The 115,343-nt window shown below is 56.4% G+C and carries 109 protein-coding genes and 1 tRNA gene (1 of these 110 cut by a window edge); 50 read left to right on the top strand and 60 right to left on the bottom strand.

The annotated features are described in order from the left end of the window. The 9 genes from JNK62_03330 to JNK62_03290 all read left to right on the top strand — a co-directional run. A protein-coding gene (locus tag JNK62_03330; GenBank protein ID MBL8158539.1) for a peptidoglycan-binding protein crosses the window boundary here: on the top strand, positions 1–2,226 show its 3' portion. Its footprint begins 339 nt before the window's first position; 2,226 of the gene's 2,565 nt are visible here — the last part of the coding sequence; the start codon falls outside the window, past its left edge; it ends in the stop codon at positions 2,224–2,226. Positions 2,227–2,316: 90 nt separating this feature from the next. Further along, positions 2,317–2,388: transfer RNA gene (locus tag JNK62_03325), tRNA-Asn, on the top strand. Between the two features lies 1 nt (position 2,389). Continuing rightward, positions 2,390–2,899: a hypothetical protein gene (locus JNK62_03320; GenBank protein MBL8158538.1), complete on the top strand. Its 510-nt coding sequence runs from the start codon at positions 2,390–2,392 to the stop codon at positions 2,897–2,899. Positions 2,900–2,957: 58 nt separating this feature from the next. Then, positions 2,958–3,254: a YdeI/OmpD-associated family protein gene (locus JNK62_03315; protein MBL8158537.1), complete on the top strand. Its 297-nt coding sequence runs from the start codon at positions 2,958–2,960 to the stop codon at positions 3,252–3,254. A gap of 40 nt (positions 3,255–3,294) precedes the next feature. Further along, positions 3,295–3,435, top strand: coding sequence for a hypothetical protein (locus JNK62_03310; protein ID MBL8158536.1), 141 nt, complete (start codon positions 3,295–3,297; stop codon positions 3,433–3,435). Between the two features lie 60 nt (positions 3,436–3,495). Then, a complete protein-coding gene (locus JNK62_03305) occupies positions 3,496–4,098 on the top strand; it encodes a hypothetical protein (protein MBL8158535.1) in 603 nt (200 codons plus the stop codon). Positions 4,099–4,167: 69 nt separating this feature from the next. Beyond that, positions 4,168–4,569 (top strand): hypothetical protein, encoded by a 402-nt coding sequence (locus JNK62_03300; protein ID MBL8158534.1) that lies wholly within the window; start codon positions 4,168–4,170, stop codon positions 4,567–4,569. Between the two features lie 73 nt (positions 4,570–4,642). Beyond that, positions 4,643–5,596: a VOC family protein gene (locus JNK62_03295; protein MBL8158533.1), complete on the top strand. Its 954-nt coding sequence runs from the start codon at positions 4,643–4,645 to the stop codon at positions 5,594–5,596. A 6-nt stretch (positions 5,597–5,602) separates the two neighbouring features. After that, positions 5,603–7,030 carry a DHA2 family efflux MFS transporter permease subunit gene (locus JNK62_03290; protein ID MBL8158532.1) on the top strand — a complete coding sequence of 476 codons (1,428 nt, stop codon included), beginning with the start codon at positions 5,603–5,605 and terminating at the stop codon, positions 7,028–7,030. Between the two features lie 49 nt (positions 7,031–7,079). On the opposite strand, the gene JNK62_03285 is transcribed toward JNK62_03290, so the two are convergent. Continuing rightward, on the bottom strand, positions 7,080–7,676 hold the full coding sequence (locus JNK62_03285) for a hypothetical protein (GenBank protein ID MBL8158531.1): 597 nt from the start codon (positions 7,674–7,676) through the stop codon (positions 7,080–7,082). Between the two features lie 276 nt (positions 7,677–7,952). Here JNK62_03285 and JNK62_03280 point away from each other — a divergent pair, with 276 nt between their 5' ends. Continuing rightward, positions 7,953–8,354 carry an SET domain-containing protein-lysine N-methyltransferase gene (locus JNK62_03280; protein MBL8158530.1) on the top strand — a complete coding sequence of 134 codons (402 nt, stop codon included), beginning with the start codon at positions 7,953–7,955 and terminating at the stop codon, positions 8,352–8,354. Positions 8,355–8,388: 34 nt separating this feature from the next. Then, a complete protein-coding gene (locus JNK62_03275; protein MBL8158529.1) occupies positions 8,389–9,816 on the top strand; it encodes an FAD-binding oxidoreductase in 1,428 nt (475 codons plus the stop codon). Positions 9,817–9,856: 40 nt separating this feature from the next. Here JNK62_03275 and JNK62_03270 read toward each other — a convergent pair whose 3' ends face one another. After that, positions 9,857–10,393 (bottom strand): hypothetical protein, encoded by a 537-nt coding sequence (locus tag JNK62_03270; protein ID MBL8158528.1) that lies wholly within the window; start codon positions 10,391–10,393, stop codon positions 9,857–9,859. Positions 10,394–10,532: 139 nt separating this feature from the next. On the opposite strand from JNK62_03270, the gene JNK62_03265 reads away from it, so the two are divergent. Further along, positions 10,533–12,596: a response regulator gene (locus tag JNK62_03265; GenBank protein ID MBL8158527.1), complete on the top strand. Its 2,064-nt coding sequence runs from the start codon at positions 10,533–10,535 to the stop codon at positions 12,594–12,596. Between the two features lie 25 nt (positions 12,597–12,621). On the opposite strand, the gene JNK62_03260 is transcribed toward JNK62_03265, so the two are convergent. From JNK62_03260 to JNK62_03235, 6 genes are all read right to left on the bottom strand, one after another. Beyond that, positions 12,622–13,275 (bottom strand): matrixin family metalloprotease, encoded by a 654-nt coding sequence (locus JNK62_03260; GenBank protein ID MBL8158526.1) that lies wholly within the window; start codon positions 13,273–13,275, stop codon positions 12,622–12,624. A gap of 42 nt (positions 13,276–13,317) precedes the next feature. Beyond that, a complete protein-coding gene (locus tag JNK62_03255) occupies positions 13,318–14,127 on the bottom strand; it encodes a peptidoglycan-binding protein (protein MBL8158525.1) in 810 nt (269 codons plus the stop codon). Between the two features lie 127 nt (positions 14,128–14,254). Then, positions 14,255–14,437: an SPW repeat protein gene (locus tag JNK62_03250; GenBank protein ID MBL8158524.1), complete on the bottom strand. Its 183-nt coding sequence runs from the start codon at positions 14,435–14,437 to the stop codon at positions 14,255–14,257. Between the two features lie 111 nt (positions 14,438–14,548). Next, on the bottom strand, positions 14,549–15,205 hold the full coding sequence (locus JNK62_03245) for a L,D-transpeptidase (protein ID MBL8158523.1): 657 nt from the start codon (positions 15,203–15,205) through the stop codon (positions 14,549–14,551). Positions 15,206–15,328: 123 nt separating this feature from the next. Beyond that, a complete protein-coding gene (locus JNK62_03240) occupies positions 15,329–15,820 on the bottom strand; it encodes a hypothetical protein (protein ID MBL8158522.1) in 492 nt (163 codons plus the stop codon). Between the two features lie 121 nt (positions 15,821–15,941). Next, on the bottom strand, positions 15,942–16,709 hold the full coding sequence (locus JNK62_03235) for a hypothetical protein (protein MBL8158521.1): 768 nt from the start codon (positions 16,707–16,709) through the stop codon (positions 15,942–15,944). 148 nt (positions 16,710–16,857) lie between these two features. On the opposite strand from JNK62_03235, the gene JNK62_03230 reads away from it, so the two are divergent. From JNK62_03230 to JNK62_03210, 5 genes are all read left to right on the top strand, one after another. Then, the gene (locus JNK62_03230; GenBank protein ID MBL8158520.1) at positions 16,858–19,482 is read left to right on the top strand and encodes a cation-transporting P-type ATPase; all 2,625 of its coding nucleotides are present in this window, start codon (positions 16,858–16,860) and stop codon (positions 19,480–19,482) included. A 1-nt stretch (position 19,483) separates the two neighbouring features. Continuing rightward, entirely contained in the window at positions 19,484–20,035 is a 552-nt protein-coding gene (locus JNK62_03225) for a DUF924 domain-containing protein (protein ID MBL8158519.1), read from the top strand. Between the two features lie 69 nt (positions 20,036–20,104). Further along, the gene (locus JNK62_03220; protein MBL8158518.1) at positions 20,105–21,301 is read left to right on the top strand and encodes an FIST C-terminal domain-containing protein; all 1,197 of its coding nucleotides are present in this window, start codon (positions 20,105–20,107) and stop codon (positions 21,299–21,301) included. A gap of 4 nt (positions 21,302–21,305) precedes the next feature. Further along, the gene (locus tag JNK62_03215; GenBank protein MBL8158517.1) at positions 21,306–22,298 is read left to right on the top strand and encodes a HAMP domain-containing histidine kinase; all 993 of its coding nucleotides are present in this window, start codon (positions 21,306–21,308) and stop codon (positions 22,296–22,298) included. After that, positions 22,295–23,056, top strand: coding sequence for a response regulator (locus tag JNK62_03210; GenBank protein MBL8158516.1), 762 nt, complete (start codon positions 22,295–22,297; stop codon positions 23,054–23,056). Before JNK62_03215 ends, JNK62_03210 begins: the two co-directional genes overlap by 4 nt. Positions 23,057–23,077: 21 nt before the next feature. Here the strand turns inward: JNK62_03210 and JNK62_03205 are convergent, their stop codons facing one another. Genes JNK62_03205 through JNK62_03180 form a run of 6 tightly spaced genes read right to left on the bottom strand, consistent with a single transcriptional unit; the run spans position 23,078 to position 27,736 of the window. Next, positions 23,078–23,860: an ROK family protein gene (locus JNK62_03205; GenBank protein ID MBL8158515.1), complete on the bottom strand. Its 783-nt coding sequence runs from the start codon at positions 23,858–23,860 to the stop codon at positions 23,078–23,080. A 4-nt stretch (positions 23,861–23,864) separates the two neighbouring features. Beyond that, on the bottom strand, positions 23,865–24,869 hold the full coding sequence (locus JNK62_03200; GenBank protein ID MBL8158514.1) for a beta-galactosidase: 1,005 nt from the start codon (positions 24,867–24,869) through the stop codon (positions 23,865–23,867). Further along, a complete protein-coding gene (locus JNK62_03195; GenBank protein MBL8158513.1) occupies positions 24,866–25,771 on the bottom strand; it encodes a hypothetical protein in 906 nt (301 codons plus the stop codon). Before JNK62_03195 ends, JNK62_03200 begins: the two co-directional genes overlap by 4 nt. A 4-nt stretch (positions 25,772–25,775) precedes the next feature. Further along, positions 25,776–27,011 carry a glycoside hydrolase family 1 protein gene (locus JNK62_03190; protein MBL8158512.1) on the bottom strand — a complete coding sequence of 412 codons (1,236 nt, stop codon included), beginning with the start codon at positions 27,009–27,011 and terminating at the stop codon, positions 25,776–25,778. Beyond that, the gene (locus JNK62_03185) at positions 27,004–27,144 is read right to left on the bottom strand and encodes a hypothetical protein (GenBank protein ID MBL8158511.1); all 141 of its coding nucleotides are present in this window, start codon (positions 27,142–27,144) and stop codon (positions 27,004–27,006) included. Before JNK62_03185 ends, JNK62_03190 begins: the two co-directional genes overlap by 8 nt. Positions 27,145–27,148: 4 nt before the next feature. Further along, positions 27,149–27,736, bottom strand: a complete 588-nt coding sequence (locus JNK62_03180) for a hypothetical protein (GenBank protein MBL8158510.1) — start codon at positions 27,734–27,736, stop codon at positions 27,149–27,151. Positions 27,737–27,944: 208 nt separating this feature from the next. On the opposite strand from JNK62_03180, the gene JNK62_03175 reads away from it, so the two are divergent. Further along, a complete protein-coding gene (locus tag JNK62_03175) occupies positions 27,945–30,005 on the top strand; it encodes a response regulator (protein ID MBL8158509.1) in 2,061 nt (686 codons plus the stop codon). Positions 30,006–30,051: 46 nt separating this feature from the next. Here JNK62_03175 and JNK62_03170 read toward each other — a convergent pair whose 3' ends face one another. After that, entirely contained in the window at positions 30,052–31,152 is a 1,101-nt protein-coding gene (locus JNK62_03170; protein MBL8158508.1) for a hypothetical protein, read from the bottom strand. 372 nt (positions 31,153–31,524) lie between these two features. Between JNK62_03170 and JNK62_03165 the strand changes: the two genes are divergently transcribed. The 5 genes from JNK62_03165 to JNK62_03145 all read left to right on the top strand — a co-directional run bounded on the left by JNK62_03165 (position 31,525) and on the right by JNK62_03145 (position 38,202). After that, positions 31,525–32,199, top strand: a complete 675-nt coding sequence (locus JNK62_03165) for a response regulator transcription factor (GenBank protein MBL8158507.1) — start codon at positions 31,525–31,527, stop codon at positions 32,197–32,199. Beyond that, on the top strand, positions 32,108–33,262 hold the full coding sequence (locus tag JNK62_03160) for a HAMP domain-containing histidine kinase (GenBank protein ID MBL8158506.1): 1,155 nt from the start codon (positions 32,108–32,110) through the stop codon (positions 33,260–33,262). Before JNK62_03165 ends, JNK62_03160 begins: the two co-directional genes overlap by 92 nt. A 540-nt stretch (positions 33,263–33,802) precedes the next feature. After that, the gene (locus JNK62_03155; GenBank protein ID MBL8158505.1) at positions 33,803–35,155 is read left to right on the top strand and encodes a nucleotide sugar dehydrogenase; all 1,353 of its coding nucleotides are present in this window, start codon (positions 33,803–33,805) and stop codon (positions 35,153–35,155) included. After that, entirely contained in the window at positions 35,152–36,570 is a 1,419-nt protein-coding gene (locus JNK62_03150; protein MBL8158504.1) for a glycosyltransferase family 2 protein, read from the top strand. The genes JNK62_03155 and JNK62_03150 overlap by 4 nt, the downstream gene beginning before the upstream one ends. 3 nt (positions 36,571–36,573) lie before the next feature. Then, entirely contained in the window at positions 36,574–38,202 is a 1,629-nt protein-coding gene (locus JNK62_03145) for a polysaccharide deacetylase family protein (GenBank protein MBL8158503.1), read from the top strand. Here the strand turns inward: JNK62_03145 and JNK62_03140 are convergent. Continuing rightward, a complete protein-coding gene (locus JNK62_03140; GenBank protein ID MBL8158502.1) occupies positions 38,199–39,062 on the bottom strand; it encodes a hypothetical protein in 864 nt (287 codons plus the stop codon). The two genes, JNK62_03145 and JNK62_03140, sit on opposite strands and share 4 nt — an antisense overlap. 185 nt (positions 39,063–39,247) lie before the next feature. Between JNK62_03140 and JNK62_03135 the strand changes: the two genes are divergently transcribed. The 9 genes from JNK62_03135 to JNK62_03095 all read left to right on the top strand — a co-directional run bounded on the left by JNK62_03135 (position 39,248) and on the right by JNK62_03095 (position 47,070). After that, on the top strand, positions 39,248–40,084 hold the full coding sequence (locus JNK62_03135) for a hypothetical protein (protein MBL8158501.1): 837 nt from the start codon (positions 39,248–39,250) through the stop codon (positions 40,082–40,084). A 14-nt stretch (positions 40,085–40,098) separates the two neighbouring features. Further along, a complete protein-coding gene (locus JNK62_03130; GenBank protein ID MBL8158500.1) occupies positions 40,099–40,989 on the top strand; it encodes a D-alanyl-D-alanine carboxypeptidase family protein in 891 nt (296 codons plus the stop codon). A gap of 178 nt (positions 40,990–41,167) precedes the next feature. Then, positions 41,168–41,839 carry a hypothetical protein gene (locus JNK62_03125; GenBank protein ID MBL8158499.1) on the top strand — a complete coding sequence of 224 codons (672 nt, stop codon included), beginning with the start codon at positions 41,168–41,170 and terminating at the stop codon, positions 41,837–41,839. Between the two features lie 133 nt (positions 41,840–41,972). Next, positions 41,973–42,716, top strand: coding sequence for a hypothetical protein (locus JNK62_03120; protein ID MBL8158498.1), 744 nt, complete (start codon positions 41,973–41,975; stop codon positions 42,714–42,716). Positions 42,717–42,844: 128 nt separating this feature from the next. Then, the gene (locus tag JNK62_03115; protein ID MBL8158497.1) at positions 42,845–43,393 is read left to right on the top strand and encodes an RNA polymerase sigma factor; all 549 of its coding nucleotides are present in this window, start codon (positions 42,845–42,847) and stop codon (positions 43,391–43,393) included. Continuing rightward, positions 43,390–44,775, top strand: a complete 1,386-nt coding sequence (locus JNK62_03110; GenBank protein ID MBL8158496.1) for a hypothetical protein — start codon at positions 43,390–43,392, stop codon at positions 44,773–44,775. The genes JNK62_03115 and JNK62_03110 overlap by 4 nt, the downstream gene beginning before the upstream one ends. A gap of 15 nt (positions 44,776–44,790) precedes the next feature. Beyond that, positions 44,791–45,516, top strand: coding sequence for an HAD-IIB family hydrolase (locus JNK62_03105; protein MBL8158495.1), 726 nt, complete (start codon positions 44,791–44,793; stop codon positions 45,514–45,516). An 8-nt stretch (positions 45,517–45,524) separates the two neighbouring features. Continuing rightward, entirely contained in the window at positions 45,525–46,286 is a 762-nt protein-coding gene (locus JNK62_03100) for an ABC transporter ATP-binding protein (GenBank protein ID MBL8158494.1), read from the top strand. 1 nt (position 46,287) lies between these two features. Beyond that, positions 46,288–47,070 carry an ABC transporter permease gene (locus tag JNK62_03095; protein MBL8158493.1) on the top strand — a complete coding sequence of 261 codons (783 nt, stop codon included), beginning with the start codon at positions 46,288–46,290 and terminating at the stop codon, positions 47,068–47,070. 32 nt (positions 47,071–47,102) lie between these two features. On the opposite strand, the gene JNK62_03090 is transcribed toward JNK62_03095, so the two are convergent. From JNK62_03090 to JNK62_03075, 4 genes are all read right to left on the bottom strand, one after another. Then, positions 47,103–47,951, bottom strand: coding sequence for a hypothetical protein (locus JNK62_03090; GenBank protein ID MBL8158492.1), 849 nt, complete (start codon positions 47,949–47,951; stop codon positions 47,103–47,105). A 63-nt stretch (positions 47,952–48,014) separates the two neighbouring features. Further along, on the bottom strand, positions 48,015–48,512 hold the full coding sequence (locus JNK62_03085; protein ID MBL8158491.1) for a dihydrofolate reductase: 498 nt from the start codon (positions 48,510–48,512) through the stop codon (positions 48,015–48,017). A gap of 1 nt (position 48,513) precedes the next feature. Continuing rightward, positions 48,514–49,146 carry a dCTP deaminase gene (dcd, locus tag JNK62_03080; protein MBL8158490.1) on the bottom strand — a complete coding sequence of 211 codons (633 nt, stop codon included), beginning with the start codon at positions 49,144–49,146 and terminating at the stop codon, positions 48,514–48,516. An 11-nt stretch (positions 49,147–49,157) separates the two neighbouring features. Continuing rightward, on the bottom strand, positions 49,158–49,994 hold the full coding sequence (locus JNK62_03075) for a thymidylate synthase (GenBank protein MBL8158489.1): 837 nt from the start codon (positions 49,992–49,994) through the stop codon (positions 49,158–49,160). A gap of 50 nt (positions 49,995–50,044) precedes the next feature. Here JNK62_03075 and JNK62_03070 point away from each other — a divergent pair, with 50 nt between their 5' ends. The 5 genes from JNK62_03070 (at position 50,045) to JNK62_03050 (ending at position 54,430) form a co-directional block, all read left to right on the top strand. Continuing rightward, entirely contained in the window at positions 50,045–50,554 is a 510-nt protein-coding gene (locus tag JNK62_03070; GenBank protein ID MBL8158488.1) for a hypothetical protein, read from the top strand. Between the two features lie 22 nt (positions 50,555–50,576). Continuing rightward, positions 50,577–51,239, top strand: coding sequence for a deoxynucleoside kinase (locus JNK62_03065; GenBank protein MBL8158487.1), 663 nt, complete (start codon positions 50,577–50,579; stop codon positions 51,237–51,239). Positions 51,240–51,246: 7 nt separating this feature from the next. Then, positions 51,247–51,582 (top strand): nucleoside triphosphate pyrophosphohydrolase family protein, encoded by a 336-nt coding sequence (locus JNK62_03060; GenBank protein ID MBL8158486.1) that lies wholly within the window; start codon positions 51,247–51,249, stop codon positions 51,580–51,582. A 124-nt stretch (positions 51,583–51,706) separates the two neighbouring features. After that, positions 51,707–53,023 carry a serine hydroxymethyltransferase gene (locus JNK62_03055; protein ID MBL8158485.1) on the top strand — a complete coding sequence of 439 codons (1,317 nt, stop codon included), beginning with the start codon at positions 51,707–51,709 and terminating at the stop codon, positions 53,021–53,023. A gap of 48 nt (positions 53,024–53,071) precedes the next feature. After that, a complete protein-coding gene (locus JNK62_03050) occupies positions 53,072–54,430 on the top strand; it encodes an HAD-IIB family hydrolase (GenBank protein ID MBL8158484.1) in 1,359 nt (452 codons plus the stop codon). Here JNK62_03050 and JNK62_03045 read toward each other — a convergent pair. From JNK62_03045 to JNK62_03020, 6 genes are all read right to left on the bottom strand, one after another. Then, positions 54,422–55,375 carry a thermonuclease family protein gene (locus JNK62_03045; GenBank protein MBL8158483.1) on the bottom strand — a complete coding sequence of 318 codons (954 nt, stop codon included), beginning with the start codon at positions 55,373–55,375 and terminating at the stop codon, positions 54,422–54,424. The genes JNK62_03050 and JNK62_03045 overlap by 9 nt on opposite strands. A gap of 50 nt (positions 55,376–55,425) precedes the next feature. After that, on the bottom strand, positions 55,426–56,397 hold the full coding sequence (locus JNK62_03040) for a hypothetical protein (GenBank protein MBL8158482.1): 972 nt from the start codon (positions 56,395–56,397) through the stop codon (positions 55,426–55,428). 24 nt (positions 56,398–56,421) lie between these two features. Continuing rightward, positions 56,422–56,964 (bottom strand): hypothetical protein, encoded by a 543-nt coding sequence (locus tag JNK62_03035; protein ID MBL8158481.1) that lies wholly within the window; start codon positions 56,962–56,964, stop codon positions 56,422–56,424. A 30-nt stretch (positions 56,965–56,994) separates the two neighbouring features. Then, a complete protein-coding gene (locus tag JNK62_03030) occupies positions 56,995–59,922 on the bottom strand; it encodes a peptidoglycan-binding protein (protein ID MBL8158480.1) in 2,928 nt (975 codons plus the stop codon). 109 nt (positions 59,923–60,031) lie between these two features. After that, positions 60,032–60,892: a hypothetical protein gene (locus JNK62_03025; GenBank protein MBL8158479.1), complete on the bottom strand. Its 861-nt coding sequence runs from the start codon at positions 60,890–60,892 to the stop codon at positions 60,032–60,034. 860 nt (positions 60,893–61,752) lie between these two features. Further along, positions 61,753–62,742 carry a peptidoglycan-binding protein gene (locus tag JNK62_03020; GenBank protein ID MBL8158478.1) on the bottom strand — a complete coding sequence of 330 codons (990 nt, stop codon included), beginning with the start codon at positions 62,740–62,742 and terminating at the stop codon, positions 61,753–61,755. 362 nt (positions 62,743–63,104) lie between these two features. Here JNK62_03020 and JNK62_03015 point away from each other — a divergent pair, with 362 nt between their 5' ends. Further along, positions 63,105–64,757: an FAD-binding oxidoreductase gene (locus JNK62_03015; GenBank protein ID MBL8158477.1), complete on the top strand. Its 1,653-nt coding sequence runs from the start codon at positions 63,105–63,107 to the stop codon at positions 64,755–64,757. 146 nt (positions 64,758–64,903) lie between these two features. Here the strand turns inward: JNK62_03015 and JNK62_03010 are convergent, their stop codons facing one another. Next, the gene (locus JNK62_03010) at positions 64,904–65,440 is read right to left on the bottom strand and encodes a disulfide bond formation protein B (GenBank protein MBL8158476.1); all 537 of its coding nucleotides are present in this window, start codon (positions 65,438–65,440) and stop codon (positions 64,904–64,906) included. A 5-nt stretch (positions 65,441–65,445) separates the two neighbouring features. Further along, positions 65,446–65,826, bottom strand: coding sequence for a hypothetical protein (locus JNK62_03005; GenBank protein ID MBL8158475.1), 381 nt, complete (start codon positions 65,824–65,826; stop codon positions 65,446–65,448). A 53-nt stretch (positions 65,827–65,879) separates the two neighbouring features. Here JNK62_03005 and JNK62_03000 point away from each other — a divergent pair, with 53 nt between their 5' ends. Beyond that, positions 65,880–66,389, top strand: coding sequence for a VIT1/CCC1 transporter family protein (locus JNK62_03000; protein MBL8158474.1), 510 nt, complete (start codon positions 65,880–65,882; stop codon positions 66,387–66,389). On the opposite strand, the gene JNK62_02995 is transcribed toward JNK62_03000, so the two are convergent. Further along, positions 66,386–66,841, bottom strand: coding sequence for an SET domain-containing protein-lysine N-methyltransferase (locus tag JNK62_02995; protein MBL8158473.1), 456 nt, complete (start codon positions 66,839–66,841; stop codon positions 66,386–66,388). The genes JNK62_03000 and JNK62_02995 overlap by 4 nt on opposite strands. A gap of 186 nt (positions 66,842–67,027) precedes the next feature. Here JNK62_02995 and JNK62_02990 point away from each other — a divergent pair, with 186 nt between their 5' ends. The 5 genes from JNK62_02990 to JNK62_02970 all read left to right on the top strand — a co-directional run bounded on the left by JNK62_02990 (position 67,028) and on the right by JNK62_02970 (position 71,533). Further along, positions 67,028–67,243, top strand: coding sequence for a hypothetical protein (locus tag JNK62_02990; protein MBL8158472.1), 216 nt, complete (start codon positions 67,028–67,030; stop codon positions 67,241–67,243). A 4-nt stretch (positions 67,244–67,247) separates the two neighbouring features. Beyond that, positions 67,248–68,477 carry a HAMP domain-containing histidine kinase gene (locus JNK62_02985; GenBank protein MBL8158471.1) on the top strand — a complete coding sequence of 410 codons (1,230 nt, stop codon included), beginning with the start codon at positions 67,248–67,250 and terminating at the stop codon, positions 68,475–68,477. A 10-nt stretch (positions 68,478–68,487) separates the two neighbouring features. After that, positions 68,488–69,744 (top strand): histidine--tRNA ligase, encoded by a 1,257-nt coding sequence (locus tag JNK62_02980; GenBank protein MBL8158470.1) that lies wholly within the window; start codon positions 68,488–68,490, stop codon positions 69,742–69,744. A 26-nt stretch (positions 69,745–69,770) separates the two neighbouring features. Next, positions 69,771–70,343 (top strand): ribonuclease H-like domain-containing protein, encoded by a 573-nt coding sequence (locus JNK62_02975; protein ID MBL8158469.1) that lies wholly within the window; start codon positions 69,771–69,773, stop codon positions 70,341–70,343. 422 nt (positions 70,344–70,765) lie between these two features. Continuing rightward, on the top strand, positions 70,766–71,533 hold the full coding sequence (locus JNK62_02970; GenBank protein ID MBL8158468.1) for a thioredoxin domain-containing protein: 768 nt from the start codon (positions 70,766–70,768) through the stop codon (positions 71,531–71,533). Positions 71,534–71,576: 43 nt separating this feature from the next. Here the strand turns inward: JNK62_02970 and JNK62_02965 are convergent, their stop codons facing one another. Next, positions 71,577–72,419 carry a PD-(D/E)XK nuclease family protein gene (locus JNK62_02965; protein MBL8158467.1) on the bottom strand — a complete coding sequence of 281 codons (843 nt, stop codon included), beginning with the start codon at positions 72,417–72,419 and terminating at the stop codon, positions 71,577–71,579. Positions 72,420–72,853: 434 nt separating this feature from the next. On the opposite strand from JNK62_02965, the gene JNK62_02960 reads away from it, so the two are divergent. Together JNK62_02960 and JNK62_02955 are read left to right on the top strand one after the other, a co-directional pair. Beyond that, on the top strand, positions 72,854–73,144 hold the full coding sequence (locus JNK62_02960; GenBank protein ID MBL8158466.1) for a DUF1905 domain-containing protein: 291 nt from the start codon (positions 72,854–72,856) through the stop codon (positions 73,142–73,144). Positions 73,145–73,155: 11 nt separating this feature from the next. Next, on the top strand, positions 73,156–73,968 hold the full coding sequence (locus tag JNK62_02955; GenBank protein MBL8158465.1) for a hypothetical protein: 813 nt from the start codon (positions 73,156–73,158) through the stop codon (positions 73,966–73,968). A 159-nt stretch (positions 73,969–74,127) separates the two neighbouring features. Here the strand turns inward: JNK62_02955 and JNK62_02950 are convergent, their stop codons facing one another. From JNK62_02950 to trmD, 6 genes are all read right to left on the bottom strand, one after another. Beyond that, positions 74,128–75,384, bottom strand: coding sequence for a sigma-70 family RNA polymerase sigma factor (locus tag JNK62_02950; protein ID MBL8158464.1), 1,257 nt, complete (start codon positions 75,382–75,384; stop codon positions 74,128–74,130). A 102-nt stretch (positions 75,385–75,486) separates the two neighbouring features. Continuing rightward, positions 75,487–77,181, bottom strand: a complete 1,695-nt coding sequence (gene dnaG, locus JNK62_02945; protein ID MBL8158463.1) for a DNA primase — start codon at positions 77,179–77,181, stop codon at positions 75,487–75,489. Positions 77,182–77,341: 160 nt separating this feature from the next. Beyond that, positions 77,342–81,028: a DNA-directed RNA polymerase subunit beta' gene (gene rpoC, locus JNK62_02940; GenBank protein MBL8158462.1), complete on the bottom strand. Its 3,687-nt coding sequence runs from the start codon at positions 81,026–81,028 to the stop codon at positions 77,342–77,344. Between the two features lie 23 nt (positions 81,029–81,051). Next, the gene (locus JNK62_02935; GenBank protein MBL8158461.1) at positions 81,052–84,231 is read right to left on the bottom strand and encodes a DNA-directed RNA polymerase subunit beta; all 3,180 of its coding nucleotides are present in this window, start codon (positions 84,229–84,231) and stop codon (positions 81,052–81,054) included. Between the two features lie 258 nt (positions 84,232–84,489). Beyond that, positions 84,490–84,678 carry a hypothetical protein gene (locus JNK62_02930; GenBank protein MBL8158460.1) on the bottom strand — a complete coding sequence of 63 codons (189 nt, stop codon included), beginning with the start codon at positions 84,676–84,678 and terminating at the stop codon, positions 84,490–84,492. A 76-nt stretch (positions 84,679–84,754) separates the two neighbouring features. Continuing rightward, entirely contained in the window at positions 84,755–85,399 is a 645-nt protein-coding gene (gene trmD, locus JNK62_02925; protein MBL8158459.1) for a tRNA (guanosine(37)-N1)-methyltransferase TrmD, read from the bottom strand. Positions 85,400–85,483: 84 nt separating this feature from the next. On the opposite strand from trmD, the gene JNK62_02920 reads away from it, so the two are divergent. Continuing rightward, positions 85,484–85,642: a hypothetical protein gene (locus JNK62_02920; GenBank protein ID MBL8158458.1), complete on the top strand. Its 159-nt coding sequence runs from the start codon at positions 85,484–85,486 to the stop codon at positions 85,640–85,642. Between the two features lie 60 nt (positions 85,643–85,702). Here the strand turns inward: JNK62_02920 and JNK62_02915 are convergent, their stop codons facing one another. The 10 genes from JNK62_02915 to JNK62_02870 form a co-directional block, all read right to left on the bottom strand. Continuing rightward, positions 85,703–86,026: a KH domain-containing protein gene (locus tag JNK62_02915; GenBank protein MBL8158457.1), complete on the bottom strand. Its 324-nt coding sequence runs from the start codon at positions 86,024–86,026 to the stop codon at positions 85,703–85,705. 145 nt (positions 86,027–86,171) lie between these two features. Then, the gene (gene rpsP, locus JNK62_02910; protein MBL8158456.1) at positions 86,172–86,558 is read right to left on the bottom strand and encodes a 30S ribosomal protein S16; all 387 of its coding nucleotides are present in this window, start codon (positions 86,556–86,558) and stop codon (positions 86,172–86,174) included. A gap of 44 nt (positions 86,559–86,602) precedes the next feature. Beyond that, a complete protein-coding gene (locus tag JNK62_02905; GenBank protein ID MBL8158455.1) occupies positions 86,603–88,807 on the bottom strand; it encodes an AAA family ATPase in 2,205 nt (734 codons plus the stop codon). A 145-nt stretch (positions 88,808–88,952) separates the two neighbouring features. After that, on the bottom strand, positions 88,953–89,294 hold the full coding sequence (locus JNK62_02900; GenBank protein ID MBL8158454.1) for a hypothetical protein: 342 nt from the start codon (positions 89,292–89,294) through the stop codon (positions 88,953–88,955). Further along, complete coding sequence (locus tag JNK62_02895; GenBank protein ID MBL8158453.1) at positions 89,291–90,799, bottom strand: hypothetical protein; 1,509 nt, start codon at positions 90,797–90,799, stop codon at positions 89,291–89,293. Before JNK62_02895 ends, JNK62_02900 begins: the two co-directional genes overlap by 4 nt. Before the next feature lie 134 nt (positions 90,800–90,933). Beyond that, positions 90,934–91,170 (bottom strand): cold-shock protein, encoded by a 237-nt coding sequence (locus JNK62_02890; GenBank protein MBL8158452.1) that lies wholly within the window; start codon positions 91,168–91,170, stop codon positions 90,934–90,936. Positions 91,171–91,260: 90 nt separating this feature from the next. Beyond that, entirely contained in the window at positions 91,261–91,947 is a 687-nt protein-coding gene (rnc, locus tag JNK62_02885; GenBank protein ID MBL8158451.1) for a ribonuclease III, read from the bottom strand. Positions 91,948–91,985: 38 nt separating this feature from the next. Then, entirely contained in the window at positions 91,986–92,912 is a 927-nt protein-coding gene (gene nusB, locus JNK62_02880) for a transcription antitermination factor NusB (GenBank protein ID MBL8158450.1), read from the bottom strand. 150 nt (positions 92,913–93,062) lie between these two features. Then, entirely contained in the window at positions 93,063–93,329 is a 267-nt protein-coding gene (rpmF, locus tag JNK62_02875) for a 50S ribosomal protein L32 (protein ID MBL8158449.1), read from the bottom strand. A 430-nt stretch (positions 93,330–93,759) separates the two neighbouring features. Then, positions 93,760–94,362: a ribonuclease HII gene (locus JNK62_02870; protein MBL8158448.1), complete on the bottom strand. Its 603-nt coding sequence runs from the start codon at positions 94,360–94,362 to the stop codon at positions 93,760–93,762. A 179-nt stretch (positions 94,363–94,541) separates the two neighbouring features. Between JNK62_02870 and dnaE the strand changes: the two genes are divergently transcribed. Next, on the top strand, positions 94,542–97,703 hold the full coding sequence (gene dnaE / locus JNK62_02865; GenBank protein ID MBL8158447.1) for a DNA polymerase III subunit alpha: 3,162 nt from the start codon (positions 94,542–94,544) through the stop codon (positions 97,701–97,703). A gap of 49 nt (positions 97,704–97,752) precedes the next feature. Here the strand turns inward: dnaE and JNK62_02860 are convergent, their stop codons facing one another. Next, a complete protein-coding gene (locus tag JNK62_02860; GenBank protein MBL8158446.1) occupies positions 97,753–98,184 on the bottom strand; it encodes a hypothetical protein in 432 nt (143 codons plus the stop codon). Between the two features lie 129 nt (positions 98,185–98,313). Between JNK62_02860 and JNK62_02855 the strand changes: the two genes are divergently transcribed. Next, positions 98,314–100,083 carry a threonine--tRNA ligase gene (locus JNK62_02855; protein MBL8158445.1) on the top strand — a complete coding sequence of 590 codons (1,770 nt, stop codon included), beginning with the start codon at positions 98,314–98,316 and terminating at the stop codon, positions 100,081–100,083. A 47-nt stretch (positions 100,084–100,130) separates the two neighbouring features. Here JNK62_02855 and JNK62_02850 read toward each other — a convergent pair whose 3' ends face one another. The 7 genes from JNK62_02850 to JNK62_02820 form a co-directional block, all read right to left on the bottom strand. Next, a complete protein-coding gene (locus JNK62_02850; GenBank protein MBL8158444.1) occupies positions 100,131–101,006 on the bottom strand; it encodes a hypothetical protein in 876 nt (291 codons plus the stop codon). A 226-nt stretch (positions 101,007–101,232) separates the two neighbouring features. Beyond that, positions 101,233–102,540, bottom strand: coding sequence for a hypothetical protein (locus JNK62_02845; GenBank protein ID MBL8158443.1), 1,308 nt, complete (start codon positions 102,538–102,540; stop codon positions 101,233–101,235). Positions 102,541–102,692: 152 nt separating this feature from the next. Then, positions 102,693–102,959, bottom strand: coding sequence for a hypothetical protein (locus tag JNK62_02840; protein MBL8158442.1), 267 nt, complete (start codon positions 102,957–102,959; stop codon positions 102,693–102,695). A 651-nt stretch (positions 102,960–103,610) separates the two neighbouring features. Beyond that, a complete protein-coding gene (locus tag JNK62_02835) occupies positions 103,611–104,135 on the bottom strand; it encodes a hypothetical protein (GenBank protein ID MBL8158441.1) in 525 nt (174 codons plus the stop codon). Between the two features lie 172 nt (positions 104,136–104,307). Further along, on the bottom strand, positions 104,308–104,742 hold the full coding sequence (locus tag JNK62_02830) for a hypothetical protein (GenBank protein ID MBL8158440.1): 435 nt from the start codon (positions 104,740–104,742) through the stop codon (positions 104,308–104,310). 76 nt (positions 104,743–104,818) lie between these two features. After that, a complete protein-coding gene (locus JNK62_02825; protein ID MBL8158439.1) occupies positions 104,819–105,463 on the bottom strand; it encodes a sortase in 645 nt (214 codons plus the stop codon). Next, positions 105,460–105,744 (bottom strand): GIY-YIG nuclease family protein, encoded by a 285-nt coding sequence (locus tag JNK62_02820; GenBank protein MBL8158438.1) that lies wholly within the window; start codon positions 105,742–105,744, stop codon positions 105,460–105,462. Before JNK62_02820 ends, JNK62_02825 begins: the two co-directional genes overlap by 4 nt. Positions 105,745–105,810: 66 nt before the next feature. On the opposite strand from JNK62_02820, the gene JNK62_02815 reads away from it, so the two are divergent. Continuing rightward, the gene (locus JNK62_02815) at positions 105,811–106,794 is read left to right on the top strand and encodes a hypothetical protein (GenBank protein MBL8158437.1); all 984 of its coding nucleotides are present in this window, start codon (positions 105,811–105,813) and stop codon (positions 106,792–106,794) included. Here the strand turns inward: JNK62_02815 and JNK62_02810 are convergent. From JNK62_02810 to JNK62_02785, 6 genes are all read right to left on the bottom strand, one after another. Further along, positions 106,791–107,978, bottom strand: coding sequence for a hypothetical protein (locus JNK62_02810; GenBank protein ID MBL8158436.1), 1,188 nt, complete (start codon positions 107,976–107,978; stop codon positions 106,791–106,793). The two genes, JNK62_02815 and JNK62_02810, sit on opposite strands and share 4 nt — an antisense overlap. A gap of 20 nt (positions 107,979–107,998) precedes the next feature. Further along, positions 107,999–110,020 carry a DNA gyrase subunit B gene (locus tag JNK62_02805; GenBank protein MBL8158435.1) on the bottom strand — a complete coding sequence of 674 codons (2,022 nt, stop codon included), beginning with the start codon at positions 110,018–110,020 and terminating at the stop codon, positions 107,999–108,001. A 78-nt stretch (positions 110,021–110,098) separates the two neighbouring features. Beyond that, the gene (locus JNK62_02800) at positions 110,099–111,886 is read right to left on the bottom strand and encodes a phenylalanine--tRNA ligase subunit beta (GenBank protein ID MBL8158434.1); all 1,788 of its coding nucleotides are present in this window, start codon (positions 111,884–111,886) and stop codon (positions 110,099–110,101) included. Between the two features lies 1 nt (position 111,887). Next, on the bottom strand, positions 111,888–112,619 hold the full coding sequence (pheS, locus tag JNK62_02795) for a phenylalanine--tRNA ligase subunit alpha (protein MBL8158433.1): 732 nt from the start codon (positions 112,617–112,619) through the stop codon (positions 111,888–111,890). 153 nt (positions 112,620–112,772) lie between these two features. Next, positions 112,773–113,606, bottom strand: coding sequence for a hypothetical protein (locus JNK62_02790; protein ID MBL8158432.1), 834 nt, complete (start codon positions 113,604–113,606; stop codon positions 112,773–112,775). A 9-nt stretch (positions 113,607–113,615) separates the two neighbouring features. Beyond that, the gene (locus tag JNK62_02785; GenBank protein ID MBL8158431.1) at positions 113,616–115,232 is read right to left on the bottom strand and encodes a glycosyltransferase family 2 protein; all 1,617 of its coding nucleotides are present in this window, start codon (positions 115,230–115,232) and stop codon (positions 113,616–113,618) included. Positions 115,233–115,343: the final 111 nt, after the last annotated feature.

Genomic DNA, 115,343 nt, shown 5'->3' with positions numbered 1-115,343 from the left:
CGCCAGAACCACTTTGAAGCCGAGTTCAAGATCAAAGCGGCAACCACCACCTATCAGCCGGGACTCTTTCTCTCGGTCTCTCCCGACCGCGGCGACGGCGCGCGCATGAGTTATCTCAGCTTCGCTGACACGGCAGAAGGTATCGATGTCAATTTCTACGACGTCCAGAGCGTCATCGACCCAGCGGTCTTTACGCCGACCCTCGTAGCAAACGATCTCTCGCGCGAGTCCGCACACACGGCGAAATTCGTCATCGATTTCGTCGATGGTCCGTCGAACGACATCGTGAAGATCTACATCGACGGCAACCTTGTCCATACGGGAACGACCTGGGAGAACTACTTCCGCTTCGATAACGAATCGAATCCGTCGCTCGCTGATGAGAGTCGCACCGTCGATTCCCTGCTCTTCCGTGCGGGCGGTACCGCTGCTCCTGCGACCCTCGGCGTCGGCTTCCTCATTGATGACATTACTCTGACCTCATCGACCGCTACGCCGGTCAATTCGTCCGACACGGTGAAAATCTCCGGCAACACTTCCGCGGCAGAGAACGCCCTCGGCTGGATGTTCAACCGCGACACTTCGACCGCATCGCCGTTCGCCTTCAACACCGGTGCGGCATCCATCGGCACCGGCAGCCTCTTCGTCTCCCCCATCTCGAGCACGACGGCAAGCAATAAGTTCATCGGCGAACTGTTTCTTCTGAAGAAGATCTCGGAGATCGGCAGCATCTCGTACGACTTCAAGATCGCCGCTCCGAGCGCGGATGTCGAAGAGCAGTTCTACATGAATGTGTATGCCAACTTCGGCGTCTCGTCTTCGACGAAATTCTACGACTGCCGCTACAACGTCGTCCCGACCACAGGCTCGACCGGTGCGTTCACGACGGTCACCTTCGATCCGACGCAGAGCTATCCGGTAACGACGCGCACCGGCGGCCAAGCATCGCCATTCACCTGCCCGTCTTCCCCGGCTGGCATGAATGCACTGAGCGCAGGCTCCAGCATCCGCGTCGTGGCCATCAACGTAGGTGACACGAGTCTTGGCGATGCAGGCGTCAGCGGCTATCTCGACAACGTGAAGGTCGTCACGAAGAGCGGCATCAACACCGACACCACCATTTACGATCTCGAACCGAAGAACGTCACCCCGACGGCGAACGACATGACCGTTCTCGTACCCGTCAACGGATGGGCAGACTTCACGCTCGATTACTCAGACGAGGACGACTTCTCCGGCGAAGCGTTCGTCTTCACGGTCAACAATCCGCAGGATGGTGAACTCTCCGGCACCGCACCTCTTCTCACCTACACGCCGGACGAAGACTTCTTCGGAAGCGATTCCTTCACCTTCTGGGTTAATGACGGCTCCTCCACGAGCAACATCGCGACGGTAAATCTCATCACCTACGAATCCCCCGACTGCCCTGAAGGCATGAACTTCGTCGGCGGCGGCGTCGATAAGTGTATGAACATCAGCATTTTCGTCGGCATCGCAGGATTCCCGTCGAATATCGCAGATCTCATTGATGAACTCCTCGAACAGTATTCATCGCTCGAAGGCCTCCTCGCATTCCTCGGCACGTTTGATGAGTTCGTGAGCGTCGACGTCGAATTCATCACTCCGACCTGCTCATCAGGCATCTTCGTCGGTGCACACGATGTCTGCGAGAATGACGGCAACAACGAAGAAGAGACCCCGACCGACGTCTGCCCGAATATCGATGGCGATCAGTCTGAAGTCCTGTCAGGCAAAGTGATCCAGGATGGCCAGTGTGTCGATCAGACGACCGGCGGAGGTAGCAGCACTCCTGCTCCGACATCCGGTGGTGGTGGCAGCCGTGGCGGCGGAGGTGGCGGTGGCGGACCAGCTATTCCGCAGGTCCTCGGCGCAGCAACCGGCACCTGCTACCAATTCACCCGCAATCTCTCGTTCGGCATGCGCGGTGATGATGTCTTGGAACTCCAGAAGGCACTCGCCGCAAAGGGACATATGACCGCAGCAGCGAACGGCAACTTCGGCCCAGCGACCCAGGCAGCTGTCATCAGCTTCCAGAAGGCTAACGGCCTCGAACAGGTCGGCATGGCGGGCCCCAAGACCCGCGCGCTCCTCAACGTCTGCCCAGGCGGTGTGAATCCGAACCAGGCGCTCATCGACGAGCTCACCAAGAAGCTCAATGTGATCCTCGCTCAGATCCAGCAGCTCCTCGCCGCTCGCACCCAGTAAGTTGGCGACAATATTGAGCCACAAAACCCCGCATTACTGCGGGGTTTTGTCATTGCAAAGAGCCATTTCTGCGCTAGAATACGGCCACATTCCGCGGTAGCTCAATGGTAGAGCAGCTCGCTGTTAACGAGTTGGCTGTAGGTTCGAGTCCTACCCGCGGAGCATGAATATCCTGGAGGTCTCGATTTCAATATTAATCGGGATCGCAAGCGGCATCATAACTGCTGTAATTCTAGGTCTTGCGACCGTGTTCTTTGGTCGAGTGGTACTCCCTTGGTTTCGACACCTTGTATATCGAGGGGTTAAAGTTGATGGCAATTGGAGCCATAAACAGACAACCCAAGTTTCCCCGACCAAGAGCATGACATTCGAGGTTTCCCTAGATCTTGAACAGAAGGCTCATGAGGTAACTGGCACTTTTTTTGCAAAAACTACTGCAGGTGAAGAGGAAATTTATTCAAACTACTTCACTTTACGAGGTGAAATTCGTGACAATTATCTTTTGTTTACATATTCGGCGCAAAGAAAAGACCGCACTGGTACGGGAGCCTTTCTTCTACGTGTCGCAAATGGAGGGAAACAATTGTCAGGGAGTGCAATTTTTACACCAGATCGAAGCGTTGACGATTTTCGCGTAGAAACGCGACAACAGTTAGTATTTAAGCGTTCGTAGGTTAGTGATTTTTTGCAGCTAAAATTCTTTTATTACCGGCTGATTGGTAAAATGAATCATGACTCTCTCCGGCGGCACCGCCCATCCCCTTCCTGCAGATCTCCGGAAGGCAATTCAGACGACTCCCAAAGTGCTTGCGCTCTGGCAGGACATTTCACCGCTCGCGCGCAATGAATGGATCTGCTGGGTGATATCCGGCAAGAAGGCCGAGACGCGCGGCATCCGCATCGAGAAAGCGATCTCAAAAATGAAAGGTAGTATGCGTCGTCCGTGCTGCTGGGTCGGCTGCATCCATCGCACCGATAAGCCGATGAGCCGTTCGATGAAGTACGTTCTCAACAAGAAATCCAAGTGATTGCGCTTCCGATTTATCGCGTTACGTGTATACTCCCGCTATGAGCGTAGGACGAATCTCTCCGATCGAGAGGAAGAAGTCGCACTCGCGCAAGACGAAAAAGAGGTTGCAGATAAAAGCTGCGATGCTCACGGCTCGCCGTGCGAAGAAAGGTACGAAGAAGCGCGCAAAGCGCCAATAGGAAACGGTCCGCCTCTGGCGGGCCGCTTTCGTTATGGGCCCCATCAGGTACAATCGCCCGATGAGATACGTAGCACTCTTTTTCCTCGGACTTCTTTTCATCGGCCTTGTCATCTTCGGTTATTTCAGCCCACTCCCCTTTCCTGCCAATTCCCAGAAAGCGGAAACGAGCAGTTATCACAATGACGTCTACGAATACACGGTCACCGTCCCTGAAGGACTCGATATAAAGGAATACCTTCCTGAGAACGTCGTCTTCGGGCATATCGATGGTGATATGGTGAGCGGCGTTGTCGAGCTACGCGCAATGACGGTGCGCGGCCAGGCGGGGGAAACATTCCTCGATGCGGTTGCCCGCGACCTTTCAAACCTCTGCGCTGCAGATGGGCCGAATGCGAGCATCTCCTGCACCGGCATCGAAAGCTCTGAAGAGTTCCGCACCGGCGGACTCGTCGGTACCGAGCTCTATCTCAAAGCAGAGCTGAAGGAGTTCCCGAGCGGTAACATGACTGGATTCACCAAGGGCCCGTACTTCGTCTTCCAGCGCCAATCGAGCGCATCCGGAAGCAGCATCCTCGTCATCCACGCACCCCTCAATCAGAATGCCGACGAAGCGGATATCGATACGATCCGCACTGTTGCTGAGAGCGTCGTCATCCAATAACTCAGTGGCGACGCTTCATGAAGCGTGGTATATTCCGCGGCGGTAGATAACGCACAAAGGAGATACTCAATGCGTATATTTGCTGCCGCACTGGCTCTTATTGCATTAGCTGGCATCGCCATCGCACAGGAAACCGGCGGTCGTTTCGACCACAACGGCTCCATCGTGGAGGTGAACTGGAACGGCGAACACGACTTCTCGATCAACTACATCCGTCCGAAACCAGGAATCGGCGTCGAGTACAACACCATCCTCGTGGATGGATGGATCGGTGTAGACGATCAGATCAACGCGACGGCTCGCGTGTTCAAATCCGGCTGCAATCCCGCAACCTACGAAGTCACCGGCACGTTCGATGACAACTACTTCGAGCTTTCCGGCCTCGCGCCTGCACGCTGGAATGGATGTACTCCTGTCGGGCGCGAATGGAACGAGCATTCGACCCTGACATTCCGACGCGTCAGAAACTGATGCGATTACCGCCCGACCCCGACTGGTCGGGCGGTTTTTTTGTACCGATTTGCTACACTCATCCGTAATAGTCATCACTCATACTCTTCCTATGCAAAAGATCACCCCGTGCCTGTGGTTCGACAACAACTGCGAAGAAGCGGTCAATTTTTATACATCTGTCTTCCCGAATTCGAAGATCGATTCGATCAAGCGCTATCCGGAAGGGATGGGCGGGCCGATGGAAGGTATGGGTGGGAAAATCCTCACCGCGGTATTCACACTCGATGGTCTCACCTTTCAAGCGCTTGACGGCGGCCCCACCTTCACGATGAATCCGTCACTCTCCTTCTTCGTCAATTTCGATCCGCTGCATAATCCGAACGCCGCAAGCGATATCGATGCGATGTGGGCAAAGCTCACCGAAGGCGGGAAGATCCTCATGCCGCTGCAGGAATATCCGTTCTCGAAGCGCTATGGCTGGGTCCAAGATCGTTTCGGTACGTCGTGGCAGCTCATCTTTACCGATCCTGCAGGTGAAGAGCGTCCACGCATGATCCCATCGCTTCTCTTTACCCAGAGAGCAGCGGGTCACGCTGAAGAAGCACTCAATCTGTATGTCTCCGTATTCGGCGGTGATTCGAAAGTGGGACAACTCGCGAAATATCCTGCTGGAATGCCACACGACAAGGAAGGCACTCTCATGTTCGGCGAAGCAAAGCTCGCCGGACAGTGGCTCACCGCGATGGACAGCGCACATACGGGACACCACTTCACCTTCAACGAAGGAGGCTCCCTTGTCATCGAGACTGCCGATCAGGCCGAGACCGATGCCATCTGGCAGAAGCTCACTGCGGGTGGCGGGCAGGATAGCCAATGCGGCTGGGTGAAGGATAAATTCGGCGTCTCGTGGCAGATCGTCCCGAAGCGCATGATGGAACTTCTCAGTGATCCCGATCAGGAGAAATCCAACCGCGCACTCCAAGCGATGATGCAGATGCAGAAGATCGATATCGCCAAGCTCGAGAGCGCATTCAACGGCCACTAATCATCCATGCTCGCTTCACTAGATAAGCGCTGGCTCGCGCTCATAGTCCTCTGCCTGGGAGATCTCATGATCGTGCTCGACACGACCATCGTGAATGTCGCACTCCCTTCCATTAAGGCTGATCTCGGCTTCAGTGAGACCTCGCTGGTGTGGGTCGTGAACGCCTACATGCTCACTTTTGCCGGCTTCCTGCTCTTAGGCGGGCGCTTGGGGGATCTCTTCGGCCAACGCCGCCTCTTTCTCGTCGGCCTCACCATCTTCACGCTCGCGTCGCTTGCGTGCGGCGTCGCCGATACCCAGACGACGCTTATCGTGGCGCGCGCACTTCAAGGCATCGGCGGTGCGATCGTCGGAGCCATCGCGCTCTCGCTCATCATGAATCTCTTCCAAGAACCGAAGGAACGCGCCCGTGCAATGGGTATCATCGGGTTCATCTCCGCAGGAGGAGGCTCCGTCGGCGTTCTGCTTGGCGGAATACTGACCGGCAATTTCGACTGGCACTGGAACTTCCTCGTGAATATCCCGATCGGTATCGGCGTCTTCATCGCCTGCCTCTATCTTCTGCCGCACTCACGTCGAGAGGATCATCCGGGCAAACTCGATCTCTGGGGAGCGGTTGCCGTGACCGCCTCACTTATGCTCGCGGTCTATGGCATCGTCGGCGGCAATCAGGCAGGCTGGCTCTCCACCGAGACTCTCGGCTTCTTGGGTGCCGCAGCGGTACTCATGGCGGCGTTCTTGTGGATCGAATCGCGCGTCACGCATCCCCTCATGCCGCTTTCGATCTTCAAGCTGAGAAGCGTCGCCGTCGCGAACATCGTTGGCATCCTGTGGTCGGCGGCGATGTTCAGCTGGTTCTTCGTCTCGGCGCTCTATCTCCAGATCGTCCTTGGCTACGATCCCCTGAAAGTCGGACTCGCCTTCTTACCGGGCAATCTCATCATGGCGGCTTTCAGCCTCGGCCTTTCCGCATGGGCGGTAAACCGTTTCGGATTCCGCTGGCCGCTTACGATCGGTATGGCAAGCATCTCGCTTGGCCTGCTGCTTTTCGCGATGGCGCCGGTGAACGGTAATTTCCTCATCCACGTGTTGCCGGCAATGTCGCTCCTCGGCCTCGGTGCCGGACTCGCATTCAATCCGGTCCTTCTTGCGGCAATGAGCGATGTCAAAGAAGAAGATTCCGGTCTCGCATCCGGCGTCGTGAATACCGCGTTCATGATGGGCGGCTCATTAGGCCTTGCCGTCCTCGCGTCGATCGCTGCATCCCGCACACAGCATCTCATCGCCGACGGCATGGAGTACGTTCCCGCGCTCAACAGCGGGTATCACGCGGCATTCTTCTTCGGTGCGATCTTCGCTGCCATCGCCGCGATAGTCGCCGGCGTCTTCTTGCGCAACATGCGGGCTTCCTCGCACGCGGTGAATCTCCATTAGATATACAAAAAGCCGCGCACTCTCGTGCGCGGCTTTTTGTAGTGAGTGATTACTTCGAGGCAAGCGTACGATTGACCATCGCCGCAAGCTTCGCTTGGGAATTCGGGATGTCCTTGATGTCGATCTTACCAACCACACGGGCAGTGACACCGCGGCACTCGCCGAGCGCACGAGCCGGATTCGTCTCACGTGGAGGCTGGCCGTTGACCGCGATGGAGACCGTATCTTCCTGATCGAGCAGGATGTCGATCTTCTTCTCCCAGCGCGGATGCATCTGGTCGGCGACGACACGGTAGCCGATGAGGTGTTCCACCTTACGGAAGCCACAGCTGTTCGAGACACCATCATATTCAAGCGCGATGACGGTTCCGAACGGAAGCGCGCCGTAGCGAAGATCACGGGAGACCGCAACAATAATCTCAGGATTGGAATACGCACCGGAGGCCGTCGTAAACGGATCGTGGTCGGTCTGCTCAGGTACGGCGTTATAGCCCGTCAGCATGACGGACACTTCCTTCGCAGGGGCAGCCGCAAGCGGTGCCGGTTCGGCGAGCGGGGCTGGGGCCGTCTGGGTGGTTAGGACCGACGACGTCGCCACACTCGACCAAACAAAAAGACCCGTTAGGGTCGTAATCGCGAGATTCATATGCGGGTAAGGGAAAAACCCTTACGTAGAGCCATAATAGCACGATTCGGCCCTAAAGTCAATGGCCGTCAAGTGCCGCTTGGCAGCCCGATTCCTACCGTGCGAGCTTGCCGCCAGTAGCCCGATTGGAGCTCCCTGCACCGCCTTTATGCTCCTGACGACCGTTGGAACCCCTCCTTTCGGAGGCTTCTCGGGCTCTTTTTTGCCTGATACTGCTCATTTCCTCAATCTAACGGTACTTGATTGGGTCTGGATGAAGGATGGTATCCTTCCCCGATGAAGCGCCACTTCAAGCCCCTTCCTCTCACGCTCAACGTGCGGCGCTCGCATAGCGGTCGCGGTCTCTTCACCGAAGAGCGTATACCGAAAGGAGCCTGTGTCATCGAATACACGGGACGCCCTGCCACCGCGAAGCAGATCAAGGAGAACCGCGGGAAGTATCTCTTCTGGACGTCGGATACCTCGATGATCGACGGCAACATAGCCGCGAACAAGGCCCGCTTCATCAACCATTCGTGCGCACCGAACTGCGAGATCGATATCCGCGCCCGTCGCGTATACCTCTTCGCCCTCCGCACCATCAAGCCCGGAGAAGAGCTCTCCTATGATTACGGCGAGGAATACTTCGAGATGCACTTGGCGGGCAATTGCCGCTGCGTGAAGTGTTCAAAAAAGTGAATATCCGTTTACCTCGTCGGGTATACTGTTCGCGATGAGGAAGAATGTCTCTCCCTGGCTGCATCAGCTCGATACTACGCGTGCACACGAGGAATTGCATCGTGATATCGAGACCGATGTCGCTATCGTCGGCGCGGGTATCGCCGGAATCTCTACCGCATTCGAGATCCTGGAGAAGACCACAAAGAAAGTCGCGGTACTCGAGCGCTGGAAGATCGCGCATGGCGCGACCGGACACAACGCCGGACAAGTGGTGGCACATTTCGAACGCGGTCTCAGGAGCCTGTCCGACGAATTCGGTCTCGAACTCGCGGCCAAAGGCCAGAAGGATGTCGAGGACGCATGGGACATACTCGATCATATCTATGCGAAAGCGAAGCTTGAGATCCCCTATTTCAAATTCATGGGTCGCACGGGATTCACGAGCGCGGAACAGGTCATGCTCCGGCTCGAGAACAACCGCCTCCGCAAAGAGGCAGGCTTACACATCGAACGTATCTTCATACGCGAAGATGCCGGATTCGTCTCACGCATCCCCCATCGCTACGTCGGTCTCTATTCGCTCGTAAAGCGCGAGAAGATCCTGGACCTCCTCGAGACGACGCGATCGGATTTCATTGCAGTCCTTTCGTATCAGAAAGGAGTCATCAACAGTGCGCTCTTCTGTGAGAAGGTGGTCGCATTCCTGGCGAAGGAATACGAGGATCGTTTCGCGATCTATGAGCACTCGCCGATCGGCAAGATCGCGCTTCACAGCGATCACGCGGTCTTGGATGCCGGAAAGCACGCGGTACGTGCTGCACGCGTCGTCTTGTGCACGAATGGTTTCGAGAATCTCCGTATCTTCAATGAAAGCGGCTTGGATATCGATACGAAGTATCACTACCTGGTGACGGGAAAGACCGGCTACATGTCGGGCTATCTGGAGAAGAATAACAAGCCACCGGTCGCTATCAGTTACTTCACCGATCCGGGGATCCAAGAGGATAATTCGTACTTCTATCTCACCCGCCGCCCCTATGAATACGAAAAAGGCGTTCAGCACAACCTCATCTCCATCGGCGGGCCGGATGTCTCTATTGAAGACACGACACCGTACTCACGTGAAGACGATTATCCGGAAGAACATGCCAAAGACATCGATGACTTCATCACCAGCACGTACGACACCGAACCGAACAAGAAAATCGATTACGTCTTCACGTGGCACGGACTCATGGGCTACACCAAGAACGGCGTACGCCTCGTGGGACCGGAGCCGAAGAACCCGGTACTCCTCTACAACCTCGGGTGTAACGGCATCGGCATCCTTCCCTCACTGCATGGTGCCTCGAAGATCGCGCGGCACATCAAGGGAGAAAAAGTAGGCCGTTCGATTTTCGATGTTCCCGCATCGGCGAAACCAACAACCCCGCAGGCGCCAAGCACCATCGCGACATTCCTTGCGCGACTCGGCTTCTAGCAAAAAACCGCCCTTTCGGGCGGTTTTCTGAGGAATGAGTTTAGTACCAGGATCCGGTCCAGTGATCGTAAACCTTCTGGCTCGGATTCGAGCCGCAGAGTGCGCGACCTTCGTAATCCGGGAAGGTGCACATCTGACCGCCGAGCCATGGCATCGTCTCGCCGGTCGGATAGCCGTAGTTATACGGGACCGGCTGACCGTACATGCTCACGTTCTGACCATACGGTGCGTAGGTAGCATACGGAGCGTTGTACTGCTGCGGATATGCGTAGTTGTACTGCGGATACGTCGCTGAGTAGTTACCGTACTGCGGGAGGTACTGGTTGTTCGCGTACGAGTAGTACGAAGGATTGGTGTCGTAGTTCGGGTACGAACCGTAGCCATATCCCGAGCCCTGCTGGTACTTGTTGAGTACCGGCGTAGCCGCGTAGGCATACATCGGCTGGTAGTAGAGCTGCGAGTACGGGGCCGGGCTCGCTCGGAACGCGCCGTACTCGACGAATGCCGAAGCAAACGATGGCATGACAACGAGGGCCGCGATGAGAACCGAAATGCTCGAAATACGTGCGATAGACATAGCGTGTAAAGATTATTTCCCCCCGTGATAAATGCCCTGTGAAGGCTCGTCTTAATACCACGTTTTCCACGAAAGCGCAACACCTTCTCCATGAAGGGGATTTCATTGCTTCTCCACCCAGAATTCATAGAATGCCACCATGCCAGCGCGCCTGTCCGTCTCGCTTCCGCGCTTTGATCTGCGGGACGTCATCAGTGCATTCATCGTCTTCACCGGAGTCTTCCTCGGCACCGAGCTCTCATTCACGTTCTATTCCTCCCCCGCGATCTTCCCCTTCCATAGCGGTATCGCCCTCGCCTCACTGGTCATTGCGGGCATCCGCTTCTGGCCGGCGATCTTCTTCGCCACACTGTTGAGTTATTCCATCCACGGCACACCAATGGTGCTTCTTCTCGCATATGTCCTTGGCAACTCGATACAGGCAGTGACGGGAGCGTCGCTTCTTAAGTACGTCGGCTTCAAGGCGAGCCTGCGCCGGATGCGCGACATCTTCTGGCTGACCGCCGTCGCGCTCGCCATGAGCACCATCGTCCCGTCCATCGGCACCATCGCGTATGAAGTGAACCAGTTCCTCGGTGGCAATCCGATGCCGATATCCGTCGGTTCGTGGTGGATCGGTCATGTGATGAGCCTTCTCATACTCGCACCCTTCCTCATACGCTGGATAGCACATCCTATCTTCGAACGTACTTGGCGTGAGGTCGTTGAGATCGTCACGGCAATGACACTTCTTTTCGGTGTCTATGCATTCCTTTTTTTCACGCCCATAGAACAGATCAACGGAATCCCCTTGGTCTATGCGATCTTCCCGCCCCTCTTCTGGATCGCACTTCGTCTCGGATCGCGGTTCATGACGCTCGCGCTCTTCGGGACGAGCGTGCTTGCGCTCATCGGTACCGGCTTAGGATATGCGACGGGCCCGACGAACGTCCCGACCGGAGAGCTTCTCTTCCTCACGCAGATATTCCTTATCGTCATCGCCGTCATCTTCCTCACGGTCACTGCCGTCGAAGAGGAGCGCCGCACAGCGACCGCACGGCTCCAAGGACACATCGATCAGCTGCAGGAAGCACTCACCAAGATCCGATCAGAAGACGATGCGAAGACGCAATTCGTCGCGACGCTCGCACACGAGCTACGCAATCCGCTTGCGCCGCTTCTCTCCACGATCGAGCTGCTTACGCTCCGCGGCCCTGATGCGAAGGATTTCCCCAGCATGCTCAACACCATGCGCGATCGCGTGCGTACGATGGCGCGTCTCCTCGACGATCTCCTCGATATCTCCCGCATCACGCACCAGAAGCTCAAGCTCCAGAAGACCACGCTGGATATCGTGCAGGTGGTGCGCAGCTCCGTGGAGAGCATGAGCGGCTACATGCAGAAGCGTAATCTCGCATTCAACGTGACACTCCCGCACAGCGAGACACTGCTGCTCGAAGCCGATCCCATCCGTCTGGAGCAGATCATCGTCAATCTGCTTCACAACGCCGCGAAATACACCGAAGTGGGTGGCGAGATCAATCTCAGCGTCGCTCGCGAAAAGGATAAGGCCCTTATCTGCGTCAGAGACAGCGGGATCGGTATACCGCGGCACATGCTGCAGAAGGTTTTCGAACCATTCCTCCAAGTGAACGCAAAGAACGGCGGAAGCGGCGGGCTCGGTATCGGTCTTTCCCTCACGAAACGCCTCGTCGAACTCCACGACGGCACGATCGAAGCCCGAAGCGAAGGCGAAGGAAAAGGCAGTGAATTCCTGGTGCGTCTTCCCCTTCTTACCGTCAGCCCGATCCAGCCAGCGATGCCGAAAGAGGCCAATCCAATGCGTATCGAGCGTTCTGCAAGTGGCACGCGCGTGCTTCTTGTTGATGATAATCACGCGGCAAGCGAGACACTCGGGAAGCTCCTGGAATTCAAGGGGTACAGCGTCCGCTTCACCCATGATGGCGAGAGCACTTTGCGTGCGGCAGACGAATTCGATCCGCACATCATCATGTTGGATATCGGTCTACCGGACATGAGCGGATACGACGTTGCACGGACGTTGCGTGGTCGCGGCAATACCGCCGCGATGATCGCGGTCACCGGTTACGGTCAGGCAGAAGACAAATCACGCTCAAAGGAAGCAGGATTCGATCACCACCTCACGAAACCGGTGGGTATCAACGATCTTGAGAAGATCCTCGCTCCTCTTGCCCGTTCATAGGAATAGCCCCGATCAGTGATCGGGGCTATTGTGCTCTGCCATAGAGATACTGCGCTCCTGCAGCATCATCGGCGGTAAGGTGCTGATCTTCCGAACAGCGGAATGCCATCAGGCTTCCTTGCGGCGCCGGGTGATCGAGCCCAAGAACATGGCCGAACTCGTGACTGAAGAGATAGGCGATGTTGAAGCGGGTCTTACAATCGCCACGCTTCTCGACAAGAGCGCGTTGCGGGTTGATACACACGATCGCCTTATGGGCCACACGCATCGGTTCCGCAGATACCGCTTTCACATTCGCGAATGCCGTGCCTTGGGGATGTACCTGGGCACCGATGATCACATCGGCGCCCGCAGCGTCTTCCGTATACACGAAGCGTACGTTTGCGACACGGGACCATTGATTGATCCCACGTTGGATCTCTCGCACGAATGAATCCTCAGCAACCCCGCTCTTCTCGAGCATTGATCGCAGGGAATCGATGGTGTCGCACGCCGCGCGACTGAATCCGCCGGCGAGCGTGAACCGTGATCGTGCGAGCGTATACCTGATCGTCACACCGGTACCCACCTCAGCACTGCCCCACTTGAACGGGGCCTCGTCATTCTCATGCACCAACTTATATGCCGCAGCCGGCATACTGCAGAGCATGCACAGAAGCACATACAACATTCGTTGCATGGATATCCTCCTTTCTTTGCACTTCCCCGAGTATACCGCGCATTACAACGCGCGCGTCGCGAGCAGCCCGTCCAGCACATTGGTCAATTCAGCTATCTGGGCTTGCAACCGCGTAATCTCATCATCATTCGATGCCTGAGGAGCAGAAGCATTTGAGTGCACCGGATCAGGTTTCGACTGCGGCGCAGCCGCTATCGCCCCGCCAAGGAGCGCTGCCCTCGTACGCGCACCCACGAATCCGTAACCCGTCGAATGCTCATCGCCGTCGCACACGATCTTCTGCGTGCATTGGAAACGACGCACCGCATCACGCGTCAGAGCCCCATACCGGTTCGTCTCGTTACCGGGAGAACCGGGACCGTCGTGGGTGAGGACGAATCCGTTCGTGTTGAGGATCTTCTGGAGCGTAAGGACCTGCGGATGTTCCATGCCCATACTCAGGTTTACGCTTAATGACACACCGGCTGTTGCTGCGGGTGCGCTCGTTTCCTCGACGCGCTCGGCGGATTCTACGTCTTCGCCCCAGCAGGGAAACGATGAGAGCCATGGCTTGGTTCCTTGCGTCTGGTATAAGAACCGTGCGTACGCGATATTCCCCTCGGTCGTATAGATATCCATGCCCAGACCTTTCGCATAGTCGGCATGGACGTCGCTGTAAATCTGGAAAATACCGACCATCCTGCCGCCATAGCCGCCATGAAGCGCCGTGCCTCCCTTGCCGAACTGCGTATACTTCGATTCGCAACGGGCGATGGAGATCATCGCCGGAACATCGGCGAATGCAGCACGCACGTCCGCTTCCTGCTCGCTTTCTGCGAAGGCGGCCGGCGCCCACAATGAAAGAACGGCCATAAGGCCGATGAGAAACGGAACCCTGCAAGCGCCCATGTCGTCACTCTAGCGCCGCTGACCGTGACGGTCAAAAAGTTTTCCACGCTCCATGAAGAAGGCGCAGCATGCTCCCGCTGCGCCTTCCCGATTACATACCCATGCTATATCGCTCGGATTCCTGCTGCTCCATCGCACCCCATGCCGCAAGAAGCGCAATCACGATGCCGCTCACCGCGAGCGTCCAGGTGAAAGCACTCGAGGACTGTATGCCGATGAACGGCAGTGCCACGATCCAGAGACCGAGTAGCGCATTAATCCATTGCTGCCACATACATATTCCTTGCTAGAGAAAAAATAATCGACCTTTGCCGATAAGCATGCGCACATGCGGTGAAGCATGTATGAAAAAATCCCGCGATCGATTGCTCGATCGCGGGATACATTACTCGGATTCGAATTCGAAATTCGGAAACTGTGCTCCGAAATTGACTCCGTTCCAGGGAAACACCTGCAGATTCCGAGGCCGCTCCGTAGCGACGATTGGATCACTGGAAGATCCGCGCTCCCATTGCTCTTGCAATGCGTCGCGGTTACTTACAATGATGATCTGCAGCGAACGATGATCAAAGCCGTCGAAAAGAGCCTGGGCTGCTGCCATCGGGATCCGTACGCATCCGTGCGAAGCACGTTCACGTCGGACATATCCCGCATGGATCGCCCGTCCATTCGCGTCAAAGAAGAGCGCGAACGGCATCGGCGCATCAACCCAGCGGCCACCTACCTTGATCCGGATCTCTTTCGAACGATGGTCGCGCGAGCTCCGGACGACACGCTGCGGTCCCTGACTCGGATCACTCAGCGGTGTCGCGTTTGCGTCACTGCCGGTTGATGCCCAGCCATAGAGCGGCCGACGAACGTACCAACCGCTCTCGCTCACATCGCGATGCGCGATGCGACCGTTTTCGTAGACGCCGAAGCATTGATCATCACGGAAGATCACGACCACGGATCCCGAGAGGGATACGCGGTGCGGAACTTCCGCGCCGAGATTGCATTTCTCCGCATGCGCAGGTGCGCACCAGAGAAAGAATATGGCCATGGATGCGGCCGATAGGAAGTTTTTCAAGTCACCCTCCGTTTGCAATCGACTGGAATAATTATATCACGATTATATATAAAAGTAAATGTGCCCGCAGTCAAAGACTGCGGGCACTGAAGAAGGCTACTTGTAGACGCAGCCGCTCTGCTCCGGATCTTCCGGATTGTTGAACCAGACCTTGCCGCTCGGGCACGAGGGGTTCGGCGGACGCGTCGTAACGACGCTCGGATCGCCCTTCATCGGACCCACCGGATATGCAGCCGGTGCGCCGCCGAAGACGACTTGGACGTACGTATTGCCGCCCGTGACACGGATGCTGGGCCCCGGCGCCGGATTGAGCGCCCCGATGATACTGGCCGCGCCGTTGAGGGCGCTGCCGACATCGAAGTTGTTGCCCATCTTGATGTTCACGCTGGCCGTCGACCTGCTGGAATTCTTGTTGAAATTGAAATTCTTGTTCGAATTCCGATTCCAGTTGTTGTTATACGTCTTGGACGTATGACCACCTCCCTTCCAGCCGCCGTGACCGCCGCCCTTCTGGCCGGCATCTGCCGGCATCGCCATCATTGCCACGCTGAGCGCGGCTACGATCGCAAGCGAAAAACGCTTCATCATGTGTCCTTTCTTCGAAGATCAAATGCCTCGTGAAGGCATTCCCGGGGACATGCATATCCCAAGGATAACGTTCACGAGAAAGGTTTCCTGCAGCCGATCAAAGATCGGCTGCAGGCAGCTCTTACCGCCTATTCAGCGGGCTGAGCAAGGTCGTAACGACATCAGCGGAATTCAGGCGCGGAGCACCGAACTGCGACACCCGCGACGGAGCAGCCTCAGCATCCTGCTGAGGACCATCAGGAATGCGCACCTTCGGGGCTTCCTTGGGTGCTTCCTGTTTGGTTTTCGCTACCGGAGCCTTCTGTATCGGCGGAACTTCGGCCGATTTTCCATCTCCAGGTGCTTTCGCCGTCGGAATCCCTTCCGGCACTGGCACGCTCTTTTCCGCTGGTGGACCTTGCGGTGCCGGACGGAAGTATTCGTGCGGACCAGGCGTCTCCTGCTGCGGCATCGGGATCACGATGACCTGATGCCGATCCGGCAGTCTGACGACGGTCGGAGGAGGCGGAGGCATACCAAGTCCGAGGAGCTGCTGCGCAAGGCAGAGCCCGCCGACTACGGTTCCCGGTACGTTGCCGACCGCAGCACTTGCCAACGATGCGACCGTAAGTCCGAGGCCGCCGACTTGGCATGCCATACCGATCACTTGATAGAGATCGCCGAGACCGTTAACGCTGAGATTGCCAGCTTTTCCGGTTCCCGGCCCAGGCAGGAACGCCGCTTTCTTTCGACTGCCCGCATAGGGACTACTCACCATGCTCTGGAGGTTCCAGTCATCGTGTGTGTACGAGATCTCTGTTTTCCGCACCTTACCAGCCGCTTCTGCAGCAGTCGATACGACCGCAGCAAGCATGAATGCCGTTGCGAACCATTTCAATGTTCTATGCATGCTCTCTTTCCTTTCTGAGCCTGCCGTCCTCCGGGGCCATTTCGGCACCCGAAGGGGTTCCTTAAACCGTCCGCTTACTACCATATTTTTGACAAGGATGCAAATCCCCTTCCCCATGCGGGACAGGGGTTAGAGCAGGCATGCCATAATGTCTGAAATGCACGAGCAGAAGCAGACATTCGCATGGGCGCTCAGCGTGGAGCAGGTCCTCGAAAGATTCCATTCAGCACGATCCGGACTCGCGGAGAAAGAGGCAGATCTGCGCTTACGGCACTTCGGGACGAATTCTCTTCCGCGACCGAAACGCTTCACGGTCCTCGGGATTCTTCTCCAACAGTTCTCGTCACCGCTTATTTTCATCCTCGTCGGCGCCGCGATGCTGACCATCTTCCTCAAGGAGTGGATCGACACCGTCGTCATCCTGCTTGCCATACTCGTGAACGCCGGCTTAGGTTTCTATCAGGAATATCGTGCCGAAGCGACGCTCGAGAAGCTCACTACCTATATAAAGGAACGCGCACGCGTCATCCGTGACAGCACCGAACAGGAAGTCGACTCGACCCTTCTGGTTCCGGGAGACGTCATCCATCTCTCGTACGGCTCACGCATCCCTTCTGATGCACGCCTCATCGAAGCGAACGAGCTTTCGGTCGATGAATCCGTACTTACCGGCGAGTCGCTGCCGATACATAAGATCACTGAAGAGCTCTCTGAAGGCACCGTGCTTCCGGAGCGCACGAACATGGTTTTCGCGGGGACACTGGTGGTTGAAGGATCCGCTCTCGCGCTGGTGACGACCACCGGCCGCTATACGGAGATCGGCAGGATCGCCGAGCTCGTCGACACCACGAAACGAGAGCACACCCCGCTCCAGAAAGCGCTCGGGCGTCTCGGCTGGATGATCTTCGCGGGCATCACGTTCCTCGTCGCGGCGATATTCTTCCTCGGCATCATGCGCGGCGAACCCATCTTCGAGATGATGCTCATGGCTGTTGCGATCTCAGTGGGCGCTATCCCCGAAGCGCTCCCTATCGCACTCACCGTCATCCTCGCCGTCGGCGTCGAACGCCTTGCGACCCGTAAGGGCATCATGCGCAACCTCGCCGCTGCGGAAACGCTGGGCAGCGCGAGCGTCATCATGACCGACAAGACCGGCACGCTGACCGAAGCCAACATGCGCCTCGTCGATATCCGCACACGCAAGGAACTGCTTGATGACCCCGCACAGCAAGGCTCTATCGAAAGCCTGAAACCGGATGAGAAAGACATCCTCGCTGCTGCCCTCTGGGGAGTCGACATCGTGCTCGAGAACGCGGACGCTCCGGAGAGCGAATGGCGCTTCTCCGGCAAGCCGATCGAGACCGCCATCGCCCGCGCCGCACACACGCACGGTTTCGATGTCTTCGAAGCAGCAAAGGTCCGCATACCGCTTCTGCCGTTCAATTCGACGAATAAATTCTCCATCAACGGCCATCGCCACAAGGACGAATACATCGCACTCGGCGCACCGGATATCCTCTTGCAGCGCAGCCGTCTCACCAAGGATGACTACCTCGCGATGGACGCACACATCCAGAAAGTCAGCGCCGAAGGAAAACGCCTCCTCGGTGTCGCACGCTTCCCGCGTGAGAAGCACGGCACCCTGAAGAGAGGTCCGGCACATCCGCATCACGCGTCCGATCTCGATTTCCTCGGTGTCCTCGTCTTCCAGGATCCGATACGTCCCGAAGCGAAGGACGCGATCAAAAGAATGGAATCGCTCGGCGCGCGCGTGGTCATGCTCACGGGCGATCTCAAAGGAACCGCCATCGCGATCTCCCGCGAACTTGGCTGGAACGTCCCCGAAGGCGATGCCCTATCCGGCGAGGAATTGCGCCGTCTGAGCGATGAGGAGCTTCTGCCGGATATCTCACGCATCCGCATCTTCGCGCGCGTCACGCCGGAGGATAAGCTGCGCATCGGTAAGCTCTACCAGAAAGCGGGAGAAATCGTCGCCATGACCGGCGATGGCGTGAACGACGCGCCATCGCTGAAGGCAGTCGATATCGGCATCGCCCTCGGCAGTGGGACGGACGTCGCAAAGAGCGTCGCCGGATTGGTGCTTCTCGACGACAACTTCACGACCATCGTGCGCGCGATCGAAGAAGGCCGGCGCATACTCGAGAACATCCGCAAGGTCTTCGTGTATCTCACCTCGACCTGCCTCGATGCGGTCATCCTCATCGGCGGCTCCCTCGTCGCCGGATTGCCGCTTCCCCTCTCTGCGCTCCAGATCATCTGGGTGAACTTCTTCGCCGATAGCCTCCCCGCCCTCTCGTATGCGTTCGATAAGGAATACGATTCCCGTCGCGAACGCGGTGCGGAGATCCTGACGCGTGAGGTGAAGGTGCTCACGCTCGGAATCGGCATCCTCACCTCAGCGCTTCTTTTCAGCATGTACTGGTTCCTCCTGCGTATCGGCTTGCCGCAGGAACAGGTACATTCGCTCATCTTCGTGTGTTTCGCGCTCTACGGCCTCATCGTCGCGTACTGTTTCCGCAGCCTCCGCGCCTCGCTCTTCTCACGCCCCATCTTCGATAACCGGTACCTGAACATGAGCGTCGGCCTCGGGACGATACTCATCATCGCGAGCGTAAGCGTGCCCTTCTTACGCGACATCTTCCAGCTCGCCGCGATCCCCCTCTCCCTCGCCTGGATCATCATCGTCTGGCTTATCGTCAATATCGCCCTCGTCGAGACGACGAAATGGGCATTCCGTAAGCTGAACCGTTGATATGGATGAGAAGAAAGTCCTCGAATTCTGGTTCGGACGCGGCGGGACTCCTCGTTTCAAGAGATTCTGGTTCGAGAAAAGCTTTGCGACTGATCGGAAGATCAAAGAGAGATTCGGTAAGGCACTGGAGCAGGCAAAGAAAGGCCGCCTGAAAGCATGGGCGGCAACGCCGCGCGGACGGCTGGCTCTTATCATCCTTCTCGATCAGTTCTCCCGGAACATCTTCCGCGGAGATGCGCGCTCGTTTGCGGCCGATGCATACGCACTGCGCCTTACGAAGGAGGCATTGAAGAATCGTGAGGATAGGAAGCTGCATCCGCTGGAACGCATCTTCCTCTATATGCCGCTCATGCATTCGGAGAAGAGATCAGACCAAGCGAAATCCGTCGCGCTTTTCACCAAACTCAAGATGAAAGAGAACCTCTGGTACGCCAAGGAACATAAGCGCGTCATCGATACCTACGGACGCTTCCCCCATCGCAATGCGATCCTGAAGCGTCGCTCGACGAAGAAAGAGCTCGAATACCTCGCCAAACCCGGCGCCGGTTTCTGAGTGGATAGCGACGATTCCTCCATCGGTGCGTGATAAAATCGATGCACATTACTCGTTTTCTCTTTCGGTATGTCTACAAAAGTCGGCGTCGGTCTCGCAGAGGGTGAAGATAGTTACATCGTCGGGGTAAATGCCGCACAGCAAGCGGTCAATACCGTCGGCGTCGAACCCGGTCTCGTTATCATCTGCGCATCATCCCACTACAATCAAGAGCAGGTGAACGCAGGGGTCCGCTCGGTGAGCGGCAACGCCATTCTTGTCGGCTCCACCACGGCCGGAGAGATCACGACCGCTGGCCCTGCGAAGCGTCATTCGGTCGCCGTCATGGCGATCGCCTCGGATAGCATCCATTTCTTCGGCGGCGTCGGCGAGGATATCGCCGCCGACGCGTTCGCGGCGGGCAAGAAAGCCGCCGAGGACGTGAAGGCGAAAGCCCAGGAAGCGCTTAAGGCATTCATGATGTTTCCTGACGTACTTGCCGGCAACGGAGCTGATATCGTGCGTGGCGCCCTCGCGGCTTTAGGTGAACACTTCCCGGTCGTCGGCGGCGCTTCCGGCGACGATTTCAAATTCGAAAAGACGTACCAGCATCTTAACGACAAAGTCTATTCCGGAGCGGTCGTCGGATTAGGCCTCACCGGCGAATTCAAGATAGGTATCGGCGTGAAGCACGGCTGGATTCCGGTCGGCGCACCGAAGAAGGTCACGAAATCCGAAGGAGCGACGGTACACGAACTCGACGGCAAGCCGGCGATCCATATCTACGAGGAATATTTCGGCGAAGAGGAAGCGAAGGTTCTGAAGCAGGAAACGCTCGCGAAGCTTGCCATCACCTACCCTCTCGGGATGCGTGTCGAAGGCAGCGATGAAATGCTCATCCGTGATCCGCTCACCGTCAACGACAAGGGCTCGATCACCTGCGCGGCGGAAATGCCTATGGGATCGGAAATCCAGCTCATGGTCGGCAGTCGCGAGAATGCCGTCGCGGTGGCTAAAGAAGCAGCGAAGAACGCCATGGACCAGCTCGAAGGAGCGACGGCGAAGTTCGTCGTTATCTTCAACTGCATCGCGCGTAACAAGCTCTTCGGCGAGCACGCCGGCGACGAGATCAGTGCCATCCAGGAGATGATCGGTTCGCAAGTCCCGCTCATCGGTTTCTACACCTACGGCGAGCAGGCACCACTGGGCGGCGAGATCCGCAATATCGAGCGCTGCAACCCGGCATTCCACAACGAGACCGTCGTCATCTGCGTGATCGGCGAATAATGCTATGCAGGCGACGCGTAAGGAAATCCTGGTTCTCGGCTCGATCGCGCTCGCCGCTATCCTTATCATCCTTTTCACCCGCGACTGGCGCATCGCCGGACTCATCGCCGTCGCCGCGGTGTATGTTGTGGCTTTTTTCCGCACCCAGATATTTGCCCCGAAACAGCCGCCGATCATGCCGGCCTTCGCCTCCACGCCGGAACAGATCGACGACCTGAAGCGCCTCAATTCACAGCTCGATCACGGCGCGAAGCTCCTCATCCGGCGCGACCTCGAGCTCAGCCGCGCAAACGAGAAGCTGCAACAGCTCGATAGGATGAAGTCGGAATTCGTGGCCCTCGTCACCCACCAGCTGCGCACGCCGCTCTCCGGCATCAAGTGGTCCCTCTCGATGCTGCTTAACGGCGAAATGGGGCAGCTCACGCCAGAGCAGCGCACCTATCTCTTGAAAACCTACGAGAGCAACGAGCGCATGATCACGCTCATCAACGATCTCCTCCAAGCCGATCGCCTGGAGAGCGGTACGATGCGGTTCTCCTTCCAGCCGACAAATCTCATCGACCTCATCGATAACATCCTCATCGAGGTGAATCCTCTCGCCGAACATCGCAAACTCCACCTCGGATACGGCGCACGTGAGGAAGTCCCGCCGCTTTCCATCGATCCCCAGAACATGCGCGTCGTCGTGCAGAACATCCTTGAGAATGCGATCAAATACACGCCGTCTGGCGGCTCCGTGACCATCGACGTGAAGAAGAAAGAGAAGTCTGTTGAGGTGAGCGTGAAAGACACCGGTATCGGCATCCCACCGGAACATCAGAAAGAGATCTTCCAGCGCTTCTTCCGCGCGCCGAATGCCGTCCTCACTGAAACCGTCGGCTCAGGCCTCGGTCTCTATATCGCCAAGAACATCATCGACCACCATCAGGGGACTATCGGCTTTACGAGCGAGGTCGGTAAAGGTACCATACTAACCATAACCCTACCGATCGCATGAAATCACGCGTCCTTATCATCGAAGATGACCCCGTACTCGGAAGTGTCATCACCGAGAAATTGAATACCTCCGGATACGATGCAAGTCTTGTCACTGACGGCGCTGTCGGCATCGAGACCGTCCGGAAGACGCATCCTGATATCATCCTCTTGGACATCCTTCTGCCGACGAAGAACGGCTACGAGATCATGGAAGAGATTTCCCGCGACGAGAGCATCCGCAACATTCCGGTCGTCATCATCTCTAATTCCGGTCAGCCGGTGGAGATCGAGCGCATGATCAAATTGGGCGCTAAAGACTATCTCATCAAGGCACAATTCACTCCGGAGGAGGTTCTCGAGAAAGTACGCACGCAACTTCCCCACACGAGCGATATATCTGCGCTCGCAGGTAAGAAGATCCTTGTCGTCGAAGATGACCAGTTCCTCTCGGCGGTCCTTCTTAAGAAGCTGCAGAACGAGAAGTGCGAAGTCTCCCACGCCATGACGGCTGAAGAGGCGATCACGAAGTCTCTCGAAAAGCCGGATATCGTACTTCTTGATCTCATCCTTCCCGGCGCGAACGGGCTCGATATCCTGAAGAAGATAAAGGAGAATCCGGACACCAAGGCCACTCCGGTCGTCATCCTTTCGAACCTGAGCCAGCAGGAGGATATGGACCGCGCGAAAGAGCTCGGTGCGGAGAAATTCCTCGTCAAAGCGATGAGTACCCCGGAAGATATCCTCGCGCTCGTTGCCGAAATCCTGAGCAAGAAATAACCGCCCGAAGGGCGTTTTTTCTCATGAGCGCGCGGCAAGTATCATGCCGCCGATAAGTCCGCCCTCGTCTTTGAGCTCAGCCATCCGCAGCTGAGGAGCATCAGACATCAGCGCGCCGAGGGTCGCCGCCGCTCGTTCGAGAGGAATAGGATTCTGACCTACGATCATGGAGCCGCCGAGTACGATCATCTGGGGAGACCACTTCGCACATAACTGCACGAGCCCTTTTGCCAGCGTATCCGCCAACGCGTTCCTCTCTTCGAGTGAATCCAGATCCTTCGGTTCAATGCCGTACTTCGCACGCACGGCAGTACCTGAGATGAGCTTTTCCAGCTCCATACCATCGATCGGAGCGTGGCCGAAGAAGAACGAGTCGAACGGCATCATCGTACCGTTCTTGATGTGCGCCGCTCCGACACCGGTCGAAACCGTAACGTACGCCATATCGTCTGATCCCCTACCGCCACCGCGCACGTTCTCCCCTAACCCGATGACCGCACAGTCGTTGCCGATTACGCTGCGAGCGCCTATCGCGCTCGAAAGGTCGTTATCGAGATGCTTCCCGTTCCAATGGAGTCGGTTCGCCGCATCGTAGATGCCATGTTCTTCATCGATCTGGGCGGCGATGCAGCCTGCGGCTTTCGCAATGCCTTGCGGTGCGATTTCACGCGCAATGGCAGCAAAAACCCGGATGGTCTCATCATAATCCTGCGGCGTCGGGACTTTCCGGATCTCACCAAGGGACTCAGCATCGGCGGTCGCGATGCGCATGTTCGTCCCGCCGATATCGAACACGAGATTCATATCACTATTGTGCCGCATTCGGGCGGAAGATGCCTCTTGCCTTCTCCCAGAATTCAGGGTGCCCTTTCTGGCGCATGTAGTACCACCATTCGACCCCCCAGAGATACTGCTGCTCGAAGCTGGTCTCTTTGGCATAGGCAAGGATCTCATCGAATTTCGATGCGTCCATCCGCGCGAACTGTTCTTCTATCGAAGCCTGTGCGGTCGGCTCCGTAAGCCATGGTTCCAATGAAAGCTCGATAAGGAACGTCTCCTTCGGTCCGAAGGCGATCTCCATCAGACGCTCCTTCATGCGATACACGATGGGCGGTAGTTTCGTCTTGAATTCGCCAAGCTCAGGATTTGAGAAGTAGATGTACATGCTCGTACCGAACGAATCGCCATGCTTATAGGGCTTCCACCAGAGCCCGAGATTACCGCTATCAGTCACGAGGATCGGCCGATGGGGGTCCAGCCCTTTCACCAGCGCGATTTCTTCCATGAGGAAATCCTCGTCGAGGTCTCCGCAGATCTCATTCGCGAATGCATTGAGGTACGGCTCGTTCTCCACCTGCCAATGCGTGATCGTCGGGTCATTCCGATATCGATCGACGACAAGCGTCAGGTATTGGCGGATCTCTTCTTTCTGCTCTTCCCACGGCATGTATCCCACCCATCGCGGCGTGTGGCACTCCGGCCATCGCGGAAGCCTTCGACCGATCGCAAGGATGACTTTCGCGTCGCGCTTCTTTGCCTCACTCAGCTGGTAATCGAGTGTACTGAAATCATAGTGATCGCGCTCGGGTTCTGTTTCCGGCCAATACGCGGGGATGCGGAATCTCCTGATACCGAGATCATCCAGTGCGGCGCGGTAGACTTCCTTCCAATCCAACCCGAGTTCCTCGGCATGCATCGTACTGAACGACATGCCGTACGAAACGCTCTGCGCGATCGGCTTGACCGTAAAGAACACGAATCCCGCGAAGAGTGCGAGCGCTATCAATGAGATATGGAAGAGAAATCGGATCATATCGGTGCATGGACCGCATAGAGGAGCCCGAGACCGAGTACGATGAGAGAGACGCCGAGCGCACTCTGCCATCCGCCATGTGAGCCGGTCTTTTTGGCCTCGCCGACCGGCATGTACTCGGCAAAGAGGAACGCGAATATGAAAAGGAACACGAACTGCAGCCCCGCAAGCGCATTCACGACTGATACGCTGCCGAGCGAGATCGCGAGCGCCGTCATGACGCCAGCAACTCCGGCAAGCAGCTTGTTGCCGATAACGAGCGCCTTCGTCCCTCCGGATGATTTCCTGCCTCCATGGAGAATTGCGGAACGCCACGCCGGAATAACAAGAAGCACCAGCGCCGCAACGATACACATCGTCCGCGTCCAGAAGAACCCATCAAGGAATGCGGTCTGCAGATACACCAGTTTCGACAGGAACACGGTGAGGCCGAAGAGCGCGCCTGCCGCAAGCGCGAAAAGGAGCGAATGCTTGCGGAAATGGAAATGCGAGATGAGTGCGGTTCCGGCCGCGAGAAGGAGGACCGGGGGGACGAGCGTGCCCGAGATATCCCCTTCGATCCAGATTCCCGCAAGGACGAGGCTCACGATCGCCGATACCGCACCGACAACCGGAGCGACATCCGAGGCACGCGCTGCTTTCAATGCCGCATAGAGACAGTAGATCGCCGCGAGGAACCCGAACGCCTGAGCAAGCGAGAACCCTACGACACCGATGGTCGGCGCGGCAATGAGTCCGAATGGCGCAAGGACGATTACGAAACCTGAAAGCAGGCTTACATAAAACGCATACACGATGGGTTTGCCGATATGCTCCGAGCGCACGAGGATATGCCGGTCGATCAAGACGGTGATCGCCGTTATGAATTGCGCGCCGATCGCGAGTGCGAGCCACGTTGCCACTTCGCTATTCTAGCAAGGCATTGGCATCGATTATTTCCTTATACACGTATGCGGACGGGCGGATCTTCCGCTCAAGGGTTTCGAAATCGATCTCTACGAGGCCGAAACGCTTCTCGAAGCCCTGTGCCCATTCGTAGTTATCCAGGAGCGACCAATACATGTAGCCGCGTACATCAGCCCCTTTCTCGAGGGCTACATGCATACACCGGATGAGGCGCGTAATGTAATCGGCACGGATGCGATCTGTCGCATCGGCAACACCCGCTTCGGAAACCCACAGCGGGAGCTGGTAACGCTTGAGCATCAGGAGCGCATTGCAAAGGCCTTCAGGATACACGTCCCATCCCATATCGGTCTTTTCGTACACTTTCGTATCGCCGAATTTCTTGTGGAGGTAATAATTGACGCCGATCGAATCGCTGTGTCGATATACACGGCGGATGAAACTATGTGTCCAGTGCCAATTCATGAGCGCCGCAAGTATCCGGTTCCGTAACTTGCCATCATGATGGAAGAGTATGACCTGATGCACGAGACCGACCTCACAGCCGAAGGCTGCTTTCTTCATGGCTTTATAGGCAAGGTTATGTGCCCGCACCAGCTGACGTACGATATGGAAATACCTGAAGACATTGCCGATGCTGACGTTTTCATCCGAAAGCCGGTGTCCCGGGATGTATTTGAACCTGTCCATAAGAGGCCATTTCTTGAATGGAGGCCAGCTCCCGCGACGCCAGCCATTCGACGCGAAAACCAGCGGCTCATTCATCGTTGAGAAATGCCGACAATCGTTCCCGAGCTTCTTCGTGACATATTCGCAATACCGCGCAAAGAGTTTCGGTGCGTCAGGATGCTCGAACCCTCCCTTATCCGCGAGCCACTGCGGCAGCGTGAAGTGCCAGAGCGTTATGAACGGCTTGAGGCGACGTGCACGCAGCGCAGAAAGGACCACGCGGTAATGCTCGATCTCCGCATCATCGAATCTTCCCTCTTCAGGCTCGATTCGGGCCCATTCCACGGAGATGCGGTGGCAGTTATGCCCCAACTCCACTGCGATATCGAAATCCTCCTCGTAACGATTGTAGTGATCGCACGCCCGACCGCATTTCGGAACCTTCCCTTCCCGTGCCGCCTGCGCCCAATCGGTCGTTTCTATACCTCCCTCGACCTGATAGGCAGCGGTTGCTGCGCCCCAGTAAAAACCCTCGGGAAATTGTCGTGTTTTTCCTTGGTCACGCATATTTTTCTGCTGAAAAATTGCGCGACCACACATAAATCGCTGCTGCGATTTTGTGCGGTCCCGGCTCGGACCAGTCCTGCGCCCTTGCGAAAGCGCACTGCGCTTTCTCACCCGCCTCGCGCCATTTTTTCATATCCCTATTCTACGACAGGAAGTCCCCCGAAATCGGTCTTTTGCACTTCTGTGTAGAGCGGATTCTTTTTCAGTGCGGGTTTGCCGTCTTTCTCGATGACGTAATACGCGAATCCATGCATCTGTTTGACCATCTCGTAGTCAGCATGTCCCGGCATAGATACCGGATCCTTGTCGCCGAAGTTGACCGGTGAATCATCGGCGGTGACGAAATACGTCTTCCCGATATTCACAGCAAGATGACCGTGTCCTGGTGGCATATATACGGAATCCCCCGGCTTTACCACGATGGCTCGGAACAATTCAACTCGATCAGCCTGATGCGCCCCGTTGTCCTCGACGAGCTTCTGCTGGAGGATGACTCCTTCGCCGAAAAGTACCCAATAGGTCTCGTCCAATTGGCCGATGTGATAGTGACCATACGTCTTGATGTATTCCCCGCTGATGGTCCCTGGTTCCCATACGGTTATATTCTTCCGATCAGTGCCTCCGCGGATCATGTAGTAATGCACCGAAGGACCCACCCCCGCCGGATCCATCAGGACTTCGACCATCTTGTCGTGCGGCCGCACCGCCAGATGTTCTTGTGACATCTAGTGAGTATACCTTACCTCCCCCCAAGAGACCGTATGTAATTCCGGCCTGAGAACCTCGCGCAGCGAATATGCCGCTCCCACGACCCATCGCAGTAGATGTCGACCGCACGTTCTCAGTAACATTGAGTTCGAGGGGCGGAATTACACACGGTCTCGACCTCCTCTTCATGAAGCGTTCACTCTAAAAATCTACAATCCTATATTTATGGCTGCTATCCGCGCGAAGTATCTGCCTTCGGGAAAACGCGAATGGCTGATAGCTCTGGTCATTTTCGGAGCATTCCTCGCATCATCCCAACTCAGTCGCTATCTTTTCTTCTCCCCCGCGGTCATTTCACCTGCAGCGGGCGTCGGGCTCGCCGGGCTCGTCCTCGGCGGCCTTACGATGTGGCCGGCGATCTATCTTGCCTCGCTCACGAACCTCATCATCAACGGTTCCTCAGCAATCTCGATGATCGGATTCCCGATCGTGAACACGATACAGGCGCTCGCCGGTGCCTATCTTCTTAAAAAAGCAGGATTCGATCCTCTCTTCGGTCGACGACGTGATGTCTTTACGTTCATGTCGATCTCGCTCATTATCTCGATGATACTCCCGAGCGCCGGCTTCGGAATCCGTGCCATCGACATGTGGCTGGGCGACGCCTTGCCGCTCACGGTGACCTGGGGCACGTGGTGGGCGGGAACGCTGCTCAGCATGTTGGTCGTAGGATCCTTCCTCATCCGCTGGATAGGTAAACCGCGCCTGCATCCCCGCACGAGGGCACAAACTGCTGAGATAGTGATCGCCCTTGTTCTGCTCACAGGAATTACGATACCGCTTTTCTGGACCGATAACGTCCGATTCGCGGGTGTTTCTTTGGTCTACTTCCTCCTTATCCCGCTCTTTTGGATCGCGCTCCGCCTGGGACCTCGACTGATGACCGCGGCGCTCCTCTTCGTAACCGTGAATGCCATCGCGGGAGTACTCTACGGGCCGCACGCGATTGCACCGGAGCAGATGGGTGTTCGTATATTCAATGTCGAGATATTCCTCAACATCATCACGGTGATTTTCTTCGTTCTCGTCGGTATCGAAGAAGAACGCAAGACCATCAATACCATGCTCCGCACCCATGTCGGCCGTCTCGAGGATGCGCTTGCGCAGCTCAGTCACCAGAATCAGGCAAAAAGCGAATTCCTCGCCGTCTTGGCGCACGAGCTTCGCAATCCGCTCGCACCGCTTCTCTCCACGGTCGAACTCCTCAAGCTCAAACGCGGCGATGAGGGTGATCCCGAGGAAACACGGATGCTCAGTGCCGCCGAAGAGCGTGTACGGACCATGGGACATCTGCTCGACGATCTCCTCGATATGTCCCGTATCACGCAGGCTACCTTCGAACTCAAGCGCGAAGATGTCGAACTGAGACCTGCGGTGGAAAAAGCGATCGAGATCGCGAAGCCGCTCATGGATCTCCGGCAGCATCGGATAGAAACGGATATGCCCGACGGGAAGATCTGGATGCATGTCGATCCGGTGCGATTTGAACAGATGCTCGTGAACCTCCTCACGAACGCCGCGAAATACACTGAGCGCGGCGGGACGATCGAAGTCATTGCGCATCGCGAAGACAGCGGCCTCGCCGTTGCGGTGCGTGACAACGGGATCGGCATCCAGCCTGAGATGCTCGATCGTGTATTCGAACCGTTCCAGCAAGTCCCCTCGAAACGCACCAGCGGCCTCGGCATCGGACTCTCCGTCGTACGGAAGTTAGCGGAAATGCACGACGGCTCGATTACGGCGGAAAGCCGGGGTCTCGGCAACGGAAGTACGTTCACCTTGCACCTACCGGCAAGCGCCGTGCATCTTTCAATCTCACCTCTGACAGCTCGCGCACCCGAACGACCACTGGTGTCGAGCTCGTTCAAGATCTTGGTCGTCGACGACAATACCGAAGCAGCGCAGGGTCTCGGGAAGCTGCTTACGTTACGAGGACATGAGGTGAAGCTCGCCTTTGCCGGCGCTGACGCCATCACCGTTGCGCGACGCGAAGCGCCGCATATCATCCTCTTGGATATCGGTCTTCCGGACATGGATGGGTACGAGGTTGCTCGCAATCTCCGCGAAGAAGAGACTGATTCCGCACTCATCGCCCTTACCGGCTACGGACAGGACGAGGATAAACAACGCGCGAAGAGTGCCGGATTCGATTACCACCTCACCAAGCCCGTCGGACTCGCTGAGATAGAAGGAGTATTCGCACACATCGAGAAGGCTCGTGCATAGCAAAAGCCCCGCGAATGCGGGGCTTTTGAAGTATCAGCGCGTTGGATTACGCGATACGACGACGCAAGAGGATGGCACCGAGTACGATCGCGATCGCGGAAGCCGCGAGGACCATAAGGTTGCCGGTCTCTCCCAAGCCGGTGTTCGGTGCGCCGGGGATCATCGGACCACCGGTTACCGGTGCGCTATCGGAGATAAGCACGCTACCGGATGTCGGACCGGCATTGCCGCTTGAAGTCGTAGCCGTTGTCGGCGTTACCGTCGTGGAAGAACCGGAAACGGTTGCCGGAATGGCACTTGGCGTGACGCTCACGAGCACGGTGCCACCGGACGGAGCTGAGCTCGAGATATCACACGTCAAGACGACCGAAGTCGAATTCCCTGCAGAGACCACCAACGGACTATCCAACGTGATCACGTTCGAACCGGAGATCACCGTCGGAATGTTATTCCCGCTATTAAGCGCGGTACCGAGGTTACCCAACGGTCGTACGCGACAGTCGCTCACCGAGCCTGCGGTTGCGCCTCCCGCGAACGAGAGACTGATCGGGAGTGAAGAGAGCTGTACCGATGAGTTTGAGTTCGATGCACTGAACGATATCACCGCCATCGGAGCGTCCTGCGCACCCGGACGGACGACCGGAGTCGTGCCGAGAGCCACGCTGAGTGCGGCTCCGGTTGGATTCGAAGTCGAACCCGAGAGCGTCGGCGTGCCTGCCGCGAACTGATAGGTAGCACCAGAGGCGATATTGCCCGCAGTGTTACAGCGGACCGTGAAGCTTGCGGATTGGTTACCACCGAGCTGGAACGGCGGGTTGAACGTTACGGTCTGGGTGCCGTTCGAGAGATTGGTAAGGCCGCTCGCGGCAAGGGCCGAACCGTTCGATGAATAGACCTGACACGATGAGAGATCGGACGGATTTCCCCCGGACTGGGTCGTAAGAGTAAGCGGGATTGATGCGATGTTAGCCTGAGCGCTCTGATTCGAGACGAGCGTGAACGAGCCGAGTGTCACCGCTGATGCGTTCGCCGATGGCGAGACAGTCGAGCCCTGATTCGATACCGTGACCGGTACCGACTGCGCTGCCGCAACGCCGGCGGTCATCATGAGTGCTGCGATCGTTGTAGATGCTATGCGTGATTTCATAGATGAGTGATTGATAACCGATAATAGGTACATGCCACGGTTGCGCGTGGTACCTAGGATTATGAAGAGGCGGGATTAAGCGGGAGTGAAGCGTGAGACGGGGGTGGGGCCCCGTCGCAAGGCCGGAAGCGCTTGGCGCCGAGGCGGGGTCGCGCAACATCGCAGCAGCGATGCATGCGTGATTGGGCATGATGCCATAAAATCCTTATTTTAAGCCATTGTAAGACCTATCCCCCTCCCCCGTCGTTAGATGAAGAGGTTCTTCATGAAAGCTTAATCAGTGCCGGTATATGGTTAGACCAGTGAGTTCGGCGCTCTTATGAAGGTCATGACGCCGTGCAGTGCGCGTTAGCAACCCTAAATCACTACCATATGAAGATACTCATAGTCGAAGACGAGAAGAAACTGGCTGATGCGCTCGCCCGCGGCCTCACCCTTAAGGGCTACAGCGTCGACACTATCGATGATGGCAAGAAGGCGCTCACGCGCATCTCCCTCCATCGTAATGACTACGATCTCATAATCCTCGACCTCATGCTCCCTTCCATGGATGGCCATGAGATCTGCAAAGGCGCCCGTGAGATGGGCGTCACCGTGCCGATCCTCATCCTCACCGCACGCAATGAGACCGATAAGAAGGTAGATCTGCTTCTTTCAGGCGCCGACGACTACCTCGTAAAGCCGTTCTCATTCGAAGAACTCTCTGCGCGTGTCCATGCCTTGCTCCGTCGTCCGAACGAAGCAGTGCCCGATGTCCTGAAGGTCGATAACGTGGAATTGAATCCCGTCGAGCGCACCGTCCTTCGCGATGGCAACGAGATCCCGCTCACTCTTAAGGAGTTCGGGCTCCTCGAGTACTTCATGCGCCACCCGAATCAGGTGATCAATCGCGAGGACCTTCTTTCTCACTTATGGGATTTCAATTATGAGTCGTTCAGTAACGTCGTCGATGTTCATGTCAAGAATCTTCGAAGGAAGCTTGCTCAAGGAGGAGATCCAAGCATATTGGAAACGGTTCGCGGCATCGGTTACCGGCTTCGCGGATAAGTACCAGTTCGATCCGTTCCTGCGTACGCAGATCAACGTGATCGGGATGCTTGTCGCGTTTTCGGTCTTCCTGCTCGCCCTCATCGGGATCTTGGTGGATTATCTCTACCACGATATCTCGCTGGCGATCGTCACCGGTGTCCGCGACAGCATCCTCATGGGTGGCGGAAGTTCCGGCAGCGTGCCCGCCTTGGAGGACATCCGATCGGACAATCTTTCAGCCATCGCCGTCATAACGGCCACCGCCACCGTCGCCTTCGGCTACCTTCTCACCCGCGTCGCGCTCTCCCCTACGCGAAATGCGCTCTCGTCGCAGAAGCAATTCATCGGTAATATCGCCCACGAGCTGCGCACACCGCTCTCCATCATCAAGACGAACACGGAAGTCACTCTCCTTGGCGAGACCGTCTCATCGGAAACCCGCAAGACGCTCGAGAGCACCGTTGAAGAGCTGGATCGTCTTTCAGACATCATCAATAATCTTCTCTCGCTCTCGGCCTCCGTGCGACCGGAACGCATCGAATTCAAACCGATAGACGTCGGCAGCGTGATCGGGGATGTCGTCCGCAAACTAGACGGACTCGCGAAGCTCCGGAACCTCGAGGTAAGTACGAAGGTGGCACAGTCATGCTACGTGCTGGGCAACTACTCTGCTCTCGAGCAGATCCTGACCAATCTGGTTAAGAACGCCATCAATTACACCGCGCGCGGCGGTACGATCTCCGTTGTCGCCGAGCAGATCGGCGCATCGCATGTAGAAATCGTCGTCAACGATTCCGGGGCAGGCATTGCACGGCAAGATCTCTTCCACATCTTCGAGCCGTTCTATCGGGCGGAGCCGTCACGTAACCGCGCAAAAGGCGGCTCAGGACTCGGTCTCGCCATCGTCTCCGAATTAGTGCGCCTCCATCACGGCAAGATCACCGTCCGCAGCGCGGTCGGTCGCGGAACGACCGTGGTTGTCTCGCTTCCGCTCGCGGCGATTCCGGAACCAGCACCGTCACTGCGTGATAAGAACTTCTTCGACGAAGTCGCGGTCGACTATTCCCATCGCAAGATCTGAAATATGAAGGAAATCCGAAATCTTTCATGTTCAATTCATCGCTCCTCGATAGCATGATCGTAGTTTGGTTCTTTACCCGCGCGCCCGCGCCTATCTGGGCTTGGGCGTGCGGGTAGACGGCCCGCCTGAGCGCGGTCCATAACAAGCTGCAAAGTTAGAAATGCACGAAGCAAAACTTCGGTAATGAATAGGGATATGGAGTCTGAGGGAGAGACATCCCTGAATGTGAGGGAATGAGCCGGGAGGGCTGTACGCACGAGTGCGACGGCCCTCCCGGCGCGTCGGGGTTGTTGCACACCCCTCCTTGAGAACCCTCGGTTCTCAACGGTCGACTACGCTTCGCTCGCCGACCTGCTCTCCGACACGGGAAAACTACAGTTTTCCCGACCCCTTTCGCCGCCAGCTGCGCCGGCATCCAGCTCGTAACCCGAAATCTCACACAGCACTCATGAAGTAATTGATGTGCGTCGTGATCGTCATCACGAGTAACGGGCAGCTTGTATTACAAGCTCATTTCTCCGCATATGTGCGCGCACTACCATGATACAAAAGACCCTCGAACCGATTCCGCATACTGAAGATCGGACATCCGTAGCATCCCCTTCCTCGCATGAGACCACTACCATCGCCGTCATCGGCCTCGGGTATGTCGGCTTGCCACTCGCCATCCGTGCCGCAACACGTGAATTCCCGGTCATCGGGTTTGATATCGATACCCGGAAGATAGAATCCATCCGCAGCGGCGATGTCGCGTATATCACCCCCGAGGAACAAGCAGAGCTCGCACGCACGAAGATACTCACCGCGACCATGAGTGAATCGAAGCTCAAGGAAGCAGATGTATTCATCATCTGCGTACCGACACCGGTGAACGGATATGAACCGGATCTTGCTCCGCTGGAAGGTGCATCACATATCGTCTCGAAAGCCCTCCGCCGCGGGAATCTCGTCATCGTCGAATCGACCGTGAACCCCGGCGCATGCGAAGAAGTCGTCCTTCCGATATTGGAAAAGAGCGGTCTCAAGGTCGAGCGTGACTTCTACCTCGCGCACTGCCCGGAACGCATCAATCCCGGAGATTCGAAGTGGGCGGTCGGCAGCATTCCGCGCGTCATCGGCGGCGCAGGTCCCGCATCGCTTGAGAAAGCGCAAGCGCTCTATGAGCAGCTCGTCGATGCTCAGATACTGCCGCTGAACACCCTCAAGGAGGCCGAGGCCGTGAAGATGGTTGAGAATGCATTCCGCGACATCAATATCGCGTTCGTGAACGAGCTCGCGATGGCGTTCGACCGCGCGGGCATCGATCTCGTCAATGTCATCCGCGGTGCTTCCACGAAACCCTTCGCGTTCATGCCCCACTTCCCGGGTGCCGGCGTCGGCGGCCACTGCATTCCGGTAGACCCGTACTATCTCATCCGTTACGGAGAGAAGAACGGCTTCATGCATCGATTCCTCATCACGGCACGCTCGATCAACAACCGCATGCCGCATTACACGGTCAGCATGCTCTCGAAGGCCCTGCGTCGGAAGCGTAAGCAGCTTTCCCGCTCGACCGTCGCCCTCCTCGGTGTGGCGTACAAACGCGATGTGCCGGACATGCGTGAGAGCCCTGCTGAAGCCATCCGCGACATCCTCGAGAAACGCGGGGCGGTCGTCCGTATCTACGACCCGCATGTCCCCGAGCATTCCACCGTTGATTCGCTGGAAGAAGCCTTACAGGATGCCGATGCGGCGCTCATCGCGACCGATCACAGCGAATTCCGCACGCTCACCCCGTTCCACTTCATGCGCAGCGGCGTCGGCATCGTCATCGATGGACGCAACTGCCTGCGAAAAGAAGATTTCCTCGAAAGCGGCGTGCACTACTCCGGCATCGGACGCGCAACGCTATGAATCTGGGGACGCCGACATTACACGCGCAAGGCCTGCGACGTATTGCTTCCACGCCGCCATCGGTAGCCATTTCTCCCGTGCATCAGGTAACGATTCCTGAGATGCGCAAAGGAACCCCCGCACCCCTGCCCGCAGCGATAGCACCACGCACGCGCTGGCAAAAGCTCACCGGCGATCTTGGTCCGTGGTTCCTCTTCTTCGCATCCATCTACGTCATCCTTCTCCTGAAAGTGATCACCTTCCACTCGTTCTACGACCACCTATTCTTCGGCTTCTACAGCATCCTCATCACGAGTTACATCCTTTCCCGATTCATCTTCGCGTACTTCAAGAAACCCGTAGCGGCGGACCTCACCTATCAACCATCGGTCACCTTCGTCGTACCGGCAAAAAACGAGGAAGAAAATATCGCCGAAACCATCCGCCGGTTCGGCATGATCAACTACCCCCGCGAGAAGCTTGAAGTCATCCTCATCAACGACGGCTCGACCGACGCGACGCTTCCGGAGATGTGGCAGGCTGCCGATGAGATCTGTGATCGTGTCGGACGGGTTGAGATCGTCGAATGGGATCACAACCAAGGCAAGCGTGCCGGCATGGCCGCGGGTGCCCAGAAAGCCTCGCATGACATCGTCGTATTCATCGATTCGGACAGCTTCGTCGAACCGGACGCCATCACGCATCTCGTGAAATATTTCGCCGATCCCGAAGTCGGTGCGGTTTCGGGACACACCGATGTCTACAACCAGGACACGAATCTCCTTACGCAGATGCAGGCGATCCGCTACTACATCTCATTCAAGGTCTATAAAGCGGCGGAAAGCGTCTTCGGCACCGTCACCTGCTGTCCGGGCTGTTGCAGCGCCTATCGACGCTCGTACCTCATGGAATTCATCGATGAGTGGCGTCATCAGAAATTCCTCGGAGCCGAATGCACCTTCGGCGACGATCGCTCGCTGACGAATTTCATGATCCGCAAATACCGTGCCGTCTACTCCGATGAGGCGAAGGCCTACACGGTCGTGCCCGAGACCTTCGGTAAATACGTAAAACAGCAGCAGCGCTGGAAGAAATCATGGATACGCGAGACCTTCATCGCCTCGACCTTCATGTGGAAGAAGAATCCGATCGCGGCGATCTCGTTCTATTCCTACGTGTTCCTCGCGTTCGCTTCCCCGGTCGTCTTCTTCAGGGCTCTCGCGTGGTATCCCATCGCGGAGCGCCAGTGGCCGGTGGTCTATCTCATCGGGCTCTTCCTCATGCTCATACTCCACGGCGTCTTCTATCGCCTCCAAGTCGGTAAGCGCAAGTGGTTCCTCGCCATCTGCAGCTTCTGGTTCAATTCCGTAGTCCTCATGTGGCAGCTGCCGTGGGCAGCACTTACGCTCCGCGACTCACGCTGGGGCACCCGATAACCTATGTACCTGGATCTCTCGGCACGAAAAGTAGCCACCGTCATAAGCATCGTCGCGGTCTTGTTCCTGTTCGTGTATTCGACCTACGCGGCAAAGATGGATCTCTTCGGTACGACACCCTTCTTCTACACCATCAACGTCGGCTCGAAGTACGCGCTTGAATCCCTTATGGCCGGTGTCGCGAAAAACCGCCTCTTTGCAGGCGCGGCGGGAGCCTTCGGTTTCGACACCCACGAAGAGCAGGCCTCGGGACGCAGCGCCTCTTCGATTCCCGTACTCACCTACCACCGCGTAGTCGACGACGCGAATGATGTGAACAACATCACGGTTTCGCGTTTCCGCGACCAGATGACGACACTCAAGGATGCCGGTTGGCAGGCGGTGAGCCTGCAGGATTTCGAAGCGTTCATGCGCGGCGAGAAGGAGTTGCCTGAAAAGTCGTTCCTCCTCACCTTCGACGATGGCGCAAAGCAGAGCTTCTATCCCGTAGATCCCATCCTCAAATCCCTCGGATACAACGCCGCGATCTATATCATCGTGCAGTCATCGTACACACCCGAGAGTACGTACTACCTCTCTCCGGAAGAAATCCGCTGGATGCTGAAGACCGGACGATGGGCGATCGGATCACACTCATATGACGGACACCGCTCGTATCCGACCGATGCGCGCGGCGGTGATGGGATATTCTTTGCCGACCGGATCTGGGACAAGGATGCCGCCCGCATCGAGACGCCCGAGGAATTCACCGCACGTGTGCGGGACGATCTCACCAACGCACGCACAACACTGGAGAACACCTATAACGTGCCGATCGACACCTTCGCGTTCCCGCTCGGAAATGAAACCGGCATCCGCGGAGCGAACAATTTCCCTGAAGGAGCATCCGTTACCGAAGATACCGCGCGCTCCCTCTACGAATGGGGGTTCGTGCAGACGAATAACCAGACATATACGTTCAACTTCCCTCGTACGACGACCGCGACGTTCTCATCCGCATTCCCCTTCACCAACGAACGCCTGAGCGCTGATTTCCTCATACATCGCATCCACGTCGATTACGACTGGGACGGCGCACGGCTTCTTTCCATCATGGAGAACGGCCGCGCCAAGGAATTACCGTATGAGGACGATTTCTCAGAGAGCCGCGGCTGGTTACCGGCATGGGGATCGCTCGAGATGGGACGCAACAACCTTCAGCTCGCGGCTGCTCAAAGCATCACGAGCGCATCGACCTTCCTCGATGGATCAGCGCTCTGGGACAATTACTCCTTCAAAGCCGCGATGAACTGGAACGGCAGCCATGTCTCTGTTCTTGCCGACGTCGTCGACTCGAAGACCTACCATTCATGCGCCTTCTCAGAAGGAGTCGTGCGGCTGCAGCAGACGGTTAACGGCGAAACGACCACGCTCAAGGAAAAACACGATACCCGCATCAGCTACGGCGAGAACGTGCGTCCCGGGATTCGGGTGCATGGCGCCGTCATCGAATGTACGTGGGATTTCGCATCGATCCTGGAGGATTATTCGCGCACCTTCTCGGGAGGCGTAGGTCTGCAGATCTGGGATCCGCAACCAGGAACGGCGCGCGTACAAGTCTCGTCGGTACTCGTGCGCCCGGTCACCGATTAGAGATTCCGGAGATCGAAATCCTCGAACTGGACATCCATGTAATCCGTCCTGATACCTGCATAGCCCTTGTTGGTGAACGGCGCACCGCCGGTACCGCTATCGATCACCGAGAGGATCTGCGTGAAGTTCCCGGTATTGTTCTTGTCGAGATAGAGCTGGATACGCACCGAGCCGTCCGCAAGATTCTCGTATTTCGCGCGGATCCCCATCCATGTATTCGCCGGCATAAGATTCGGATTACTCCATCGATCGTAGTCGGCCTGGCTGCCGAATACCTGCTTCTCACCGAGCGTATGATACGTACCGCCGATCTTCTTCTTGATGACCGCCTCGCCATCTTGTCGGATGCCTGCGTAATAGAGATTGTACTGATCCTTGTAGCGCCCGAAGAGGAAGATCCCGCTGTACCCGTCGCGGTTCGGCGTGTCGGTGAGATTGGTCTTGGTGATCCTGAATTTCACGCTTTCCTGCGCACTCCCCCACTGACTGCGCGTGACGAGCCTGAACGTGTTCTGTGGCATCGTGCCGTTCGCGGTATCGAGCGAATTCATTTTCGCGTACAGTTGCCGAGTAGCATCCACGACCGGAAGCCCTCCTTGCACGGTCATGCCGAGTCCGTTATTGATTTCCATCTTCCCTCCGGAGTTGACCCAGAAATACGGGCTTGAACTATCCCCCATGCTTCCTGCCTCCATCAAGGTGCCAGACTGATTGAAGGTATACCGGAACGGCGATGTGACATTCGCGGCAGAAACCGCATGTGATGAAGTCGGCATGAAGACCGTGATGACGGCCAATGCTATGAATAATGCTGCTGTGCGATGCATGTCGAGCGACATGACCGCTTCCCGTTGCTCCATGTAGTGAATCTTAGTTGGTAGTTGCGAGTACCTATGCGGCTGACTCTTCGGGAATTCTAATTACCCGACTACTACAGACAATTGATTCTCGTTGCATGATGCGTTTTTCATGAAAGCGCGAGCATAGAGATGGCTTAAATACGTATGTTCATGATGCGTTTATCATATTGATATATCGTGACGTGATGCACGGCGCGGCGCTCTATTCACGCAGGACGCTTCCTCGTTCACTCTTTTTCATGCTGATCGGCGTCATCGCATTCGCACTCATGGCGCGGGTCGCGTTCGTGCAGGACAACCATCCGATCCGTGATGAGCCCTTTACCTATTCGTTCCATATCGATGGCACGCTCGAGGAATCGTCGGATTTCTCCACGAGCGGGAGCGACTATTGGTGGCTGGATTCCGGAGGCCGGTTACTCATCGAAGAGGGGGTCGGAAAAACCATCCAAAGAACTTTGCCGCGAGAGGATGCATGGCGGGAGCGCTATGCCGCATCAAGCGCCGAAGATACCGATAGCGGCCGTCATCCGCAGAATCTCTTCCGGCTTCTTACGCAACGCGAATGGGAAGACGTTTCCGTTTCGGCGCGGTTCCGTATCATTACTGACAACGAATCATCGAGTCGCAACCGCAACGAATCAAACGGGTTGCTTCTCATGTCCCGCTACCACGATGGGGACAATCTCTACTATGCGGGCGTGCGTGTCGACGGCCACGCGATCATCAAGAAGAAACGGAATGGGATCTATACGACACTTGCCGAACTGCCCATGTATGCTGGTCCTTACGTAGAGAAGAACCTCATCCCGCACAACGAGTGGATCTCCCTCAAGAGCGAGGTCATCACCCGAGACGGGGGCGTTGAAATCACCCTATCCATGAAGGACGATGCGGATATCTGGCAACCGATCCTGAGCGCCTCGGACACGCAATCCCCCATCCTCGGCACAGGGCACGTCGGCATCCGCACCGACTTCATGGATGTCGAGTTCGATGATTTCCGAGCAGAAAGGATCTGACGTACAATACGCGCGTGCATAAACTCCTCACGCAATACCCTATCTGGACATATGGCGCTGCAGGTCTCGTTCTTGGCGCCCTCATCGGAGCACCGGTGTATGCAGGCATTTCATATGTCCGCGGTTCAACAACAAGGGAAGAACTCGCCGTCTCCCGGAAAGCAGTATCAGAACTGCGGGAGAAATTGGGTAGCGTGGAGGAAGAGCGCGACCAGCTGCAGGAACTCTTACGGAAAGCATCTGATGAAAACGCCGCGTTCGGCAAACGAGTAGAGGAACTGGCTTCAAACGTCAATTTCCTCGACAAGATGTCGAAAACCGATCGTGAACTACTCCAGAAGTATTCGTCCGTGTATTTTTTGAGCGAGAATTTCATACCGGACCCCTTGGTCCCGATTAACGAGGAGATGCTCGCCCGGTCGGGGAGCAATATGATGATCCACGGCAGTGTATTCCCGTTCCTCGAAAAGATGATGGCAGCCGCAGAGCGCGATGGTTTTTCACTTCGCATCCTCTCCTCCTATCGCTCCTTCGGCACACAGAGCTCTCTTAAATCAGGTTACAAGATCACCTACGGCGCGGGCACCGCAAATAAATTCTCCGCTGATCAGGGGTATTCCGAACACCAGCTCGGCACGACCGTGGACTTCACGACGGCGGAGAATCCGACGACGTTAAGCACGTCATTCCGTGATACACCGCACTACAGCTGGCTCATCCGTCATGCGCACGAATACGGCTTCGTGCTTTCCTATCCTGAGGGCAATTCCTTCTTCCAGTTCGAGCCATGGCACTGGCGGTTCGTCGGAGTTGACCTCGCAACACGCCTGTACTACGACAATATGTATTTCTATGATCTCGATCAGCGCGAGATAAACGCCTACCTCGCCCGCATTTTCGATTAGACGCTCCTGAAATAAAGAAACAATAATCTAATGTCGTCAAGTAAGCGGCACAATTCATGAACGTCTTCATATACGTGAGCCATTGCCCCATTAGACGCGTATGCTCGCGATCTAACGGGGTAAAGATCACATTCAACTGCTCTTTCATGATTAGTTGTTAAAAACATTCATTGAAACTATGCACAAGATTGCAACGCTTATTGTTCTTCTTGGTTTAACCGCACAGCCGGCATTCGCTCTTAAGATCGATACCGGTGTCGATGTCTCAGCAGAGGCAGGTACGGAAGAAGGTGCCTACACCACCCTCGAATCCAACGCCACCGTCACTGCTGAAACGGATACCGAGGCGCAGGCAAAGCCTGAGACCGGTGTCGCTGTCGGACCGATCACGATCACCGCATCTGATGTCGATGCAACTCAGGTAACGATCAGCTCGACAGCAGAAGTCGATTCCGAAGCCGACCTCAACTCGTACGCTCGCGGTGTCGTAAAGGCGCATGCCGATATCCGCGATATCGTTCTTTCTGAAACCGAAGTCGCGGTCAGCCATAAGCAGAAGGCACGCCTCTTCGGCATCCTTCCGATCACGGTCTATGCACGCACCCAGGTGACGAGCGACGGCACTATCGAGACGAAATTCCCGTGGTATGCATTCGCAAGCGCGAAGAAGGCGGCGATCGAATCCCGCGTCGCTACCGCCGTCCACACCTCTCTTCCGAACATGACGGCAGAAGCGAACGCCTCGGCGAAATTCTCAGCACAGACGCAGGCTGAAATCCTCGAGAAGACTGTCGCAGCAATGCAGGCAGAAGCTGCAGCAGATGCTGCCGCGAAAGTTTCTACCCAGTAATCGATTCCCCTCCGAAAACAGCCCCGCGTGGGGCTGTTTTCTTTTGAAACATTCCGAAGGAAACGTCAATACACCTCATCTCGTCTTCATAGGTACGAGGGTGCATTTAGCATAGCTACACCCTCTTCAACCTATGACGCATATCTATTCTGTAGGGCGAAGTTCTTATTCATTGCTTGGCGTATTCGCAGTCATTGCTGCGCTCGCGCTCTTCCCGCTTACATCCCATGCGGATAACGGCTCGAAGAAATCGGATAAAGCAGCCACCGGTGTCGAGGTCGTCCTCGGCACGAACGGCAGCGCACTCGTGCGCGGCGCGAAAGTGACGTCGGTTTCCGGCTCCACCATCAACGCGACGACCAATTACGGTTCATCGAAGCTTGATTGGACGGTGAAAACTGATGGCAGTACTGAATTCACCGCACACAAAGGCAGTGCGACCGGTCTTTCTCAGATCGCGGTCGGCGACATCGTCTCCTTCCGCGGATCTATCGATCAGGCGCAGTCCGGCCTCACGGTGAATGCGAAGGTCGTGAAGGATTGGACGCAGCTCGAATCGAATAGATCGATCTCCGGCATCATCACCTCGATCAACGCGACACTCAATTCGTTCACCGTCTCACACGGTAATTCCACCACGACGGTACAGACGAATTCCTCGACAAACTTCGATCTTAACGGCAAAGACGGATCGTTCGCATCGCTCTTCCTCAACGCGAAGGTGAAAGTGAAAGGACTCTTCAGCGCCTCGTCGTCGGTCCTCACTGCATCTGAAGTCGATGTATCCAGCAGCACTCCGAAGCGGGGCTGGGACAATGACGATAAGAAAGAATGGAAGGACTGGATCAAGTCCAAGGTCTGGATGAACTGGCGCTAACCTAGCGCTTTGAACGGCCACACGACATACAGTCGTGTGGCTTGTTCATTAAGGAATGAAGCCCTAGAATTGAGCAGTAACCGGCGCCTCCTGCCTTCAGTAAGTCAGGATAGTCCGGTTCGTCTTATATGACAGACCCCCGAAAGCGGCCCACACAAGAGAAGGCCTATCTTGAGGCATTCGAGACCTATTCCGATCCCCTGTTCAGACATGCATTCTTCCGTCTGAGCAATCGCGATCGCGCGCTCGAACTCACCCAGGAGACCTTCCTCAAAGCATGGGATTACGTACAAGGCGGCGGCGAGGTACAGCAATTCAAGAGTTTCCTCTATCGGATACTCAACAACCTCATCGTCGACGAATACCGCAAGAGCAAACAGTCATCGTTGGATGAAATGCTCGAGAACGATACGGGGGAACTTGAGAGACGCTTGTCGGAGGGAGACGTGCGCGAAACCGAAGAAAGCCTCGACCAGGAATCACTCCTCGAAGAGATTCGTACGCGCATTCCCGAACTCCCCGACGTCTATCGGGAAGCCATCACCATGCGCTACATCGACGGATTCACGCCGAAGGAGATCGCGGGTATGATCGGCGTCACGGAGAACGTCGTCTCGGTGCGATTGCATCGCGGCGTCATCAAGCTCAAAGCACTCTGCGCCAAACAGGATATATGATCGACTACACCAAATACATCACAAAAGCGGCCGACCACGTGCACCTCACCGAGACGGAGCGCCGCGACATGTCGCGCATCGTGCGTGAATACATGGCACACAAACCCCTCCCCCAGGAGGAGTATGTTTCTATTTCATCAACCTCGATCCGGTGGTTCTCTTTTGCATGGATCAAGCAGCCGATCGCTGCGGCGCTCGCACTCGTATTCATCTTCGGCTCCGGCGTTTCCTACGCTGCAGAAGGCGCGCTCCCGGGAGATGCGCTCTACAGCGTGAAAACGAAGATCAACGAATCCGTGAAGGTCGCCCTCGCGACTGACACCGAAGCGAAGGCATCGGTGCAGATGGAACTCGCTGAACGCCGCATCGAAGAAGCCGCCGCGCTTGCCGCAGAGAATCGTCTTGATGCGGATACGCAGCAGTCCCTCGCCGTCGCTTTCGAAGCGCATGCACAGAGTGCGACCGCAGAAGTCGCGACGATCGATGAGAGTGACGCATCCGCTGCAGCGGAGATCACCTCGCGCTTCGAGACACGTCTTGCCGCGCACGAGGAAGTGCTCGCCTTGGTGAGCGAAGCCGATGCGACGAATACGCTTACTACCGCCATCCGCGGTGCGGGACTCGCCGTCGCTGATATCCGCGCACGCGCCGAGGAGCGCATCGCCGTCAGCCTCCCTGCTGCCTCTATCGCACTCGCGATGGACGCCGCTCCCGCAGCAGACACCATGGCGAAAGCAGCCCCTGAAGCTGCGACCATGGCGATGATGGCCGCTCCCGCCGACGAACCGGCTCCAGAAGCCCGCACGGCGAAAGTCGCCAATACCGATACCGCTACCACCGGCGAATTAGAAGAAAAGTACGATTCCCGCGCCGCGAACCGCATGAAGGCTTCCGCCGAAGCGCAGCTCAAAGCGGCTCAGAAGAAACTCAAGTCTTCCAAAGCAAGCAAGGAGATCAAGGCTGAAGCAGAGGCGCAGCTCGCGCTTTCCGAAGATCGCATCGAAGAAGGTCGCACGTTCCTGAAAGACAAGGCGCACGCGCAGGCATACCATGCGTTCCAGCAGTCCCTCGTCATCTCCGAGAAGCTCAACGTCCTTCTCAAATCAGAAACCGCCTTCAAGAAAGCAGGCACACGTGCTGCAGAAGCCCGCACCAACGCCCGCGCAAAAGTGAACGAGGCGAAGGAGGAACCACGCAGTTCGACCACCAACGCGAAAGTGCAGGTGAACATCGAGGCAGCCACCGAACCGGTCCAACTTGAAGTCGAGACCGAAGCGGGCGCAACGGTACATGACGTGATCCCGGTCATCCCGCCGACCCTCAAGATCTTCAAGTTCGACTCTGACGAAGAGGACCGCGGCCTCATTAATATCGGCCTCTAGTGCTAGAATGCCGCAATGCAGAAGCACTTCTTCTTCGACCTCGATAACACCCTTACCCGCAGCCGCAGCCATATCGACCCGGCGCATGCGCCGATTCTCGCTCAATTAACGGATCGCGCCGATGTCATCGTGGTCACCGGCAGTCAGGCTTCACAGACACAAAAACAACTCGATCCCGAGCTTTCGGGACGTTATTTCATTCTTGCCCAGAACGGCAACCAGGCCATCCATCGCGACGGGACGGTGCTCTGGGAGCGACGTCCAACCCCCGAGCAGAAGGCTGCGATCACGTCCCTTGTCGACAAGATGGTCGCACACCTCTCCCTTACCGTTGCTGACGCGAATGACCTTATCGAGGATCGCGGCTGCTCAATCGCCTACAGCACGATCGGTCATCATGAGGACGTATCAAGAAAGGAAGCCTACGATCCCGACCACTCGAAACGCCGAGCACTTCTCGAGCATTTCAAGACGGACGTTGATACGCTCCGCACGCAGCACAACATCGAAGTCCGCACCGGCGGGACTACCTGTCTCGACTTCTTCGAGGCTGGAAAACACAAAGGCTTTAATGTCGGCGAATTCATAAAAGCGATGCAATGGCAGAAAGATGAGTGCCTATATGTCGGCGATGCACTGTTCCCCGGCGGTAATGACGAGACGGTCGTCGGCGTCATCCCGACACACCTCGTGAAGGACTACCATGCCACCTATGAGTATCTTTCGGGCGTTTTGGTATAATCCTGCCCATGTCTACCCCTGCCCTCGTCGTCACCAACGTCAAGAAGAAGTACGCAAATGGTACCGAAGCCCTGAAGGGGGTCTCGCTTACGGTCCCCGCCGGAGACTTTTTCGCCCTCCTCGGCCCGAATGGCGCCGGAAAGACGACTATTATCGGCATTATCTCCGGCCTCGTGAACAAGTCCGTGGGCTCGGTGTCGGTGTTCGGTCACGATATCGATAAGGAACCAGAACTCGCAAAGACCCGGATCGGCCTTGTCGGTCAGGAGATCAATTTCAACCCCTTCGAGAAGCCGATCGATATCATCGTCAATCAAGGCGGCTACTATGGCATCGCTCGCGCGGAGGCCATTCCCCGCGCTGAGCAACTTCTCAACGACCTCGGGTTGGGCGAGAAAATGAACGTCCGCGCCATGGAGCTCTCCGGCGGCATGAAGCGCCGGCTCATGATCGCCCGCGCGCTCATCCACAAGCCGCGCTTCCTCATCCTCGACGAGCCCACCGCCGGCGTTGATGTCGAGCTGCGTCGCGGCATGTGGGATTACCTCCGCAAACTCACCTCTGAAGGCCTCACCATCCTTCTCACCACCCACTATCTCGAAGAAGCGGAGCAGCTCGCGAAGCACGTCGCCATCATCAGTAAGGGTAATTTCGTCGCACAGGGAACGATGGATGAGATCCTTGCCATGCACGATGATGCCGGGGCGAATGACGGATATCGCGGCGGTCGTCTTGAGGAAGTCTTTATCAAGCTGACCTCCGAAAAATAGTATGCCTGCAAACAAACTCTGGATCAGCTTCTATACGATGATACGCAAGGACGTGGTCCGCATGTTCCGCATCTGGATCCAGACCTTCCTCCCGAGCGTCATCACCTCCACGCTCTACTTCCTCGTCTTCGGCACCGTGCTCGGCTCACAGATCGGTCAGATGCAGGGAGTGGATTACATGACATTCGTCGTCCCCGGTCTCGTGATGCTCGCGATCGTCACGACTTCCTATGCGAACACCTCATTCACCTTCTTCTCGTCGAAATTCTTCGCCCGCAATATCGAGGAGATCCTCGTCTCCCCGACACCGCCATGGCTCATGATTGCCGGCTTCGTGGGTGGCGGCGTCGTTCGCGGCGTCATCACCGGTACGCTCGTCCTTCTCGTCTCCATCTTTTTCACCGGATTAGAGCTCTCCGTGCACAACTTCCTCATCATCTTCGGTTTCGCGGTCCTTACCTGCCTCGTCTTCGCGCTCGCAGGCCTTGTAAACGGAATCTACGCGAAGACCATCGATGGCATCAATATCGTCCCGACCTTCGTCCTCACGCCACTAGTCTACCTCGGGGGCATCTTCTACTCGGTGCATAACCTTCCGGAATGGTGGCAGGCGATCACGTATGCGAATCCCCTCTTCTACCTCATCAACGGATTCCGCTACGGCTTCCTCGGCATCACCGATGTATCGATCGCCGTATCCGTCGCCATGCTGTTCGCCATGGTTTTCGCCCTCGTCGCCTTGAACTGGTACCTCATCCGCAAAGGACTCGGATTGAAGCAATAAAGAAAACCGCGGACTTTCGTCCGCGGTCAGTGTTACCACCTGATCGACTTGAGTCCCTCTGAGCGCGCTGCCACTTCGGCATAGAGCGCCGCGACCACTTCCAGCGGCGTGTCTTTATCCCGATACCGCTGCTTATCGAGGTGTTGGCCGTTTTCATCGACCAGCCGCCATGAGTCATTGTCGATGACGTCTGCTACGACGAGTTCTCCATCGGGAAGGAATGCGAGTTCGATCTTGAAGTCATACAGCGTGCAGCCCAGCTGAGCCCACGCAGCCGACAAGATATTACCGACCTGCCCGACCAACGCCCGCATCTCGTCAAACGGATGCACGATGCCGTCAGGAAAGACGTATTCCGGCCGCACACGTATCGGGACATTGTCGGTCCCGACGGGCAGATCAGGCCGACATACCATCAGGCCGTCTTCCGTACTCGAAGTGATGAACGGATCATCCTTCTCGAACGTATACGGACCGAAGGTCTTTCCGGTCGTTTTCAGAAAGAGGGCGTACTTGCCGAACATGAATTCCTGACCGACCTGTAACGACGGGTCACGCTTTCTTGCGGACGATGCAGCGGCAACTTTGAAGATACCGACTGCTTCGTAGGGCAGCATACGGACCTTCTTCGCACGGAATGTCGAAGGGCCGGTACGACGTACATACGCCGTCGGCACGCCGCATGAGTTGAGCAACGTGAAGACACTGTCGTTCGTCTGAGTCGAATATTCGCCCTTGCGAAGGAACGAGTCCTTGCGAGCCCCGTCGCCGGCAGTGATGAAGTCCATGTTATGGACCTCCACTTCGTCCGCGGCATCCGGTGCCTGCACGAGCACCTTCGTCTTCCCTCTCGCGATCTCGCGAGGCTGGGTCTCGATCATTGTGTCCTCCTAAGAACAGCGAAAACCAGGGGATTCCCTGGCACTAGGAGCAGCCTACCGCACTCAACGTTCCAAATCCACCCAGCGGTATTTCAGCCCTTCATGCTCTCGAGTCTCATCCGAAACCACCTTCGTAAATTCATTCTCATATTCCGGAAAGAACGAATCCCCTTCCTTATCGTCCTCGATGAGTGTGAGATACAGCCGGTCGGTAAATGGAAGCGCCTGGCGATAGATCTCGCCGCCGCCGCCGATAAAAACCTCATCCGCTCCCGGCGCTTTTGCGGCTTTCATGATAGCATCTTCAATCGACGCCGCAGTAAGCACGCCTTCATGCTGCCACGAAGCATCCCGAGTAACGACGATATTCGTGCGCCCCGGCAGAGGCTTCCCGAGCGACGCGAGAATCGACTCGAATGTCTTGCGACCCATGATGATGGGATGGCCGGAGGTGATCTCCTTAAAACGCTTCAGGTCGTCAGGAATATGCCAAAGCAGCTGATTATCCTTGCCCAAAACGCGATTGCGTCCGATTGCGGCGATAGCACTGACACGGGCCATACTACAGAGCCTTGAAATCGGATTTCAGCTTCTTGATGTCTCCCGAGAAAACCAGTTTCATTTCTTTCGACTTCTCCTTCTTCCCCTTCTCGACGACGTCCTTCTGATGCCAGCGGCTCTTGCGCGCGTTCACCGGATGCTTCAGTTCTTCAAAGACAACCTGGCAGATGCGCTCACCCGGATGGAGCTGAATGACTTGGGATCGCGTGTTGTTGCGGATCGGGAGCGTGAGCGGTCCTTCGTAGCCACTATCGATGATGCCGGTGAGGTCGACGGAAAGGCCTTTACGATTGACCGACGAGCGTGGATACAACACCGCCATAAGATCGTCGGGAATGCGCACGGTCTCAAATGTAGACACCAAGACATATTCCTGCGGCAACAGATCGAACGACTGCCCCTGCTCCAATTCGATCACATCAAAATACTCGGGGCCGTGGTCACGCAGAGGATCGATCATCATCGCCTCTCTTCCTTCTTTCGTCATGCGCCACGATTTCGGCAGAAGGAACGTGAATCCCAATCGGAGATCGACGGCGTGCGCTTGGATCTGGAATTGATCAAGATTCGGCGAAAAGCCCAGATTCCCCTCTTTTACACGAGCGAGTATTTCGTCTTTGGTGAGTATGGCCATAGGTGGTAAGTCTACATTACGATCTGAAGCCCTTTGATGGCATCCATCGGACTGTACTGAGCTTGGAAGACTTCGACGATCTGCGCGACAAGCTTCGGATCCTTCTTCTCCGCCCGATCATAGGCAGCCTTCGGCAGGGCGACCTTGATCGGCTTATGGGCATTCTTTCTCTTTACCATCTCCTTCACGGCGTCGTACTGGTTGTCATAGATGTGTGCGTTCGATATCGAGTGACTATAGGTTCCTGCTTTTACACCAAGCTTCTGTGCGAGCATGTGTTGTAAAAGGGCGAATCCAGCGACGTCTGATGGGAATCCGAGCACCATGTCGTTCGATCGCACCATATTATGCAGATTAAGGCGGCCACCGATGATATTCACCGTAAAGGTGTATGGGCACGGCACGTTCTTCCTATTCGTGACACCGAGACCATCTCCTCCCGGATCCCATGTGATGACCACGCCGTGGCGCGATGTCGGATCTTCCTTGAGATGCTTCACCAAGAGCCCGAGCTGATCGCGCCCGAAATGCTTGCGCCAACGGTAGCCATACGCAACGGTCACCACATCCGCCGGATTCGTGAACACGTCCCAGATTTTCGTGTAATCGCGCAGGAAATCCGCCGGCTTACGTGCACCGGAGACGAACCATATCTGCTCCGCCACGAACATCTTCACGGGGATCTTGCGGAGCGTGAGGAGCGGGAATCCCTCTTTTTCGAGGTCGATGGAGAAATGGAGGCCCGGTATCGCCGCTACTTCATGGCCCGTTCGCTTGTTCTTTTCGCGTACGCCTTCCTTGACGATACGCTTGAGCATGTCCTGATAGAGCGCATCGAATTTCGTCATGGCGGAAGTATATCCCAGCACTGTGAGGTGGTATACACTATCTAGGTCATATGGAGGATTCGACAATGACTGTAACGACTATCAAGTATCCCTATCTTCCCGAAGGAAGGACGATCCTGTACGTCCCGGCTGACAATCGGTTCATGCAGGAAGCGCGGAAATCCGCACTTGAAAACTCCCTCGATGACGCGGTAAAAACCGGTTCCGTTATCGTGAAAGATGGCATCGTTATCGGCCGCGGCGCGAACGGTAGTGACTATCATAAAAGTCATGTCTGTGAGCGCGTCCGTCGCAAGATGCCGACCGGCGAGGGCTATGAGCTCTGTGAAGGCTGTCACCCGAAGAACCACAGCGAACCACGTGCAGTAGCCGACGCACAGGCGCAGGGCCACGATACCAAAGGTGCAGATCTGTACCTGTACGGCCACTGGTGGGCCTGTGTGCCATGTTGGGATGCAATCATGGAAGCAGGTATCGCAAACGTCTACCTGCAGGAAGGTAGCGAGAGGCTCTTTAATCGTGAACACCCTGACAACATCCTTGGCCGGTGGCTCTCGTGAGCCCCGGTCTTTTTCTATTTCTATGGCAAAAGGTAGACTCATCGTGATAGACGGCTCAGACGGTGTCGGCAAAGCGACTCAGACCAAGCTCTTGGTTGAGCGCCTCAAGAAATCCGGAAAGAAGGTGGAAACGATGGATTTCCCGCAATACGAGAAGAACTTCTTCGGCTCGTTCCTGAAAGATTGCCTCACAGGAAAACACGGTGATTTCATCGGGCAGAATCCGTATCTTGTTTCTATCGCCTACGCAGCTGATCGCTGGGAATCGAAAGCGAAGCTCGAAAAGTGGTTGAAAGACGGTCGCATTGTTGTTCTCAATCGTTACGTAAGCTCCAATCAAATGCATCAGGGTGGAAAGATCTCCGATACAAAGGCCCGAACCGCCTTTTTGAAGTGGCTCGACGCGATGGAACACAGAACGTTCGGACTTCCGCGCCCTGATCTCATCCTGTACCTCCACGTACCTGTTGCATTCTCCATCCAGCTTATGAAGGGCCGCGGGAATGAGGACTTGGCAGAAAGCGACCCCAAGCATCTCGAGCGTACGCAAGAGGCAGCGCTCAAGATCATTAAGGCGCAGGGTAATTGGCAGAAGATCGACTGCATCGAAAAAGGCGAGCTCCTCCCTCGCCCCGCTATCCACGAGAAAATCTTCACTGCCGTGAAGAAAATCGTAAAGGTATAATTGCGCTATGGATTTCGATGAATACGAGAGACTGGCCAGCCGCACCGCGATCTTCAATGATTCGCAGCGTCTCTATCGCCTCTATGACCTCGGACTCGGGGTCGCGGGAGAATCCGGGGAGCTCGTCGAGAAGCTCAAGAAGATCATCAGGGACGACGATGGCAAAGTCACCGAAGAGCGCCGGGAGGCAGTAAAGAAGGAAATCGGCGATGTGCTGTGGTACCTCTCACAGCTTTCAAGCGCTTTGGGATTCCCCTTTTCAGAGGCAGCAAAGGCCAATATCAAAAAATTGGAAGACCGCTACGCACGCGATATGATTAAAGGAAGCGGCGACAACCGATGACACTATGATCTAGCTACCTTCCATACGTCTTTATTCCCTTAACGATTCATCGTATGGAACTCCGTTAGAGGCCGCGGTCGCTCCTTTCAAAGTAACCGCTCGCCCCTACGGAACAAAGTAAGCTATGACATCACGAACCACAAAGAACGGACCGCGACCTGCCTCTAACGGGGTGGAACTCTACCCATTCATCAAGAAGCAAGACAAGCAGGTCTATAACGCCCTTCAGGGCGAAGAAAAGCGCCAATCAATCGGACTCGAACTCATCCCGTCTGAAAATTACGTCTCGAAGGCGGTCCGTGAGGCAAACAGCTCCATCCTTACCAACAAATACTCCGAGGGCTATCCGGGACGCCGTTATTACGGTGGTCAGGAATTCACCGATGCGGTGGAGAAGCTTGCCATCGAGCGTGCAAAGAAGCTCTTCAAAGCAAAGTACGCCAACGTGCAGACGCTCGGCGGCGCGAATGCGAATATCGCGATGTATTTCGCCCTCTTGGAGCCGGGTGACACGATCATGGGCATGGATCTCTCCCACGGCGGACATCTCACGCATGGACACCCGGTGACCTACCTCACGAAGATATTCCGTTTCGTCCGCTACAAGATGGCAGATCCCGCGAGCGGCGCTATCGATTTCGTCGAGATGCGTAACGTCGCGCAGAAGGAAAAGCCGAAGATCATCCTTGCCGGCTTCTCAGCGTATCCACGCGAGCTTGACTACGCGAAGTTCGTCGAGATCGCCCGCGAAGTCGGTGCGCTTGCCGTCATGGATATCGCGCACATCGCTGGCCTTATCGCCGGGAAGGCGGCGAAGAATCCGTTCGATTACGGCTTCGACATCATGACCTCCACGACCCACAAGACCCTCCGCGGTCCGCGTGGTGGCCTCATCCTCGTGCGCGATAATGAAGAACTCGCCAAGAAGATCGATAAATCCGTCTTCCCGGGTCTCCAAGGCGGTCCGCACATGCATGCCGTCGCCGCGAAAGCCGTTGCTTTCGGAGAAGCGCTCTCGCCGAAGTTCAAATCCTACGCAAAGCAGGTATTGAAGAACGCGAAAGCGATGGAGGCCGTCTTCAAGAAGCGCGGTGTACGCCTTATCACCGGAGGCACCTCGAATCACCTTCTGCTCGCGGACGTCTCTGGCAGCCTCGGCGTTACCGGAAAGGAGGCGGAACACGTTCTCGACCTCGTCGGTATCACGCTTAATAAGAATTCCATCGCCGATGATACGCGCGGACCACTCGACCCGAGCGGCATCCGTTTCGGCACCCCTGCCATCACCACCCGCGGCCTCAAGGAAAAGGAATGCACCCAGGTCGCTGAGTGGATGATCGATGCCCTGGAGAACCGTTCTGACAAGAAGAAGCTCGCGGCCATCAAGAAGGAAGTCGAGAAGCTCTGCAAGAAGTTCCCGATCCCGAATAAGTTCGTATAGGCTGAAAAAGCTTGGAAATCAGCCAAAAATCAGTCATACTGAAGCGTCATGTTTTTCGGAATCGATCTCGTCGAAGCCATCCAGGTCATCAGCTATCCGGGCATTTTCGCCATCATTCTGGCTGAATCAGGCCTCTTCTTCGCGATCTATCTCCCGGGAGGCTCGATGCTCTTCACCGCGGGACTCCTCGCGTCGCAAGGGATACTGAGCATCTGGATACTACTTGCGACGGTCATCGTTGCCGCGACACTGGGAGACACCATCGGCTACTGGTTCGGCGCATGGGTCGGTCCGGCACTCTATCGCCGCAAGAATTCGCGCTTCTTGAAGCAGGAACACCTCCTCCAGACCAAAGCATTCTTCGAGGAGCACGGAGCGAAGACCATCCTTCTGGCGCGATTCGTTCCTATCGTCCGTACGTTCGCCCCGATCCTTGCGGGAGTAGGAAGCATGAACTATTCCACCTTCCTCTTCTACAACGTGCTCGGTGCACTGCTCTGGGGAGGCGGCTTTACGCTTGCGGGATACTTCCTCGGAGAAGCGATTCCCGATATCGAGCACTCGCTGGAATACATCGTTCTCGCGATCATCGCAATCACCATGCTTCCGCTCGCCCACCATGTCTGGAAGATGCGCAAAGTCGGCGCTCAGAAATCGCCTACACTTCCTGCGATGCAACCGAAAGCGATCATCTTCGATCTCGACGATACGCTCGCCGAGAGCTTCCAGAAGCCGGAAGTGCGCGTCATGGAAAAGCTCTACCGTTTGGCCGATACGATGCCGGTTGCCATCATGTCGGGAGCTACGTTCGGCAGGCTCGAGCGCGATGTGATGAATCACATGCCTGAGCACCTCCGTATCCCTTTCTACGTCTTTTCGGACAACGGCTCACGCGCCGACGAATGGATACATGGTCGCTGGGAGCAGAAATATGGGATACCCCTTGAAGAAAACGAGCGTGAATTCCTGAGGAACACGATCACCGAAGCCGCCAACGAGCTCGACCTTTTCGATGGTGAAGCTGATTTCCGCGTCATCGATCGTGGAACCTCCGTCTCCTTTGCAGCCTTCCGACATGATGCAACCAAGGAAGAAAAGACCGCGTGGGATCCCGATTTCACGAAGCGACCGCGACTCGCCCAGCTCCTTCGCGAAAAAGCACCCGCGTATGACGTACTCATCGCGGGACGCACGACCATCGATATGGTGCGCAAAGGCATCAGCAAGGCATACGGCGTCGAATGGCTCTCCAATGAGCTTAAGATACCGGCATCGGAGATGCTCTTCATCGGCGACGCATTCTACGAAGGCGGCAATGACGCCACCGTCATCCCGACCGGAATCCAGACCTACGCGACCAGCGGTCCGGAGGAAACCGAGAAGCTTATCGACAAGCTTTTACGGTAGGCTCTCGCACGCTTCCCCATCTTTATTGTTGTCGAGCTTGTGGACGTCGTTGTCCGCACCACCGCACTGATCGAAAACCTCCTGCGCCTCTGCCTGCGTCTTGAAATGCGTGCAGTTATATTTATTGCTCGAGCAGGTGTACGAGCCTGAGGGTTGTTCCTCCTCATCTTCAGGTTCTGGTTCAGGCTCCTTTTGCTTTGGCTCTTCTTTTGGTTTCTCAGGCTCCGGTTCTGGCTTCTTTTCCTCGACCTTGTTCTCTGGCTCGGGCTTCACCTCAGGAACCACCACCGCAGCTGCAGCGGTCTGTACGGACGCTTTGGTCGCTGGAGCAGCTTTCTTGGGCTCAGGACACGCATTGGGCGCCCAGAGACCTCGCTGTTTCGCCTTGGCATCTACTTGAGCCGCCTTGAATTCCTTCTGGTATTTATACGGGTCGTCGTAGGTGTATTCGTAGGCATAGCCTTGCTCGATGAGGTATTTATTCACAAGAAGTCCTTCTTCTGAATACACATACGCCAGGAGACGATCATACTTATCACGCTCGCCTTCCCCTGCGTCTTTCTCGATCGCAACACGTTTGCCGATGACGGATTTCAATTTCGCCGTCGCCTCTTTGCCGAAGCACTGCACACCGGTGCGCGGATCATTCGTCTCCGGCGTATCCAATCCGATGAGGCGTATCGTTTCGTTCTTCTCTCCAAGCTTGATCGTGATCGTGTCGCCGTCGATAACCTTCACGACGTCGTAGAGTTCGCGTTGTGCGGCAGTTTCGCTGCTGTCTTCTTCCGTACTTGAAGCAACCGCCCCCTCTTCTTCCTGTGTGGATGCTGCACTCGCGGTATGCGACTCCTCATGGGACCACTTCGAGCCCACACTGAAGGCGCCGCCTGCGATAAGGAGTATGAAAAGGAGTCCCCCGACAGCGTGAGCGATACCCACCTGCATGAGCGGATTGTACTCCTACTTCATGAAGGCAAAGAAACGCCAGTGGATATCTACAAGAAACTGCCTAAGACCGCCAAAACCGGCTCCGCGAAGAAGACCCAATCAGCCACAACGAACAGCATGGACATCGTCCCCAAGACGGCGCCGGCTTTCATAGCGTGCTTCATGTGGTGGTGCTTGATCTCCCATTCCACATCGAAGAAGAGCGCAAAGAGGATGAGAAGTCCGATGATGTAGTACGCGTACTGCAGCGTCCGCTTCGGCTGCGCAACGAGATACGCCCAGAACGGGATCTCATCTTGGGCGACGATCACCGATGCGTCGCCGTCCTGCTCAGCGAGCGCACCGACAGGCTCATCTTCGTACGGCGCAACGACGGTGGTTTCGCCAAGGACGTCAGGAACTTCTACAGGTACAGCAGCAATCTCCGCAGGCGTCACTGATGGAGTCGCCGCCGCGGCACCCTTCGGCATACCGAACATCTGCACGACGAATACCGTTTCCCTGCCCTGATACATACCGACAGCCGTCGCGATACCGATTTCCGTGTAGCGCGGACTGATGATGTTGTCACGGTGCGTGGGAGAAGCCATCCATGCCGCCTCCACATCAGCTGAATCCGAGAAGTTCACGGCGAGATTCTCCCCCGCGAAACGATAGTCATACCCCACTTGTTTGAACCAGTGCCACGAATCGTAGCCTTCGGGCGTGGAATGCGAGAAATAGCCCTTTGCGGCCATGTCATCCGCCTTTGCCTGTGCAGCGGCAGTGAGAAGCGGGTTCGTCGTGAGTTCCGGCAGTGCGAGCTCGGAGCGATCGTCATTTGCCAGATCAACCAGTACCGCGGAAATGACTGCCGCGACATACGGAGACCCGAGCTCTTTGACGATACGGTCCACCGCTCCTGCCGCGACGAAGAGACAGACGACGAGCGCGGTCGTCGCGATATAGGTGCTGTTCTTAAGGAAACGCGGCGAGAACGAGCTTGCATCGCGCTTCGTAGATGCCTTACGGCGTCGCATGCACGTATTATGCCAGAAAATCCGTTACCAGAACTTCACGAAGCTGAATACCTTCTTGAAGAACGTCGGCACGGAAGCGAGCGCGGCCTCGAAGCGTGCAATGGCAGTCACTGATGCTTCTTCGTCTTCCGAAGAGACTGAATGCTCATCCATCACTTCCCCTTGGATTTCAGTCTCCACTTCAGAGCCTTCGGCATCGGCCTTTGCTGAGACATTCACCTTGACCGGCTGATTCGGTTCCACCTTCTTCGTGTACTCTTCGCTCTTCTCGACTTCGCCATTACGCTTCGTCTCGGTCTTCACGTAGACCGTCCCGCCGTTTTCTCCGGCATTGATGCGGGTCTCGGTATGCGATGACGCGCTCACATCACCCGTCGTTACCGTCTGCCCTGCACCCGCGACCTGACCGCCGGTTGAGACCGAAGAATGATTCTCGATAATGACCGTACCATTCCCTTCTTTCGCGCTATCGATCATGCGGTTCACGTAGGATTCGATACTTTCAGCAGCAATAACGCCGGGAAGAAAGAGACTTGCTAGTGATACTGAACTTAAGAACTTTTTCATACCTTTTCCAGCGGCTTTCTGCCGCGCTACTTAACGTTCTGCTGCTTCGACGAGCGGGACTGCGGAGAGGAGCCAGTTCTTGAAGAGCGAGGTCGGGAGACTCATCATCGAGACCGGCTTTGCATTCTCATTCGAGACCGGTGCGAAGATGCTCGGGATAGCAGCCGGCGGCAGGAGGAAGAAGCCCTTTGCCGTCGGAGCGCCCTTGCTCTGGCCCACATCGTACATCTTGAGGAGGTCGCCGATGTTCGTCTTCGGAGCCGAGAAGAGCTTCGTCTTGAAGGACTTGATCTCATTCTGCTGTGCGGCAGTGAGCTGGAACTTGCTGTCATCCTTACAGTTGATCGAGTTCACCGCCTTCTGCGTCGTGTAGTAGACGTTACCGGTCGCGCTTGTGATTCCCCATGGCGTGAGGATCTCATCTGCGTGCTTGAGCTGGAAGCGCTTCACTGCAGCCTGCGTCTTGCCGTCATAGACACCGCTCAGTGTGAGATTCTCACCTTCGCTTTCGTTGAGGAAGCCCTGGAGCACCTTCACCTGTGCCGGCGTATTCGCGCGGTACGGGCGGATGTACTCGGTGAGAAGCGGCTCACACTGACCTGCTGGCTGTTCGCCTGCCGGAAGGATCTCGATGACGTCCTTAGCCGTGAGCGTGCCCGCACCTTGTGCGATATCACCCTGACCGGAGACCACCACGCTATTCGTGTAGTAGCCCGCTGCTGCATCATCCTTGAAGTCGATGGTGTACTTGATGGTCACCTTCTCCTTTTCCGCGACCGTACCGAGATTCCACATCTGCTTACCGATGACCGCACCGTCCGGACCCGTCATGGTGTCGTTCACCACCACCTGGTGTGCTTCGGAACCGCGGTTGTCGACGACGATCTGGTATTCGACCTGCGCCGGGGATGCTACTGCAACCACGCTCGCGGTTTTCGTCACCTTGATATTCGGACCGTAGTACTTAGGGGTGTTCCAATTGCTGGATCGGCCCGAAGAGATCTGGTTATTGATCTCGGTGAGGATGTCGGTCTCTCCTGGCTCCGGTCCGAACTGGAGGTCACCGTCCCAGTCACCGGAGATCGCGAAGTTCGCGAAGATCCAGTCCTGACCGATGATGTCGCTCGAGATGAGGTTCATGATGTGGCTGAATGCGCTCGCATCGCCCGTCTCAAGTGCCACACGGAGCGCCTCGCCATGCACATCACCGGTGATCGCTTCAGAAATCGCCTTGTTCACGATCTTGGCATAGTTGGTGCGCTCGATCTCCATGCGTTCACCGTTTGCACGGTCTTCACCGCCGCCCGTGCCACAGATGATCTCACCGAAGGAGGTTCGCTCATGCGTGAAGGTATCCGGCAATCGCTTCACCGAGCCGTTCCACTTTCCGCCGATGTTGATGATGAAGCACATCGGTGCGCCAACCATGTTTGCCATCGTACCTGCCGACGAGTGCGCATTCGCGTTACCGGTATCGATCGAGGTCTCATCACCGATCGCGCTGTTGCTGCCCGATGATGCGTTACTGTCTGCAAGGTTATCAACGCCGACCGTGCTTGATGCGATGTAGGTAGAACCTGCGCTGATCTTCGCCACCGAAGAGAGCTTCTTGAAGAATTCGCCGTCTGGGAGGATCACATCGCCATCGAGATCACCTTGGTTCGCCATGAGGATGACGAGATAACGAGAGTTCGCGAGCGTAAGGTGACCGAGGTTCCAGATGACGGACATCGCATCACCGTTCCCCGTCTTCACATCGATCGTGCCGCCTTCGGAAGAACCTTCGAAGCCGCCGGATTTTGCACGGGAGATCGCTTCGTTATTGACCTCGGAGATACTGTCTCCGAGGAAGCGGAAGCTCGCTTCTTCAGACGAGCAGCCCATGAACGAGCAGTCACCGTTGACTCCCGCGAGCGAGCCGAAGATGTTCGTGAACTGCGAGGTGAAGTCGAGCGCGCTGCCGACCGGATTCTTAAGGAAAAGGATGGAGCCGACCGAATCCTTGATCGCGATGTTGAAGATGTTGATGAGGATCGCAAGTGCGCTTGCATTGCCAAGCCGTGCCAAGATGCCGTCCGGATCTTCCGCCTTCACTTCACCCGTCGTAGCCGTAGAGGAAGCCGTCGAAGACGCGACAAAGAGATCGTCGAGTTCGACATCGGTGGTTCCGGTAGACGATGCCGTGTTCACGCTCGTCGAATTGCCGCCAGTGTTTGCAATGGATTCAGAAGAAGCATTACCGGTGTCGATCTCTGTCGAGCCGCCGTCAAGTGGTCCATGGATGGTGCTACCCCCGCCCCCACCATCACCACCGGAACCACCATCGCCGCCGCCTGCGTCTGCGGAAGAACCTTCAGCATCTGCTGCGCCGCCTGCACCTGCATCACCGCCGGCTCCACCATCGTTTCCGCCACCATCTGCCGTGCCGCCCGTGCCGCCATCACCGCCAGCACCACCATTTGCCGTCGCATCGCCGGAATCAGTCTCTGAATTAGCAGTGCCGCCATCAGCGCCAGTACCACCGGTGCCACCGGTCCCTGCATCCGTCGCACCGCCGCCAGCGCCACCCGCGCCGCCGTCACCACCTGAGGAATCCGCTGATCCGGTATCAGACGTAGAGCCGGCATCGCCGCCGGTTGCACCGCTGCCACCTGCACCTGCTGCGCCACCATCAGTAGCGCCGCCACCCGTACCGCCTGCGCCACCATCGCCACCCGACGAGGAAGAGTCCCCGCTCGACGATGAACTCGCAGCGCCACCCGATGCGCCGCTACCCGCGTCACCGCCGCTTGTACCGCTGCCACCCGAACCTCCGCTACCTCCATCTCCTCCAGAAGAAGTTGCAGCGCCGCCGTCTTCTGCGTAGACGAAAAACGAAGTCGCCGGCGTTCCCACGACGAGGACGAACATGGTGATGAGGCTCGCAAGCTTCATCCCGATGGTGTTAGTGAAGTTCATAGGTAGTCTGTTTAATCCCCGATTTCGTAATGCTTCCTATGAGAATCCAAGCGGTACTTCGATTCTCATGAGAAGGAGGGAGTTGCCTCCCTCGTTTCTCAGTTCGAAACTAGCGTCGAACGCGGAGGAGCGTCGAGTTGATGAGGTTCACTGCGCCCGAGTTGGACGTAGCGTTGCCCGTCACGATGAGTCCGCCTGCATCAGCGTATCCGCCGTTGCCGCCGCGACCACCCTTACCGCCGTTGCCGCCGGTTGCCCATGCGTCAGCGTCGCCGTCGCCGTAGTGACCGTCTGCATCTGCATCAGCATCTGCATTGCCACCCTCGTCGCCGTTGCCGCCCTTACCTGCATCGCCGCCGACCACGCCATCAGCGCGGTTCCAGCCGGTCTTTGCGTAAGCGTCCGTGAAGTTGGTGACGATACCGCCGTTAACGAGATCGATCTTGACCTCGTTATCAACTTCGATGTCATCAACCTCGTCTTCGTCGTAGGAAACGCCTGCATCGCAGCCGCAGCCTTCGACTTCGATTTCCGTCGAGTTAACAACGTTCATGACGCCAGAGTTTGCCTCTGCATCACCGGTCGAGATGGTGCCGCCGATACCGGTGCTGCCACCGTTACCGCCCTTACCGCCGTTACCGCCGTTGCCGCCTACAGCTTCCGCCTCAGCGTCACCCTTGTTGCTATCAGCGTCAGCGTCAGCGTTGCCGCCTTCGTCGCCGTTGCCACCCTCTGCACCGTTACCACCCTCAGCACCACCAGCGTAGTTGCCGCCAGTCGAAGCAGAAGAAGAGGTGACGTTGGTCACGACTGCGAAATTCGCAACCGAGATCTTCACACCGTTGTCGATCTCAACATCGCCACCGTTGCGATGACCGCCAGCGAGAGCCGGAGTCACAGCTGCGAAGGACGAGAGAACGAGAGCTGCGATCGTACCGACCGCTGCCGTGTAGTTCATTGTCTTTGTCATATGCTTTGTATGAGTTAGATATTTTTTTGTAATCCCCGATTAAAGGCTGTCATTCCGCCCCCGTACGGACGGCGTAATGCCAGGTATCGACCTTTCCTGTGAACTTTGACTGCAGGTTTCCCTGCCGTGCAGTTCACGGCGCGATTCCTCGGGGGAGGAATCGCGCCGTAGACTTCACGCGATTCCCCTCTCCTGTACCGCCGCTGAGCGGAACAATAAAGAAAAGACGCCAAACGCTGATGAAGCGTCTCGCGTCTTTCCTCCAATTTTTGTGAATGTGTATGAAATCAGCTGCATGCGCACTTAGTGCGCTGGTTTCCCTTTCGCTGATTTCCCTTACATTTCCGTTTCCAGAAATGTACGCGAATTATCTCGCGGTTCCGCTAAGAGTCAATACAAAAGAGGCTGTGGATAACGTATTGACTACACCGAAACACCCACGTCAAGCATTCAACCATACCGCCCGACCCCTCCCTGACATTCATAGCAAACAACAAAAAAGAGAGCATAGGATACGCCTTCTGAAAACATCGCGCAGCAGACTAACAAACGTGAACAACAGTCGCAGTAGAAATCAGCGACATATCCACCACGAAGATAGGGTTTGAAGAGGGCGTATCCTATGCTTTCTCAACCCACACACACCAGTACGGTTCCAGAGTGGGCCCATGACGGTAGGGAAACCAGCGTAAAGCTGTCCGCCACGGACCCGCTCTGGGGCCCTACAAGATTCGAAACGGGAAACCTGCTGCAAGCAGTCCGCACCCGCTTCTCTGTCCTTACTTACTCCTTCCAAAGATCATCAGGAACTTCTTCCTGCCCCGTAGAGTCCTGCAGCTCCACGGGGCATCTCAGTCTGTCTATCGCAAGCGATCGAACAGTCTGCGGAAGAAGTCTTTGATTCGATTGCCCTTCACTGGCGTCGAAGTCTCTTCAGAAGAAGCCGGGGTGCTGGTCGCCTTCTCGACTTCTGTTGGCTTCGGCTGCGTTGCTGCAGCTGCTGCCGGCTTAGCCGCAGTCGGAACCTTTACCGATGCCTTCTTCACGAGATCGATGTGACCCTGTTCTTCTTCAGTAAGCGGGAACGCGAGCGTGTTCTTGCAGTAGACCTCATTGAGCTTCTTGCGGGTCGTGAGGAAGACGTAACCGGTCGGAGCCTGGATTCCCCACGGCGTAAGCACTTCATCGGCGTACTTGAGCTGGAATGCCTTGATAGCCGCTTCCGACTTCTCGTCGTATTCGCCGGTCTCTTCGACATCCGCGCCCTCGAACATCTTGAGGATGCCCTGCACGCGCTTGACCTGTTCAGCGTCATTTACTTGTCCGCGGCGCATGAAGGTCGAGATGTACTTTTCGCATGCAGCAGCGGTCGTGGTTCCGAGCACGGAACCGCCGCCACCTCCGCCGCCTCCGCCACCACCGGAGCCGCCGCCGCTACCACCTCCACCACCTGTGGAAGGAGCATCGACGCACTGGCCGTTTTCGAGGACCTTACCCTCCGGCACGGAAGCCTGATCGCCTTCGATATTCGGGCAGACATCGGTCGGTTCTTCACCGCCTCCACCGTTATCGCCATCATCATTGCATTCCGGCATGTTCGGGATATGCGGGAAGATATCGTCACATGGATTGACCGGCGGATTCTCGATCTCGCCATTGTCATCGTCATCACCACCATCCTCTCCGCAGCCTGGCATGTTCGGGATATGCGGAAAGACGTCCTCACATGGATTCACCGGGACCGGCGTAACCTGATCCGCAAAAGCCTGGCGCTGACCGCCAGCGAGCACCGCAAGCGCGAGGAGAGCGAGAGCCGCAAACATCGCCGCATATGCATTTCGCAACGTCATATTTTGTAAATTGAGATTTGGATTTAATAAATTCCCTGCTAAACGAAAAACTGGGCCAAGCGTATACGCCACAGCGGCACCGTCAATATGGCCAAGATGCTTGATTTATGACGTGATGCACATTTTGTCCGTAATTCATTTTCGTGTCGTACTGATTAACGAAGTCCGATATACTCACGTCCCTTATATTTTTTCCTTTTGTGCCAAATATGGCTTATATAGGACATATACGGTTGATATGCGTCCTATACATTTCAAAAAGACATACCGACTTGACCTCACTCGTCTTGCGCTGCGTGTTGCGTAGCGCCCTTCCCGTCCTGCAGACAGCTCCCGTATTTCGTGCTGCTATACTATGCGCAATGTCCCTGCGCGAGACCATCGCTCCTTCGATACATGGTGACGTTACCGATGCGCCTGAAGAGCTGGATCGTTTCTCGCGCGACACCAGCATCTTCCGACGCCGACCGAGCCTCGTCGCACACCCTAAGAATGCCGAAGATCTGGGCCTTCTCGTAAAGAAGGTGCATGAGCTGCGAGAAACAGGAGAAGCTGTTTCTCTCACCGGACGCTCAGGCGGAACCGACATGACCGGAGGGCCGCTTACTGATTCGATCGTTGTCTCCTTCACGAAATACATGAACAATCTTCTGGAAATCGGAGCGGATTATGCCGTGGCTGAGCCGGGGATCTATTACCGCGACTTCGAAAAAGCCACCATGGAGAAGATCGGCATGCTTCTACCATCGTACCCGGCCTCCCGCGAGATATGTGCCCTCGGTGGCATCGTCTCGAATAACTCTGGCGGCGAATTGACCCTGCATTACGGCAAGACCGAGCGCTACGTACGTGAACTCGACGTCGTCCTCTCCGACGGCTCACGGGCAACATTCGGCCCCTTGGACGCCGCGAGCCTTGCCGCAAAGAAGGCACAAACCGACTTCGAAGGCCTCATCTACAGGGAGATGCATGCGCTTATCGAGCACAACCTCCCCCTCATCGAATCGAAACGCCCGAAGGTCTCGAAGAACTCCGCCGGCTATGCCCTCTGGAGCGTCTACGACAAGGAGAAAGGGACGTTCGACCTCTCGAAAGTTATCGTGGGCTCCCAAGGCACACTCGCGATGGTAACCAAGGCGAAGATCGGCCTCGCGCGCCGGAAGCAGCACCGCGCCATGCTGGTCGTGTTCCTGAAGGACCTTGCGGTCCTGCCGGAGATCGTCCATCGCGTTCTCAAGCTCGATCCGGAGTCGTTTGAATCGTATGACAATCACACCTTCCAGCTCGCCGTCCGGTTCCTGCCGCAGATCCTCCAGAACATGGGGCCATTGAAAGCCTTGGAGCTCGGTCTCTCCTTCTTCCCTGAACTCCTCATGCTCCTCTCGGGCGGCGTACCGAAATTCGTCCTCATGGCGGAATTCTCCGAAGATTCAGAGGTTGCGGCCCGCGATCGTGTGCGGGATGCACGTCTCATTCTCGCTGACCTGCCGGTAAAAACCCGCATGGCGGCAGGAAGGATCGGTCCGGAAAAGTACTGGAAGATCCGCCGCGAGAGCTTCAATCTGCTGCGCAAGAACGTCCCCGGCCTCTACGCGGCTCCGTTTATCGATGATTTCGTCATCGACCCGGATGTCTATCCTCAGTTCCTGCCGGAACTCGACGCGCTCCTCTCCGCGCACCCGTTCACCTTCACCATCGCGGGCCATGTCGGGAACGGCAACTTCCACATCTTCCCGTTGGTCGATATGACCAAGGAATCCGTGCACGACGAGATCCTCGAACTCAACGGCAAGGTGTATGATCTGGTACTCAAATACGGTGGCTCTACGACGGGCGAACACAACGACGGCATCATCCGAACCCCCTACCTCAAGCAGATGTTCGGACCGGAGATGTATGCCCTCTTTGGTGAGACGAAACGGATATTCGATCCCTTGAACATCTTCAACCCCGGAAAGAAAGTAGGCGGAACGAAGGAGGATATAGCCAGGTTTATGATGAGGTCATCCAAATAACTTTTCTTAAGCGGGTGAGAAGCGGGCAAGGCGAAGCTTCGCAAGGCCGGAGCAGCTCGGCTGCGAGGCGGGGTCGCGCACATTTCTAGCAAGAAATGATGCGTGAACGGGGCTGCCGTAGGGGTATGATGAAAACTGCAAAGTAACTAAGCTTTGCGAGCACGGACGACGAGGGCAGTTACGATCAGAAACGCGAAGAGTGTGAACGCCATCAAGGGATACGTGATATAGCCGAACTCGAAGAGGAAGCGCTGGGCGCAGCTTGCTCCGGTGGCTGGACACGGAAGTCCGCTTCCCGGCAGCATCTGGAGTGCATGCTGATAGAGCGCCACACCGGCACCGAATACCGAGAGGATAAGAGCATAGTCGGCGATGTAGGTATCGCGTTTCCACGCCGCCATACCGAAAAGGATGACCTGCGGATAGAGGAAAATGCGCTGCCACCAGCACAGCGGGCACGGCTCGATACCGAGATACTCCGAATACACGAGCGTCATGAATGACGCGAGAAGCGAGAGCGCGAAAGCAATCCAGAGCGCCTTCGGAGTGAACCACGACACAAGACGGGCGGCGAAATCGTTGCGGCGACGCAGCACAAACGCGGCACCCAGACCGATCGTTGCTATCTGGAGAAGAAGCGTCCCGAGCGCCTGCCAATAATTGAGTGTCGGCAGTAATTCCATGCCTCCTATTGTTGCATTTCGCAGCCCGCCTTCTCAGCAAGGATCTGCGGCTGTTGTTCGCCGGTCAATTTCGAGCCGTCTGCGAATTCCCATGTCGGGTACGACTGGACACCCTTATCGATGCAGATCTGGGTCTGGTTCTTACCGTCCGGTGTCGAGCATTCGACATACGGGAGGAGTTTCGCTGAGTTACCGAACATCTTCTTCTGCTCCTGGCAGTGCGGGCACCAGAAAGCCCCGTAGAAGACCGCGCCCTTATCCTTCAAGCACTGCGCGAGACCATCGTACTTGCCCGGGAGCGTCTTGGCGTACATGGTCCAGCCGAAGCCGCCGACAATACAAACCGCGAGGACGACCCAGAAGATCGTGATGCCTTTTCCTTTCATGACGCGAGTATACCACGCCCGGTATGCGGTGCTATGCATGCTACACTTCGCCCATGTCGGTGAGATCCCACCTCAAGCACCAGCTCGGCAACCTCGTCTACGGCGCCAACGACGGCATCATCACCACCTTCGCGGTCATCGCGGGAGCTGTTGGAGCAGGATTCTCCCATTCGGTCATCATCGTCCTTGGTGTCGCCAACCTGGTAGCCGACGGGTTCTCGATGGCAGCATCCAAATATCTCTCGGTGAAATCCGAGCAATCGATCGATCAGGAAGGCAGCAAGAACCGCAGCGCACTGCGGGACAGTGTCGCCACCTTCGCTGCGTTCGCGCTTGCCGGCCTCCTGCCGCTCATCCCCTTCCTTGTCCCCGGTAGCATGCGTAACGAATTCGTGATATCCGCCGCCGCGACCGCGATCGCATTCTTTCTCGTAGGAGCGGCGCGATCGTTCGTCATCCGTAAAGGATTCCTTCTTGCCGGATTGGAGATGCTCATCGTCGGAGGCGCCGCAGCGAGCATCGCCTACGGTCTTGGCAAATGGGTCGAGACCCTGATCCGTTAGTCCTCCTCGTTTTCCTGCTCGCTCTTCGGCTTCAGGTGCGGAGAGATCTTTCCGCTCGCGCATGATGCGCACTTGCAGCCGATCGGCTTCAGGAACTCGTCGAAATATTCCTGATCGTAATCGATGGTCAGTTCGGCTCCGGCAGGGATATCCTCTTGCGCGTAGATATTGATCTTACCGTCCTCGATCTCCGCCTCGACGTTCGGATAGCAGTCGTGATTGATATATCCCGCGGTATTCTCCGGTACCGGACCGTCGATGGTCCACACATCGTCGACTTCAAAGAGGTAGCGGGATTCCGATTCATCGGCGGTCGCCGTCGGGATCTTCGTACCCGTGTATTCGATGATGAATTCGCCTTTCTTGATCGGCATGCGTGCAAAAAGCCCCATGCCGGTGCCCGGACGTCCTTCGCGCACTTCAAAACGCTCATCAACGCTGATTTCCCCCATACGTCGCGGTATCGTACCGTACACACCGCTCTCTTTCAATACACTTGTCAGTCGGCGATAATCTCCAGATGGATCCCGTTAGAAGTCGCGGACGCGCGCACTCGGATTTCTATAAGAAGGTCGGGCTTATCGGCTCTAGCCAAGTAAGAGGCGGCACTTTGTGGTCCGCGTCCTACTTCTAACGGGATGGAAAGCAGCGTCGTCTCCGGCTTCTTCCCGCTGTTGGGATGGGCCATCTTCCTCGGTTCGTGCGCGCTCTCGGTAACCCTCGGCGGCATACTCTCCTTCCATTGGTACAAATACGCGATGAATCCGAGTGCCGCGACGATCGGCACCATCGTGTATGGCGCCGGCTGCCTCATCGTCCTCTCCATGCTCCTCGGTTCGGTCATCGGCCTCTAGCACCATGTCTGAAATAAATCTACAGAACGAGAGCATATTGGTAACCGTGCGTAAGCACTGGGTCATCCTCGCGCGCGATTCCGCCGCTGCGGTCATTGCCGGATTCCTGCCGTTCTTCCTCATCGGCATCGTGAGTAATGCGCCCTATGGATTCACGGCAGACCTCTCATTCCTCAATGTCATCTCCATCCTCTGGCTTCTGGTGTGCTGGATGGTGCTCGCGATGATCTGGACCGCCTACTACCTCGACATCTGGATCGTCACCGACAAGCATATCTATGTGATCGATCAGGTCGGACTCTTCGATCGCAAGGTGCGCACGCTCTCCCTTGATCGCATTGAAGAGATCAATGTCCGCACCGACGGCTTCCTCCAGACCTACTTCAACTTCGGGTCCATCGACATCCTCACGGCGAGTCCGACCGAAGAGAACGCGCATTTCGAAGGCATGCCGGATCCGCCCTACGTTCGTGCACTCATCCTCGATCAGATCGAGCACTTCGTGAAGCTTGAGAAAGAAAACAAGGAACTGGTGACAACGACGAAGGATCAAGAGAAGCTCATCCATCTTGTCGGCCATGAGGTGAAGGGGTACCTCACGAAAAGCTCAGCCGCCTTCGCTGCCATTGCCGAGGGCGATCTTGGCCAAGTGCCGCAGCCGGTCTCGCAGATCGCCGGTTCAGCGCTCCAGGAAACCCGAAAGGGCGTGGATACGGTCATGAATATCCTCCACGGGGCGAATCCTGCGAAAGGAACGTTCGCCATCGACAAGAAACCCTTTGACGCGAAAGCGGCAATCTTGGCGATCGCACAATCACTCAAGCCTTCTGCAGAAGCCAAAGGGCTCACCTTCAATCTGTTTGCCGGCGAGGGTACGTATAACCTCATCGGCGACGAAGCGAAGCTCCGCGATCACGTCTTCCGCAACCTCATCGACAACAGCATCCGCTATACACAAAGCGGCGGCATCCGCATGGACATCCATACGAATGGGGCCGCGATGCGATTCGAGGTGAAAGACAGCGGCGTCGGCATCACCCCAGAAGACATGCAGAAGCTTTTCACCGAAGGCGGACATGGCGAGCATTCGACCGACGTAAATCCCGAATCCACCGGTTTCGGCCTCTCGATCGCCAAACAGGTCGTCGAAGCCCATGGCGGGAAGATCTGGGCTGAATCAGCCGGAGCGGGCCAAGGCTCCACCTTCATTGTCGAATTGCCGATGGCGTACTAGAGTTCCGTATATGTCCAAAGACAAGCTCTCTACCGACCCCTACAAAGGTGTACGCGATTTCTACCCGCAGGACCAGTTCGTGCAGGATTACATCTTCGAACACATGTCCCGCACCTGCGAGCTGTTCGGCTACGAGGCTTACAATGCAAGCCTCTTAGAACCGACCGATCTCTATCGCTCGAAGACCAGTGAGGAGATCATCAACGAACAGAGCTACACCTTCACCGACCGAGGAGAACGCGAAGTGACCCTTCGCCCTGAGATGACGCCATCCTTGGTGCGTATGATCTCCGCAAAATCGCGGGAGATCCCGATGCCGGCACGTTGGTACTCCATCGGTAACTTCTTCCGTTACGAACGCCCGCAGAAAGGCCGCTTGCGCGAGTTCTGGCAGCTCAACGCCGACATCATCGGCTCCAGCTCCATCGAGGCGGATGCAGAAGTGATCGCGCTCGCACATGCCATCATGCGCAGCTTCGGTGCGGATGAACGCAATTTCGAGATCCGCGTCTCCGACCGAAGATTGCTCGAAGCAGCGTACGACGAAGTCGGTGTCGCTGAAGAAGACCGCGCTGCAACGACGCGCTTCCTTGATCGCCGCGCAAAGATGACGGACTTTGATGAAAAATTGGCTGCTCAGCTCGGCGAGCACCGCGCATCCGCGCTCGTGAGCTTCTTGGATCGCACCACCTCGACCGCCTATCTCGAACAGCTCCACACCATGCTCCGCTCCATGGGCGTCAGCAATATGATCGTCGATACCAAGATCACGCGGGGATTCGACTACTACACCGGTATGGTCTTCGAGGTCTTCGATGTCTCCGGCGAGAATTCACGCTCGCTTTTCGGTGGCGGCCGCTACGACAACCTCATGTCGCTGTTCGGTCACGACCCTATCCCGTGCGTCGGTTTCGGTATGGGAGATGTCACGATGCGCGACTTCCTGGAGACCCACAACCTTCTTCCGGATTACGTCCCGACGTCGGAACTGATGCTCTGCGTCGTCGATCCTGAAGCCATGGGTCATGCACAGAAGCTCGCACAGGACCTTCGTCGCGAAGATGTCGCCGTCACCGTGAACATCTCGGGCAAGAAGCTCGGCGATCAGATCCGCCAGGCCGACAAGATGAAAGTGCCATTCATCATCGCCGTGGGCGAGAAGGAGCGCGATAGCGGCCAGTACACCATCAAGAACCTCTCCAGCGGCCACGAACTCACCGTCGCAGCGGACCGCATCGCGGAACACCTCTTCTCTTCGTTGGGCTAGAAAAACCGCTTTGGTATACTCTTCCGATGCGAATCGTAACGTTCGACATCGAGACGACCGGCAACATGGGCGGCGCGTGGAAGCCGACTGATCTCGAACTCACTATCTGCTGCATCCACGACTCCGAAACTGATTCCTATAGCTCGTATCTGAAAGAGGAATTACCGGCGCTCTGGAAAATCCTCGAGCACACCGACATCCTCGTCGGATACAACTCCGATCACTTCGATATCCCGGTGCTTAACAAGTACTATCCGGGCGATCTTACGAAGATCCGCTCGCTCGATCTTCTGAAAGAGATCTCCGCATCGCTCGGTCGCCGTGTCCGCTTGGATAGCGTCGCCGAAGGCACGCTCGGCACCAAGAAAAGCGGCTCAGGACTCCAAGCGATCCAATGGTGGAAGGAAGGCAATATCAAGAAATTGCGCGAGTACTGCCTCAAGGACGTGGAGATCACGAAGAAGGTCTACGATTACGCGCTTGCCAACGGTTCGCTGAAATTCAAAGAGCTCGGTATCAAGAAAGAAGTGAAGATCGATACCTCAAAGTGGCTGAGCCATGCCCCCGCAGCGTCGCTGACGAAAACTCTCGGGTTTTGATCATTGACATTTATTGCATAAGTGAGATAATAGTAGCGCTGATTGGAAAGGAGGGGAAAATGAAACCAATCGGTCTGTTGCCAGGAGTGCACGAACGCCAGAGACATCTGGTCGCGATCCTGCGAGTCTTGAAGTATGAGGATCAGGTTCTCCTTCTCGGGATCCTGATTCACGCGGCCAGTACGGCAGACGTTACCTTCCGGTATCGTGCTGACCTGCGGCATATCGCGGTGTCTTTTATGAAGATACATGCTCAAGAGGTTTCCGCCGGAGTACATCTTCTGCACTGAAAACACGGGGGTCGGGCAATCTCCTTTGCCCGGCTCTTTTCTTTTTCATACATCCGTGGCCCTCTCTAGAGAGCCCGATTACGCACCGCTGTGCGTGATATACTTTCCCCTGTTAATCTAACTTCGAACTTCATGGACACTATCCAGAAATTCGCGATCCCCTTCTCGATCATCATCGCGGGAGCCATGATCGCGATATCCCTTTACGTCGTTAATTCCAGTAAAGCTGCTTCCACCGGCGGAACCCCGACGGTCGCTGAAGAGATCCGCGGCGTACAGGACAACGATCACATCCGCGGCAATCCGAACGCTGATATCGTCATCGTCGAGTACTCGGACACCGAGTGCCCGTTCTGTAAGCAGTTCCACGAGACGATGAAGCGCGTCATGGAGGAATACGGTGCTGATGGCAAAGTCGCGTGGGTCTATCGCCACTTCCCGATCCCGAGCCTCCATCCGAAGGCACCGAAGGAAGCCGAAGCGCTCGAGTGCGCAGCAGAACAAGGCGGCAATGAAGTGTTCTGGAAGTACGCCGACAAGGTCTACGAGACGACCGAATCCAACAACGCGCTTGATATCGGTGTCTACAACACGCCGGATGACATCCCGGTCGGTCAGGACGGCAAGCCGTGGTATACCGAAAAGACCCCGCGGTCTACCTCTGATGCGGGACAACTCTCTGATTTCGCGAAGGAACTCGGTCTCGATGTCGCGAAGTTCGAGGACTGCATGAAGAGCGGCAAGCACGCAGCTCGCATCGAAACGGATGTAAACGAAGTCGTCGCCGCTGGCGGTGGCGGCACTCCGCACTCCATCATGATCGTCGATGGCGAACAGGTGCCGATCGAAGGTGCACAGCCCTACGATGTCGTGAAGGGACTCATCGATTCGATGCTTTAGACCGAATCACTCCAGAAGAAAAGGCCGCGCAAGCGGCCTTTTCTTATTCCTCGTCTTCCGTGAGTCCGAGTCGGTAGATGTCGAAGGAGTTTTCTCCCTCGAACATGTCCGACGGATTCGGCAGATAGATGCGGCGGCGGGCGATCTCGAGCGTCGCATCGCGCAGCAAGCGATGGAAGACGAGGAAGTGCTCGGCACAATCCTTGAAGTCGATCACGTACTTCTTCAGCTGTGGCGAACCATCCACGTTCTGGGTCTTCTTGCACTCGTAGACGATGAATCGCCGCACCGGGCGTCCGTACTTCTGTGAGACCGTGTAGTAGTTGAAGATCGCTTGGATGACGAAGAGCGTCTTGTACTCCTTGTTGGAGCTGAACGAATCGACGAACTTGTGATCGACGATATCCAGCGCATCCTTTTCGACGCGCGATTCGACAACGAGATCGGAGATGGCTTTGATCGGGATCGGGAGGCCTTCGAGACGTGCGGTTGAGACCTCCTCGACACCCACCACCTTGTGCTTCGGTGGCTTGGCGAGGTAGAACCCGACCGCCTGTTTGTATTGCCGCTCCATCTTCGCTCGCACCTGCTTCTTCGCGAGCTTGCTTCTAGCCTTGCCGAAATTGATCTCGAAATCCGCTACTTTGCGCAGATCCTCGAGTCCAAGCTCCATCGCCCCTTCCTTGTCGATACCGCCATAGAAGTGCTGCATGGCCACATGTGCGGCACGCCCCACCACGGCCGAGGGAGACGACGGCATGTCGTAGACCTTCTCGACGTAGCGCTTGTACCACGCCAACGGGTTCCGGAGGAACGACATGAGCGAGGAATGGCTCCAATGAGCTATCGGGAGATCCTCTGCCTTGATGCGCTCCAGTTCGTCCATACATGAAGTATACCGAATTGCACCTTTTTGAGGCTCATGGCACCATTCCCCCAGTTTCAGATTACGGAGCGGCTCTATGAGCACGATTTCTGAACGCTTGCGTCGGAAATTCAATGACCTCGAGATCGAGCGGGACCTCGCTCGGTACTTCTCAGAAGACGGTGAGATACGGGCGGCCGTCGAATGCTTTCGGTCGGCGCAGTACATCATGCGTGAAATCGAGGCATTATTTACCCTCGCAGCACATTCGCGGGCGTTACCTACCTTCGGGTAGGTAACGCCTTTTCTTTTTTCAACGGGAGCGTAGTATGCCCCTATGAATCCCGTTAGAAGCCGCGGACGCACGCAGTCGATATTCGTAGCAGAAATCGGACTTATCAAAGCTAGCAAGTTAGGTTGCGGCACTTTGTTGTCCGCGTCCTGCTTCTAACGGGATGAAATCGTTCGAGGTTAAGGGTAAAGTCTGGCGCTATGAGGGCCAAGGCGCCTGGCACTTCGTATACGTCCCGAAAGACCTCTCCCAGCGCATCAAGGATGCAGCACGCAATAAGAAGGTCGGCTTCCACTTCGTCCGCGTGAAGGCAACCATCGGCAAAACCAGCTGGCAGACTACCCTTTTCCCCACAAAAGACGGCCCCTACCTCCTCGCCATCAAAGCCGACGTCCGGCATAAAGAAAACATCGCCGAAGGCGAGAACGTTAACGTTAAGTGCAATTTGATGTAATCCCTCTCGCTATGCCAGTTGCAATCGTGAATTTTATGTTCAAATGGCAAGAGCTGGTAGGCGCGGCATTAGGACCTTTCCTCGCAATCATGCTTGCGGGCATCGGATACTGGATAAAGTCATGGATAGGCTCCAGAGCGGAACTTCGTGAACACTTGAGACAATGTGAAATATCAACAAGTCGCAGCATTAATGATTTGTATGATGCACGCGAAGAATTGAAAGGATTCGTGGAACGCCTGAACACTGTTATTGCATCGATTCGAGGCACAACGAATCCAAGTGCCTATTGTTTGCAGGACACGAACTTTGCACCTCTTACGGACGTTTTTAGAGATGCGTCGTTACCAGCTGGCAAGATTAGAAGCTATTATCTTCATAATAAGATTCTTTTTCTTGATGCTGGTCTCAAAAACATTAACTCTTCCATCGAGAAACTTCGGTTGGAGTATGATAATTTACGCAAAAAGAACGAGCTTATGGTCACACTTAAAGCTCCCCCACTTGAGCAAAGAGAAACTTATGCCGCTAATCTTGAAAGCTTTGCATCACTCATTGGGAAATTTACTCAATACGTGGATTCCGGTATTCGAACCATCGTCCAGACAAAAGTCTACCTTTCAAAGCAAAGACAAAATAAGAGATGGTTTATATGGAAACACGAAGGGCGTTCATTTAAGTTCTATTTGAGCCGAAAAAGCATGGACAAATTCCATCGCCATCTTGATGCAATAGATCGAATAGATGAGGTATTGAAAACGGAAGTAAATGCACTTTTGAAGGAAACTGAGCGGCGCGCAGAAGAAAAATATCGGAACGCCTGAGTAAGTAAAAAGGAGCTGTTGGCGAGAAGGGTGTATGCGTCGAGAGAACATCGCGCAGCAAACGTTCTCGTGTGAACGCGACAAAGTAGTGGTGATACATAGCAAAACGGACTCGAACGATAAGTTCGGCCCGACGCATACACCCTTCTCGCCCATTGCTTAGTAACTCTTCAATTGTTTAGCGCGCTCGTGGAAGCGGATGCGTTCGAGGGCTTTGGCCTCGATCTGGCGGATGCGTTCGCGGGTGACGCCGAATTCACGACCCACCTCTTCGAGGGTGTAGCAGATGCCGTCTTCCGTAAGGCCGTTGCGCATCTCGAGGATCTTGCGTTCCTTTGGAGAAAGTTCGTCGAGGATAGCGCCCATCTGCTCGCTGAGGATACGGCGGGAAGCGTCCATATCAGGGCTGGAGATGGTCTCGTCGGCGATGAATGAGCCGAGAGTCGAGCGCTCGTCGTCGTCCTCACCTACCGGCGATTCGAGGGAGACGGTGTCCTGATTGATCTTCTGGATGGTGTAGATCTTCTCCACTTCGATACCCATCTCCGCGGCGATTTCTTCCGGAAGCGGATCACGGCCGAGGTGTTGCGAGAGCTCGCGCACCTTCTGCTTGTACTTCGCGATGGTTTCCACCATGTGGACCGGAATACGGATGGTGCGGCTTTGATCTGCGAGTGCACGAGTGATCGCCTGGCGGATCCACCACGTCGCATAGGTGGAGAACTTGAAGCCCTTGGTGTAGTCGAACTTATCGACGGCCTTGAAGAGGCCGAGGTTACCTTCCTGAATGAGATCGAGAAGCGTGAGGTCCGGCGAGCGGTTCACGTACTTCTTCGCGATGGAGACGACGAGACGGAGGTTGGAGCGGGCAAGGATCGAGCGCGCCTCATCGTCGCCGTCGAGGATGCGCTGCGCAAGCTCGCGCTCCATGTGCGCGTTGAGAAGCGGATACTGACCGATCTCGCGCAGGTACATCTGCACGCTGTCGTATGAAGAATCGGAGCGGCGGTTCTGGAGCTTCTTCTTCTCAAGGATATCCTGTGCGGACGTATCCTCGAGCATGTTGCCGCCTTCCAAGACATCGATACCGGCGGTACCGAATTTCTCGTACATCTCTTCGAGAAGCACGACATTGTCTTCGATCTGCGGGAACTCGCGGAGGATCTCATCGTAGGTGATGTAACCACGCTCCTTACCGAGGACGATAAGCGCATTCACGCGTGCCTCCTCCTTGTACTTCGCCGTACCCTTCAGCGCCGGCTTCACCTTCACCACTTTCTTGGACGGAAGCTTCTCGACGACGCGGGGTGCCTTGGCATTCGGATTCTTCTTGCGCACGACAGCCGCCACCTTCTTCTTAGGTGCTGCCTTAGCTTTCTTGGCTTTTGCGGATTTCGTGGTTTTCTTCTTGGCCATATGCAAAGCGAGAATCCCCTTGTAGGGGTTCTCTCAATCTCGTTTTCATAGTTTTTACACCTAACCTATTGAAATTCCTATGAAGGACGAGACATATGTATTCTACCCTTCTTTAGCTATTTTAGCAATCTGGGTGGTGAGGAGGCGTGACTTCTGTGCGAGCTCATCGATGAGCGCCTCGTCGCCGGCACCCTCCGCCGCTTTCATGGCCTCGGTGTTCGCGGCAAGATCACGCTGCAATCTCTCGCGACAAAGGATGTTCAACAAAGTCTGGATGTCCCGCTTCAAGTTGCCGTTCTTCCCGTGGAGCTGCTCCACGAAGAAAATAAGTGCGTCCTTGTCGCCGAGCGACATGCGGCGAAGCTCCGACATATCCTCTGTACCGATCGCCTCTTCAAGATCCTTTGCGTACTTCTCCGTATCGATCGCGGGCACCTTCATCGACTCCTGCCACAAGAGAAGCCCATACGCCTGCTTGATGCGATGCGGCGCATCCGCCGGGCGCACGTCTTCTTTCTTTACAACCGGCGCCGGTTCCTGCTTCACGAGCTTCGTTGCCGAGGCAACTGCGGTCGAGGAAACACCCAAGCGCTCCGCGATCTCTTTCTGGTACTGCTCTTTGGCGATAGGACTCTGCACATCGGCGAGGAACGGCAAGACCGCCGCCTCCACGGTGCGACGGAAAGCGTCCTTATCCTTCGCGCGCTTTTCCAAAACATCCAAGAGGAACGTGATGATGTCCTTCGCATCGCGGATGCGCTCTCGCCACGCGTCCGGTCCTTCTTTCAGAATGAGATCGGCCGGATCGGAGCCATCCGGCAGTTGGGCGACTTTCACATTCATGCCCTGCTGCAGAGATGCACGTGCCGAGCGCGCTGCCGCCTTGAACCCTGCCTCGTCGGCATCGAGCGCGATGACGAGATTCTCGCTCATGCGCTTGATGAGCGCGGCATGCTCCACCGTGAAGGCAGTGCCGGAAACCGCGACCGCATTCGCGAATCCCGCCTGATGGCTCATGATGAGATCCATCTGCCCTTCCACGAGGACCGCGAAGCCGTGCTTGCGGATGATCTGCTTCGCCCGATCGAAGCCGTAGAGGATGCGTGATTTGTGGTAGAGCGGCGTCTCCGGAGAGTTGAGATACTTCGGCGCATCCGGATGCGCATTCGGACCGAATGTGCGGCCTGAGAACGCGACCACACGCCCTGCGGTATCCGCGATCGGGAACATGATGCGGTTACGGAACTTATCGCTCAAACCCTTATCGCCCTTCTTCGCGAGCCCCGCATCGATGAGCTCTTTCTCGGTGAACTTCTTCCCCTTCAAGTGATCGCTCAATTCCGTCCAGCCGTCCCCCGCCCACCCCACACGGAAGGCGCGCGCCGTCTCCTCCTCTACGCCGCGGTCCTTGAGATATTTCTTCGCGTCGTCCGTAAGGCGCGACTGGTAGAAGATCGTCGCCGCCTCCATCGCTTCAAAGAGCCGGTCCTTCTCATCTTTCTCCTCGCCTTTCGAGTAGACGAGTTCCACGCCCGCCTTATCCGCAAGCATCTTCAACGCCCCTTTGAAGTCCACTCCTTCGATCTGCTGCACGAAATTGAACATGTCCCCGCCCACGCCGCAACCGAAGCAGTGATACGTGCCACGGTCCGGTGAGACGATGAATGACGGCGTCTTCTCCGCATGGAAGGGGCAGCGCGAGCGCAGATTCATGCCTGCGCGCTCCAGTTTCGTGTACTGCGAGACCACGTCAACGATGGACAGCCTATCTTTGATTTGTTGAACGGTATCGCTCATAGCATGAATCGAAAGGCGGCCTGCCCCGTAGGAAGCTTCGCTTTCCTACCGGGGTCTTTGATCTGCTGGACGGTGTCTGCCATGGGGTCATTATGCCTCTTTGCCTTCTAAAGCAGAAACCCGGCGCGAGGCCGGGTTTCTGCGGTCTATATGCGCGCCATTACGCGTTCGACTGCTCTGTCTCCGTCGCAACCGGAGTCATTGCAGCTTCCTGCGCATCGAGCTCGTTCTGGAGATCGGTGACCATGGTGTTCTTCTTGGAACCACGGAAACCAGTACCTGCCGGGATCAAGCGACCGATGATGACGTTTTCCTTGAGACCGACGAGGCGATCGACGGCACCGGAAACCGCAGCTTCAGCGAGCTTGCGTGGCGTGTTCTGGAATGAGATCGCGGAGAGGAACGAAGCACGCGTGAGCGAGACTTCGGTGATACCGAGGAGGAGCTGCTTGCCCTTCGCCGGTTCCTTGCCTTCCTCCTTCATGACGTTGTTGATGCGTTCGAATTCGAAGTCTGCGACGATCTCGCCCGCAGAGATGCCCGTGTCCCCTGCCGAGATGACGGAGATACGAGAGAACATCTGCTTGACGATGATCTCGAGGTGCTTGCGGGAGGTCGAGACACCCTGGAGCTCGTAGATACGAGTGATCTCAGAGATGACGTACTCCTGCGCGCGCTCCTTGCCGGCGAGGAGGAAGAGCTCATCAAGGTCGGCGGAGCCGTCCGTCATGAAGTCACCCTTCTCAACGTGATCACCTGCCTTTACCGTGAGCGTACGAGCTGCCGGAATGTGGTACTCGGTATCACGCTTCACCGACTTGCCGCTATCCGGCGTGATGATGAGGATGGTCTCCTGACCGTCCTTCTGGATGTCGGTGATCATACCCGAGACGCGAGCGAGAGCTGCGGGAGCCTTCGGCATGCGGGTCTCGAATACTTCTTCGACGCGTGGAAGACCCATGGTGATGTCGCCGCCTGCGGTTGCGACGCCTCCGGTGTGGAACGTACGCATCGTGAGCTGGGTACCCGGTTCACCGATAGCCTGTGCGGCGATGACACCGACTGCTTCACCGATATCGACGAGATCGCCGTTGGCGAGGTCGACGCCGTAGCAGAGCTGACAGACGCCGCGAGCAACACGGCAGGTGATCGGGGAACGGACGGTAGCCTGCGCTGCATCCGATTCCTCGATTGCCTTCGCATCATCGCGAGAGAGGAGTGCGTTGCGCTTGAACGTAACACCGGTTGCCTCGACGGTTTCCGCGAGGACGCGGCCGTGGAGACGATCAGCGAACGAACCGCCGAGCTGCTCCTTGCTTGGGCGCGGGATAAGGACGCCTTCCTTGGTGCCACAGTCGTGTTCGAGGACGACGACGTCGTGCGCGACATCGAAGAGACGGCGGGTGAGATACCCTGCGCGTGCCGTGTTGAGCGCGGTGTCGGCGAGACCCTTACGTGCACCGTGGGTTGAAGTGAAGTACTCGATCGGGGTCAAACCTTCCTTGAGGGATGAGACGATCGGGAATTCGATGACCTCTCCACGCGGGTTGGTGATGAGACCCTTCATGCCTGCCATCTGGTGGAGCTGCACCGCAGAACCACGAGCGCCGGAGGTGATCATGTTGTGGACCGGTCCCGTCGGGTCGAGAACCTCGAGGACGTGCTTACGAAGCTCGCCGGAAGTCTTGCCCCAGATCTCGATGGTCGCGCGACGGCGCTCCTCATCGGTAAGAAGACCGTTCTCGTAGTTTTCACGCTCCTGCACGACCGCCTTCTTCGCGGCATCGATGAGCTCATCCTTGATCTCCGGAACGTGGACGTCGGAGATAGACCAGGTGATACCTGCGTAGGTAGCGTACTTGAATCCGAATGCCTTGATCTTGTCGAGGATCATCGGGATGCCATCGAGCGAGTAGTGGTTCACGAGGGTATGCACGAGCGCACCCATCTTCTTGTTCGTGATCTCATCATTGAAGTACGGGAAGTCCTTCGGAAGGACGGAGTTGAAGAGGAGGCGGCCGACCGAAGTCTCGAACGGCTTGCCTTCGAACATCGCGTACTTCGGGCTTTCCGTCGGGAGGACACGGATCTTCGCGCGCAGATCGATCGCACCGAAATCGTGTGCCGTGATGGCGGCGTTCGGAGACGGATATGCGCTTCCCTCACCCTTCGAGCCGTCCATGATGCGGGTCATCCAGTAGCAGCCAAGGACGATATCGAGAAGCTTGGACGCGACGACGACGTCACCGGAACCAGGCTTAAGGACGTTCTTGTTTGCGGACATGATGTTCGCCGCTTCCATCTGAGCTTCTTCGGAGAGCGGGACGTGGATCGCCATCGCGTCGCCGTCGAAGTCTGCGTTATACGCCGGACAGACGAGCGGGTGGACCTGGATCGCATTACCTTCGATGAGGACCGGGCGGAATGCCTGGATCGACTGGCGGTGAAGCGTCGGTGCACGGTTGAGGAGTACGTACTTGCCCTTGATTGCGTCTTCGAGGATCGGCCAGACTTCAGGAGCCTCATCTTCGATGAGACGACCTGCGCCGCGGATGTTGTATGCGTGTTCGCGTGCAAGAAGACCCTGGATGACGAACGGACGGAAGAGTTCCAAGACCATGTGCTTCGGAAGTCCACACTCGTCGAGTGCCAAGTCCGGACCGACGACGATGACCGAGCGGCCCGAGTAGTCGACGCGCTTACCGAGAAGGTTCTGACGGAGATAGCCGTGCTTACCTTTAAGGTAATCAGCAAGCGACTTGAGCGCGCGGCGGCGGCCGCCGAGGATGCCGAGGACACCTGCACCACGACGCATCGAGTTATCGAGGAGTGCGTCGACTGCTTCCTGAAGGATGCGCTTCTCATTGCGGAGGATGACATCCGGTGCGTGAATAGCCTGGAGGCGCTTCAAGCGGTTGTTACGGTTGATGACACGGCGGTAGAGGTCGTTGAGATCCGACGATGCATGACGACCGCCTTCGAGGGCGACCATCGGGCGGAGTGCCGGCGGGACGACCGGGAGGCGCGTGAGGAACATCCATTCGGGGCGGACATCAGCACGCTTCATCGCCTGTGCGAGCGCCAAGCGCTTGCGGAACTTATCCTTCTCCGCTGCACCAGCGTTCTCGAAGTCTTCCTTCAAGCGGACGATGAACTCATCGAGATTCACCTTCTTGAGGATGTTGTAGAGCGCCTCAGGACCGATCGCTGCGCGGAACATCGCGCCGTACTTCACGGCAAAGAGGTGGTATGCGGCTTCGTCGAGGACCGAGCCCTCACGGATGCCTTCGATATCCTTCTTCGCCTTCGTCGCGAGATCCTTGAGACGGGTCTTCTCATCTGCCGTCGCGGACTTCTGCTTCATCTGGAACTCCTGGTCGAGATCCTTGAGGAGACGAGAGCGTTCTGCTTCGTCTACCGAGGTGACGATGTAGCCCGCGAAGTAGACGACCTTCTCGACTTCAGCTGCGCTGAGACCCAGGAGAAGCGCGATGCGGGACGGGATACCGCGGAGGAACCAGATGTGTGCGACCGGCGTCGCGAGGTCGATGTGACCCATGCGCTCACGGCGTACGATCGCGCGGGTGATCTCGACGCCACACTTCTCGCAGACGATGCCGCGGAAGCGGATACCGCGATACTTGCCGCAGTAACACTCGTAGTCCTTCTCAGGACCGAAGACACGCTCATCGAAGAGACCGTTCTTCTCCGGACGCTGCGTACGGTAGTTGATGGTCTCCGGCTTGGTGATCTCACCGTACGACCATTCCTGGATGCGGTCCGGCGATGCGAGGCGCATCTCGATTGCGTCGAAGTCCTGCGGGAGGGTGTCCTTCGTGCGCTTCATGTTGGTTGGAGTAGACATATGCGTTATGCGTTCTCGCCGTTATCGTTCTTAAATTCCATGTCGATACCGAGACCACGCAGGTGTCGGATGAGGACATTGAAGGTAGCTGGAGTATTCGATTCCTTGATGCGCTCGCCGCTGACGATTGCGTCGAAGGCTGCTGAACGACCGAGGATGTCGTCAGACTTGTACGTGAGGATTTCGCGGAGTGAGTGAGCTGCCCCGTACCCGAGGAACGCCCACACTTCCATTTCTCCGACACGCTGACCACCGTTCTGTGCCTTACCACCGAGCGGCTGCTGCGTGGTGAGACTGTAGGGACCGATGCTACGCATATGGATCTTGTCCTCAACCATGTGGTGCAGCTTGAGCATGTACATGACGCCGACGGAGACCTTCTGTGCGAACGGCTCACCGGTGCGACCATCGAAGAGCGTGCGCTTGCCGTCTACTGAATGGCCAGCCTTCTTAAGCTCTTCCATGATCTCTTCTTCCGTCGCGCCTGCGAACGACGGGACGACTGCCTGGTAGCCGAGAGAATCAGCGGCAAGACCGAGGTGAAGCTCGAGGATCTGACCGAGGTTCATACGAGACGGGACGCCGAGCGGAGTGAGGATCACATCGACCGGCTCGCCGTTCTCATCGAATGGCATATCTTCCTCAGGAAGCACGCGGGAGATGACACCCTTGTTACCGTGACGGCCTGCGAGCTTGTCGCCGACCGAGACGGTGCGGAGCTGTGCGACTTCAACATGCACGCGCTTGATGACGCCAGACTCGAGCACATCGCCGTTCTCGCGGGAGAAGACTTTGACCGAGACGACGCGACCTCGCTTACCGCCTTCCATGCGCATCGAGGTGTCCTTAACATCCTTTGCCTTCTCACCGAAGATCGCGTGGAGGAGGCGTTCTTCCGGCGTGAGCTGGGTCTCACCCTTCGGGGTCACCTTACCGACGAGGATATCTCCCGTGCGGACTTCTGCACCGATGCGGACGATACCTTCCTCATCGAGATTGCGGAGTTTGAATTCAGAAACGTTCGGGATGTCGTGGGTCGTGACCTCAGGTCCGAGCTTGGTGTCGCGCACGACGCAGACGAACTCCTCCATGTGGATGGAGGTGAAGCGCGCATCCTTTGCGAGACGCTCCGAGATGACGATTGCGTCTTCGAAGTTCGCACCGAACCATGGAAGGAAGGCGACGCGGAGGTTCTGGCCGATCGCGAGCTGGCCGTTGTCCGACGTAGCCGCATCAGCGAGCACACCTCCCTTCTTGACCTTGTCGCCGACCGCGACCGATGGGCGCTGATGGAACGAGGTGAAGCCGTTCGTTCGGGAGAAGTTCACGAGCTCGTATTCCTTGGTCTTACCGTCGTTATTCTTCACCTTGATGGTGCGTGCATCGACGTAGGTAACCTCACCTGCTTCTGCGGCGAGGAGGAGGCGGCCGGAGTCGCGCGCTGCTGCACCTTCGATGCCGGTCGAGACGAGCGGCGCATCAGGAATGATGAGCGGCACCGCCTGCTTCTGCATGTTGGAGCCCATGAGTGCGCGGTTCGCGTCGTCGTTCTCGACGAACGGGATGAGCGAGGTCGCGACGGAGAACGGCTGGTTGGTCGAGATCTCGACGAGATCGACTTCCTCACGAGCGACGATCGTCGGCTCGCCGCGCTTGCGGACCTCGATGGTCTCCGGGATGAGCTTGCCGTCTTCGGTGCGCGGGATCGCCGCGTGCGCGATGGAGTACTGCTCTTCCTCGAGCGCGTTCATATACACGATCTCCCCGGTGAGCTTGCCCTTCGCCACCTTCGCGTACGGCGTCTCGATGATGCCGAATTCGTTCGGGCGGCTATAGAGCGCCATGTGGAGGACGAGGCCGATGTTCTTACCTTCCGGCGTGTGGATCGGACAGACGCGGCCGTAGTGGGACGAGTGGACGTCACGAACTTCGAGACCAGCGCGTTCCGAAACGAGACCGCCGCGACCGAGGGTCGAGAGCGTGCGGAGATGTTCGATCTCATCGAGCGAGTTGTACTGCTGCATGAGCTGCGAGAGCTGGTCGGTCGTGAAGAATTCACGGATCGATGCCTGGAACGGACGCGGGTTCACGAACTGGACCGGAAGCGTCGTCTCGACATCCACCATCGCCATGCGGTCCTGGATGTTGCGCTTCATGCGCGAGAGACCGATGCGCATGCGCTGCTCCAAGAGTTCGCCGACGAAACGGACACGGCGGAAGCCGAGGTGGTCGATATCATCTGCCTGCGCGTCAGGATTGTTGTTCGACTGCGCGATGAGCGTGATGATGCGCACCATATCGTCGAGGTTGAGGGTCTGGCGTGTGAGATGCTTCTCGTCCGTCGGGAGATCGAAGCGACGATTGAAGTGGAAGCGACCGACCTTCGAGAGATCGTAGCGCTCCTCGGAAAGAAGTCCCGAGACGTGATCCGTCGCGGTGTCCGCATTCGCGATGTCTCCATCGCGCAGACGGCGGTAGATCTCGATGAACGACTCCTCCACCGATTTCGCGGTGTCGTGGGTGAGGGTGTTCGCGATAGCCACGCGTGCGGTTTCGTCCTTGAAGAGGGCCTGGATCTCCTTCTCGTTCTCGGCACCGAGGACACGCAGGAGGGACGTCACCGGGAAGCGACGCTTGCGGTCGATCTTCACGTAGATGCCGCCATCAGGGTCGGATTCGATCTCGATCCAGACACCGCGCGACGGGATGATCTTCGCGGCGAAGTAGTTCTTGCCCTTGTACGGCACCGCTTCGAAGAAGACGCCGTAGGAACGTGCGAGCTGCGGGACGACGATGCGCTCGACACCATTGATGATGAACGTACCGTGCTTCGTCATCCACGGGAAATCCGCGATGAAGATCTCCTGCTCCTTCTCGGAGCCGGTGGTCTTGTTCTTAAGCTTCGCGACGACGCTGAGCGGCGCCTCATAGGTGCGCATCGTGCGCTTCGCATACTCTTCGTCCCAGCGGACCGGACCAAAGGTAAAATCGCTCAACGTGAGCGAAAACTTCTTTCCCGCATGGTCGTTGATCGGAGAGAACTCCTTGAAGACCTTTGCGGCCCCGTCTTTGACGAGCTGCTCGAACGATTCGAGCTGGCTCTCCACCAAGTTAGGAAGCTCCACGAGCGGCTCCTTGAACTTGCCGAAGAACTTCTGAGGCAATGCACGCGTTTTCTTTGCCATGGCTGTTACAAAAAAAGAATCAGCGTCCCCTAGGCGCTTCTTCCATATTTTATTAATCCCGCTAAAAAGGCGTACTTCCCTCGCCGGTGAGGAGGGTGGGCGTGACTCAATCGTGTATCAAAAGTACTTGGAGAGTATATTCGGCCGGACGTCAAGAGTCAAGCGCCACAGGGCCTGTCAAAGCCCTTCTGGGGATAACTTTGGGCCAAGAATAACGCGGGCAGTTGGGCTGCCCGCGTCGTTTTCCGGAGGTGGTACCTACGAGCGGAGCTGCAAAGTCTTCCCTTCGCAGTCCGGGGCCATACCTGGCCCCTTCCATGACCACGCCTTCGTCGACCTTCCCTTGAAGAGATGGATGGGACTTTCTGTCAGAACGTCACCATCCTTCTTGCTCTTCTTCTGGTCGGGCTCGTCATCATTTGCGAGGTATCGGAACTGTTCAGACATCAAATTCCCTCCAAGGATGATCGCGGACCAAACGTACTCGCAATCTGCGGGAACTGTACACCCGTCGTATCGAGCGTCAACCCTGTTGCTTCTTCTTCCACTCGTCGATCTTGGCATGATGACCCGATTTCAAGACCTCCGGTACATGGTACTTCCGCTTCTTCCATAGGAGCGTCGCCGGACGCGTGTAGACCGCCGGAGAGGAGACGCGATTCTCTTCGAGCGAATTGATGTCGCCAAGAACCCCCTTCACATGTCGTGCGATGGCATCGACCATCGTCGCTGCCGGCAATTCACCGCCCGTGAGTACATAGGGACCGGTCGAGACCGGTTTCGCCTTCAATATCTTCTGCACGCGCGCATCCACGCCTTCGTAGTGACCGCAGATCATCAAGATATGTTTCTTCTTCGCCAGAGATTTCGCCATCTTCGCATCGAACTCCGCACCTGACGGCGAGAAGAAGATGCGGGTGACATTCGCTTTCCCTGCTTTCTTGAGCGCCTTCTCTGCCGCTTTGAGCATCGGCTCGGGAGCAAGCACCATGCCCGGACCGCCACCATAGGGGCGTCGATCGATACGCTCCTTCCAGCTCTCCGTGAAATCCTTCGGATTGTAGAGCGAGACTTTGATGTAGCCGTCTTCCTGCGCGCGCTTGAGCATCGATGTCGCGAAATACCCGGCGATGGATTCCGGGAACAGCGTCACGATATGGAAGTGGATCATTGACCTATTCTTGACACGATTCTCTCGATGCGTCAACATACCGATGCGGCCAACTGAGGCCGTGTTTCTTTGGAGCAGACGATGACCGTTACCAACGGTGGGAAGAAGAAGACGGGCCCCCTGTACGCCCGACGTAACAATCGCAAGGCGGACAAGATCTTCCTGAGCAGGAAGCGCACCGAGCGTCACCTCGAACTCGTGCGCAAGCGCGACGAAGCGGCGAAGGTCCCGACAACCTGACCCTTCCCAACGTCGAAGGCGCCGGATCACTCCGGCGCCTTTTCTTTTCTGGGATTTCGGTTACTGACCGTTCTTCAGATCGTTGATGACATCATCAACCGAGCGATCGCGCTCCCCTTCACCGAAGCGGCGTTCGCTGCCTTCCGGTTCTTCGATCTTGAGATTGACGCGCGCCTCGTTCTTCATACCGACGACACGGAGGATGGTGCGGATGGCTTTCGCCGTCGCGCCCGAGCGACCGATGATCTTGCCCATGTCGTCTTTGTTGACCGAGAGCGTAAGGAGGACTCCCATTTCGTCGACGGTGCGATTGATCTTCACGTCGTTCGGATTATCGACGAGCGAAGTAACGACGTATTCAAGAAACTTCTGATCTTGTTCCATGTCAGGATGGCTAACCGGTAATTCAGTATATGGTGCGTCCTTCGCACCATAGCGTCAACCCCGTTAGAGAGAATATCTCATCCGGATATCGCGATTCATTAATGAACAGCAAGCTCTGCCGACGCACTCTCTAACGGGGTCAATACTACGCCTGTGCAGGAGTCTCTTCTGCTGCCGCTTCAGGAGCTGCTTCTTCAGCTGCTGGCGCTTCTGCTACAGGTGCAGCCGGAGCTTCAGCAACAGGCTCTTCCTTCTTCGGAGCCGTCTTCTTCGGGAGGACGTTGATCTTCTTGCCGGCGATGATGCCGACGGAGACAAGCATGTTGTGCATGGTGCCGGAAGCCTGTGCACCGTTCTTGAGCCAGTGCTTGATGCGGTCCTCGTTGAGTGTGCGCTCCTTGGTCTTAGGATTGTAGGAGCCGAGGATCTCGGTAGCACGACCGGACTTCGGGCCATTCGTGTGCTCAGTAACCACCACGCGATAGGACGGGTTGTTGGTGCGGCCGGTGCGCTGTAATCGGATCTTTAACATGTCGGGGCACTCTACCAACAAATACGTTCCGGGTCAACTGAGCCCTATTTTGCCACCCGCTCGGCCTCCTCGAGCTTCACGGAGAGGATCTTGGACACCCCGTCCTGGCTCATGGTGACCCCGTAGAGCTCCCCTGCCGCCGACATGGTCGAGCGGTTGTGGGTGATGACGATGAGCTGGCTCTTCTTCCCCAGCTCCATGATCATGTCCGCGTAGCGCTTGGAATTGGCCTCATCAAGGGCGGCATCGGTCTCGTCGAGGATCAGGAAGGGCGGCGGATTCACCTGCGACATGGAAAAGATGAGTGCGATCGAGGTGAGTGCGCGCTCACCACCGGAGAGCACTTCCAATCCGCGCACCTTCTTGCGCGGAAGCGAGACCGCGATCGAGAGGCCTGCGTAGAGCTCCTCCTCTTCGTCGACGACCGCTTCTTCCTCGTCGATCTCTTCACCGCGAGCGCGTCGGACACGCTTCGGCTCTTCCACCTCGAGCTTCGCTTCGCCGCCGCCGAAAAGCTTCGCGAAGAAGAGCTTGAGCGCCTCATTGATGTGCTTCAAGCCTTCGGTGAATCGAGCGTCGATGGTCTTCTCCAATTCCGCGATGAGATCCTGCAGCGCACGAGCAGACTTCTCGAGATCGTCGAGTTCCTTGAGAAGGAATGCATCGCGTTCGATCGTCTGGTTGTATTCACGCACGACCGCATCACCACCACCGACACCCGCTTCCTCGATCTTGATCTTCAATCGCTCGATCTCACGGCGGCGTTTCTCCTGCTCGCGGCGATCTTCCGAAAGAGCGCCCTGCGGGACCTCGTGCGTATTCCATCCCTCGAACGCCGTACCCAAGAGGGCTATACCTTCACGAACCTCTTCCTCGAAACGACGTTTCAGATCCTTGGAATGCTCGAACTCGCTGCGCAGCGCCATCATCTTGGATTGCGATTCGCGCAGTTGCGCTTCGACACGCACCTCTTCGCGCTCTGCGGCAAATGACGCCTCACGCGCTTTGGTGATCTCGCTGCGCACGTGCTCCATTTCTTTTGCGAGACGCGATTCTTCCGCTTCGGCCTTGGAAAGGGACTCGGTTAGACGCTCGACTTCCCGCCTTGTTTCTTCATGAGTGACAGGTGCCGCACCAGAGAGACCGTCAATGAACGCATGGATACGTCCACGGAGCTGCGAGAGAAGCGCGCGGATTCCGGCGATATCATCCTGCGCTTCGGCGCGTTCGATGGAATCCGTGATCTCGCGTACGAATTCACGCACCTGCGGTGCCGGTATGCCTGTCTCGACGGTGATGGCAACCGCTTCAAGCGCACCCTCGGCGCGGCCAAGCTCGCGCACGATCTCCTCGCGCTTCCGGCGAGCGTTACTTAGTTCATTCTGGAGCGATTCCAACTTCTGCAGAAGCGGGAGCGAGCGATTCTCTTGCGGACCATCCCCCTTCACCGCACGAGCATCTTTCAGACGATGCTCCAGCTGTTTGATCTCGTGTTCGCGTTCCTTTGATTCGTCGGTAAGCCTTGTCGCCTCCATCGCGAGATAGGCATTCTCACGCGCGAGGTAATCAGAGAGTTTATACGCGAGGTCAGCCTTCATCTCGCGAGCTTTCTCGATCTTCTCGACCTGGGTCTGCAAGAATTTTAGGTGTGGCGCGAGTTCCCTGCGGAGAGATTTCGTCTTATCGATATTCACCGCGGTCTCGGCCAATTTACGCTCCGATTCTGCTTTCTTGTGCTGGTACAGCTTCAGCCCAAGCGCATCCTCCACCATCTCGCGTCGCTCTTTGGGAGATGCATTGAGAATGCGATCTGCTTCGCCCTGGGAAATGATCTGGTAGCCCGAGCCACCGATGTTAGCACCGGCGAGGAGCCGGATGACATCCTTGAGGCGCACTACCGAACCATTGAGGAGATACTCATTCGCGCCATCACGATGCACGACGCGCTCGATGATGACGTCGGAGAAATCGATGTCGAGCAGACGTTTGGAATTATCAAAGACGAGCTTCACCGCCGCGCGATTCATGCGCGGAAGCGCAGGGGAACCTCCCCAGATCATGTCTTCGCCGCGCTTGCCGCGCATCGATTTCATCGACTGCTCGCCAAGGACGAAGCGGAAGCCGTCGGCGACGTTCGATTTACCGGAACCATTCGGCCCCACGATCGCGGCGATGCGGGAACCGAACACCAGCTCGGTCTTCTTGCCGAATGACTTGAAACCGCTGAGCTCGATCGATCTGAGGTACATCCCGTTAGAAATAGGACGCGGACACGTTCGAGTCTCCGCACCGTACTTTGCTATAGGGATAAAGCCCGACCTTTGAATGCAACATGAAGTTCGTGCGTCCGCGATTTCTAACGGGATACACGAGAGCTATTGTAGCAAGGAATGGCTAGGAACCAGCGATCTCCTGAGCGCGGCTACGCACGGAGTCATAGGCGGTCGTCGCGGCATGCTCGATAAGACGATCGATATTCGGAATACGCTCCTCCAAAAACGCCCGCAGACCGTCCAAGTCCCCTCTCCCTATGAAATCCTCGAATGCCTGATGGTCCTTCTTCGACAGGGCTTTCAGGACCTCCAGCGAGACCTTATCTAAGATGTATTCGTTGAGCATGTCGACGAGCTCTGTCTGGACTTCGATCGGATCCTTGTCGATCTTCAGTTCCTTCACGATATGATCGACCGTCTCGTCACCGAGGAAACGATAGAGTGTTGCGCGGTCGTATTTCATAGGTATTGGACACCGAAGGCGTCTTGGATATCGCTTATGAACAATTCCGCGCCGCCAAGGGACCGTATTTCTTTACCCAAGGTCTTGTATTCGGATGATTCCAACAGTTCTTTCAATCGATCAAGGAATTCCTGGTTCCCGAACAACAGATCGAAATGGATCGTTGCGCCGTCTGGAATCTTGTCCCACGCGACATCAGTAAGACCTTCGCCTTTGTATTCGATGAATGCCGATTGCGTACCGGTGTCCTCGATGGCGCGCTGCACCGCTTCGGCAAACGCCTGCTCGCCCTGACTGCTCAGATCGATCCCCTTTTCGCCGAGACCATCCAAGAGAGAGCTCCAGACGCTTACATTTCCCTGCACTTCAATCGGCTCAGCAATCGAACCTGACTCGCGCCCATGATCAACGACCTCAGGCGTTACTGCATCGGGTGCAGAGAATTGATCCTGTGGGATGAAATCCGGCACTTCATGTGGCGGTGAGTTCACCATCGTTACCGGTGGCGACGCGATGCTCTCATGCACTCCTTGCGCGGGAGCAGATATCGATTCAGACGGAAGTACGTCTGCCGGCATCGGAACTGATGCCCCTATGTCGGCGTGCGCCTGAAGGTAATCGTGAACATTCTTGCCCGCAAACGCCAACACCAGCGCACCAAATGCTGGAAGCGCATATCTAAGTGTCCGTGAACTGGTCATCCGGTCGATTCCTGACCACATCGGAATCATCAACTTAGTGATGTAGGTCTTGTTCGCAGCATCGAATCTCTCCCGCATCCACGCAGATATGAATTTCTGGCGTCGATCGATACCGTGACGGCGCGCGTCGCGCACGATCTCCTCTCCGAGCTGCTCCAGTGCACGAGAGGATGCATCAGCGAATCCGGTTATCTCAGCTTTCATCGCCGGGAAATTACGCAAAAGCCGCTCTTCAAGCTTCCGACGCGGTGCACGCTCTTTTTCTCCACGAATCCACGCATCGAGCCGTTTGATCATGTCGGACTGCGGCTCAACACGCTCAGGCTCAGTTTTCGCGGCGAACTTATGTGCAACCAAGCGCGCAGCTTCATTCTCCCGCAGTTCTTCTGCGCTGAGCGGCTTCGGCATGAATGTCTTCTGGAATGTCGCTTTGAGGTCGAGCTCTGTCGTCTTAAAGTTTGTCTTCTCTAATTCCATCCGCTCTTCCCATCCCTTAAGCGGCGGAGGTTGATGATGCGCATTCGGCAGGATCGGCGGGACATACTTCGCACCAACCGCATGAGCTTTCACACGCGAAAGCAACGCTCCACGCGATGCTTCGCGATGCCACGCATCGCGCGCCCGCTCACGGTCCTGATCAGTGATTCCTTTCTCGATTCTTCGTTTCGGTAACGGTGGAGGAATGACGTCCGCATGCGGAAGCGGCGGAGGTGTCGTGGATTCCGCACGTATCTTTGCGAGAGCCTCCCGCAACCCATCGTTGGGAGAATGGTTTTTCTTCGGCCGGTTAAGCCTCCGGTACATAAAACCCTCATCTGACATACCCGTAGTATCCGCGCCTTGGGAGATGATGTCGAGAAAATATGTGTGTACATGCAAAATAAAATAGGGACCGCGCGAACGCGGTCCCCGTTTTTGATGAGTCAGAGCTGAAGGTGTTATGCCATGCTCCACGTCGCGGCATCTCGGGCGGTCTTGCCCTTGGGCACTTTGGCCGAGGCCTTGAAGCTTATCTTGGCACCCTTGGCGAACTCGGTCTTGTCGACGCGACCCTTAAAGGTCTTCCTCGTCAATCGGATGTCCGGTCCGTTGGGGCACGAAGCGAAGCCAAAGCCTTTTTGCACGTTGTAGAACTTGAGCGTACCAACTTCACGCTTTTTGAACAGTAGCCACATTTAAACGGCTCCTCATCTAGAACACTGACGTTCTATGTCAGTGATATCATTCTACGCCGATTTCTAATATTGTCAATACTCGCGCTTCATCTACCAGCCCCGCGCGGTCAGCGCCTTCCCTGCCGCATCCTGCTCTGCTTCCTGCTTGGAGCGACCTTCGCCGAGCGCGGTCTTCGTTGAGCCGAGAAAAACTGCGACCACGAAACGCTTATCGTGATCGGGACCCGACTGATTCACCAATTCATAGGTCGGCGTGACGGAGACTTTCTCCTGCGCGATTTCCTGCAGGCGGCTCTTCGCGTCCTGCCACAAGCGTTTCTCGACGACATCATCGGTCTTATGGAAAAGCTGCGCCTCGATGAACTTGTACGACGCATCGTATCCCGCATCGAGATAGATCGCACCGATGATCGCCTCGAATGCATTCGCAAGGATGATGCCGCGCGCACGGCCGGTATCCTTCGCTTCGCCGCGTGAGAGAAGAAGGAAGTCATTCATGCCGAGTTTCGCGGCAGCATCAGCGATCGAGTTCGTATTCACGAGTGCCGCACGATACGCGGTCAATTCCCCTTCCGGCTTTTCCGGGTACTTCTTATAGAGGAATTCGGTGACGACGAGTTCTAAGACCGCATCACCAAGGAATTCCAGGCGTTCATTGTGCTCGCGCGCGCTTGCACGGTTCTCGTTGAGATAGGAACGGTGCGTGAATGCCGCCTCGATAAGGCGTTTGTCGGTGAACGTGAATCCTATCTTTGCCTCGAAGGGCGCAAAATCCATGCCGGTACAGTAGCATGCCCACGAGTGCGGCCAAAATGCTACTCTGCCTTTTTGACTTTCTGGGCGAGGACGTTGATCGCCGGAATGATGATCTTCAGCGTATCGTCGTAGAAGTTGAGGCTGCCGACCTGCGAGAGCGGGAACCACTGCGCGTCATCGAGACCGCCGGAAGAGCCGAGCGTGATGTCATTAAACGGCGATTCCGCAAGGAAGTAGGTGACGCGCTTGCGCTTCTTGCCGCCTTTCACGTCGGGATCGTTGGCGGTGTATTCATTGACGCCGAGTTCCTGTCGGATTTCAACATCGAGATTCAATTCTTCCTTGATCGCGCGCTTCGTCCCCTCTTCAAGGGTTTCTCCTTCGCGGATCTTCCCTTTCGAGATGGTCCAATGGCCGAAGATGTCGTGTACGAATGCGAGATACGTCTCTCCTTCGTGTTTCGCGAAGACGACGGCACCCGCAAGAAGCTCGACCGGCATCTTACCGATGTTCTGGCCGCCGCCAGCCTGCTTACGTGCCGTGCCTTCGTTCTTGCCCGGCTCGCCGAGTTCGACATAGACAGCGCCCATGACGCCGTTTACGAATCTTCCGGAAGAATTGGAGCCGAAATTCTTCGCGAGCTCGATCGCCTCATTGATGGCGACCTTCGCCGGCACCTGCGTACGATCGGCGAAGATGAGTTCGCAGAGGCCGAGGCGCAGGATGTTGCGATCGATCGCGGCGATCTTATCGAGCGGCCATTCCGGAGCAGCCTTCTCGATGACGGTATCGATCTCTTTCTGTTTCGCGATCACCATGCCGAGCAGCTGCTTCATGAACGGCTGGTCGGATTCGCGCGCTCCGAATTCGCCCGCGTAGCTCTGGAGACGGGAGACGCCTTCTTCAAGCGTCATCGCATTGTTGGATGCATCTCTTTCGAAGAGGACCTGGAGTACGACGGAACGAGCTAGGTGTCGGTTCGCCATACTTATAGCACTGTCCCGCGACGGAAAGAGCAACTCATGGAGAAAGTATACCTCAGCAGCATGAGCAACCGAAATCGACCTTTCTTTCGGACTGTGGACAGAAAAAGAAACGGCGCGCCATCGGCGCGCCGTTTCGTGGGGAGTTGCGAATTACTTCGCTGCTTCTTCTTTTGTATCAACCTTCTGGCCGCTCGCCATGAGCTCCTTCTCGCGGCGCTTGTCGCGGCGGGCGGTGCGGGCAGCACGGCCGACGACGTCGATAACGACCTTGCCGTTGTACTTACCGCAGGACGCGCAGGCGGTGTGCGGCAGGCGGAGTGCCCCGCATTCGCAGCGGGTGGCACGGACCGCCTTCAGAGCATGATGGCTCCGGCGCTTTGCTGTCTGTGAGCGGTTCCTCCGCATTCGAACTACCATAGGCGGCTAGTATACGTATTTCCCGGAAAAAAGCAAAGAAAGGAGCGACCGGGGGTCCGGTCGCTCTGGAAGGTGCAGTTAGAGGACTACACCGCTTTGAACGTGAGGAATTATGTCAGATTTGAGGACCAGCGTGTGGCCTCTCTGACGTCGCTTATAGCAGCCGTCTTTACCTTGAGACCGCAGCCGCTCGCATTCTGCCCTTCGCGAACAGCGTCGAGCGCCGAATTTATGCTGATCGAAATGATCGCATCCGACGCACATGCACTTCTGCACATTCTCCGCAGTCTTGTACTCCGGGGAAAGATGCCGTTCGAAATAGGCCCGATCTTCTGCGGCTGCAGTTAGACGATTACTCATTATCCCCTCTTTCGCTCTTCCGCCTCAACATAAGGCGCTTGGAACACCCTACACCCGTATCAGCCGACAATCAAGCGTAGGCTGTCAAGAAGGTCTTGCGGTGGATGAGGGGCACAAGCCCGTGTTGGCGGATGGCCAAGGTGTGCGCTGCCGTCCCGTAGCCCTTGTGCTGGGCGAATCCGTACCGATCATGCGTACCCGCAAGCTCTTCCATGTGGGTGTCGCGGGTGACCTTGGCGATCATCGAGGCGAAAGAGATGGCAGGGATCGTCTCGTCGCCGCGTACGAAGGATTCCTGATCCCATTCGGAGGAGACCGAAAGGCCTGCATCGAGCAGTACCTTCACGCGCGAGGGACCGATACCGAGACGCTGCACCGCTATCGCAGCAGCTTCTCTCGCTGCATTGGAGATACCGATCGAATCGATGACTTCGGCTTCCACGAGTGCGCTCGCATGCCTCAGTCGACCGTGTGCAGTAATAGCCGCATAGAGGATCTCGCGTTGCTGCGCGGAAAGCTGCTTGGAATCCCGCAGCTTCGGCTCGCCGCGCTTGGTGATGAGCGTAAAAATTTCGCGCCAATCGAAATCCGAGGGATAGAGGACGGCTCCGACACAGACGGGTCCGGCGAGCGCACCTCGCCCAGCCTCGTCTACTCCAATCAGCCATTGCACCCTTTCATCTTACCCAGCAAATGAGGAATAAAGCATGAAATCCACAGCGCAGCCGGAGCGGTGCCGCACATGCTCACGGAGGGGCCCCGCAGCTGGCGAGGATGAGCCCGTTTTTCCAGCAGGAAAAACGGGTTTACCCGGAGAGAGCATGTGCGGCACCGCTCCGGTATAATGTCGGGATGAGTAGTGCGCAGCGTTTTTGTCATTTGCATACCCACTCCCACTATTCCCTCCTCGAAGCCCTCCCGAAGATAGATGATCTCATCGATGCCGCGAAGGCCGATGGTCAGGAAGCGCTCGCCATTACCGACAACGGCAACATGTATGCCGCGATCGAGTTCTATAAGGCGGCACACAAAGCCGGCATCAAGCCCATCATCGGTGTCGACTTCTTCGTAGCCCCTCGCACACGCCACGATAAGGAACATCGCGTCGATGACCGCCACTTCCGCTTAGTGCTTCTCGCGAAGGATATCCATGGCTATCGCAACCTCATCGTCCTCGTCTCGAAATCCTTCCTCGAGGGGTTCTATTACCGCCCGCGCGTGGATCGCGAGCTTCTCGAAGCACACAAGGAAGGCATCATCGCGATCCTTCCTTCGTTCAGCGGAGAGCATGCAAAACACCTGAAAGATGACATGACCGACAAAGCCGATGAGGCGATGCAGTGGTACCAGAAGACGTACGGCGAGAACCTCTACATCGAGATCACCCACCATCCGGAGATCGAGGGACACATGGAGAATCAGGAGAGAATAATCTCCCTTGCGAAGAAACATTCCTTACCGCTCGTCGCCGCGCACGACACCTACTATTTGAAGAAGGAGGATTCCCTCGCCCGTGAGATGGTCAACAAAATCCGCACCGGCGGCACGTTGGACCGTGAGTTCGGTGTTAATTCGTCGGACTTCTCATTCATTTCCAAGGAACAGGCAGGGAAGTATTTCGCGGATTTCCCCGAGGCACTTGAGAACATCGGGAAGATCGTGGATAGCTGCACTATCGAATTGGAACTAGGGAAGTGGGTCTTCCCTGACATCAAAGTCGAAAAGGGCTACGACGAGGCCTTGCGGGAGCTCGCCTACAAAGGCTTCAAGATGCGAGACCTTGAAGAGACTCCGGAGCTGCGCGAGAGAACGGACTACGAGCTCTCCGTCATCGCGAAGAAAGGCTACTCGCCGTACTTCCTCGTGGTCTCCGATCTCCTTCGCCACGCCCGTGAGAACGGCATCCTCACGAACATCCGCGGCTCGGTCGCTGGCTCCTTGGTGACCTTCCTTTCAGGAATTACGAACGTGAATCCGATCGAGTACGGACTTCCCTTCGAACGCTTTTTGAATCCGGAGCGCCCTTCAGCGCCGGATATCGATATGGACTACGCCGATAACCGACGCGATGAGATGATCGCGTATGCCCGCTCAAAGTATGGGGACGACCATGTTGCGCAGATCGGTACCTTCGGGACCATGCTCGCACGCGCCGCGGTACGCGACGTCTCCCGCGCACTCGGCCACTCATACGGCACCGGCGATCGTATCGCGAAGATGATCCCCTTCGGTAAACAAGGATTCACGGTCACTATCCAAGGATCACTCGACGAGGTGCCGGAATTGAAAGAAGCCTACAAGAAAGACCCGGACGCCCGCGAGATCCTCGACATGGCAATGAAAGTGGAAGGGAACGCGCGCCACGTCGGTGTCCACGCCGCAGGCGTCGTCATCGCGCCGACGCTGGTGACTGATTTCTGCCCCGTCCAACTCGATCCTAAGGGCGGCAAGATCATCACGCAGTACGATATGCACGCCGTCGAAGACGCAGGCCTTCTCAAGTTCGACTTCCTCGGACTCACCAACCTTTCGACTCTGGCCGACGCGCATGATCGCGTGAAGACACGTCTGGGCGTCGATATCGATTTCGATCGCGTCCCGCTCGACGACACGAAGACGTATGAGATGCTCTCGCGCGGAGAGACGCTCGGCGTCTTCCAGCTCTCAGGTACCGGCATGACGCAGTACCTCGTCGAACTGAAGCCGAGCGTGATCCACGACATCAACGCTATGGTGGCCCTGTATCGTCCGGGCCCGATGAACTTCATCCCGCAGTACATCGAGCGCAAGCGCGATCCACGCAAGGTCGTGTATCTCGACCCGCGCATGAAGCCGATCCTTGAGAACTCGTACGGCGTCATCACGTACCAGGACGACGTCCTCCAGATCGCGATCCAGCTCGCCGGCTACAGCTGGCTCGAGGCCGACAAATTCCGAAAAGCGATGGGGAAGAAGATTCCCGAAGAAATGGCCGCCCAGAAGGACAAGTTCCAGAAGGGCTGCTTGGAGCGCGGCATGAAGCCGGAGGTGGTCCAGAAGCTCTGGGAGCAGATCGAGACCTTCGCGGCGTACGGCTTCAACAAAGCGCACGCGGCATCGTACGGCAACCTTGCGTACAAGACCGCGTACATGAAAGCGAACTATCCGGTGGACTACATGGCGGCGGTGCTTACGTCGGATGCGGGAGACGTCGAGAAGATCGCGGAAGTCGTGAACGAGTGTAAGCGCATGAACATCCAGATCCTGCCACCCTCGGTCAACGAGAGCCGTGGGACATTCACGGTGATCGACGAGGCAACCATCCGCTTCGGCCTCTATAGCGTCAAGAACTTCGGCGAAGGCATCGCGGATGCGATTATCGCGGAACGGGAACGAGGAGGGAAGTTTTTCTCGATCGCGGACTTCTTGTCGCGCGTAGGGGACAAGAATCTCAATAAGAAATCTCTTGAAGCATTGATCATGTCAGGTTCGTTGGACGACCTTGGCGAGCGCTACACCTTGCTGACCCACATAGAGAAGCTCTTGGAGTACCGCAAAGAGCTCCAAAGCGCACCGCAGGGCCTCACTTCCCTTTTTGGAGCCGCAGACGTATCTCGGCAAGCCGAGCTTAAGCTCCCTACCGAACGCCCGGCGACGCAAGATGAAAAGCTCGGCTGGGAGAAAGAACTGCTCGGATTTTATGTCTCCGGGCATCCCTTGGATAAGCATCGCGCGGTCCTTGAGAAGCAGAAGATGAATATCAAGCAATTCAAAGAATCCTATCCGCGCGGTCTCGAAGCTGTCGTCGGCGGATTCCTGGAGACCACCAATCAGATCCTCACCAAAAAGGGCGAGAAGATGCTCTTCGGCAAATTATCGGACTATGTCGGCTCTACTGAGATCGTCGTCTTCCCGAAAACGCTCGCCGAATACCCCACCGTGTTCGTCCCTGGAAAGTGCATCGCGGTCAAAGGAAAATTCTCCGACCGCAACGGCGAAGCGAGTTTCGTCGTCGAGAAAGCGAAGGCGCTATAGAAAACAGCCACCGCAGAGCGATGGCTGTTTATAAGTACTCAACGGGCGTTTAGCAGCCGTTCGAGCCGCAGGTCAAGCCGCGCGTGTTGTCCCAGTTGGACGATAGCTCACCGTATGCCTTCTTTGCGAAAGCGACAGTGCCTTCAACGTCCAGCTTGGGGCCGGTATACGTGAGTCCGCTGCCGGGCTCATGATGGATGAAGTGGCCGAAACATTGCTGACAGAAATCAGCATAGTCGCGGGTGTGGAGGATGAAGTTGTGCCACCCGAGATCGATCTTTGCCGGCGGGGCCAACTTCACGCCACTATCGGTGAGTGCCAGAAATTTCAAGGTGTCCTTAAAAAGAACCCTTGCCTCATCAGGAGTGAGGCCGTCATGCTCAACGAGGCGAGCAACGACGCTGTCGTTGTGATACTGCAGCGCAGCATCGTTCACGACCGGCTTAAAATCCGCTCCGCGGACCTGTTGAAAAGAACTCATGCACTTTCTTCCTTTACCTTCCAGAAGCGAGGAATTCGCCTCCTAAAATTACTCTGTGACAAATATGTTTATTTGTCAATTCCCTGTTGTAGCTTTGCTCAAAGCCAACATAACTGTACTATTCGTGAAATGTCGCTCAAGAACATTGAACATATTCGGCATACCCTTGCTCACCTTCTCGCACAGGCAGTGCTTGAAATATATGGCAAAGACGGTGCGCAGCCGCTTTTGGCGATAGGACCTGCGATCGATAATGGGTTCTATTACGACATCGATTTCGGTGGAGACCGGAAGCCGTCGAGCCAGGACCTGCAGGAAATCGAGGACCGAATGAAGGAGAATCTGAAGAAGTGGACCTCCTTCTCGCACAAAACAGTCGCGGCTGACGAAGCGTACGGTCATTTCTCGGGACCGAACGGTACCAATCCGTACAAAGCGGAACTGATAAAGGAGATCAAAGCCCGCGGCGAACCGATAACGTTGTATTCCTGCGGCGGATTCACTGATTTGTGTCGCGGCGGACACGCCGATAATCCTGCAGAAGATATCGACGCTGATTCCTTCAAGCTTGAAAGGATTGCAGGCGCCTATTGGCGCGGCAGCGAGAATAATCCGATGCTCACCCGCATCTACGGTCTAGCTTTCGACACCAAGGAAGAGCTTGATGCATATCTCGCTCAGCAAGCCGAGGCTGAGAAACGCGACCACAAGAAACTCGGTCCCGCCCTCAAGATTTTCACGCTTTCTCCCCTTGTCGGCTCCGGTCTCCCCCTCCTCATGCCAAACGGTGCCATTATCCGTCGCGAACTGGAGGAATATCTGTGGGAGCTTCACGCAAAGAAGGGCTATTCACGTGTCTGGACACCCCATCTCGCAAAAGAAGATCTGTATGTGACTTCAGGACATGCGGCGAAATTCGGAGATGAGTTGTTTAGAGTAAACGGTAAGGATGAGAAATTCTTCCTGAAGCCCATGAACTGCCCGCATCACATGCAGATTTTTGCTGATAATCAGTTCTCCTACCGCGATATGCCTGTGCGTTACTTTGAACCAGCGACCGTATATCGCGATGAGAAGACTGGTCAATTGGCGGGCCTGACTCGCGTACGCGCGATCACTCAAGATGACGGTCATCTTTTTTGCCGCATATCGCAGATAGACGAAGAGGTCTCCACGATCGTCGGTATCATCCGCGATTTCTACTCCACCATGCGCATGATTGAAGGATATTGGGTGCGCTTCTCCGTTCGGGGCCCAGAAGGCCAATATCTCGGCAGCGATGATATCTGGAACAGAGCCGAGGAAGCATTAGAGAATGCAGCAAAAAAGAATAATCTTCCCTACACTCGTGTGGAGGGAGAGGCTGCCTTCTATGGTCCGAAATTGGATTTTATGTTTAAAGATGCAATCGGTCGTGAGTGGCAGTTGGCAACCATACAATGCGACTTCAACCTCCCGGAGAGATTTGATCTCTCATTCATCAATGATAAAGGTGAAAAAGAGCGTCCTGTTGTTATCCATCGAGCGATCTCTGGATCGCTTGAACGCTTTATGGGCGTGATGATCGAGCATTTCGGCGGCGCCTTCCCTACCTGGCTTTCACCCGTTCAGGTGAAAGTCCTTCCTATCTCTGAGAAGCATGTCGAATACGCGGAGAAGATCTCTGCTGAATTGCGCGAGGCAGGCGTGCGCGTCGAAGTCGACGCGGCGAACGAATCGCTCGGCAAGAAGATCCGCAACGCGAAGACCGAGAAAGTCCCCTACGTACTCGTCATGGGCGATGCGGAAGTCGACGCGGGAACCGTCGCCGTGGAGAGCCGCGATAAAGGAAAGATCGGTGCACAGCCGTTTGAGGAATTCAAATCCTCCCTTCTCGAAGAAATCAAAGACCGCGCCTAAAACAAAACGACCTCGTACGAGGTCGTTTTGTTTGAACTTCCCTTTCGTTAATTGAAGAAGTTACGGATTGCGCGAACCTGATTGCGAGCAGCAAGCTTCACTTCCTGTGCGAACGAGAAGCGAAGGACGCCACCCTGGTAGTACGCGAGAAGATACGCACCTGCGATCGCGAAGAGTGCGAGCGCGAGGAAGTACACCGCAGTGCCGACGACACCGAGATCAAAACCCGTGTACGGGATCTGGGTCAGTGAGATGTACGGATAGTTGTAGTTATAACCGTACTGGTTGCCGTAGTTGTTGTAGTGATTGTAGTTCTGCGGATAGTACGTGCTGTAGCCGCGGTCGATTTCGATCTCACAGCTCTCGGACTTTCCGTTGCCGTAGACCGTGAGCGTGTAGGTCGTGTCATACGTCGGGTAGACCGTGTACTGACCGAAGGTCGATACCGAGCCAACGCCCGAGAGGTACGCAGACGATGCGTCCGTCGAATTCCAGCGGAGGACGACTGCAGAACCATTCGTCTCCTGACGATAGATGGTGCAGCCCGGAGCCTTCGTCGAACCGGAGTGGTGGTTGTAGGAACGGACCTCGACATCCGTCTCACAGGTCGCGGTGCCCTCGTCATTCTCCACAGTAAGCTTGAACGTCGTGTCCTCATCGATACCGTAAATAATGCGGGAACCGTGGGTTCCTACATCGCCGATATCATCGATCCACGCGTCATCCGCGTTGCGCGATCCCCACGTGAGGGTTGTCGAACCGCCTTCGTAGACCGAGCTCGGAGATGCCGAGATCCAGCACGAAGCCTCCTCATCGTAGTTCGAGTGGCTTGCAGCGGCGACTGCCGGCACGCCGGAGAGAACGACACTGAAAAGCGCGAGACCCACAAAGAGCTTGGAAACAGAATTTTTTGCGTTCTGCATATAGATTTAGTAATCGGTTAACGTATCAGCTTTATAGTACATTTCCCTCCCCTCTACCAGCATGGCCCATCGCTATTCGCGACGGGCCATGCGGTTCACTTTTGGAGCTTTGCCCGTCCTTCCTTAGCACTCTCCTTAGTCACCCATATTTGCCTGCTGGCAAATTGCGCGACCCCGCCTCCTTCGCCTTCGCTCAGTCCGGCTCTTAAACGGGGCCCACCCCCGTTTAAGCACGCTGGATCACGATGCGCGGCATCGAACCATCTTTCGAGGAAACGATTGCCATCGTATCGAGAGTACCGGCTGCCTTGCGAAGAGATGCAACGATCGGCTGGACCTTCACTTCATCGTGCGAGAGCGCAAGTGCTTCACGCTCAACGAGGATCGGAGCCTTCGGAGCAACGACCGGAGCGAACTTACGTGCCGGAACCATTGCGGTTGCGAAGGCAAGCGCACCACCACGATAGTAGATCATGAGGTAGGCACCTGCTGCTGCGAATCCAAGAAGCGAGACCCAGTACATCGCGTTACCGATAGGACCGAAGTCGAAACCAGTGTACGGGATCTGCGTAAGGGACACGTACGGAGGGTTATAGGTCGGAGGAACGTAGACCTGGCCGTAGACCGAGGTTGCGCACGTTGCCGTCTGACCGTTGTAACCGTAGACCGTGAGCGTGTACGTCTGCGAGCCATGCGCGTAGACGGTCTGGGAACCCGAGACTGCGACAGAACCGACGTTCGAGAGGTATGCGCTCGATGCGTTCGTGGAAGTCCACGAGAGATACGCACCCGAACCATAGCCACCGTACTGTGCATGCGTGATCGTGCAGTACGGAGCAGGAGTCGTGTGAACCGGCGTCTGAGGAGCAGTGACTACGATAGAGGTGTTGCCGCTATTGTAGTTGTTGAAGCTGTCACGGATCGAGTTGTCGATGTTCGTGATGTAGTTGTAGTTGTCGTTGTCCTGCGAGTTGTCGACATTGTTCGTCACGATGTTCGTGTACGAAGAGCTCGGAGCCGTGAAGCGGGGGGTGACATACTGTCCGCCGCCGGTGCCGCACCACGAACCGCAACCAGTCGAGTACGAAGGCGTGTACCACGAGCCGCCGCACGAGGAACCACAACCGTAGTCGTAGGAACCACCACCGTAGTAATACGAGTCATCGTAGTATGAACCGTACGAATCATCGTAATAGGTGCCGTACGAATCGTCGTAGTAAGTACCATAGACATCGTCATAGTACGTACCAGCTACATCGTCGTAGTAATACCCGTCGTCGTAGTACGTGCCGGAGCCATACGAACCGTAGTCAGACCACGTGTCGTAAGAACCGTAATCAGACCAGGTATCATACGAACCATAGTCGCTCCACGTATCGTACGAGCCGTAATCAGACCAACTGTCGTAGGAACCGTAATCGCTCCAGCCCCAGCCACCAAGATCGGCAGCCTGGACCGCAGACGGACCTGCGAACACAACGAAACCAACGAGAAGACCGAGAACGATCTGCGAACGCGTTGAAGTCGAGTTCATAAGTTATTTTTTCTTTTAGTAAGCCAATAAATGCCGGTTAATAAGGAGATCTAATTGCTTGGAACATTATAACCTCCCTTTGTCAAAAAGTCAAGAGCATAGAAAAGGGGCGGCTCTCGTTGAGAGACCGCCCCATTACCCCGTTATTTGTCCTACTTGGACACCGTCTGCTTCTTCCAGCAGCCATCGACCTGTTTAAAGTCGTAGCTGTCGCCGGCGACCTGGCCACGATTCAATTCGATCGTGTCATCGGAACCCTTCTTCTTGCGAAAATGAGTTCCTTCTTCCAGACCGATGTTCTCGAGGCAGGCCTTGATGTCCTCATACGTGACACCAGGGTCGTGCTTGACGAAGGCCGAGGCCGAAGAAGCGGACGCTGCGAGCAGAGCAACTGCGAGGATTTTAGAAATTGCCTTCATTGGCTTTCTCCTAATCAATGAGCTTGACTGGATATAGTGTATCACACTATTAATCGCTTGTCAATACCTCTAAAAAGTAAGGGCGGGTCAGTCTTGAGACTGAACCCGCCCTTTTGCTCACTGATTCGGCACGAAACATGTCGGCGCACCCGTATTCGGATTGACCGTACGGATGCCGCCCGCCTTCTCGCAGTCGATGGTCGGCATATAGCCTTGCACCGGACGCGCGATCGGACGAGCTTGCGCACAACCTCCTCCTTGGCCGCAGGACGCTCGACGAATCGAGTGACCGCAACCAGGACCATGGACATGTCGCCGCGGATATCCGCAGCGAGGTCCACGGCAGCCGTTGTTGTGGCTGATGTGAGGGAAAGGCACGCTTACCCTCACGCTGTGCTCCGGACTGCCTACGCGAACGCGTATTTGATCCGGACTCTGACGTCCATAGTAAATGGACTCTGCCGTGGCCTGAGCGACCGGCAGCGACATGAACGCGACGAGAGCGATCAGAATCTTCCTCATCGGAAGTCCTCCTTTTGAATGATCAGTGGTCTTATGAAGACCTGTCCGTGTGCGAAATCTCGAACAGAGGCAGGTACTCGTAAGAAGAAGTTTCCGGAAGCGATGCGTTATGCAACGCTTCCGGAATAGTCAGTTGGGAACGAAGCACGATGGCATTCCGGTATTCGGATTTGTCGTCCGGATACCCCCCATCGCGGCACAGTCGACGCTTGGCATCAGCCCTTGCCGTCCTTGCTGACGGCGGGCAGGTCCTACTGGACCGCCCTCTCGACGACGGATTTCGCGATTTACCGAGAAAGGGGCCGATGAATCCGCAGACATAGTTTGCTGCTCATTCATTTTCGCCGCTACTTGGCAACCGACGTTACCCGTCAGATCACATGCAATACCGCCTATCATCGGAATGATGATAAATCTGATTGCATACAAGCCGAGAATCGCCGCTAATACTCCGAGACCAACTTTTTTAAGGTCTGGCATTAGTCCTGCCTCCTTTTTTCCGTGACCGCCATGATCGTGACCATGTCCTTTTCCATGATCATCACTCATGCTTTCGTCTCCTTTCGGTCGTTTTGGGAAGACAACGACATTGTCCCGAATTGGTTCAAAGCCGTTTCCTTCCGTATAGACGATTTCTTCGGGGGGTTTTCTCATTCTCCCTCCGGTTAAGTTAAAGACCAGTTCGGATTGTCCCGAAGGCCGATTTAGGGACTGTTTAAGCGCCCAAATCGGCATTCAGGACCCTCTGGGAGATATGCTATCACATTTTGACCAAAAGTCAAGAGGCGGACAATGGCTGCCCGCCTCTTTCTTAGATCCGATTCCCCTACCGTTCCGCTTTGATCTCGTCAGTCAGCCGGTTGATCTTCGAAGCCGACCCGCCGTAGATCCACAAATCGATCCAGACGATGCCGAGCGTCATGACAGCCAGCGCGATGTTGAGCTGGGAAAGCTCCCAGAAATTGAACATCGTGAGCGCAAGGCCGAAGAGCGCCGTCAGCGCCGGGATGAACGACATGATGTTGTCGATCGTGTGCGAGCTCGCCGTCCCGATATCGCCATGCGAGATCGGATATCCCTGGATCTGAAGATAGATCCAGAAGATGACGAAGAACCCGCCCATGAGGACGACCGCCTGGTCTGGGGTCTCAGCCCCCATCTTTTGCGGCGTGATATCCGGCGCGAGCCAGAACATGAGACCCAGAAGCGCGCCGAGGATGAGCGGACTGAGATATCGGATGAGTGATGCGCTTACACGCATGTATTTCCTCCTTCGTTGAGGCCCGAGAACTGAGCCGCCGCAACTATGCTCCGCACCTATGAAGGCGTCAAGAACGTTAGAGATCGTAGGAACCGATGAGTTCGGCGTCGAGGACGAAGCGGGCGGTCTTGGCGGTGAGCGTGTCGCAGGTGACGATCGTGAGGCGATTCCCCTCTCGGGAAAGATCGATGATGCCTTCTTCCGCATCGACGCCCTTCACGCCGAGGACGCGGTACGTGTAGACCTTTCCGCCACCCTCGACTTCGATGGTGTCGCCCTCTTTGAGGTCCGGCACACGGTTGAACGCCTTGTACATCTGGTTGTGTACGACCGGCAGATGCGAAGAATGACCGAAGATCAAGACATTGCCCTTCTCGCCAAGCAGGGCGGAATCCATGTAGCGTGCAGGGCCGTCTTTGAGTACCGCATCGAGCGCCGCGATGTCGCGGGTCTGCGGATTGAGTACCGGAAGATCGAGATCGATCGCCGGGATACGGATGCGCGTCGGCGCGACACCGACTTCCTCTTCTTCGGGAAGAGCGACTTCCTCCTGCGGGATTTCCGCAAGACTTTCGACCGTAACCTTCGGTCGCGGCGGTGTGCCGTCGATGTAATACGGAACGAAGCCGACGGAGTCGGCTGCGGAGAGCGCGAGGAAGAAGATGACGACGGTCGCCGCCAGAAAGACACTCATCGGAGGCTTGGAATGTGCGGTTTTCATCCCGTTAGAGATAGGAAGCGCTTCAAGCGATTTCGCAAATAGCGTTTACCCATGCCAGATTTTAGAAATAATTCTCTCGACCGTGCGTCACTCTCGTTTCTACACATTTCGTAATATATCAGCTCAAAGGGACGACGTCCCTTGGTTGAAGACGTGAGCCCGTCGTTATGCTGCTTGAAGCGCTTCCGCAAATCGTTGGTGAAGCCGGTGTATGTTTCTCCATCTCTTAGACTACGGAGCACGTACGTATACCAACTACCGTCATCTCTAACGGGATTCACTCAAATATTCTGCCCCACAAACGAGGTATTGTCAAACGACAGTATTCGTGGTATACCTCGGACACTATGAGCGATTCACCTCAGGGGCAGCAGAATCCGGGGATCCTCGCGAACATACTCGCGGTCGCCGGCTTTATCATCCTTATCATCGTGATCGTCTGGGGAGCGTATCACCTTCTTCGCCTTACCGGCTCGGGAGTAACATCGCTGTTCTCGCGCTTCGGCGGCGGGGATTCGATCGCTATCACCTTGCCGAAAGAGACACAGTCGGGCACTGCATTCCCGATCTCGTGGAAGTACAACGCCAAGGAAGCGGGCGCATATTCGTTCCTCTATCAGTGCAAGACCGGCTTCCGCTTCGATATGGCGAGCGCGAACGGCCGTGCAAGCGCGATCCCATGCGGTAGCGCCTACACCGTCGGCACTTCCACTTCCCTCTCCCTCGTTCCGGTTCTTGCGGGCACCACCACGATGGATGTGCCGGTCTCGATCGTCTTCATCCCTGCGGCAACCTCGACGGAAAACACTACGCGCCCACAGGGCACGGCAACCGTCCGCGTCCTTGCGAAGACAGGTGCGACTTCGACACCAACCGCAACTACACCGACTGCTCCGGCGGCAACGACTCCGACTGCACCACGTCCGGCGGGAACACCTGATCTCAGCGTGCGCATCGTGGCGGTCGGCGTCATCAATCCAATGACAGGTAACTTCGAGAACCGCTACCCAGTCGGTCCTGAAGAGATCGCCGCGGTCCAGTTCGACATCGCGAACACCGGCACCGGCTCCACCGGCAACTATTCGTTCTCGGTGAACCTCCCGATGCAGGGCGGCTATCTCTACCAGTCGCCAGTGCAAGCGAACCTGACTCCGGGCTCGCACGTCCTCAATACCTTGCGCTTCAAGCCACTCATGGCAGGCGGCGGGACAATCACGGTCAGCGTCGACAACGGCTACGCGGTCAGCGAAACGAACGAAGGCAATAACACGGCAGCGATGTTCGTAAACGGCCCGAGCTGGACCGGCTACTACGCGCCGTACGTGTACTAGTTTCCAATTCTCTGCATGAATCCAGACGCCTCCTTTGGGGGGCGTTTTGGTTGCTCATGTTGCTGGCGCGCACGTTCGCAGAGTTCCTTGAGTACATCGAGACCTTCAACGAAAAACATCGGTGAATTGAGACCGATTTGCTGGTCAGGGGGAATGGATGCGCTCTGTTCTGGCGTAAAGACGCGGCCCGAGGATTGCGGACCTAGCGCGCGGTACCCTCCATCTATCCACGCCTTGATACCCGTTCCCGAAACTCCGCTTGCTGAGAGCATACGATCGTGCATGAGAGTCGCATCGCCGGGCTGCGCAAGCAGCATGAACTGATCCCGGAGATCGAAATTACCCACCTGCCGATCGCCGACGCCATACAGCTTCTCCTGTAGCGCCGGTGACATCTTGATAAGAAACGAGGTGCGAAGGAAATCCCTGCCGAAGCGGTCGATGCCGCGAATGACCGCCATGCGCCCCTGAAAGTCGCGATCGGTACGGCCATCGAGCTGCATAGCGGGGCCATGATCTCCCGGCAAATATTTCACAGCAATATCGTTCGCATGCCCGTCGGGAACAGCGAAGCTTCCCTCAAGTGCAGTGCCGGTGATGCAGTGTTTGGCGGTGACGAAGAATCTCGCGCCACCGGTAGCGACATGATATCCGTTACAAACCTTCTCATACGGTTTTCCTTCTGCATCAAACGCCTTGAATGACCGATGATCGCTGCCGTGGAAGAGTTCGCGGCGCGGCGCGATACGCTCGTGTGCTGCAGGCTGATCCTTGAACGCCTCCGGCATCACCTGCATCACGTCGATATGCGTATTCACCTTATTGATATAACGGAAGATCGCATCGACTTTCGCGCGCGGCGTAGCGGGATCCTCGAGTAACGATGCCCATTCGCCCCCCGGACCAAGCTTGGCTTCGATGAGTTCGATGTTCTCGGCGAGCTCTTCAGCTCGCGGCACCGTCGATTCGATATGACGTGCTGCTTTGCGGTGAGAACGTTCATCAATACGCTCGATCGCACGCTTCGTGCCGGGTGGCATCTGCTGGGCGTCTGCCGTCTCAGGAGCATTGAAAGCGGCGAGCGCGGCAAGCAGCATCGCGCGCGTGAAGTTCTGGCGCCCACCGAATTTCTCCGGCTTTCTTGCCGGTTCTTTGCGAAATTCGCGCCGACGGTATCCTTCCATGAGAAGGAATTATACCGTGCCTAGATGTCCAACGTCGCTTCCTTGGCGTGCGACTGGATAAAAGTCTTGCGTGACGGGACGTCGGTACCCATGAGGATATCGAAGGTGCGGTCGGCATCGGTGGCATCCTCGATGGTGACGAGCTTCAAGACACGACGAGCCGGATCCATCGTGGTCTCCCACAATTCCTCCGCATTCATCTCGCCGAGACCCTTGTAGCGCTGGACGGAGATCTTCGTTGCACGTTTCGCCTTTACCTCAGGCGCTTCTTCTTCGCCTTCTTCTACGACCTCGTCTTCCGTCTCGAGCTGCGCATCCTTGCCGGCGATGTCGATCTTCTCCTCCTCGGTGTATGCATAGAAAACCTCCTTCCCTTTCTTGATCTTGTAGAGCGGCGGCTGGGCGATATAGAGGAAGCCGCCATCGACGACCGGACGGAAATGACGATACAGGAGCGTGAGGAGCAGCGTGCGGATGTGCGCGCCGTCGACGTCTGCATCGGTCGCGATGATGAGCTTGTGGTAGCGGAGCTTCGAGACATCGAAGACATCTCCGATCGCCGTACCGAGCGCGATCACGAGATTGCGGATCTGTTCGGAGACGAGCATCTTATCGAGACGCGCGCGTTCGACGTTGAGGATCTTGCCGCGGAGCGGGAGGATGGCCTGTGTGCGGCGATCACGACCCATCTTGGCCGTACCACCTGCCGAATCTCCCTCGACGACGAAGAGTTCTGCTTCTTCAGGATTGCGCACCTGACAGTCGGCAAGCTTGCCCGGGAGCGAGAGGCCTTCGAGCGCACCTTTACGCAGCACGGATTCCTTCGCGGCCTTAGCAGCCTTACGTGCCTTCATCGCGAGCGTCGCCTTGCCGAGGATGGCACGCATGTCGTCCGGATGCTCTTCCAAGAACTGCGCGAATGCTTCCGCGAAAACGGTTTCGGTCGCACCACGTGCCTCGACGGAACCGAGCTTGCCCTTGGTCTGGCCTTCGAACTGGATCTCGCGGAGCTTCACCGAGACCACGGCCGTGAGACCTTCCAAGACATCGTCGCCCGTGAACGATTCACCTTCCTTACCTCCGCCGCCCTTCGAAGCGTTGTTCAGGGTTCGCGTGAGTGCGGTCTTGAAACCGGTGATGTGCGTACCGCCTTCCGCGTTATAGATATTGTTCGCGAATGCGGTGATGCGCGAGGAGATATCGTCCACATACTGGAGCGAGACTTCCACGTTCACATCATCCTGCTCTTTCTCGACATAGAAGACATTCTTGTGGACTGCCGTCTGGTGACGATTCTGGAATGAGACCAGCGACTTGAGACCTCCTTCGAAGTAGAAGGTGGTGGATGGCGCATCGAGACCGAGCTCGCGTAGGTAGTACGCCGACTCATGATCGACTTCCTTCTTATCGCGCAAATCGAGTATCGTGATGCGCAGACCCTTCACGAGATACGCCTGCTGGCGCAAGTGACCGACGATGCGATCATAGCTGTATTCGATGACCGGGAAGATCGAAGGATCGGCACGGAAAAGCGTGATGGTACCGGTGCGCTTCGAGCTGCCGATCTTCTTCACCTTACCCACCGCCTTACCACCGTTCTTGTATTCCTGGACGTGCTGTCCGCCCTCACGGTGGACTTCCACGCGTGCATAGGTCGAAAGCGCGTTCACCACCGATGCGCCGACACCGTGGAGACCGCCGGACACCTTGTATCCTTCACCGCCGAACTTACCGCCTGCATGGAGCGTGGTCATGATGGTATCGAGCGCGGAGACCTTCGTCTTCGGATGGATATCGACCGGAATACCGCGGCCGTTGTCCACGACACGGATGACATTGTCGGGAAGGAGCGCGACTTCGATATCATTGGCGAATCCACCCATCGCTTCGTCGCGTGAGTTGTCGAAAATCTCCCAGATGAGGTGGTGGAGGCCGTCGAGACCGGTCGTACCGATGTACATACCCGGTCGGCGACGGACCGCTTCCAGACCTTCCAAGACAGTAATATCAGCGGCTCCGTAGGAGCTTTTCTTTTCAGCCATAGGTTACGGAAATTATACCAAATTCCTGACCGGTTTCCTAACCAGTTATCCCCGCTTTAACGGCTCAACAGAGCCAATTTAACGCACTTTCCAGCCCTTCTTGTCAACTACGTCGTAGACTGCCTGCATGAAGCCCATCACCTCGTCGTCAGTGAGGGTCTTTTCATCGGATTGGAAGACCAATCTGAACGCATAGGAGATCTGGTTTTCTTTCTTGAACTCATCAAAGAGCCCGATGCGGACACACAGCTTCCCCGCATGCTCCTTGAGCGTGGATTCGACATCCGTCGCAGAAGTCTCCGCAGGTACCCACATCGCGATATCGCGGGTGATGGACGGGTAGCGCGAGTACGGCTGGTAGCGTTCCGTAGCGGAAAGCGGAAGCACGTCGTATGAAGAGGCTTCTTTCAGGAAAACACTGAGTGGATCTTCCTTCGCTTTTTCTTTCTCAGTCACGATTCCCGCCATCACGGTTTCCTTGCCGTCCTTCCAGACCGTGCCGATCTCGAAGAGCTTCACCTCCTTGAGACCGAGAAGGTCCTTGTTCTGGACGTTCTTCTTCAGCGCGTCGTTCAAACCATCGACGAGCGTCGAGCGGAGCTTCGGGCGCACGCTATCGACTTTATTCAGTACTCCGCGCTCCCCTTTATCAGCGAAAACCGACGTGAAGACTTCGGAATACCCCTCGGAGACGAGGTGCTCGCGCACCCATTCGCTCGCATAGAAATTCTGATTCACTTCCGGCGCCGTAGCCTCGGGGAGTTCGAGCGCAGGGATCGTATCGAACCCTTCGATACGGACGATCTCTTCGATAAGATCTTCCGGAATCACGAGATCCCGTCGTTCGAACGGCGGCGTCACGACGAACAGGTCTTCCTTCTCCTCGAACATAAACCCAAGACGAGTGAATGCGTCACGGATCTTCTCCTTGGTTATTTCTATCCCGAGAACTTTCGTGGGAAGATCGGCTGGCAACGAGACCGGAATCGGGACATGCGGCTTCGCATACGCGTCGGCGTAGCCGACGATCTCTCCACCGGCGAGCTTATGGATGAGATCCGCTGCGGCGCGCATACCGAATGCAGCGAGTTCTGGAGAGAGGACCTGCTCGAAGCGCTGTGAGGCATCGGTACGGAGATTAAGACGCTTTGCGGTCTTCCGGACTGATGCACCGTTGAAATTCGCGCTTTCGATGATGATGTCCGTCGTCGATTCCGTGATACCGGCGGGAGAGCCGCCCTTCACACCCGCGATGCCGATAGGGGTTCCGGCGTTCTTATCAGCAATGACCAACATGCCCGGCTTGAGAGCGTATTCCTTCTCATCGAGCGCGTGAAGTTTTTCACCCGCGACGGCTTTGCGCACTTCGATTGCGAATTTCCCCTCCTTTTGCTTCAACTTGCCCGCATCGAATGCATGGAGCGGCTGACCGATATTGAACATGACGAAATTCGTCGCATCGACGACGTTGTTGATGCTTTTCTGCCCCATCGCTTCGAGACGCTTCACCAACCACTCCGGCGATGGGCCCACTTTCACTCCCTTCATGACAGCGGCGATGTAGCGCGGCGAGAGTTCGATATCTTCTATGAGAACCGAAACGGCATCGGTGACCGGCTCGAGCCTCACCTCTTCTTTCAAGGGATCGCTTGCAAGCGGAAGCTTCAGGATCGCTGAGATCTCCTTCGCGATGCCGCGATACGAGAGGCAATCGTGTCCGCGATTCGCGGTGATCTTCACATCGAGCATGTCGCCTTCGACGCTCTCGATCTCGAACGCATGGAACGTGAGGGCGTCAGCCAATTCCTGCGCCGATGGCAAAGGTGCATGGAAATATTTCTGGAGCCAGTCGCGTGAGATTTTCATACTAGAACTGGTTGATAAACCGGAGGTCTGCCGAGTGCATGTGGCGCACGTCGTCGATGCCCCAACGCAGCAAGGCGAGACGGTCTAATCCCATACCGAATGCGAAACCACGATACTTTGCCGGATCGATGCCCGCGTTTTTCAGGACATTCGGATGGATCATGCCTGCACCCATCATCTCGATCCATCGGTCTTTGAGTTTCTCCGGCACGCCTTCACCTACGAGTCGCATATCGACTTCCACCGATGGTTCGGTGAACGGGAAGAAGCTCGGACGGAAACGGATCTCAACCGAAGCGCCCTTGAAGAGTTCCTTGAAGAATCTTTCGAGCGTGCCTTTGAGGTTGGCGAGTGTGATGTCTTCACCGACGGCAAACCCTTCGATCTGGAAGAATTCCGCCTCATGCGTCATGTCGGTGGCTTCGTTGCGGAAGACTTTGCCCGGCGCGATGACGCGATACGGAGGAAGGATCCCTTTCTCCATCTGCGATTTCATATAGCGGATCTGGACCGGCGAGGTGTGCGTACGGAGCACGGTCTCCTTCTCATCTTTGAGGAAGAAGGTGTCCTGCATGTCGCGGGCCGGATGATCCTTCGGGACGTTCAAGGCATCGAAATTGTGCCACTCGTCCTCAACGAGAGGTCCTTCGGCGAACGCAAAGCCCATCTTACTGAAGATGGCGTTGGCCTCGCGAATGAGGCTCGAAATTGGGTGGATGTGGCCCCGCTGCATGGTGGGAGTATAGCCTTTCCTAACCTCCCCACCAACACCGGGTGGATGCGGAAAATGCTTCGCGAGGGGCCCCGCAGCTGGCGAGGATCAGCCCGTTTTCCCAGCTGGGAAGACGGGTTTACCCGAGAGAAGCATTTTCCGCATCCACCTCGGCTACAAACCCTCCACTTCGTAAAGCATGTCTCCCGACTTGATGACGAGCGTATCGTCGAGGAGGCGCATATCAGCCCCTGTTGCCGCATAGAGCTGCGCTGCCATCGGTGTCGGACGGATATCGATCTCTGCGAAATAGATGCCGCCCTCTTCGGTGCGATACACTACGCCGCCGCGATAGAAGTACGCATCCGTCGCGTCTCCACCGATGCGCTTCACCGACATCTCCTCTTCGCAGAGCGACGGGCTTCCGCAGAATGCCGACGGCTTGCGCTCGTTGCGCATCCAGCGCGCGACGACATCACCATCAATGATAAAGAGCGAAATGCCGTCCTGCTCATCGACGGGAACCGTGGAAGATGCGATCGCACGGGTGGTGGTGGCGAAAGCCGCGAGATAGCCGTCATACGTCGTACGAGAAACAGTCTTCGTGCTGGTCGCCGAACCCGAGATGATGAGGCGCGAAAGCGTAATGTCATCCGGTAGAAGGACCGCGCGCGCATCGGTCACGAGCTGCGGCTCGACGACGAGAAGACGGCTCCAGGTGCGGCGATCAGGCGCTTCGATGCGCAGCGAATATGCTGCAGGAGCGAGATCGCCGATGTAGAACTCGCGCTGGAGGAATCCGCTATGCCCCACCACTTCGCCATTGAGCGTCACGGTCGCGTCGGAATACGGCACGGAGACATAGACACCACCGGTGCGCACGAAGCCGAATCCCTGTTTGAATCGCCAACCGTCAGCATAGAGGATGATCGCCGGCAGAAGGACGAGGAAAAGGACCACGAAGAGTGCGAAATAGATGCGCCTGCGATAGGCCGGAAACGGTTCCATACAGATATTCTAATCCTTCTTTCCCTCTTCGACGGAGGAGGTGGTGACTTCCGCGAGCGGCTCCGCTTCGACTGCTCCCGCGCGCGCCTTCGGCGTCACCCAGAAACCGAGGTAGCGGCCGATCGCGAGACGGATCTGCGATTCGAGGCCGGGGATCGAGCTGAAGACCACCATCGTCATCGGCACGAGGATCCACTGCAGCACCATGAAGAAATTGCGATGACGGGGCACGTGCGCAGGGCGCTCCGGCAAGAGATACATACAGATCGCCGCGGAGACCATGAGACCGAACATCGCGAGCGTGAGGAACGAACGCGCGACGAGCGGAAGGTTATACGAAAGGACGGTCGCGTTGAAAGCCGCACCGCCGACCAGAAGCGGCAACCAACCGACGCTGAAGAGGATCAAGGGATGCGTCGCGAGCGACCAGAACCCCTCGACCTGCACGCCGATCGCGCGCCATTTCTTACCTGCCGGTATCCTCTTGTTCTTGAGACTTATCCAGAGGATGTAGGGCACGTTCTCGACGCCATACGTCCAACGACGATGCTGCTTGTAGATGTTGCGCATGGTCCCCCAGAACGACGGCGCGACGTTCGCATCCATGGAAACCGGATACGCCATCGGGACGACGCGATAATCGCCGTCGTAGCGCGCGAACATGTTCCAGAAGATGCGCGAGTCCTCGGAGACGACATTGCGCTGCCAGTACCCGGCCTCGTAGAGTGATTTGAAAACGACCGCGTGCGAACTGAACGTCGCAAGTTTCTCCGGACGTTCCTGCTGGATCATCTGCCAGAACGAAGAGGAATACGCGATCACGCGCGAGATAAGCGGCGCGTCCCAGATGTTGTTGTGGTAGAGCGGCACCGGCTGGAATGACGTGCGTTCGGGATCTTCCGCTGAAAGCACATGCCACGTGAGGCAGGCGAAATACTGCGGATACACGACCGTGTCTGAATCGAATGCGGAGACGACCACATGCTCGTACGGGATCTTGCGCTCATCGAGCACTTTCACGCGCGCCTCTTCGGCAGCATAGGAAAGATTCGATCCCTTGCCCGGGATATCCCCCGGAAGATCGGCCGGATGGATGGTAACGAGGAAATCCAGGAAACGTTCACGGTATTCCTCTTTCAGGCGCTCAGCGACCGCATGATGTTCGCTCCCTGCGCGGGCTTCTGCGGCAAGTACGATGATGATCCCCTGCGGATCCCAATCCGCATGCGCGATCGCGTCGATCGATTCCTTCAGGACTTCGTATGGTTCGTCGTAGAACGGCAGAAGGATCATGTGTACCAGATGCGGCTCGGCGCGCGCCGGAACATGCGGAAGATCGTGGAGCTTCTCACGCCAGTTGACGCTGAGGTTGTAGCGGATGCGCTTGAAGTTGTAGCGCAAGTGCATCGAAAGATAGGCCGTCTTGAAGAGCCAGTACGCGGCGAAGACGATGGTGAGATACGCCGCCCAGACCGGCTTCAGGAATGAGAGCGCGACGAACGCAGCCAAGGTACCGATCGAGAGGACCGCGGGAAGGATCTCGAAGGCGCGGTAGATGCGCCGATCAGTGCCCGTGAGATCGGTTGCCCGGGCTATGTGGAGATACCAGTATTCCTTGGGAAGCATGGTGGCTTAGGGATTAGGATAGCATTCAAACGGTTTTTTGGCCTGATTGATGTGTGATGTAGTCTTATATATGAAAAACGAGACCGACGCAGATTCTAGAAACAAAGTTAC

The organism is bacterium, assembly GCA_016789445.1.
GTDB lineage: Bacteria > Patescibacteriota > Minisyncoccia > Phycocordibacterales > UBA2100 > UBA10103.
The sequence above is the reverse complement of the archived record's forward strand: the minus strand, read 5'-3'. Positions and strand labels throughout refer to the sequence as shown.

What these genes read in the sequence shown, in the direction of transcription:
- JNK62_03020 (MBL8158478.1), bottom strand. Translation starts at nt 62,742, where the DNA reads ATGACGTTGCGAAATGCATATGCGGCGATGTTTGCGGCTCTCGCTCTC.
- JNK62_02915 (MBL8158457.1), bottom strand. Translation starts at nt 86,026, where the DNA reads ATGGAACAAGATCAGAAGTTTCTTGAATACGTCGTTACTTCGCTCGTC.
- JNK62_03175 (MBL8158509.1), top strand. Translation starts at nt 27,945, where the DNA reads ATGGCTGCTATCCGCGCGAAGTATCTGCCTTCGGGAAAACGCGAATGG.
- JNK62_03105 (MBL8158495.1), top strand. Translation starts at nt 44,791, where the DNA reads ATGCAGAAGCACTTCTTCTTCGACCTCGATAACACCCTTACCCGCAGC.
- JNK62_02840 (MBL8158442.1), bottom strand. Translation starts at nt 102,959, where the DNA reads ATGAAGGCAATTTCTAAAATCCTCGCAGTTGCTCTGCTCGCAGCGTCC.
- JNK62_03315 (MBL8158537.1), top strand. Translation starts at nt 2,958, where the DNA reads ATGACTCTCTCCGGCGGCACCGCCCATCCCCTTCCTGCAGATCTCCGG.
- JNK62_03165 (MBL8158507.1), top strand. Translation starts at nt 31,525, where the DNA reads ATGAAGATACTCATAGTCGAAGACGAGAAGAAACTGGCTGATGCGCTC.
- JNK62_03085 (MBL8158491.1), bottom strand. Translation starts at nt 48,512, where the DNA reads ATGGCCCGTGTCAGTGCTATCGCCGCAATCGGACGCAATCGCGTTTTG.
- JNK62_03235 (MBL8158521.1), bottom strand. Translation starts at nt 16,709, where the DNA reads ATGCATAGAACATTGAAATGGTTCGCAACGGCATTCATGCTTGCTGCG.
- JNK62_02815 (MBL8158437.1), top strand. Translation starts at nt 105,811, where the DNA reads ATGAGCGATTCACCTCAGGGGCAGCAGAATCCGGGGATCCTCGCGAAC.
- JNK62_03200 (MBL8158514.1), bottom strand. Translation starts at nt 24,869, where the DNA reads ATGATCCGATTTCTCTTCCATATCTCATTGATAGCGCTCGCACTCTTC.
- pheS (MBL8158433.1), bottom strand. Translation starts at nt 112,619, where the DNA reads ATGCAGCGGGGCCACATCCACCCAATTTCGAGCCTCATTCGCGAGGCC.
- JNK62_03255 (MBL8158525.1), bottom strand. Translation starts at nt 14,127, where the DNA reads ATGGCCGTTCTTTCATTGTGGGCGCCGGCCGCCTTCGCAGAAAGCGAG.
- dcd (MBL8158490.1), bottom strand. Translation starts at nt 49,146, where the DNA reads ATGGCCATACTCACCAAAGACGAAATACTCGCTCGTGTAAAAGAGGGG.
- JNK62_02920 (MBL8158458.1), top strand. Translation starts at nt 85,484, where the DNA reads ATGACCGTTACCAACGGTGGGAAGAAGAAGACGGGCCCCCTGTACGCC.
- JNK62_03095 (MBL8158493.1), top strand. Translation starts at nt 46,288, where the DNA reads ATGCCTGCAAACAAACTCTGGATCAGCTTCTATACGATGATACGCAAG.
- JNK62_03250 (MBL8158524.1), bottom strand. Translation starts at nt 14,437, where the DNA reads ATGTGGCAGCAATGGATTAATGCGCTACTCGGTCTCTGGATCGTGGCA.
- dnaE (MBL8158447.1), top strand. Translation starts at nt 94,542, where the DNA reads ATGAGTAGTGCGCAGCGTTTTTGTCATTTGCATACCCACTCCCACTAT.
- JNK62_03100 (MBL8158494.1), top strand. Translation starts at nt 45,525, where the DNA reads ATGTCTACCCCTGCCCTCGTCGTCACCAACGTCAAGAAGAAGTACGCA.
- JNK62_02900 (MBL8158454.1), bottom strand. Translation starts at nt 89,294, where the DNA reads ATGAAATACGACCGCGCAACACTCTATCGTTTCCTCGGTGACGAGACG.
- JNK62_02855 (MBL8158445.1), top strand. Translation starts at nt 98,314, where the DNA reads ATGTCGCTCAAGAACATTGAACATATTCGGCATACCCTTGCTCACCTT.
- JNK62_03220 (MBL8158518.1), top strand. Translation starts at nt 20,105, where the DNA reads ATGTCTACAAAAGTCGGCGTCGGTCTCGCAGAGGGTGAAGATAGTTAC.
- JNK62_02955 (MBL8158465.1), top strand. Translation starts at nt 73,156, where the DNA reads ATGCCAGTTGCAATCGTGAATTTTATGTTCAAATGGCAAGAGCTGGTA.
- JNK62_03050 (MBL8158484.1), top strand. Translation starts at nt 53,072, where the DNA reads ATGTTTTTCGGAATCGATCTCGTCGAAGCCATCCAGGTCATCAGCTAT.
- JNK62_03320 (MBL8158538.1), top strand. Translation starts at nt 2,390, where the DNA reads ATGAATATCCTGGAGGTCTCGATTTCAATATTAATCGGGATCGCAAGC.
- JNK62_03275 (MBL8158529.1), top strand. Translation starts at nt 8,389, where the DNA reads ATGAGGAAGAATGTCTCTCCCTGGCTGCATCAGCTCGATACTACGCGT.
- JNK62_02800 (MBL8158434.1), bottom strand. Translation starts at nt 111,886, where the DNA reads ATGAAAATCTCACGCGACTGGCTCCAGAAATATTTCCATGCACCTTTG.
- JNK62_03170 (MBL8158508.1), bottom strand. Translation starts at nt 31,152, where the DNA reads ATGAAATCACGCATAGCATCTACAACGATCGCAGCACTCATGATGACC.
- JNK62_03140 (MBL8158502.1), bottom strand. Translation starts at nt 39,062, where the DNA reads ATGGAGCAACGGGAAGCGGTCATGTCGCTCGACATGCATCGCACAGCA.
- JNK62_02950 (MBL8158464.1), bottom strand. Translation starts at nt 75,384, where the DNA reads ATGGCCAAGAAGAAAACCACGAAATCCGCAAAAGCCAAGAAAGCTAAG.
- JNK62_02935 (MBL8158461.1), bottom strand. Translation starts at nt 84,231, where the DNA reads ATGGCAAAGAAAACGCGTGCATTGCCTCAGAAGTTCTTCGGCAAGTTC.
- JNK62_02860 (MBL8158446.1), bottom strand. Translation starts at nt 98,184, where the DNA reads ATGAGTTCTTTTCAACAGGTCCGCGGAGCGGATTTTAAGCCGGTCGTG.
- rnc (MBL8158451.1), bottom strand. Translation starts at nt 91,947, where the DNA reads ATGGATTTTGCGCCCTTCGAGGCAAAGATAGGATTCACGTTCACCGAC.
- nusB (MBL8158450.1), bottom strand. Translation starts at nt 92,912, where the DNA reads ATGGCGAACCGACACCTAGCTCGTTCCGTCGTACTCCAGGTCCTCTTC.
- JNK62_02835 (MBL8158441.1), bottom strand. Translation starts at nt 104,135, where the DNA reads ATGAGAAAACCCCCCGAAGAAATCGTCTATACGGAAGGAAACGGCTTT.
- JNK62_03265 (MBL8158527.1), top strand. Translation starts at nt 10,533, where the DNA reads ATGCCAGCGCGCCTGTCCGTCTCGCTTCCGCGCTTTGATCTGCGGGAC.
- JNK62_02905 (MBL8158455.1), bottom strand. Translation starts at nt 88,807, where the DNA reads ATGTACCTCAGATCGATCGAGCTCAGCGGTTTCAAGTCATTCGGCAAG.
- JNK62_03245 (MBL8158523.1), bottom strand. Translation starts at nt 15,205, where the DNA reads ATGGCCATATTCTTTCTCTGGTGCGCACCTGCGCATGCGGAGAAATGC.
- JNK62_03045 (MBL8158483.1), bottom strand. Translation starts at nt 55,375, where the DNA reads ATGCAGGTGGGTATCGCTCACGCTGTCGGGGGACTCCTTTTCATACTC.
- JNK62_03215 (MBL8158517.1), top strand. Translation starts at nt 21,306, where the DNA reads ATGCAGGCGACGCGTAAGGAAATCCTGGTTCTCGGCTCGATCGCGCTC.
- JNK62_03060 (MBL8158486.1), top strand. Translation starts at nt 51,247, where the DNA reads ATGGATTTCGATGAATACGAGAGACTGGCCAGCCGCACCGCGATCTTC.
- JNK62_03190 (MBL8158512.1), bottom strand. Translation starts at nt 27,011, where the DNA reads ATGCGTGACCAAGGAAAAACACGACAATTTCCCGAGGGTTTTTACTGG.
- rpmF (MBL8158449.1), bottom strand. Translation starts at nt 93,329, where the DNA reads ATGGTAGTTCGAATGCGGAGGAACCGCTCACAGACAGCAAAGCGCCGG.
- JNK62_03055 (MBL8158485.1), top strand. Translation starts at nt 51,707, where the DNA reads ATGACATCACGAACCACAAAGAACGGACCGCGACCTGCCTCTAACGGG.
- JNK62_02830 (MBL8158440.1), bottom strand. Translation starts at nt 104,742, where the DNA reads ATGCGTGTAAGCGCATCACTCATCCGATATCTCAGTCCGCTCATCCTC.
- JNK62_03010 (MBL8158476.1), bottom strand. Translation starts at nt 65,440, where the DNA reads ATGGAATTACTGCCGACACTCAATTATTGGCAGGCGCTCGGGACGCTT.
- dnaG (MBL8158463.1), bottom strand. Translation starts at nt 77,181, where the DNA reads ATGAGCGATACCGTTCAACAAATCAAAGATAGGCTGTCCATCGTTGAC.
- JNK62_02975 (MBL8158469.1), top strand. Translation starts at nt 69,771, where the DNA reads ATGCGAATCGTAACGTTCGACATCGAGACGACCGGCAACATGGGCGGC.
- JNK62_02825 (MBL8158439.1), bottom strand. Translation starts at nt 105,463, where the DNA reads ATGAAAACCGCACATTCCAAGCCTCCGATGAGTGTCTTTCTGGCGGCG.
- JNK62_02930 (MBL8158460.1), bottom strand. Translation starts at nt 84,678, where the DNA reads ATGTCTGAACAGTTCCGATACCTCGCAAATGATGACGAGCCCGACCAG.
- JNK62_03310 (MBL8158536.1), top strand. Translation starts at nt 3,295, where the DNA reads ATGAGCGTAGGACGAATCTCTCCGATCGAGAGGAAGAAGTCGCACTCG.
- JNK62_03160 (MBL8158506.1), top strand. Translation starts at nt 32,108, where the DNA reads ATGTCAAGAATCTTCGAAGGAAGCTTGCTCAAGGAGGAGATCCAAGCA.
- JNK62_02895 (MBL8158453.1), bottom strand. Translation starts at nt 90,799, where the DNA reads ATGTACCGGAGGCTTAACCGGCCGAAGAAAAACCATTCTCCCAACGAT.
- JNK62_03090 (MBL8158492.1), bottom strand. Translation starts at nt 47,951, where the DNA reads ATGATCGAGACCCAGCCTCGCGAGATCGCGAGAGGGAAGACGAAGGTG.
- JNK62_02960 (MBL8158466.1), top strand. Translation starts at nt 72,854, where the DNA reads ATGAAATCGTTCGAGGTTAAGGGTAAAGTCTGGCGCTATGAGGGCCAA.
- JNK62_02890 (MBL8158452.1), bottom strand. Translation starts at nt 91,170, where the DNA reads ATGTGGCTACTGTTCAAAAAGCGTGAAGTTGGTACGCTCAAGTTCTAC.
- JNK62_03120 (MBL8158498.1), top strand. Translation starts at nt 41,973, where the DNA reads ATGACGCATATCTATTCTGTAGGGCGAAGTTCTTATTCATTGCTTGGC.
- JNK62_03110 (MBL8158496.1), top strand. Translation starts at nt 43,390, where the DNA reads ATGATCGACTACACCAAATACATCACAAAAGCGGCCGACCACGTGCAC.
- JNK62_03005 (MBL8158475.1), bottom strand. Translation starts at nt 65,826, where the DNA reads ATGAAAGGAAAAGGCATCACGATCTTCTGGGTCGTCCTCGCGGTTTGT.
- JNK62_03210 (MBL8158516.1), top strand. Translation starts at nt 22,295, where the DNA reads ATGAAATCACGCGTCCTTATCATCGAAGATGACCCCGTACTCGGAAGT.
- JNK62_03065 (MBL8158487.1), top strand. Translation starts at nt 50,577, where the DNA reads ATGGCAAAAGGTAGACTCATCGTGATAGACGGCTCAGACGGTGTCGGC.
- JNK62_03155 (MBL8158505.1), top strand. Translation starts at nt 33,803, where the DNA reads ATGATACAAAAGACCCTCGAACCGATTCCGCATACTGAAGATCGGACA.
- JNK62_03305 (MBL8158535.1), top strand. Translation starts at nt 3,496, where the DNA reads ATGAGATACGTAGCACTCTTTTTCCTCGGACTTCTTTTCATCGGCCTT.
- JNK62_03300 (MBL8158534.1), top strand. Translation starts at nt 4,168, where the DNA reads ATGCGTATATTTGCTGCCGCACTGGCTCTTATTGCATTAGCTGGCATC.
- JNK62_03025 (MBL8158479.1), bottom strand. Translation starts at nt 60,892, where the DNA reads ATGACAAAGACAATGAACTACACGGCAGCGGTCGGTACGATCGCAGCT.
- JNK62_03280 (MBL8158530.1), top strand. Translation starts at nt 7,953, where the DNA reads ATGAAGCGCCACTTCAAGCCCCTTCCTCTCACGCTCAACGTGCGGCGC.
- JNK62_03015 (MBL8158477.1), top strand. Translation starts at nt 63,105, where the DNA reads ATGTCCCTGCGCGAGACCATCGCTCCTTCGATACATGGTGACGTTACC.
- JNK62_03070 (MBL8158488.1), top strand. Translation starts at nt 50,045, where the DNA reads ATGGAGGATTCGACAATGACTGTAACGACTATCAAGTATCCCTATCTT.
- JNK62_02990 (MBL8158472.1), top strand. Translation starts at nt 67,028, where the DNA reads ATGGAAAGCAGCGTCGTCTCCGGCTTCTTCCCGCTGTTGGGATGGGCC.
- JNK62_02970 (MBL8158468.1), top strand. Translation starts at nt 70,766, where the DNA reads ATGGACACTATCCAGAAATTCGCGATCCCCTTCTCGATCATCATCGCG.
- JNK62_03260 (MBL8158526.1), bottom strand. Translation starts at nt 13,275, where the DNA reads ATGCAACGAATGTTGTATGTGCTTCTGTGCATGCTCTGCAGTATGCCG.
- JNK62_02790 (MBL8158432.1), bottom strand. Translation starts at nt 113,606, where the DNA reads ATGGAACCGTTTCCGGCCTATCGCAGGCGCATCTATTTCGCACTCTTC.
- JNK62_03115 (MBL8158497.1), top strand. Translation starts at nt 42,845, where the DNA reads ATGACAGACCCCCGAAAGCGGCCCACACAAGAGAAGGCCTATCTTGAG.
- JNK62_03145 (MBL8158503.1), top strand. Translation starts at nt 36,574, where the DNA reads ATGTACCTGGATCTCTCGGCACGAAAAGTAGCCACCGTCATAAGCATC.
- JNK62_02850 (MBL8158444.1), bottom strand. Translation starts at nt 101,006, where the DNA reads ATGCAGAACGCAAAAAATTCTGTTTCCAAGCTCTTTGTGGGTCTCGCG.
- JNK62_03000 (MBL8158474.1), top strand. Translation starts at nt 65,880, where the DNA reads ATGTCGGTGAGATCCCACCTCAAGCACCAGCTCGGCAACCTCGTCTAC.
- JNK62_02785 (MBL8158431.1), bottom strand. Translation starts at nt 115,232, where the DNA reads ATGCTTCCCAAGGAATACTGGTATCTCCACATAGCCCGGGCAACCGAT.
- JNK62_03185 (MBL8158511.1), bottom strand. Translation starts at nt 27,144, where the DNA reads ATGAAAAAATGGCGCGAGGCGGGTGAGAAAGCGCAGTGCGCTTTCGCA.
- JNK62_03150 (MBL8158504.1), top strand. Translation starts at nt 35,152, where the DNA reads ATGAATCTGGGGACGCCGACATTACACGCGCAAGGCCTGCGACGTATT.
- JNK62_03230 (MBL8158520.1), top strand. Translation starts at nt 16,858, where the DNA reads ATGTCTGAAATGCACGAGCAGAAGCAGACATTCGCATGGGCGCTCAGC.
- JNK62_03270 (MBL8158528.1), bottom strand. Translation starts at nt 10,393, where the DNA reads ATGTCTATCGCACGTATTTCGAGCATTTCGGTTCTCATCGCGGCCCTC.
- JNK62_03290 (MBL8158532.1), top strand. Translation starts at nt 5,603, where the DNA reads ATGCTCGCTTCACTAGATAAGCGCTGGCTCGCGCTCATAGTCCTCTGC.
- JNK62_03180 (MBL8158510.1), bottom strand. Translation starts at nt 27,736, where the DNA reads ATGTCACAAGAACATCTGGCGGTGCGGCCGCACGACAAGATGGTCGAA.
- JNK62_03205 (MBL8158515.1), bottom strand. Translation starts at nt 23,860, where the DNA reads ATGAATCTCGTGTTCGATATCGGCGGGACGAACATGCGCATCGCGACC.
- rpoC (MBL8158462.1), bottom strand. Translation starts at nt 81,028, where the DNA reads ATGAAGCGCACGAAGGACACCCTCCCGCAGGACTTCGACGCAATCGAG.
- JNK62_02965 (MBL8158467.1), bottom strand. Translation starts at nt 72,419, where the DNA reads ATGGACGAACTGGAGCGCATCAAGGCAGAGGATCTCCCGATAGCTCAT.
- JNK62_02995 (MBL8158473.1), bottom strand. Translation starts at nt 66,841, where the DNA reads ATGGGGGAAATCAGCGTTGATGAGCGTTTTGAAGTGCGCGAAGGACGT.
- JNK62_02810 (MBL8158436.1), bottom strand. Translation starts at nt 107,978, where the DNA reads ATGGAAGGATACCGTCGGCGCGAATTTCGCAAAGAACCGGCAAGAAAG.
- JNK62_03040 (MBL8158482.1), bottom strand. Translation starts at nt 56,397, where the DNA reads ATGCGACGCCGTAAGGCATCTACGAAGCGCGATGCAAGCTCGTTCTCG.
- rpsP (MBL8158456.1), bottom strand. Translation starts at nt 86,558, where the DNA reads ATGTTAAAGATCCGATTACAGCGCACCGGCCGCACCAACAACCCGTCC.
- JNK62_02980 (MBL8158470.1), top strand. Translation starts at nt 68,488, where the DNA reads ATGTCCAAAGACAAGCTCTCTACCGACCCCTACAAAGGTGTACGCGAT.
- JNK62_02985 (MBL8158471.1), top strand. Translation starts at nt 67,248, where the DNA reads ATGTCTGAAATAAATCTACAGAACGAGAGCATATTGGTAACCGTGCGT.
- JNK62_03285 (MBL8158531.1), bottom strand. Translation starts at nt 7,676, where the DNA reads ATGAATCTCGCGATTACGACCCTAACGGGTCTTTTTGTTTGGTCGAGT.
- JNK62_03240 (MBL8158522.1), bottom strand. Translation starts at nt 15,820, where the DNA reads ATGATGAAGCGTTTTTCGCTTGCGATCGTAGCCGCGCTCAGCGTGGCA.
- JNK62_02845 (MBL8158443.1), bottom strand. Translation starts at nt 102,540, where the DNA reads ATGAACTCGACTTCAACGCGTTCGCAGATCGTTCTCGGTCTTCTCGTT.
- JNK62_03225 (MBL8158519.1), top strand. Translation starts at nt 19,484, where the DNA reads ATGGATGAGAAGAAAGTCCTCGAATTCTGGTTCGGACGCGGCGGGACT.
- JNK62_03075 (MBL8158489.1), bottom strand. Translation starts at nt 49,994, where the DNA reads ATGACGAAATTCGATGCGCTCTATCAGGACATGCTCAAGCGTATCGTC.
- JNK62_03125 (MBL8158499.1), top strand. Translation starts at nt 41,168, where the DNA reads ATGCACAAGATTGCAACGCTTATTGTTCTTCTTGGTTTAACCGCACAG.
- JNK62_02805 (MBL8158435.1), bottom strand. Translation starts at nt 110,020, where the DNA reads ATGGCTGAAAAGAAAAGCTCCTACGGAGCCGCTGATATTACTGTCTTG.
- JNK62_03035 (MBL8158481.1), bottom strand. Translation starts at nt 56,964, where the DNA reads ATGAAAAAGTTCTTAAGTTCAGTATCACTAGCAAGTCTCTTTCTTCCC.
- JNK62_03135 (MBL8158501.1), top strand. Translation starts at nt 39,248, where the DNA reads ATGCACGGCGCGGCGCTCTATTCACGCAGGACGCTTCCTCGTTCACTC.
- JNK62_03030 (MBL8158480.1), bottom strand. Translation starts at nt 59,922, where the DNA reads ATGAACTTCACTAACACCATCGGGATGAAGCTTGCGAGCCTCATCACC.